Annotated in this window: 76 protein-coding genes and 1 pseudogene; 39 read left to right on the top strand and 38 right to left on the bottom strand. The window is 66.9% G+C overall.

The features are described 5' to 3' along the window. The 10 genes from C7389_RS19570 to tssB all read right to left on the bottom strand — a co-directional run. The coding region (locus C7389_RS19570; protein ID WP_281275401.1) for a type VI secretion system Vgr family protein at positions 1–629 on the bottom strand (629 nt) is incomplete at its 3' end. A gap of 26 nt (positions 630–655) precedes the next feature. Next, positions 656–1,480, bottom strand: a complete 825-nt coding sequence (icmH, locus tag C7389_RS19565; RefSeq protein WP_133594341.1) for a type IVB secretion system protein IcmH/DotU — start codon at positions 1,478–1,480, stop codon at positions 656–658. Next, positions 1,477–2,823: a type VI secretion system baseplate subunit TssK gene (gene tssK, locus C7389_RS19560; RefSeq protein WP_133594340.1), complete on the bottom strand. Its 1,347-nt coding sequence runs from the start codon at positions 2,821–2,823 to the stop codon at positions 1,477–1,479. The genes icmH and tssK overlap by 4 nt, the downstream gene beginning before the upstream one ends. Beyond that, positions 2,820–3,836, bottom strand: coding sequence for a type VI secretion system lipoprotein TssJ (tssJ, locus tag C7389_RS25035; protein ID WP_168977690.1), 1,017 nt, complete (start codon positions 3,834–3,836; stop codon positions 2,820–2,822). Before tssJ ends, tssK begins: the two co-directional genes overlap by 4 nt. Then, the gene (gene tagH / locus C7389_RS19550) at positions 3,836–5,158 is read right to left on the bottom strand and encodes a type VI secretion system-associated FHA domain protein TagH (protein ID WP_133594339.1); all 1,323 of its coding nucleotides are present in this window, start codon (positions 5,156–5,158) and stop codon (positions 3,836–3,838) included. Before tagH ends, tssJ begins: the two co-directional genes overlap by 1 nt. Continuing rightward, positions 5,155–6,174: a type VI secretion system baseplate subunit TssG gene (gene tssG / locus C7389_RS19545; protein ID WP_133594338.1), complete on the bottom strand. Its 1,020-nt coding sequence runs from the start codon at positions 6,172–6,174 to the stop codon at positions 5,155–5,157. The genes tagH and tssG overlap by 4 nt, the downstream gene beginning before the upstream one ends. Further along, positions 6,138–7,916 carry a type VI secretion system baseplate subunit TssF gene (gene tssF, locus C7389_RS19540; RefSeq protein WP_133594337.1) on the bottom strand — a complete coding sequence of 593 codons (1,779 nt, stop codon included), beginning with the start codon at positions 7,914–7,916 and terminating at the stop codon, positions 6,138–6,140. Before tssF ends, tssG begins: the two co-directional genes overlap by 37 nt. A 22-nt stretch (positions 7,917–7,938) precedes the next feature. Beyond that, positions 7,939–8,367 (bottom strand): type VI secretion system baseplate subunit TssE, encoded by a 429-nt coding sequence (gene tssE, locus C7389_RS19535; RefSeq protein WP_133594336.1) that lies wholly within the window; start codon positions 8,365–8,367, stop codon positions 7,939–7,941. A gap of 15 nt (positions 8,368–8,382) precedes the next feature. Further along, positions 8,383–9,858, bottom strand: coding sequence for a type VI secretion system contractile sheath large subunit (gene tssC / locus C7389_RS19530; RefSeq protein ID WP_133594335.1), 1,476 nt, complete (start codon positions 9,856–9,858; stop codon positions 8,383–8,385). A 51-nt stretch (positions 9,859–9,909) separates the two neighbouring features. Continuing rightward, positions 9,910–10,416, bottom strand: a complete 507-nt coding sequence (gene tssB / locus C7389_RS19525; RefSeq protein ID WP_133594334.1) for a type VI secretion system contractile sheath small subunit — start codon at positions 10,414–10,416, stop codon at positions 9,910–9,912. Between the two features lie 345 nt (positions 10,417–10,761). Here tssB and tssH point away from each other — a divergent pair, with 345 nt between their 5' ends. The 6 genes from tssH to C7389_RS19495 are packed head-to-tail and all read left to right on the top strand — an operon-like array spanning position 10,762 to position 21,051. After that, positions 10,762–13,323, top strand: a complete 2,562-nt coding sequence (tssH, locus tag C7389_RS19520; protein WP_211168503.1) for a type VI secretion system ATPase TssH — start codon at positions 10,762–10,764, stop codon at positions 13,321–13,323. 38 nt (positions 13,324–13,361) lie between these two features. Further along, the gene (locus C7389_RS19515; protein WP_211168502.1) at positions 13,362–14,885 is read left to right on the top strand and encodes a sigma 54-interacting transcriptional regulator; all 1,524 of its coding nucleotides are present in this window, start codon (positions 13,362–13,364) and stop codon (positions 14,883–14,885) included. Continuing rightward, the gene (gene vasI / locus C7389_RS19510; RefSeq protein WP_133594331.1) at positions 14,882–15,592 is read left to right on the top strand and encodes a type VI secretion system-associated protein VasI; all 711 of its coding nucleotides are present in this window, start codon (positions 14,882–14,884) and stop codon (positions 15,590–15,592) included. The genes C7389_RS19515 and vasI overlap by 4 nt, the downstream gene beginning before the upstream one ends. Beyond that, positions 15,589–17,040: a type VI secretion system protein TssA gene (tssA, locus tag C7389_RS19505; RefSeq protein ID WP_211168501.1), complete on the top strand. Its 1,452-nt coding sequence runs from the start codon at positions 15,589–15,591 to the stop codon at positions 17,038–17,040. The genes vasI and tssA overlap by 4 nt, the downstream gene beginning before the upstream one ends. Before the next feature lie 15 nt (positions 17,041–17,055). Beyond that, a complete protein-coding gene (gene tssM, locus C7389_RS19500) occupies positions 17,056–20,772 on the top strand; it encodes a type VI secretion system membrane subunit TssM (protein WP_133594329.1) in 3,717 nt (1,238 codons plus the stop codon). An 18-nt stretch (positions 20,773–20,790) separates the two neighbouring features. After that, positions 20,791–21,051, top strand: coding sequence for a PAAR domain-containing protein (locus C7389_RS19495; protein ID WP_133594328.1), 261 nt, complete (start codon positions 20,791–20,793; stop codon positions 21,049–21,051). A 142-nt stretch (positions 21,052–21,193) separates the two neighbouring features. Here the strand turns inward: C7389_RS19495 and C7389_RS19490 are convergent, their stop codons facing one another. Next, on the bottom strand, positions 21,194–22,375 hold the full coding sequence (locus tag C7389_RS19490; protein WP_211168500.1) for an amidase: 1,182 nt from the start codon (positions 22,373–22,375) through the stop codon (positions 21,194–21,196). 303 nt (positions 22,376–22,678) lie between these two features. Here C7389_RS19490 and C7389_RS19485 point away from each other — a divergent pair, with 303 nt between their 5' ends. Next, positions 22,679–23,896: an MFS transporter gene (locus C7389_RS19485; protein ID WP_211168499.1), complete on the top strand. Its 1,218-nt coding sequence runs from the start codon at positions 22,679–22,681 to the stop codon at positions 23,894–23,896. On the opposite strand, the gene C7389_RS19480 is transcribed toward C7389_RS19485, so the two are convergent. Further along, entirely contained in the window at positions 23,893–24,702 is an 810-nt protein-coding gene (locus C7389_RS19480; RefSeq protein WP_133594326.1) for a UDP-2,3-diacylglucosamine diphosphatase, read from the bottom strand. The two genes, C7389_RS19485 and C7389_RS19480, sit on opposite strands and share 4 nt — an antisense overlap. Before the next feature lie 116 nt (positions 24,703–24,818). Then, entirely contained in the window at positions 24,819–26,036 is a 1,218-nt protein-coding gene (locus C7389_RS19475) for a BaiN/RdsA family NAD(P)/FAD-dependent oxidoreductase (RefSeq protein ID WP_133594325.1), read from the bottom strand. 165 nt (positions 26,037–26,201) lie between these two features. Here C7389_RS19475 and C7389_RS19470 point away from each other — a divergent pair, with 165 nt between their 5' ends. After that, on the top strand, positions 26,202–29,849 hold the full coding sequence (locus C7389_RS19470; protein WP_133594324.1) for a DUF748 domain-containing protein: 3,648 nt from the start codon (positions 26,202–26,204) through the stop codon (positions 29,847–29,849). 28 nt (positions 29,850–29,877) lie between these two features. Then, positions 29,878–30,183, top strand: coding sequence for a 4a-hydroxytetrahydrobiopterin dehydratase (locus C7389_RS19465; RefSeq protein ID WP_281275400.1), 306 nt, complete (start codon positions 29,878–29,880; stop codon positions 30,181–30,183). A gap of 73 nt (positions 30,184–30,256) precedes the next feature. Here the strand turns inward: C7389_RS19465 and C7389_RS19460 are convergent, their stop codons facing one another. After that, entirely contained in the window at positions 30,257–31,528 is a 1,272-nt protein-coding gene (locus C7389_RS19460; protein ID WP_133594322.1) for a bifunctional O-acetylhomoserine aminocarboxypropyltransferase/cysteine synthase, read from the bottom strand. A gap of 296 nt (positions 31,529–31,824) precedes the next feature. On the opposite strand from C7389_RS19460, the gene C7389_RS19455 reads away from it, so the two are divergent. Continuing rightward, positions 31,825–32,106, top strand: a complete 282-nt coding sequence (locus C7389_RS19455) for a hypothetical protein (protein WP_133594321.1) — start codon at positions 31,825–31,827, stop codon at positions 32,104–32,106. Positions 32,107–32,197: 91 nt separating this feature from the next. On the opposite strand, the gene C7389_RS19450 is transcribed toward C7389_RS19455, so the two are convergent. Then, a complete protein-coding gene (locus tag C7389_RS19450) occupies positions 32,198–34,762 on the bottom strand; it encodes an EAL domain-containing protein (protein ID WP_133594320.1) in 2,565 nt (854 codons plus the stop codon). A 988-nt stretch (positions 34,763–35,750) separates the two neighbouring features. Between C7389_RS19450 and C7389_RS19445 the strand changes: the two genes are divergently transcribed. Together C7389_RS19445 and C7389_RS19440 are read left to right on the top strand one after the other, a co-directional pair. After that, entirely contained in the window at positions 35,751–36,170 is a 420-nt protein-coding gene (locus C7389_RS19445) for a hypothetical protein (protein ID WP_133594319.1), read from the top strand. Between the two features lie 133 nt (positions 36,171–36,303). After that, entirely contained in the window at positions 36,304–37,857 is a 1,554-nt protein-coding gene (locus tag C7389_RS19440; protein WP_133594318.1) for a hypothetical protein, read from the top strand. 15 nt (positions 37,858–37,872) lie between these two features. Here C7389_RS19440 and C7389_RS19435 read toward each other — a convergent pair whose 3' ends face one another. Then, the gene (locus C7389_RS19435; RefSeq protein ID WP_133594317.1) at positions 37,873–41,064 is read right to left on the bottom strand and encodes an error-prone DNA polymerase; all 3,192 of its coding nucleotides are present in this window, start codon (positions 41,062–41,064) and stop codon (positions 37,873–37,875) included. Positions 41,065–41,450: 386 nt separating this feature from the next. Here C7389_RS19435 and C7389_RS19430 point away from each other — a divergent pair, with 386 nt between their 5' ends. Together C7389_RS19430 and arsC are read left to right on the top strand one after the other, a co-directional pair. After that, positions 41,451–43,238: a M61 family metallopeptidase gene (locus tag C7389_RS19430; RefSeq protein ID WP_133594316.1), complete on the top strand. Its 1,788-nt coding sequence runs from the start codon at positions 41,451–41,453 to the stop codon at positions 43,236–43,238. A gap of 53 nt (positions 43,239–43,291) precedes the next feature. Further along, the gene (gene arsC, locus C7389_RS19425) at positions 43,292–43,639 is read left to right on the top strand and encodes an arsenate reductase (glutaredoxin) (protein WP_133594315.1); all 348 of its coding nucleotides are present in this window, start codon (positions 43,292–43,294) and stop codon (positions 43,637–43,639) included. A gap of 47 nt (positions 43,640–43,686) precedes the next feature. On the opposite strand, the gene C7389_RS19420 is transcribed toward arsC, so the two are convergent. The 5 genes from C7389_RS19420 to lexA form a co-directional block, all read right to left on the bottom strand. Next, a complete protein-coding gene (locus C7389_RS19420) occupies positions 43,687–45,054 on the bottom strand; it encodes an MATE family efflux transporter (RefSeq protein WP_133594314.1) in 1,368 nt (455 codons plus the stop codon). A gap of 23 nt (positions 45,055–45,077) precedes the next feature. After that, positions 45,078–45,623: a hypothetical protein gene (locus C7389_RS19415; RefSeq protein WP_133594313.1), complete on the bottom strand. Its 546-nt coding sequence runs from the start codon at positions 45,621–45,623 to the stop codon at positions 45,078–45,080. A gap of 121 nt (positions 45,624–45,744) precedes the next feature. Next, positions 45,745–47,211, bottom strand: coding sequence for a Y-family DNA polymerase (locus tag C7389_RS19410; RefSeq protein WP_133594312.1), 1,467 nt, complete (start codon positions 47,209–47,211; stop codon positions 45,745–45,747). Beyond that, the gene (imuA, locus tag C7389_RS19405; RefSeq protein ID WP_133594311.1) at positions 47,153–47,887 is read right to left on the bottom strand and encodes a translesion DNA synthesis-associated protein ImuA; all 735 of its coding nucleotides are present in this window, start codon (positions 47,885–47,887) and stop codon (positions 47,153–47,155) included. Before imuA ends, C7389_RS19410 begins: the two co-directional genes overlap by 59 nt. A 44-nt stretch (positions 47,888–47,931) precedes the next feature. Then, a complete protein-coding gene (gene lexA, locus C7389_RS19400) occupies positions 47,932–48,543 on the bottom strand; it encodes a transcriptional repressor LexA (RefSeq protein ID WP_133594310.1) in 612 nt (203 codons plus the stop codon). A gap of 283 nt (positions 48,544–48,826) precedes the next feature. On the opposite strand from lexA, the gene C7389_RS19395 reads away from it, so the two are divergent. From C7389_RS19395 to C7389_RS19385, 3 genes are all read left to right on the top strand, one after another. Further along, complete coding sequence (locus C7389_RS19395) at positions 48,827–49,336, top strand: peroxiredoxin (protein ID WP_133594309.1); 510 nt, start codon at positions 48,827–48,829, stop codon at positions 49,334–49,336. Continuing rightward, on the top strand, positions 49,296–49,784 hold the full coding sequence (locus C7389_RS19390) for an FKBP-type peptidyl-prolyl cis-trans isomerase (RefSeq protein ID WP_133594308.1): 489 nt from the start codon (positions 49,296–49,298) through the stop codon (positions 49,782–49,784). Before C7389_RS19395 ends, C7389_RS19390 begins: the two co-directional genes overlap by 41 nt. An 81-nt stretch (positions 49,785–49,865) precedes the next feature. Next, positions 49,866–51,917: an ABC transporter ATP-binding protein gene (locus C7389_RS19385; protein WP_133594307.1), complete on the top strand. Its 2,052-nt coding sequence runs from the start codon at positions 49,866–49,868 to the stop codon at positions 51,915–51,917. Positions 51,918–51,929: 12 nt separating this feature from the next. On the opposite strand, the gene C7389_RS19380 is transcribed toward C7389_RS19385, so the two are convergent. Further along, complete coding sequence (locus C7389_RS19380; protein ID WP_133594306.1) at positions 51,930–53,405, bottom strand: transglycosylase SLT domain-containing protein; 1,476 nt, start codon at positions 53,403–53,405, stop codon at positions 51,930–51,932. A gap of 235 nt (positions 53,406–53,640) precedes the next feature. On the opposite strand from C7389_RS19380, the gene C7389_RS19375 reads away from it, so the two are divergent. After that, entirely contained in the window at positions 53,641–54,606 is a 966-nt protein-coding gene (locus tag C7389_RS19375; protein WP_133594305.1) for a GGDEF domain-containing response regulator, read from the top strand. A gap of 45 nt (positions 54,607–54,651) precedes the next feature. Here C7389_RS19375 and gloB read toward each other — a convergent pair whose 3' ends face one another. After that, positions 54,652–55,458 carry a hydroxyacylglutathione hydrolase gene (gene gloB, locus C7389_RS19370; RefSeq protein ID WP_425455585.1) on the bottom strand — a complete coding sequence of 269 codons (807 nt, stop codon included), beginning with the start codon at positions 55,456–55,458 and terminating at the stop codon, positions 54,652–54,654. Between the two features lie 2 nt (positions 55,459–55,460). Here gloB and C7389_RS19365 point away from each other — a divergent pair, with 2 nt between their 5' ends. The 3 genes from C7389_RS19365 to dnaQ are packed head-to-tail and all read left to right on the top strand — an operon-like array spanning position 55,461 to position 57,451. Beyond that, entirely contained in the window at positions 55,461–56,183 is a 723-nt protein-coding gene (locus C7389_RS19365) for a class I SAM-dependent methyltransferase (protein ID WP_133594304.1), read from the top strand. Positions 56,184–56,222: 39 nt separating this feature from the next. Further along, positions 56,223–56,681 (top strand): ribonuclease HI, encoded by a 459-nt coding sequence (gene rnhA / locus C7389_RS19360; RefSeq protein WP_133594303.1) that lies wholly within the window; start codon positions 56,223–56,225, stop codon positions 56,679–56,681. A gap of 44 nt (positions 56,682–56,725) precedes the next feature. After that, positions 56,726–57,451 (top strand): DNA polymerase III subunit epsilon, encoded by a 726-nt coding sequence (dnaQ, locus tag C7389_RS19355; RefSeq protein WP_133594302.1) that lies wholly within the window; start codon positions 56,726–56,728, stop codon positions 57,449–57,451. Between the two features lie 103 nt (positions 57,452–57,554). Here dnaQ and C7389_RS19350 read toward each other — a convergent pair whose 3' ends face one another. Then, complete coding sequence (locus C7389_RS19350) at positions 57,555–58,316, bottom strand: fused MFS/spermidine synthase (RefSeq protein WP_133594301.1); 762 nt, start codon at positions 58,314–58,316, stop codon at positions 57,555–57,557. Then, entirely contained in the window at positions 58,313–60,847 is a 2,535-nt protein-coding gene (mutS, locus tag C7389_RS19345; protein ID WP_425455586.1) for a DNA mismatch repair protein MutS, read from the bottom strand. Before mutS ends, C7389_RS19350 begins: the two co-directional genes overlap by 4 nt. 311 nt (positions 60,848–61,158) lie before the next feature. On the opposite strand from mutS, the gene C7389_RS19340 reads away from it, so the two are divergent. Then, on the top strand, positions 61,159–61,407 hold the full coding sequence (locus C7389_RS19340) for a hypothetical protein (protein WP_133594300.1): 249 nt from the start codon (positions 61,159–61,161) through the stop codon (positions 61,405–61,407). Between the two features lie 33 nt (positions 61,408–61,440). On the opposite strand, the gene C7389_RS19335 is transcribed toward C7389_RS19340, so the two are convergent. Next, entirely contained in the window at positions 61,441–62,253 is an 813-nt protein-coding gene (locus tag C7389_RS19335; protein WP_133594299.1) for an inositol monophosphatase family protein, read from the bottom strand. A 94-nt stretch (positions 62,254–62,347) separates the two neighbouring features. On the opposite strand from C7389_RS19335, the gene C7389_RS19330 reads away from it, so the two are divergent. The 12 genes from C7389_RS19330 (at position 62,348) to C7389_RS19275 (ending at position 71,156) form a co-directional block, all read left to right on the top strand. Beyond that, positions 62,348–63,082 carry an RNA methyltransferase gene (locus tag C7389_RS19330; RefSeq protein ID WP_133594298.1) on the top strand — a complete coding sequence of 245 codons (735 nt, stop codon included), beginning with the start codon at positions 62,348–62,350 and terminating at the stop codon, positions 63,080–63,082. An 89-nt stretch (positions 63,083–63,171) separates the two neighbouring features. Continuing rightward, the gene (gene cysE, locus C7389_RS19325) at positions 63,172–63,927 is read left to right on the top strand and encodes a serine O-acetyltransferase (protein ID WP_133594297.1); all 756 of its coding nucleotides are present in this window, start codon (positions 63,172–63,174) and stop codon (positions 63,925–63,927) included. A gap of 125 nt (positions 63,928–64,052) precedes the next feature. Continuing rightward, complete coding sequence (iscR, locus tag C7389_RS19320) at positions 64,053–64,535, top strand: Fe-S cluster assembly transcriptional regulator IscR (protein ID WP_133594296.1); 483 nt, start codon at positions 64,053–64,055, stop codon at positions 64,533–64,535. Positions 64,536–64,545: 10 nt separating this feature from the next. Continuing rightward, positions 64,546–65,694 carry a cysteine desulfurase family protein gene (locus C7389_RS19315; protein ID WP_133594295.1) on the top strand — a complete coding sequence of 383 codons (1,149 nt, stop codon included), beginning with the start codon at positions 64,546–64,548 and terminating at the stop codon, positions 65,692–65,694. 23 nt (positions 65,695–65,717) lie between these two features. Further along, positions 65,718–66,929: an IscS subfamily cysteine desulfurase gene (locus C7389_RS19310; RefSeq protein WP_133594294.1), complete on the top strand. Its 1,212-nt coding sequence runs from the start codon at positions 65,718–65,720 to the stop codon at positions 66,927–66,929. 27 nt (positions 66,930–66,956) lie between these two features. Beyond that, the gene (iscU, locus tag C7389_RS19305) at positions 66,957–67,340 is read left to right on the top strand and encodes a Fe-S cluster assembly scaffold IscU (RefSeq protein WP_133594293.1); all 384 of its coding nucleotides are present in this window, start codon (positions 66,957–66,959) and stop codon (positions 67,338–67,340) included. Between the two features lie 23 nt (positions 67,341–67,363). After that, entirely contained in the window at positions 67,364–67,687 is a 324-nt protein-coding gene (iscA, locus tag C7389_RS19300; protein WP_133594292.1) for an iron-sulfur cluster assembly protein IscA, read from the top strand. Positions 67,688–67,700: 13 nt separating this feature from the next. Continuing rightward, entirely contained in the window at positions 67,701–68,234 is a 534-nt protein-coding gene (hscB, locus tag C7389_RS19295) for a Fe-S protein assembly co-chaperone HscB (RefSeq protein ID WP_133594291.1), read from the top strand. After that, the gene (hscA, locus tag C7389_RS19290; protein WP_133594290.1) at positions 68,234–70,102 is read left to right on the top strand and encodes a Fe-S protein assembly chaperone HscA; all 1,869 of its coding nucleotides are present in this window, start codon (positions 68,234–68,236) and stop codon (positions 70,100–70,102) included. The genes hscB and hscA overlap by 1 nt, the downstream gene beginning before the upstream one ends. Continuing rightward, entirely contained in the window at positions 70,099–70,440 is a 342-nt protein-coding gene (fdx, locus tag C7389_RS19285) for an ISC system 2Fe-2S type ferredoxin (protein ID WP_133594289.1), read from the top strand. The genes hscA and fdx overlap by 4 nt, the downstream gene beginning before the upstream one ends. Further along, positions 70,440–70,634 (top strand): Fe-S cluster assembly protein IscX, encoded by a 195-nt coding sequence (gene iscX / locus C7389_RS19280; RefSeq protein ID WP_133594288.1) that lies wholly within the window; start codon positions 70,440–70,442, stop codon positions 70,632–70,634. The genes fdx and iscX overlap by 1 nt, the downstream gene beginning before the upstream one ends. A 36-nt stretch (positions 70,635–70,670) precedes the next feature. Next, complete coding sequence (locus tag C7389_RS19275) at positions 70,671–71,156, top strand: glutathione peroxidase (RefSeq protein ID WP_133594287.1); 486 nt, start codon at positions 70,671–70,673, stop codon at positions 71,154–71,156. Positions 71,157–71,276: 120 nt separating this feature from the next. Here C7389_RS19275 and C7389_RS19270 read toward each other — a convergent pair whose 3' ends face one another. The 6 genes from C7389_RS19270 to dapC all read right to left on the bottom strand — a co-directional run bounded on the left by C7389_RS19270 (position 71,277) and on the right by dapC (position 77,218). Next, complete coding sequence (locus C7389_RS19270; RefSeq protein ID WP_133594286.1) at positions 71,277–71,735, bottom strand: response regulator; 459 nt, start codon at positions 71,733–71,735, stop codon at positions 71,277–71,279. 24 nt (positions 71,736–71,759) lie between these two features. Further along, complete coding sequence (prmB, locus tag C7389_RS19265; protein WP_133594285.1) at positions 71,760–72,740, bottom strand: 50S ribosomal protein L3 N(5)-glutamine methyltransferase; 981 nt, start codon at positions 72,738–72,740, stop codon at positions 71,760–71,762. Positions 72,741–72,757: 17 nt separating this feature from the next. Next, positions 72,758–73,903, bottom strand: a complete 1,146-nt coding sequence (gene dapE / locus C7389_RS19260) for a succinyl-diaminopimelate desuccinylase (protein WP_133594284.1) — start codon at positions 73,901–73,903, stop codon at positions 72,758–72,760. Positions 73,904–73,917: 14 nt separating this feature from the next. Then, entirely contained in the window at positions 73,918–75,099 is a 1,182-nt protein-coding gene (locus C7389_RS19255; protein WP_133594283.1) for a PilT/PilU family type 4a pilus ATPase, read from the bottom strand. Between the two features lie 64 nt (positions 75,100–75,163). Next, the gene (dapD, locus tag C7389_RS19250; protein WP_133594282.1) at positions 75,164–75,988 is read right to left on the bottom strand and encodes a 2,3,4,5-tetrahydropyridine-2,6-dicarboxylate N-succinyltransferase; all 825 of its coding nucleotides are present in this window, start codon (positions 75,986–75,988) and stop codon (positions 75,164–75,166) included. 36 nt (positions 75,989–76,024) lie between these two features. Further along, positions 76,025–77,218, bottom strand: coding sequence for a succinyldiaminopimelate transaminase (gene dapC / locus C7389_RS19245; protein WP_133594281.1), 1,194 nt, complete (start codon positions 77,216–77,218; stop codon positions 76,025–76,027). A gap of 124 nt (positions 77,219–77,342) precedes the next feature. Here dapC and smc point away from each other — a divergent pair, with 124 nt between their 5' ends. The 4 genes from smc to galU are packed head-to-tail and all read left to right on the top strand — an operon-like array spanning position 77,343 to position 84,938. Then, positions 77,343–80,876: a chromosome segregation protein SMC gene (smc, locus tag C7389_RS19240; protein ID WP_133594280.1), complete on the top strand. Its 3,534-nt coding sequence runs from the start codon at positions 77,343–77,345 to the stop codon at positions 80,874–80,876. A gap of 29 nt (positions 80,877–80,905) precedes the next feature. After that, entirely contained in the window at positions 80,906–82,000 is a 1,095-nt protein-coding gene (locus C7389_RS19235; RefSeq protein ID WP_133594279.1) for a cell division protein ZipA, read from the top strand. A gap of 3 nt (positions 82,001–82,003) precedes the next feature. Beyond that, positions 82,004–84,019, top strand: coding sequence for an NAD-dependent DNA ligase LigA (ligA, locus tag C7389_RS19230; protein ID WP_133594278.1), 2,016 nt, complete (start codon positions 82,004–82,006; stop codon positions 84,017–84,019). Between the two features lie 43 nt (positions 84,020–84,062). Next, on the top strand, positions 84,063–84,938 hold the full coding sequence (gene galU / locus C7389_RS19225) for a UTP--glucose-1-phosphate uridylyltransferase GalU (RefSeq protein ID WP_133594277.1): 876 nt from the start codon (positions 84,063–84,065) through the stop codon (positions 84,936–84,938). Positions 84,939–85,038: 100 nt separating this feature from the next. Here the strand turns inward: galU and typA are convergent, their stop codons facing one another. After that, entirely contained in the window at positions 85,039–86,853 is a 1,815-nt protein-coding gene (gene typA / locus C7389_RS19220) for a translational GTPase TypA (RefSeq protein ID WP_133594276.1), read from the bottom strand. 143 nt (positions 86,854–86,996) lie between these two features. Between typA and C7389_RS19215 the strand changes: the two genes are divergently transcribed. Then, positions 86,997–87,734 carry an S-methyl-5'-thioinosine phosphorylase gene (locus C7389_RS19215; protein WP_133594275.1) on the top strand — a complete coding sequence of 246 codons (738 nt, stop codon included), beginning with the start codon at positions 86,997–86,999 and terminating at the stop codon, positions 87,732–87,734. A gap of 43 nt (positions 87,735–87,777) precedes the next feature. Here the strand turns inward: C7389_RS19215 and C7389_RS19210 are convergent, their stop codons facing one another. The 5 genes and pseudogenes from C7389_RS19210 to C7389_RS19190 form a co-directional block, all read right to left on the bottom strand. Further along, positions 87,778–88,314, bottom strand: a complete 537-nt coding sequence (locus C7389_RS19210; RefSeq protein WP_133594274.1) for a MarR family winged helix-turn-helix transcriptional regulator — start codon at positions 88,312–88,314, stop codon at positions 87,778–87,780. Between the two features lie 137 nt (positions 88,315–88,451). Beyond that, positions 88,452–90,059: an AMP-binding protein gene (locus C7389_RS19205; RefSeq protein WP_133594273.1), complete on the bottom strand. Its 1,608-nt coding sequence runs from the start codon at positions 90,057–90,059 to the stop codon at positions 88,452–88,454. Positions 90,060–90,728: 669 nt separating this feature from the next. Then, positions 90,729–91,502 carry a class II aldolase/adducin family protein gene (locus C7389_RS19200; RefSeq protein WP_133594272.1) on the bottom strand — a complete coding sequence of 258 codons (774 nt, stop codon included), beginning with the start codon at positions 91,500–91,502 and terminating at the stop codon, positions 90,729–90,731. 33 nt (positions 91,503–91,535) lie between these two features. Further along, on the bottom strand, positions 91,536–92,558 hold the full coding sequence (locus C7389_RS19195; RefSeq protein WP_133594271.1) for a ketopantoate reductase family protein: 1,023 nt from the start codon (positions 92,556–92,558) through the stop codon (positions 91,536–91,538). 164 nt (positions 92,559–92,722) lie between these two features. Next, positions 92,723–92,892: pseudogene (locus C7389_RS19190) on the bottom strand (ABC transporter ATP-binding protein); the annotation flags it as partial.

The following is a 92,892-nucleotide window of genomic DNA, read 5'->3' as shown; positions in this document are numbered from 1 at the left end:
CGCAGCGCCGGGCCGGCGGGGTCGCCGCCGGCGGTGGCGTTGTAGAGGACGGGCCCGCCCTCGATCCCGCCCTGGCCCTGGAGGCTGTCGCCGTGCAGGAGGGTGCAGCCGTCGGCGTGGTGGTCGAAGCGGTGGAAGAGGCCTTCTTCGGCGGCCAGGCGCAGGAGGAAGTCGAGATCGGAGTCGCCGGCCTGCACGCAGTACTCGCGGGGGCGGTGGGGCTCGGTGAGTTGCTGGGCGTAGGCGGTGAGGCCGTGTTCGGCCATGAGACGCTGGAGGATTGCGGGCACGGTCTGGTGCTGGAAGATGCGCCAGTTGGCGCACAGCGAGAGGCGGGCGAGGCGGGGTTCGACCAGGGCGCGGTAGCGGGTGCGGCGAAAGCCGGTGTCGCCCTGTTCGAAGGTGGAGACCTGGCCCCAGAGGTGGCGCAGGGGGGTGTGGGCGTGCCAGAGGGTGAAGTGGGCGGGGGCGTCGAGGACGGTGGCGAAGTCGATGGCAGGGTCGGGGCTGGCGAGGTCCAGTTCCAGGCGGTAGCCCTCGGAGAGGCCTTCGTCGAGGGTGAATTCGATGACGTCGAAGGAAGTGTCGCCGAGGGTGACGGTGAAGCGCAGGGCGGACTGGTGGGGCATGGCAGGCTTCCCGTCAGTTGCAGGGTTCAGTGCTTGAGGATGCGGTCCAGGGACTGCAGAACGAGTTCGGTGGTGTCGTCCAGCTTCAGGGCGAAGAGGGCGTAGATGCATACCAGCGTGGCAAGCGCGATGACCCAGGGCATCCAGACTGGCCATTGGCGGCTGAGGCGATAGCGTTGGGAGGCAATGTTTGCCCGTGCGTCGGTCAGCTGTTCGGGGGCCTCCCCGCGAAGAGGGCGCAGCACCCGATGCAGCTTCACGATGAGGGTATTGAGCGATTCGGCCTGGTTATGCTGTATGCCGTACTTGCCCTTGAAACCCAGGCACAGGCACAGGTACTTGAACTCCAGCACGTCCCGGTAGCGCTCGGGTTCCATCTGCATGCGCGACAGCACAGTGAAGAACTTCTCTCCGCCCCAGGTCTCGTTGTGGAAGACGCTGAGCAGCGAGCGTTCTGCCCAAGGCGAGTTGGAGCCCCAGGGCGTGCTCATTACCGCGTCGTCGACGAAGCTGCACAGGGCATAGCGATAGGCCATCTGGGTGACCCTGTCGTAGCCGTGGAGGAAGATTTCCTCGTCGATTGCCTTGATCTGGTCGCGGACGGTGACGTGGAGCTCATTGATCTGGTTGTACGACTCCAGCCTGCGCAGGCGGATGACCAGGCCGAACAGGGGCATGGCGGCGTCTACCAGCGGATTGATGCTGTGCCCGCGCAACTGGAACGCCAGGTCGGCGTCCTGGTCCAGGTGGGCGACGGTGTCGAAGGCGATGTCGTCCTTTCGGGAGACGGGCGGGGAGGGCGGGGCGCGATGGAAATCGCTCTCGCGGTTGATGTCGACAGTGCTGCTCATCGCGTCGTCTCTCTAATGGCCCAGAGGTTCATGTTCAGCCCGGGGTAGTCGCCGGTGATGTGGAAGCCGATGCCAGCGGTGTTGTGCATCATCTGCCGCCAGGCGGGATGGTTCCTGTCGAGCTGGAAATAGGTGTATCCGGCGTGGAAGGGCAGCTGGCGTGGCGCTACCGGAAGCGGAGCCAGCGGGATGCCGGGAAGCTGGCGGCTGACGAGTTCGCTCAGGCGCTCCAGGGAGGCGACCTTGACCTGCTGCAGGAACAGTTGGCGCAGCCGCTCCACCGGGAGCTGGGCGGTGACGGCCAGGATGAAGTCGGCATGCTCCAGCAGCGTCGTGTCGGCCACCTGGGCGGTATGAATTCCGTACTGTTGCTTGACGAGAGGCAGGGAGACCGCGCGGGGCTGGAGGACGCTGCTGAGGTAGCGGCGCAGGGTGGCCTCAAGCTGCTGGAAGCTGGCGGCCAGGTCTTCATGGCGGTAGGCCGGGAAATCGGGGGCGAGGCGTTCCTGCTCCATGAAGGTGGCCAATTCGCCGATGGCTGCGAGGAAGGCGCGATAGAGCTGGCCTGGATGCGTGGCCGGCAGGCGGGAGAGGTGCAGGAACTCCGCGGACAGGCGGTTGAAGGCCTGGAGCAGCTGGAAGTCCGTGATGTCGGCGACCCCTGCCTGCCCCGGGCTGCCAATGCGCTGCGCAAGCGTGCGGGCCCGCTCCCGCATGAGGGAGCTGATTTCTCCGAGGAAGCGACTCAGCGGTGGAACCGCCTGCAGGGAGAGCGCCGTGGGATAGAAGCGTTCGTCCAATAGCAGGCCGCCATCGGCGCGGCGACCGCAGATGCGGGCGAAGGGAAGGCAGGCATAGGCGCTGCGGTCCTCCCGCTCCAGGGCCAGCTGCAGGTTGGGGACCGCGAGGTCGATGGACCGGTAGTCGCCGGCCTGGCTGTGGGTATCCAGCAACTCTTCCGCTCGCATGACGTAGCGGTGATGGGCATAGGTTTCCGGCCAGCGGACTTCCATGACGCCGTCGGAGCGATGCGGTAGCGTCAGGTAGACCACTTGGTTGTCGGCGGCGCTGTCGCCGATCACGAGCGGCTCCGGCGGCGGCTGATCGTTGGGGATGTTGAAGACGGTGCCGTCTGGCATCACGCCCCTGGCGTGGGTGATGGCGATCTTTCCGAAGGCCAGGTATTCCTGGTTGACCTGTAGGTCGGTGAATCCATGAGGGTACGAAGTCATGCCGTCGGCACGGCTGTTGAGCTGGTGCTCCAGTACGCGCACGAGCTGCTGGAAGTGCTGCGGCTCGAAGAAGGTTCCTTCACTGAGAATGATCTGGTTCTTGCTGCTCATGGTTTCCTGCTCGATCTCGATGACTGGGCCGGTGGATAACGTTCATCTGTGATGGCGACGTGCCTGCCGTGGAAGGAGATCAGCAGGGCGTGCTTCTCTCCGCGCGGGGGCACCCGCCGCACTTGCTTCCAGGTGGAGGCGTCCGGGTCACGGAAGTTGGCGACGACCGCGATGTAGTTGGCATCGGTCTCCAGGGGGCGGAAGTTGATGTACTTGAACTGGCCGGGAAGCAGCACATAGTCGTCAACGCTGAGGTAGGTGCTGCCGAGCGCCTTCCTGGTGTCCAGCCACAGTTGCTCGGCGCTGGCGTTGAGCAGCAAGGAGTCGTCCTTGAGCTGCAGCACCTTGAAGGCGATTGGGGTGGCGACTTCACTGCCCGGGGGGCTCGCCGGGGAGCTTGCTGACGGGATGTCCGGCAGGGTTGCGCCTGTCTGATATTGGCCCGGTGAGAGCGTCGGGGCGCCTCGCTGCCGCGGCAGGGGCCAGGGGGCGGTGGACTTGCTCCCTGTCGTCCTCTGGAGGATGGCATCCTGCATCGTGGCCGTACTGGGCGGTACCGACATCAGGAGCCCTGGGTGTGGGCTGACCAGGCCAGGCGTGAGGGGGAGGGAGGGGGTTTGCCCGCGCAGCCTGCCGGCAGAGATATCGGGTGGCGGGGAGTCGGGGTTCTCCTCGAGATGGGCCAGCAGGATGCGCAGGCTCTCGACCAACTCTGTCTGGTTCGCGCCATTCAAGCGGATGGCGTAGGGGCTGTCGTCCTCCTCATCCACGAGTACCGGTTGATGCTGACCGGCATCCGGCGCAGCCGGGACGGGGATGGCGCTTTCAGGGTTGGGGTTGACGTCCTGGCCAGCATAGAGGCTCAGGGCGATCTGTGTTGGCTGATCCGCTGTGGAGCCGACCTGGATTGAGGGATCCATCAGGACTTGGCCGGTTTTCCTGAGCACCTCGCCCACCGTGCCGCAGGCGGCGACCTGAAAGGTGGCCAGCAGGATGGTGAGCGCCCGCTTCATTACGCTTCCGCGCGCATGGCGCGGTCGACGTGCTGCTCGAACACTTCCCAGAACAATTTGGCGAAACCGCGTTGGCGGTTGGAGCGGAGCTCCCTGTAGTAGTGGGTGTACATCTGCCAGGCCCAGTCATCGGGCTGCGCTGGGGCGTCCGCGGCGGGTTGGTAGCGGTGGAAGCGCTGCAGCAACTGCTCGGGCGCGAAGGCCTGCAGCAGGGCGTTCAATCCGGCTTCGATGCCTTGCTGGATGGCGTACTGATGGCGGCCCAGCTCATCCAGGCTCTCCTCTACCGCCGCCTTGGGGGAAAGGTGCACCTGGCTGCGTTGGCTGGAAAACAATGCGCGCAGGGTGTCATCGCAGCTTTGGCCCAGATGCAGTGGGTTGTCCTCGATTGGCTGCAGGGTGCGGCTCTGGAGGCCAAGCCTGTTACCGTCATGGGTGTTGCTGCGCAAGGCGAGCAAGCCCTGCACGAAGGCTCGGATGGCCTGGCCGGAGTCGAACATCAGGCGGGCACTGTCCACGTCGGCGGTGGAGAGGCCCAGGCCTTCCAGGAGCGGGCCCAGCGGAGCCTGGGTTTCTCCTGGCTCATCGGAGGAGGAGGGGGGGAGGACGGGGCTGATGGAGAAGTCGTATCGAGACATTCGGTCATCTCCGAAGGTTGACGATGGGGCTGACGACAGAACGGCTTCGAGCGCGGGAGGCGCCTGCCCTGCGGATGCGATGGCCGTTGAAAACGATGAGTCGGGCACGGACGCCCGCATGGCCTGGGCCCGCTCCAGCGCCAGGAGAGGATCGAGCACGGCCGGCTCCGGTGTCTGGATGAGCGCCGCCAGCGCGTCGGGCGAGTCGCTGCAGGGGAAGGGGTGTCTTTCTCCTGGCCGATGGGGCAGGCCGTCCCGGTCCGCGGCATCGCCGTGTTCGGCACAGAGCAATTCCTCGATGCTGTGTTCGGCGAGGTGACGATCCGGGTCGGGCAGATGGCGGTGTGCCTGCTCCAGGTGCACCGCGACGCGAAATGGACCGATCTGGATGTGATCGCCTTGAGCGAGGCGGACGCTGACGTCTCTGCCCAGCGGCGCCGGGTTGTCGTTGATGCGGGTCTCACCGCTGCGGTCGACCAGGCAGAAGGCGCCATCGTCCCAGAGGATCTGGCAATGCAATGGACTGACGCTCCGTCGGCCATCGTCCAGGGACCAGTCCGCGTCGCGTGAGCCAATGAATCCGCCGTGCCGGTCGAAGTGATGTCTGGGCAGGCTGCCCAGCCGCAGGGCCTGGGGATTGGTGACGATCATGGCCACCCGGGAAAAGGTATTGAGACTGTTCATTGGCGGACCTTCACCCTAACCGTCGGCGGACGTTGTCCGGGCGCTTGCCGGAGGAAACTCGTCCAGCCCAGGTGGCTGCTACCGTCGCGGGCGATGTTGAAGGGCGGAACTTCATCCACCCGCAGGCCGAGTTCGATGTCGTAGGCATGTGGGTCGCGCAGCAGGAAATCGATGAGTTTCCGCAGGCGGGGGAATTCGGCGCCGCTGGGGAGAAAGTCGCGAAAGCGCTGCCGGCTCAGGGCAGGAATGCAGATGGTGAATTTGCTGTGGCGGGTCCTGACCCGCCTTCCAAGGACGAAATCCCGTGCAAGCGTGCAGTTCCTGCGTCCCAGCGCGTTGCGCTGGTCGTCGGGCACCGCGGTGTGGCGCAATTCGAACTGGCGGATATGGACGGCCTGCAGATCGAAGCAGTGGGCGATGATGCCGGCCACCATGCCGGAGGAGCGGCTGCGGCCCGCCACCATGCCGGCAAAGCTCAGGAGACGGCTCCAGGCGATGGGGGTCTCGCCGCGCAGGCGGGCGTCGCCAAGGCCGATCAGCGCGAACACGTAGCGTGAGAAGTGATCCCTTGCGCCCTGGCGGAATCGCATGTAGTAGCGGTACTTGCGCCAGGCCTGATGGAGTTGGATCAGCAGCCGGTGGTGAAAGACGTCCAGGAAGGCCGGACGTATGCCAATGCCCTGGCCGGCCTCGTAGGCCAGCCGATCCAGATAGTAGCCGGGCAGGGGCGAGTCGGGACCGTGCAGGCCGAGGAAGGTGGCCTGCACCAGGTAGTCGCTCGCCGATGGGGGCGGCAGGCGTGTGGCCAGCGAGACGTCTGCGGCGGGAAAGCCGAGGCCGGCGTACGAGGAGAGCCGCACGCGCTGGCGCCCAGGGCGCAGGCGGTCCTGCGCTTCGAGGTCATCATCGTGCAGGCGATGCAAGCGCTCCAGCAGGCTGAAGAAGTTGCTGCTGCAGGCTTCGGCCAGCAAGGTGTCGGCTAGATCAGGGGCTGTTTGCCGATCTGCATGGGCCATGAGTAGTGCTCGTTGTTGCTGGTATTGACCGCCTCCAGCATGTGGAAGGAATTGATGCTGGCGTAGAGCGAGAAGAACTGGCTCAGCACCGTGCAGAAGAGGTAGAGATCGCCCTCGCAGAGAAAACCCGAGCCGTCCACCCGCAGCTTCGTCCGCATGCCGCGGACGGGCAGCCCGCGGACCAGCCTGTCCGCGGGGGCGGTCCTGGCGTCGAGAATGGCCGCCACCCGTTTGTGGCTGGCCCTGGCCTGCCGGATGTCATGCAGGGCGGCGAAGTCGTAGGCTCGGACAACCGCGCGCAAGGGTTCGACGGAGAGCAGCGAGAGATAGTTGAGCGAGAGGTTGGAGATCAGGCTCCAGTGCAACTCGCCGTCCAGCACTGGCCGATAGGATGGTGTGGGCACGGTGATATTGCGGAAGCGGACGAAATTTGGCGTCTCCATTGCGCCCAGCGTGCCGAGGCAGATGTCGCCTGCGCCCAGCGACAGCGGCAGATCCCGGTTTGTGCAGGTGAGCGACAGGGAAACGGTCTCGCTCTCGCCGATGTACTCCGTCTCGTCGGCGCGAACGAAGGCGATGCGGTGCTGGATGCCGCTGCTGCCGTGGGAGTTCTCCAGGCGAGTGCGGTAGTAGAGCGCGGTGCGGCCCTGGCTGTGCTCGATCTCATGCTGCAATGACTCGAAGGGATGGTAGGTGCGCAGCCACCGTCCGGGTTTGCCGGGAGCGCCGTTCTGCCAGCCGCTGACCTCATCGATGCTGAAGACCTCGTAGGCGTCCGGACGCAGGCCGGCGGGAGTCAGCCGGTGGTCTGCGACGCGTCCATTGAGGAGGATGGGCTCGGCCGAATGGGGGAACAGATTGACCGCTGGCGCGCAGTACAGCGACAGGTCGCCGCTGTGCAAACGGGTGCCCGCCGGCATCGACCGGCTGAAGTGGAATTCCATCCGGACCCGGTGGCATTTGTGGCGGGGCCACAGGGACCGGAGTTGACCGAGTGCGAAGAAGTGGAAGCGCTGGGGAAAGACGAAGTATTCCTGCAGGATGCGGTAACCGTCGAAGACATTCTGCGGGTAGGGCAACAAGGCTTCCTCTGGACTGAAGCCGGGGAACTCCAGCACGTCCGGGCGCAGGTAGCGAACGGTGCCGTCGATGTCGATGCGGATCTGCTCCAGGTAGCGGGCAAGCCAGAGATAGAGGTTGCGGGCGGTGGTGTCGTCGCCACTCAGATGGAATTCGAGGCGTTCGCAATCCATGTCGCTGAGGACGAAATCCAGGCTCGTCGGTTCGAGCTCGACGCGCATGATGGATTTCTCCAGGGAATGGGCGTCGCTGATCGTGGCGATGCGCAGCGGAAAGATCTCCACGTCCTTGCATGTGCGGAACTGGCATTGCACGCCTTCGACCGCTCGCGACAGCAGCGGCGTGCCCCTGGAAATCCGCTTGCGGGTGGTGACCTCGCTCTCCATCGGCTCGAAGCGCACCATGGTCATGCTGGGCAAGGGGCGGAGGTAGTTGGGCCAGAGCAACTGCAGCAGGGAGTGGGTGAGTTCGGGGAGGTCATCCTCGATCTTCAGGCTCATCTTCGCCGTCAGGAAGGCGACGCCTTCGAGCAGGCGCTGAACGTCAGGATCGTTGGCTTCCTCTCCCAGGAAATGGGCCAGCTGCGGATTCTCGTGCGCGAACTCCCGGCCTATCCGGTGCAGGAACTCCATCTCTTCGCGGAATTTCGTTCTAAGCGGCATTTAAGCGGTCCTGCTCCGGGCCTCAGGGGACCTTCGCGAACTGATCCTGACAGTGGATCAGGAGGTCGATTTCGACCTGTTCCTTCACATCGTTTATCGGCATCACGCAATGAACGCGGAACTGCAGCAGCGCGGGAGCGCTTTCGTCCGGGCGTGAGCGCACTTCCACTTGCCGCACCCGTGGTTCGAAGCGGGTGATGAGTTGGTGAATGGCTTTGCAGACGGTCAGGCGCAGGTCCTCGCTGCCGATGGCGGCATCATTGAAATCCGGCAGGCCCAGCTCGGGGCAGCTGGGAGCGCTGCCCCGGCGGGTGTTGAGGATCCACTCGAGATGACGCTTGACCGCCTGAATGCGCTCTGTCGCCAGGTCCTGCGGTGAGCGTGTGCGATACGGCGGCAGCTCCGGGGCCAGCCGCTCGAACAGGCTGCCCCGGCCGGGAGTGCGTGGCATGAGGGTCTCCGGGGCTTACTCCTTGTCCAGCCGTCCGACCAAGGACAGTTCGAAGCTGGCGCCCATGTACTTGAAGTGCGGCCGTACCGACATGGAGACCTGGTACCAGCCCGGATTGCCCGCCACATCCCGCACTGCGACCCGGGCTGCCCGCAGCGGACGCCGGCTGCGCACGTCGGCGGAAGGGTTCTCCTGATCGGCGATGTACTGGCGTAGCCAGTTGTTGAGCTCCCGCTCCAGGTCCTGCCGCTCTTTCCAGCTGCCGATCTGCTCCCGCTGCAGCACTTTGATGTAGTGCGCCAGGCGGTTGATGATGAACATGTAGGGCAGCTGGGTGCCGAGCAGATAGTTGGTCTGCGCCGCCTCGCCTTCCGGGGTCTTGGCGAAGAGTTTGGGCTTCTGCACCGAATTGGCGGAAAAAAAGGCGGCGTTGTCGCTGTCCTTGCGCATGGTCAGCGGGATGAAGCCCTCGCCGGAGAGTTCGAACTCGCGGCGGTCGGACACCAGCACTTCGGTGGGTATCTTGGCCTGCAACTGCCCGAGGGATTCGTAGAGATGAACCGGGAGGTCATTTACCGTGCCGCCAGACTGGGGGCCGATGATGTTGGGGCACCAACGGTACTTGGCGAAGCTGTCGGTGATGCGGCCTGCCAGCAGGAAGGAGGCGTTGCCCCAGAGGTAGTTGGTGTGCCTGCCATCGATGCTCTCCTTGTAGTTGAAGCGGCGCACCGGGTTCTCCAGCGGGTCGTATGGCTGGCGGAGCAGGAAGCGCGGCATCGTGAGGCCGAGGTAGCGCGCATCCTCCGATTCGCGCAGCCCGCGCCATTTGGCGAAGCGGGGCCCCTCGAAGATGTCTTTGATCTCCTTGAGATTGGGCAGGTCCTGGAAGGACTCGATATTCAGCATCTCGGGGCCGGCCGCAGCCAGGAAGGGGGCGTGGGCCATGGCGCCGACTGCGGCGACATAACCGAGCAGCTTGATGTCGGTTGCCGAAGGGCCGAAGGTGTAGTTGCTCACCGTGCAGGCGATCGGTTTGCCGCCGAACTGCCCGTAGCCGGAGGTGTAGATGTGCTTGTACAGACCGCTGCGGGTGATGTCGCCCGCGCTCTCGAAATCCTCCAGCAGTTCCGTCTTGGTGACGTGGAGCACTTCGATCTCGATGTTCTCCCGGAAGTCGGTGTTGTCCACCAGGTGCTTCAGCCCGCGCCAGGCGGATTCCAGTTCCTGCAACTGCGGCTGATGGAGGATTGCGTCCATCTGCCTGCCAAGCTTCTGGTCGATCTCGGCGATCATGCTGTCGACCAGCAGCTTGTTGATGGGGCGTTCGCGTTCGTTGCTCTTGAGCATCTCTGCGATGAAGGTGGCTACGCCCCGTTCGGCGATGGCATAACCTTCCTGATCAGGCGCCAGGCGGGTCTGCGCCATGATGTTGGCAAGGAGGCTGCCGGTTTGGGGCGCGATGGCAAGTGTCTCTGCGGTTTGCTCTTTCATGCTGTTCGATTCCTTCCTGGCCGGGGCGTCGATGATTAAGAGGGGCTGCCGTCAGTGATCCCTGGCGGGGTTGAAGAGCTCGTCCAGCTCTTCGCTCAGCTTGCTGCGGGCGGCTTCGTCTTCGAGCAAGGTCTCGATCTTCTTGCGGAAGGCGGGGATGTTTCCCATCGGCCCTTTGAGCGCCACCAGGGCTTCCCGCAGGGCAAGCAAGGTGCTGAGTTCCGGGACCTGCTGGGCGATGGCGTCGGGGCTGAAATCCTTCATGCTCGCGAATGAGAGCCTGACGTTGAGCGTGTCGTCTTCCTTGCCATCCAGCCTGGAAGGCACATCCATGTTCAGCGTGAGACCGGCCTTCTCCATGACGCTGTTGAAGTTGTCCTTGTCGATGCGCACCGCGGTGCGCTCTTCCAGCGGCGTTGCCTCCTCATGACCCTTGAAGTCGCCGGTCACCAGCATCTTCAGAGGGAGCTCGACCTCCTCCTGCTGCCCTCCGGTGGCTGGGACGTACTTGATGTTGATGCGCTCCTTCGGTGCGACAGATCCATCTTTCTGCGCCATTGCGCACTCCTTGCCGATGAGTTGTTGATAAAAGCGGCCAGCCGATCCGACCTTCCCCGCTGCGCGTCCGCCGATGTGTCCTGCTCTGCTCCGGAGAGGGGCTCTACAGAGGGGGCGCGGATGAGCACTCCGGGGGAGTAGCACTTAGGTTTCCTTGGTCGCTTGTGCCCCTGTGGTTCTGCTGGCCTTTCACTGGAGAGCGGTGCGGTGAACCTGAACTTCAGTTTATATGATGAATTGATTATTGGAAATGCATTTGTATTATGATTTATGAATCGTGTTTAAATGACATTGTTCTTGATCTATGGTCTGGGCCGTGGGGCTCGGCCGAGGAGGGGGTGTGTCGTGCTGGTGGTCGATCTTCCTGCGCTCCTGGAGCGCCTCAATCCCTTCTGTCGACAAGCGCTGGAGAGCGCGGGGGCGTCATGCATGAGCCAGCGCGGCGATGAGGTGACGGTGGCGCATCTTCTATCCGCCTTGCTTGAACAGCCTCGGTGCGATGTCTCCACGGTGCTGGCTGCAGCCGGCCTGGATGCAGAGGATGTCAAGCAGGCACTGGCTGGCGCCCTTCCGGGGCCGGGAGGCGCGCTGGGCGCTTATCCCGCGTTTTCTCCCTTGCTGGTCGAGCTTGTCGAGGAGGCCTGGCTGTTGAGTTCGGTGGAGTTCGCGCAGGCGAGCATACGCAGCGGCGCCTTGCTGCTTGCCATGCTGCTCAAGCCGGTCCGCTATCTGCCTATGGCCGTTGTGCAGGTGTTGGATGCGGTAAACCGGGAGACGCTGCGCAAGCAGTTCTCCACGCTCCTTTCGGCCTCGGCGGAGGCGCTGGCTGCTGTGGAAACGACGGCAGATCGTCCATGCAGGCGGGAGGGAGAGGGCGCGCTGGGGAGGTATGGCCACGACTTCACGGCCCAGGCCCGGCATGGGCGGATCGACCCTGTGCTCTGCCGGGACCGCGAGATCGACCTGATGATCGACATCCTGTCGCGTCGTCGAAAGAACAATCCCATCGTCGTGGGGGACGCGGGTGTTGGCAAGAGCGCGGTGGTGGAGGGATTGGCACTGCGTGTGACACAGGGGCGGGTGCCGCTGGCGCTGCGTGGCATCCAGTTATGGGGGCTGGACCTCGGCGCCTTGCAGGCCGGCGCGTCGGTGAAGGGGGAGTTCGAGAAACGGTTGAAAGCGGTGATCGATGAGGTGAAGGACGCGCCCCAGCCGATCATCCTCTTCATCGACGAAGCGCATACCTTGATCGGTGCCGGCAATGCGGCGGGCGGCAGTGATGCGGCCAATCTGCTCAAACCCGCCCTGGCGCGCGGGGAGTTGCGGACCATCGCAGCGACCACCTGGTCCGAGTACAAGAAGTACTTCGAGAAAGATCCTGCCCTGACCCGCCGCTTCCAACTCGTCAAGCTGGATGAGCCCACGCCGGAGCAGACGGTGCACATCCTCCGCGGCCTGCGGCCAGTTTACGAACGGGAGCACCAGGTCTACATCGGCGAGGATGCACTGCAGGCGGCGGCCACGCTGGCTGCCCGCTATCTGTCCGGACGCCAGTTGCCCGACAAGGCCATAGACGTCCTGGACACCGCTTGTGCCCGGGTGGCGACTGCGCTCGCCGAGCCGCCGCGCCGGCTGGCCGCGCTGGAGAACCGGCTGCGGGAGATCGAAGCCGAGGTGACGCATCTGGAGCGCGACCAAGGAGCCGGTCGCAAGGTGACGGCGGGGCGCCTGGACACGCTCGTACAGGACAAGCAGCGGGTGTTGCGCGAGGTCGCCGGCGTGGAGGAGGCCTGGCGGCGCCAGCGCGTACTGGTAGACGAAATCCTCGCCCTGAGAGCGGAGGAGACCCGGCAAGGGCCGGCCATTGCGACCAGGGTCGCGGCGCTGGAGGCGTTGCAGCGAGAGGATGCGCTACTGCACGCCGACGTGGGCGCAGGGCAGATTGCCCAGGTCATCGCTGACTGGACGGGGATTCCGGCCGCCACGATAAGCAGCGATCAGATGACGCGTCTGGAGCGGCTTCCCGTCACCCTGTGCGAACGTGTCAAGGGACAGGAGGCCGCGCTGGCGCAGTTGCATCGGCACTTGCTGACGGCGATGGCGGATCTGCGCCGGCCCGATGTGCCGCTGGGCGCCTTCCTGCTGGTGGGGCCGAGCGGCGTCGGCAAGACGGAGACCGCGCTTGCCGTGGCGGAGGCGCTGTTCGGTGGAGAACGCTTCCTCACCACCATCAACATGTCCGAGTACCAGGAGCGGCACACCGTCTCACGCCTGCAGGGAGCGCCCCCGGGCTATGTCGGTTACGGCGAGGGCGGGGTGCTGACGGAGGCAATCCGCAAGCAACCCTATTCGGTCGTGCTGCTGGATGAGGTGGAGAAAGCCCATCCAGAGGTGCTCAACCTCTTCTACCAAGTATTCGACAAAGGAATGTTGACCGACGGGGAGGGGCGGCGCATCGACTGCAGGAACATCCTGTTCTTCCTCACCAGCAACCTGGGCTTTGATCACGGCTCCGAGGGGCTCGCCGACATTGGCCTCGAGGAACTGCGGGAACGCCTGATGCGCTTCTTCAAGCCTGCCTTGCTGGCCCGCATGCAGTTGGTGCCCTATCGGTACCTGGGCGAGGAAGTTCTGGCGGAGATCGTCGACAGCCGTCTGCAGCGACTGCAACGTCAGTTCATCCAGCGCTACGACGCGGTGCTCGACATCGGCGACTGCGCGCGTGGGGAGCTGCGCGCCCGTTGCACCCGGCATCTCCACGGCGCCCGCATGCTGGATGCGAGCCTGGACGGTGAGTTGATGCCGCCGCTCTCCCTGGCTGTGCTCCAGTCGCTGGCCGCGGGCAAGGCATTCAGCCAGGCGCGCCTGAGCTGGGAGGGCGGCCGTTTCGCCGCGGTGATCGAATGAAGCGGGAGCCAGATGGAGAGGCGCTGGCGCTCGCCGCCTTGATCCGCGACATGAGCGCGGCGACTACGGCGGCGGAACTCGCCGGCGTATTCGTCCGTGGTGCCATCGATGCCCATCGCTTGAGCTGGGGGGGCTGCTACTGGCGGGATGCCGCCGCCCGGAACTTGCTGCCGCTTGCCGGCGGTCATGCGCGGGCCGACGCGCTTCCCGCCCTGGCCCTGGACGAACTGGATAACCCCTTGGTCTACAGTCTGACTGCGGCGCAACCCTGCCGCGTGGAGCACCTCGGCACATTGGTGGATGTGGGAGAGGGGTTCGAGCGTCTGCGGGAGAGGCTGCCGCGGCGAGGGGTGCTCCATGTGACCCCCTTGTTCGATTCCAGCATGCGCGCGGCCGGCGTGCTGGCCGTGATGGGCGGGGCGGAAGAAGTCCAGGCCTGGCTGGTTTCCCTGCCCTGGCAGCTTCTGCTGCAGGCCTACGGGCAACTGCTGGCGCGCCTGCAGCAGGCAGATCCGGCGGCACGGTCCGAGCCGGCGAAACCGGGGCAGCGGGAACGGGCTGGCGCGGGCCGCCTGCTGGCTGCCGAGTTCATTGGTGTCAGTCCGGTGGCGAGGAGCGTGCGCAACGAACTGCAGCGCCTGGCGGATTCATCCCTGTCGTTGCTGCTCACCGGCGAGACCGGCGTGGGCAAGGACCACGCTGCCTGGTTGATCCACCAGGCATCCTCCCGGCAAGGGAGGTTCGTACCGGTGAACTGCGCTGCGATCCCGAAGGACCTGATCGAGTCGGAACTGTTCGGCGTCGTGCGTGGCGCCTATACCGGAGCAGCGCAGGCACGTGAAGGGCTGGTGGCGGCGGCGCATGGCGGCACGCTGTTCCTGGATGAAATCGGCGACATGCCGCTGGACTTGCAGGGCAGCCTGCTGCGGCTGCTCAACGAGAAGAAATTCCGCCCCTTGGGCGCCAGCCGGGAGCAAGGCTCGGATTTCCGCCTGATCTGCGCCACTCACCGCCCGCTGCAGGAGCTGATACGGGACGGGCGCTTCCGCGAGGACCTCTATTTCCGTCTCCGCCAGCAGGTGCTGCACCTGCCGCCGCTGCGCGAACGCAAGGAAGACCTTCCGGCGCTGGCGGCACACATCCTCTTGCAGTTCAATCGCGAGCACCATCGCAATGTCATGGGCCTGTCGGAGCGGGCCCTGGCGCTGCTGCAGGCTCATCGCTTTCCGGGAAACGTGCGGGAACTGCGCAGCTTGCTGCTGGTGGCCGCGGAGAGGACGGCACCGGGAGGCTGGATCAGCGCCCGCGCACTCGCCGATCTGCAGAGCGTGCCGCACGGAGTCACGTCGGCAGGAGACGAACTGGAACTCCTGAGGACGCTTTGGGGTACGAACAACCTGCCCGAAGCCATGACCTTGTTCGAGCGCCATCTACTGAGCGACAGGTTGCGCCGCGCGCAGGGGTCCCGTCGCCTGGCCGCCGAAAGCCTGGGCATTCCCAAGCGGACGCTGGCGCACAAATGCCAGAGCCATCGTCTGGATGTGGGGGAGCGGACGACATGAAGACCTACCCCAGCCTGCTTTTCTACCCGCTTGTGTGCCTGCTGCTGGCGCCCCTGGCCGGATGTGGTTCGGGCGAGTCGGCGGTCGCGGCGGCGCCCGGGGACTGCGTCCGCATCGTCTCCGCGATGGAGCGGCTTGCATGCTTCGATGCGGGGGCCGGCACGCCGCCCAGCCGGCCAGGCGCGGAAGATGCGAATGCCGAAGTGGCCGGCGTTTCCGCGCCGGTGCGGCAGGAGCCGGAGATCATTGCCCTGGTGCGGCGCCTGGAGATGGCGCGCTCCCCCGGCGAGGAGGGCTTCCGCCTGCTGCAGGAGGCGGACTCCACGCCAGCGCAGGCACGTGTCGTCCTGTCCGCGCCGGCCCTTGAGGCGCCTCCCGGCCAGCCCCGTATGGTGATCAGCTGCCTGTCCAACATCTCGCGGCTGCAATTGCTCGCCGACAGGCCCTTCGCCAGGAATCGGATGGAGATACGCCTCTCTCTGGATGGGCGCCCGCTAGGTGGCGTTCGCCCCTGGCAAGTGCTGGAGGACGGCAGGCTGGTGGACGCCGGACGCGGCCTGGTCGCCATCGAGCAGCTACGCCAGCTGGCCCAGCCGGGAGAGGTCCTGCGCATTGAAAGCGACGCTGCGCTGGTGGATGGCCTGCGGTTCGATGCCAGCCGGCTTCAGGGCTTGATCGCCGTGCAACGGGAGGCATGCCACTGGTGAAACAGCCGCCCCTGGATATCGAACTGCTGCTCGCGCCGCTGGACGCCCGGCAGCCCGCGGGTGTCTTCGACGAGGAGGACGAGACCTTCCAGGCCATAGACCACGAGATGGTCAAGCTGGGCGGCCTGCATGAAGCCGCCATGGACTGGGCCTACGTCGAAGAGTCCGCCTGCTCCTACCTGGCGCGCCAATGCAAGCACTTCCGCATCGCCGGGCACCTGATCACCGCGCGCCTGCGCGAGTGCAGCTGGCAGGGGTGGGCGGATGCCTCCGGCCTGCTCGCCGGCATGGTCGAGCACTACTGGGACAGCGGCCATCCGAAGCCTGGCCCCACCGGTTACCCGCACAAGCGCAGGCTGGTCGGATTGCTGGTGGAGCGGATGATGGCGGCGCTCCCTTCTCTGACCGCGGATGATGCGGCAGGGCCGCAGCAGCAGCGGGCGAGAGCGGCGCTGGACCAACTGCAGGCCTGCGCACTGCCAGCCCAGCTCGAAGTACCCCTGCTCACCCGCTTGGAGACCTCGTTCCAGCGGCGGCTGGAGGAGTGCCGTGTGGAGGAGGCAAGGCCAGCCGCCGGCGCAACGCCGCGGCCCGCCTCCGGCTCGGTGATCGACGCGGCCTATTTCAAGGAGGAGGCCCCCCTGAAGCTGGGCGACGAGCGCGAGGCAAAGCGTTCCCTGCTTGCGGTGGCCGACTTCATCAACCAGCAGGACGCCTACGACCCCACCGGCTACCTGCTGCGCCGCTTCGCCCTGTGGGCGCACCTGAACGCCGCGCCGCCGTCCCGCCGCGAGCAACGTACCGAACTGATGGGCGTGCCCCGCGACGTGGCGGAGGGCTACCAGGAGGCGCTGGCCGCGAACAAGCTGAGCCCGCAACTGCTGCAGAGGGTGGAGAGGAGCGTCGCCGGTTCTCCGTACTGGATACGCGGCAGCTTCATTGCCGCCGCCGTTGCCCAGCAACTGGAGATGGCGGAGGTGGCGTCCTCGATACGGCTGGCGTCGGAACGCTTCGTCGCCCGCATCCCCGGCCTGCGCAACCTGCAGTTCGCGGACGGCCGGCCCTTCGTCGACGGTGAAACCTTGGGCTGGCTCAGCGGTGCCGATGAGGAAGGCGGCGGCGCGGCGGTCGCCCGGCAGGAGTTCGGCGAACTGCGCGCCGGCCTGCTCGCCTGCCTGGACAGGGGCGGTGTCGAGGCCTTGCTGAGGCAGCTGGAAACGCTGCAGGGCGAGGCCACTGACCTGCGCGACCAATGTCACACGATGAGCATCGCCGCCGATCTGCTCAGGGCCAGGGAGTTCTCCTGGCTCGCCGGCAAGCTCTACCGCGCTGCCCACGAACTCATGCTCAAGGCCGTGGTGCAGGACTGGGAGCCGGCACTCTTCAAACACCTTGCCCGCCACGGGAGCGACGCAGCGGCGCCCGGTGGCGCGGGGACAAAGCTCTAAGCTAGGGAACTCGATATGTGGAAGAACTGGTCTTTCCTGAAGCGCGTCGGCCTGCCTGCACTGCGCTGGGTCGGGCAGGGAATGCCCTTGCTGCTGCTGCTCGGGCTGGCATTCCTGCTGATCGCCCTGTGGTGGCTGGGGCCGCAACTGATCTGGCGCGATCATCACCCGCTCGAGAGCCTGGCCGCCCGCGTGCTGGCAACCGTGGTCCTGCTCATGCTTCCCCTGCTGGTGTGGGCGCTACGGCTGCAGCGGCGCAACCGCCGTCTGGAGGCCGAACGGCAGCAGGATGTGCAGCGTGCCCAGGACCCTTGCCTGCGCTACGTCCATGCGCAGGAGCGTGCGCTGGACCGTAGCCTCGCCATGCTGCGTGCCAACCTGGAGGGACGGAACGCGCTCTACCGATTGCCGTGGTACCTGGTACTTGGGCAGGAAAACACCGGCAAGACCAGCCTCATCAACCGCAGCAATCAGAGCTTCTCCCTCACCGGCGAGGTCAAGGCCGGCAGCGGCCGCCTGCTGGATGATCCTGATCTGGCCTATCCGGTGGATTGGTGGATGGGCAACGAGGCAGTACTGATAGACCCGCCCGGCGAGTTCGTCAGCCAGCCACAGGATGCCGAGATGGCCTGGGACGATGATGCGGCCCACGGCGGAGAGCCGGAGTTCGACCGGTCAAGACCCGTGCCGGGCGAAAGCACTGGCGGATACCTGCCGGCCGGCACCCACGCCCGGCTGTGGTCGCACCTGATAGGCTGGCTCGCACGCAACCGCAGCCGGCGTCCGCTCAACGGCGTCGTGCTGATGGTGGACCTGGTGAGCCTGCTCGGCCTGCCGGCCAGCGACCGCAAGGCGCTGGCCATCCTGCTGCGTTCCCGGTTGGCCGAACTCTGCCGGCAACTGGGAATGCGGCCGCCGCTCTACGTGGTGCTGAGCAAGTTCGACCGCCTCGAAGGCTTCGAGGTCTTCTTCGCCCGCCTGCCGAAGGCGGTCCGGGAGGACATCTTCGGCTTCACCTTCACGCTGGACTCGGTACACGATTACGACGCCTGGTTGGCTGAACTGGGGCAGCGCTACGATGAGTTCCTGAAGCACCTGAACGAGCAGGTCTTCGATGCGCTGAGCGCTGCTCTGGCGCTGGAGGAACGGGAGGCGCTGTTCTGCCTGATCCGCCAGCTGGCCGGCATGCGGCAACTGCTGCTGGGCTTCCTGGCCGACGTGCTGGGCAGCGACCGCTACGCCACGCCGGCGCTGCCACGGGGCGTCTACTTCTCTTCGGTTTATCAGCAGGGCCTGCTCTGCAACGCCTTCGTCGGCAATGCCGCCCAGACCTACGGCATCGCGCCGTCGATTGCCGATGCCCAGCCCGGCGGGCGGGCGATGGTGTATTTCGCCCGGCAGCTGTTCCAGTCCGTCATCTACCCCGAAGCCGGGCTCGCCAGCGACAACCTCAAGGTGATCGCGGCAAAAAGGCGGGCGCTGGCCCTGAGCACCAGCGTGGCGGCCCTGGGCAGCCTGCTGGTCGTCGCCGGCTGGTATCACTACTACACGGTGAATCGGGACAGGACGGCGATGGTGCTGGAGCGCAGCGGCGGTTTCGGCGCGCACGTCATCGACGGCGGCGCGGACCCCACCGGTCGCAACCTGCTGGCTCCCCTCAACCAGATCCGCAGCGCAGTCCTGGTGTTCGGCGATTACCGCGAGTCCTGGCCGCTGGTGTCGGACATGGGGCTGTACCCGGGGCGGCAGATCGGACCCAAGGTGGACGAGGCCTACATGTCGCTGCTTTCCCAGCGCTTCCTGCCCCAGGTGGCTGGCGGCGTCATGGCCGCCATGGAGTCGCCGCAGGCCGGCAGCGACGCGCAGCTGGCGGCCCTGCGGGTCTATCGCATGATCGAGGAGCGGCCGAGCCGTCGCTCGCCCATCGTGCAGGAATGGATGGCGAAGCAGTGGCAGTCTGCCTTTCCCGGCGAGAACGAGGTGCAACTCGCGCTGCAGGGCCACCTGGATTACGCGATGGCGCATGTGGATACCGATCTGCCCCAGTACCGGACACGGGTTGCCCAGGTCCAGAACAAACTGCGGCAAATCCCGATGCCCCAGCGGGTATACATGAGCATGCGCGGCGAGGCCGGCCAGGTGCTGCGCACGCCGCTGGACCTGCGCAGCGAGATCGGCCCCGCCTTCGACATCGTGTATCAGACTTCCAGCGCAGCCGAAGAGCACGGCCTTCCCCCAGCCAACGGCAGGATAGATGCCCTGCTCACCGCGAAGGGCTACCTGCGGTACTTCGAGCCGAACAGCAAGGGCATGGCAGACCTGGCGATCATCGACCAATGGGCGCTGGGCGAGCGGCGCAACATCGACTACTCCCAGGCCGACCGGGATGCTCTCGCCGATCGCATCCGGGCCATCTACCACCGCGACTACATCGATACCTGGCAGCGCAATCTGAACCGGCTCGAGGTGCGGGATTTCGAGGACATCAATCAGGCCGTCAATGTGCTGGGCAGCGTGACCGGGCCGGCCGCGCCCCTGCGCCGCCTGCTGGAGACCGTCCGCGACAATACCGAGGGCCTGGTGGCCGCCGGCGACGACAAGAGCGAAGCGGTGACCGGGGCCCTGGTGGCGGCGACAGCGCCGCAGGCCGGCAACATCGTGCGCAGCTTCGCGCCGCTCACCGGGCTGCTGGCGGCCAAGGGCGACAAGGCGGCCTACCTGGACGAGACCCTGCAGCTCATCGTCAGCGTGCAGGAGCAGTTGAAGGGCGTGCATGACAGCCCGAATCGCGGCAAGGCAGCCCTGGGCGTGGTGCTGGACCGGCTGGCGCTGAAGGGCCCGGACCCGATAGGCAACCTTCGCCGCGCCGCCGCCGGTTTGCCGCAGCCCTTGAACAGGCAGGTCGGCAAGCTGGCGGACGAATCGGCCCAGGTGCTGATGATAGAGGCGCTGACCGAGCTGGAGCGGCGCTGGGATGCTGAGGTTTACCGCTTCTACAACGAGCGTCTGGCTGGGCGCTATCCCTTCAGTCCCGGCAGCCGCCAGGAGGTCTCCCTGGATGACTTCGCAGCCTTCTTTGGTCCCCAGGGCAAGCTGCAGCAGTTCAAGGCGCAGTATCTGAAAGTCTTCCTCGAAGACAATCTGGAGGCCTTGTACTCCGAACGCCTGGGCGGCTACCTGCTGCGCACCGACTTGTTGACGCAGTTGCAGGCCGCGGACCGGATACGCGATGCCTTCTTTGGCAGCCGGGGCAGCCTGGGGATCCAGTTCTCGGTCGAGCCCCTGGGCCTGACGACTACCCGGCGCAGCAGCGTGTTGAACATCGAGGGCCAATTGATCGGTTACAGCCATGGCGCGACGGCCCCTACCGCGCTGATCTGGCCCAACGCCCTCAGCGGCGCGAGCGGCGGCGGGGAGAGCCGCATCACCCTGGTGGGAGGCGAAGGCAACAGCAGCGGTGTGGCTTACCGCGGCCCCTGGTCGATGTTCAGGTTGTTCAGTCAGGCCCAGCTCAACGGCGCCAGCGAGACCTCGGTCGATCTCAGCTTCCTTGCGAGCGACGGCGGAATGCGTTACCGGGTGACGGCGGACAAGCGCGAAAACCCTTTCACCCAGCAACTGTTCCGGGGCTTTGCGCTGCCGCGAACGCTGTTGATGGACAACAGCATGCCGCGCAGGAAACAGGTCGGTAGTTCGACCACGGCGCCCGCGGGAGCCGCGGCGCGCGGATGAGGCAAGAGGAACTCGCCAATGGACATCGTTCGTAAGGGAGACGCCACCGATCACGGTGGCACCGTACTGGAAGGATTCGGCCAGACCGACCTCAATGGCCGGCCGATCGCTGGCCTGGGTCACAAGGTGAGCTGCCCGAAGTGCAAGGGCGTATTCCCCATCGTCGAAGGCAGTGCCTGCTACAGCGTGGACGGCGTGCCGGTTGCTTTGCACGGGATGAAGACCGCCTGCGGCGCCAGCCTGATCGCGAGCGGCCCCATGGGAGCGGTGCACCAGTAAGCAGCGGCGTAGCGTCGGGGAGGGCCCGCAGGCCGCGGCGCCCGGAACAGGGGAGCCAGGTCTCGCGCTGCCCGCGGCAGCAGGCGTAGCGATCGCCGCGCCAGCGCGGAGGGTGAGAACCCTCCACGAGGCGGAAGGTGCCTCAAGCAGTGATGCGTGCCGCGAGCGCGATGAGGCTGCGGTCGCTGCCGGCCGGCCCTATCAAGGAGAGGCCCAGCGGTGCGCCCAGGCGTGTTGCAAGAGGCATCGACAGCTGCGGGCATCCGGAAAGGCCGGCGAGGCTGAGCAGCCTGATCGAGGTGTTGCGGTACTCGTCCAGCGCCGCCTCCCCGGTGGTAAGCAGCGGGGCAATGTCCGGCATGGTGGGCAGCACCAGCACTCCGTCTTCTCCCAGCAGTTCGGCGATCTCCGCCTGGACCTCCCGCAGCACCTGCCAGCTTTCTTCCAGCTTCTCGTTACTGACGCTGCGTCCCCAGGCGAAGCGCTCGCGCACGCCGGGGCCGAGCACGAGGCCGTGCCGCTCTATCATTTCGCCATCGCTTTCCCAGGCTTCGCGACCCTGAATATGGCGGAAGGCGGAGAAGTTGCGGTCGATGCCGGCGTTGGCCATGCGGACCAGGCTCGCCCCACCGAGTGCGGCCTCCGCGCGTTCCAGGGCGGGCTGCAGGGCCTGTCGGACCGGGCCGTCCAGCAGGCTCCAGCCGTCTTCCGGGTAGAGCAGGCGCACGGTGTCGGGTAGCGCGGCGGTGTCCTCGCCCAGCAGCACGGCGCCGACACGCTCCAGCGTGGCGACGTCGCGGCTGAAGAAGCCCAGGGTGTCGAAGCTGGGGGCGAGATCCAGGCTGCCCTCCAGGGTAATGCGGCCGTGGCTGGGGCGCAGGCCGAAGAGCCCGCAGTGGCTGGCCGGGCAGCGGATGGAGCCGCCGGTGTCGGTGCCGATGGCGAAGTCCGCCAGCCGGTTGGATACCGCCGCTGCTGAACCGGAAGAGGAGCCGCCGGGCGTGCGCTCCGGCGCGGCGCCATTGCGCGGCACGCCGAAGTGAGCGTTGATGCCGCTCATGGAGAAGGCGAGTTCGTCGGTATAGGTCTTGCCGACGAAGCGCGCCCCCGCGTCCAGCAGCATCTGTACTGCCGGGGCGTTCGTGGCCTTGATGCCCGACAGGGCCAGCACATGGGGATTGCCACCCCCTGTGGGGTAGCCGGCGACATCGAACAGGTCCTTGACGCCGAAGCTGAGGCCGGCGAGCGGGCCGGTGGGGGCGTGCGCGACCGGCACTGCCGGGTAGGGGATGAAGGCGTGGGCGGGGTCTTTTTCGAGCAGCATGAGGGCTCCCGTCTTGAGGGGTCGGTTGGGGACGGACGCCGCCTGCGCAGGCGGTGCCGGTGCATATTATGCGTGGTATGCCTCAGTTGTTGTGCGCCGCAAGGAGAGGCGGGGGATGAAATGGAGGCCAGGCCTTCGGGGCGCTCCCGGAGCCGGGGAGCGGGCCATCGCGATTGCTGTTTTGCGGCGCCGGGCGGGGAGGGGAGAAAGACGCTGGTCATCGCGGTTGACCCAGGCCCCGCAACGGCAGGCAGAATGCGCCCCTTTCACCCTTTTCACCCCTTTTGCAGCCTTCCAGTTCCGATGTCGTCCGCTCAGCTTCCCGGTGCCTGGGGCCGGATCTTCCTGCCCTTCGCGCTCGGTTACTACCTCTCCTATTTGCTGCGCACCGTGAATGCGGTGATCTCGCCGGCGCTCTCCTTGGAGCTCGGGTTGTCCGCCTCCCAGTTGGGCCTGCTGACCAGCGCGTACTTCGTCGCCTTCGGCCTGATGCAGATTCCGATCGGCATCGCGCTGGACCGCTACGGTCCGCGGCGGGTGGAGGGCAGCCTGCTGCTGGTCACTGCCCTGGGCGGCGTTGCCTTCGCTACCGGCGATTCGCTGACTTCGTTGGGCCTCGCCCGCGGCCTGCTCGGGCTGGGAGTGTCCGCCTGCCTGATGGCGGGGCTGAAGGGATTTGCGATGTGGTACCCGCCGGAGCGCCAAGGCTCCATGACCGGCTTCATCATGGCCGCCGGCGCGCTGGGCGCGCTGACGGCCAGCGCGCCGCTGGAGGCACTGTTGCCGCTGCTGGGCTGGCGCGGGCTGTTCTGGGGCATCACCGCCTGCGCCTTGCTGGCCTCGGCCTGGATTTTCATTTCGCTGCCGGACGAAGCGCCGCATACCGGCGAGGACACGCTGACTGCCGCGCTGGCTTCGGTGGCCGGCATCTTCCGTTCGCGGGACTTCCTGCGCTACGCCGCTGCGGCGACCTTCTTCACCGGCGGCTTCATGGCCTTGCAGGGGCTGTGGGTGGTGCCCTGGCTGATGAACGTCAACGGACTGGAGCTGGCGGGGGCGGCCCGTTATCTGCTGATCCTCAACCTCGGCATGCTGGCCGGCCAGCTTGCGATGGGCCTGTTCGGTACCCGGCTGGCGCGCAGCGGCATCCGCTCGCCAACCATACTGCGGGCGGGCTACGCCGGCATGCTGCTGGTGGAGCTGGCGCTGCTGACCGATTGCCTGCCGCTGGGGCTGGCCTGGTGCCTGTTCGGCGTGTTCTCCGCCGTCAACTCCCAGTCTTACCTGGCGGCCGCCGGCTACTTCCCGCGGACGCAGTTCGGCCGGGTGAGCACGGCGGTGAACCTGATGGCATTCGCCGGGGCTTTCGCGGTGCAGTGGGGCATGGGGCTGGCGCTGGATGGACTGCAGCTTGCCGGGCATGCGCTGGACTGCGCGCTGAAGATCGCCTTCGGCGGTCTGCTGGCGGTGCAATTCTGCGCCTACCTGCCGCTGTTGCGGGTGAAGCGGGCGCCGGTCTAGCCAGCGAGCGCGGTCTCGTTTTCCTCGGAACTGACGGGTTTGGGCGGTGCCAGCAGAGCGGCCGGCCGGGTGTTCCATTCCACCAGTTCGAGCCGGCCATCCAAGTGCTCGACGATGGCGGTGCAGCTGTCCACCCAGTCGCCGCAGTTGATGTAGCTCATGCCGCCGATTTCCTTGATTGCCGCCCAGTGGATGTGGCCGCAGATCACGCCATCCACGCCGCGCTCGCGGGCGCCGCGCACCACGGAATCCTCGAAATCGAAGATGAAGCTCACCGCCGTCTTTACCTTGCGCTTGGCGTAGCCGGCCAGCGACCAGTAGCCGGAGATGCCCAGCCGGCGGCGGGCGCGAGACAGCCAGGTGTTGAGCCGCACCAGGGTGTTGTAGGCGACATCGCCGATGACGGCGACCCAGCGGTGGTAGCGCGTCACCTGGTCGTACTCGTCGCCATGCAGCAGCAGGAAACGACGACCGTCGGCGGTGTGGTGTATCCAGTCCGACTCCAGCCGGATCTCGCCGAAGGTAATGCCCACGTACTCGCGCAGCGCCTCGTCGTGGTTGCCGGGTATGAAGAACACCTGGGTGCCCTTGCGTGCGCGCCGCAGCACCTTCTGCACCACCGTGTTCTGGGTGGCGCTCCAGTGGATGCTGCGGTTCATCGCCCAGAAATCGACGATGTCACCCAACAGATAGAGGTACTCCGATTCGTAGTGGCGCAGGAAATCCAGCAGACGGTCCGCCTGGCAGCCACGGGTGCCGAGGTGGACGTCGGACAGGAAGATGCTGCGGACCTGCTTTTCTTGCATCTGCGGCGGACGATCAGGATGACGCCGCCAGCGTGGTCCCGTGCTGTGACAGGGTGATGACGATGCCGCGGGAACGGCTCGCCTTGCCCCGGCGGCGGCGCCGGGGGGAGGGCGGCTCAGGCGTGCTCGCCGGCCGCGTGGCCGGAGGCCCAGGCCCACTGGAAGTTGTAGCCGCCGAGGTGACCGGTGACATCCATCACCTCGCCGATGAAATACAGCCCCGGCTGCTTGCGTGCCTCCATGGTCTTGGACGACAGCGCCTGGGTATCCACGCCGCCCAGCGTGACCTCCGCCTTGGCGTAGCCCTGGGTGCCGGAGGGCGCCAGCCGCCAGTCGGCGAGGGTAGCGGCAACCTGGCGCAACTCGGCGTGGCGGAAGCTGTTGAGCGGCCGTTGCCAGCCATGCAGTTCGCACCAGGCATGGGCGAAGCGCCGCGGCAGGTGCTCCGCCAGCAGATTGCCGAGCAGGGCGCGCTCGCCCGCATGGGACAGCAGCCAGGATTCGGCGTCCACGTCCGGCAGCAGATTGAGGCCTACAGCCTCCCAGTCGCCATCCTCGTAAGCTTGTGCCTGCCAGTAGCTGGACACCTGCAGGATGGACGGGCCGGACAGGCCGCGATGGGTGATCAGCGCGGCCTCGCGGAACTCGCCACGGCCACAGCGCGCCTGCACCTCGAAGGAAATGCCGGCCAGCGGCGCCAGCCGCGCGAGGGTTTCCGGTGGCAGGGTGAGCGGCACCAGCGCCGGCCGCGGCGCCACCACCGTCAGGCCGAACTGCTCGGCGATGCGGTAGCCGAATGGCGTGGCGCCGATCTTGGGAATGGACAGGCCGCCGGTCGCGATCACCAGGCTGCGGGCGGAATAGTGGCCGGCGTCAGTCGTGATCACGAAGCGGATGGCGTCCGGCGCAGTCTCGCCAGTAGCTTCCACCGCCTGGATGGTGACCGGCGTGTTCCAGCTCACCTGGCCGTCATCGCACTCGGCGCGCAGCAGATCGATGATCTCCTGAGCGGAATCGTCACAAAAAAGCTGGCCCCAGGATCTTTCGTGGTATCGGATGCCATGGCGCTCCACAAGCCCGATAAAATCCCGCGGCGTGTAACGCGACAGCGCCGAGCGCACGAAATGCGGGTTGCGGCACAGGTAGTTGTCCGCCGAGACCTTGAGATTGGTGAAGTTGCAGCGCCCGCCGCCGGAAATGCGGATCTTCTCCGCCAGCTTCGTCGCGTGGTCCAACAGCAGCACGCGGCGGCCTCGCTGGCCGGCGGTAGCGGCGCACATCATGCCCGCCGCGCCGGCGCCGATGACGACGAGGTCGAAGGTCTGGTCAGCCAAGTGGGTGTCTGAAGCGTTGAAAGCGGCGCAGAATACGCGCCGCGCCGCGGTGCGGCAATCGAGAACACCGGAATGAGGCGGCAGCCACTGGCGGCCGCGGGCGGCCTGCGCCGCCACAATGGCAAGCAAGAACAGAAAACAGCTAGTCCTGTATGGAGCGTTTTGATGACTGAATCGACCCCCGACCCGATCTCCTCCGCCCGCATGAAGCGGTTCGTGCGCCCGGCGAAGTGGGGAGTGGGCCTGGTGGCCGCGGTTGCGGTGCTCGGCTTCGGCGTGGTGCCCCCGGTGGCGCGCCACTACGCGGTGCAGATATTGAATGACAAGCTGGGGCGCGAGGTTTCCATAGAGCGCATCGGCTTCAACCCCTTCACGCTGACGGCCGAGGTGCATGGCGCCAAGGTGATGGAGGCCGATGGCGGCGGCGAGGCGCTGTCCCTGGACCTGCTGCGCGCCAACCTGGAACTGGAGTCCCTGCTGCGGGGCGGGCCGGTGCTGCATGAACTGGCGGTGCGCGGCCCCCGCCTGCACCTGGTGAACGAGGGCGAGGGCCGGACCAACTGGTCGGACGTCATCGAACGCCTGGCCACGCCGCCTGAGGAGGACAGCGGCGAGACGCGCTTCTCCATCGGCAATATCAGCGTCGATGGCGGCCGGATCGAGATCGACGACAAGACCAAGGGCCTGAAGCACGAGATCAGCGAACTGAACATCGGCGTGCCTTTCGTCTCCAACCTGCCGGTCAAGGTGGATGTCTTCGTCGAGCCCAAGCTCTCGGCCAAGATCAATGGCGACGACCTGGTGCTCACCGGCCGCAGCAAGCCCTTCAGCGAGACGCGGGAAACCGTGCTCGACATCGTCCTCAAGGACTTCGAGGTGTCGCGCTGGCTGGCTTACCTGCCGTTCGAACCCGGCTTCCTGATCCCCTCGGGCACGCTGACCACCAATCTGGAGGTCGGCTTCTCCCAGCCGGCGGATGGCCAGCCGGCGGTGACGCTGAAAGGCCAGGCGCAGCTGAACGGCCTGGTGGTGCAGGACAGGAAGGGCCAGCCCGCCGTTTCCATCGGCGAACTGGGGGTGGAGTTCGCCGACGTCCAGCCGCTGGCCAACCGCTGGCATTTCTCCCGCTTGTTGCTGCAGCAGCCGGAGATCGACGTGGTACGCCAGGCCGATGGTTCGCTGAACTTGATGGGCTTGCTGCCCAAGGCCGACAGGGGAGCGAAGGACGGTGGCCGCAAGCCGGCGGCCAAGCAGGCCCCGGCCCAGGCCGAAGCGGCCCCGGCGGCGGATACCCCGCCGCTCAGCTTCCTGCTGGCGCAGGCGCGCATCCGTGAAGGGGTGGTCCGTTTCACCGATGAAGGCTTCAAGAAACCCTTCCAGGCCAGGGTGGAAGCGATCAACCTGGATCTGCGCGACCTTGCCAACACCGGCGACATGCCGGCCGACATCCGGCTGGATTACCACACAGACGGCGGCGAGAAGTTCAGCCATCAGGACCAGCTGCGGCTGGCGCCGAATGTCGAGCTGGAGGGTTCGGTGCTGGTCGAGACCCTGCAGCCGGCACGCTACGCCGCCTACTTCGCTGATGCGCTGCCGGGCGGCGAACTGCGCGACGCCAAGCTGGACGCGGCGCTGCGTTATCACCTGAAGCTCGGCGGCAAGGAGCCGGAGATCAAGGTGAATGCCGAGACCGTGGCCCTGCGCGACTTCGTCCTGGCGCTGAAGGGCAGCAAGGACGCGGCGATCAAGGTGCCGGCGGTGAAGGTGGCTGACGCCGAGGTGGATGTGTCCGCGCGTACCACCAGGCTGGGCGAGCTTGGCATCTCCGGCGCTTCGGTGTCCGCCGTCCGCCTGGCCGATGGCAGCCTGGATCTCGAGCGCCTGGTGGGCAAGAGCAGCGGTGGCGCAAGTGGTCCGGCCTGGACCGCCAACATCGGCCGCTTCAGCCTGACTGGCAGCTCGCTGCGCCTGGAGGACCGCACTGCCGGCAAGCCGGTGGTAATGACCGCCGACGGGCTCAGTTTCAAGGCCGAGAATCTCTCCACCACCAAGGGCGCGGTGGCGAAGATCGACCTCGACAGCCGCATCAACAAGAACGGCAAGCTGGGCGTTGAAGGCTCCTTCGGGCTGGAGCCGCTGAAGGCGGACCTGAAGCTCAACCTCAGCAAGGTGGATCTGCTGCCGCTGCAGCCCTATGTACTGGAAGAGACCAAGATCGCCATCTCCCGCGGCAATCTCACCACCCAGGGCCGGCTGCAATTGGCGAGCGCGCGCGGCGGCGAGCTGGAGGCCCGCTTCCAGGGCGACCTCGGCGTGGCCGACTTCGCTTCGGTGGATCGCCTCAATGCCACCGACTTCGTGCGCTGGCGCATCCTCAACCTGTCCGCCATCGACTTCCGCTTGGCGCCGTTCTCGCTCGGCATCGGCGATGTGGCGCTGAACGACTTCTACACCCGGCTGATCCTGAACGAGCAGGGCCAGCTGAACCTGCGGGAGATCCGGCCGGGCGCCGAGGCGGACGCGCAGGTCCAGCAGGGGCCGCTACCGGCGGCTGAGCCGGCCAGTGGTCCGGTGGCCGCCGCACCCGGCAAGGGCACCGCCACGGCGGAAGTGCCGCCGCCGGCCGAGGTGCCGCCGCTCAAGGTGAACCGCATCCGCATCCGCGGCGGCAACATCGCCTTCAGCGACCGCTTCGTGCGGCCCAACTACGACGCCAACCTCACCGGCATGAGCGGGGAACTGACCGGGCTGTCGTCCGATCCTTCCACCATCGCCAAGCTGGACCTCAGCGGCAAGGTGGACAATGCCGCGCCGGTGTCGGTGAAGGGTGAGCTGAACCCCTTCCGCCAGGACCGCTACCTGGACATCGTGCTGGCGATGAAGGATTTCGAACTCACCGGCATCTCCAGCTACTCCGGCAAATACGTCGGCTACGGCATCCAGAGGGGCAAGCTGTCCGCCGACCTGAACTACAAGATCGAAGACCGCAAGCTGACGGCGACCAACCGCATCTTCGTCGATCAGCTCACATTCGGCGACAAGGTGGACAGCCCGGACGCGCTGAACCTGCCGGTGCAACTGGCGGTGTCGCTGCTGAAGAACGGCCGTGGCGAGATCGACCTCAACCTGCCGGTCAGCGGCACCCTGGACGACCCCCAGTTCTCGGTGTTCGGGCTGGTGATGCGGGCGCTGGTCAACCTGGTGGGCAAGGCGGTTACCGCGCCGTTCTCGCTGCTGGGTTCGATGTTCGGCGGCGAGGAGTTGTCCTATGTGGAGTTCGCGCCGGGCGCACGCAAACCGGGCGGCGAGGAGGCGGAGAAGCTGGCCAACCTCGCCAAGGCGCTGAAGGACAGGCCGGCGCTGCGCCTGGATGTAACCGGCAAGGCCGATACGGCGGCCGACCTGGATGGCCTGAAGCGCACGCTGATGGAGCGCCAGGTGAAGGCGGAGAAGCTGAAGGCCATGGTCAAGCGCGGCCAGGAGGCGCCCTCGCTGGACGACATCCAGCTCGATGCCAAGGAATACCCGGCGCTGCTGAAGGAGGTCTACGACCAAGGCAAGTTCGAGAAGCCGCGCAACTTCATCGGCCTCGCCAAGACGCTGCCGGTGGCGGAGATGGAAGCGCTGATCATGGCCAACACCAAGGTGAGCGAAGAGAATTTCCGCAGCCTGGCCCAGGCGCGTGCCCAGAACGTCAAGGAATGGCTGCTGGGTGAGGGCGGCGTTGCGCCCGAGCGGGTCTTCCTGCTGGCGCCCAAGGTCGAGGCGGCCGACGGCGGCAAGGGCAGGCAGGTACAGTTTTCGCTGCGCTGACCGGGTGGGCCGCGCTGCGGCCATTGCCATGGAGGGTAAGCAGATGAGCGGACGTTTGAGCAGTACCGAGCGGAACGAGGCGCTGGGCGCCTTGCCGGCCTGGACGCTGGATGAGGACCGGGAGGCGATCCGGCGCAAGTTCCAGTTCGCCGACTTCAACGCCGCCTTCGCCTTCATGGCCCGGGTGGCGCTGCAGGCGGAGAAGATGGACCACCATCCCGAATGGTCCAATGTTTACAACAAGGTGGAAATCCTGCTCTCCACCCATGACGCCGGCGGGCTCACCCAGAAGGACATCGCGCTGGCGCATTTCATCGACGCGGTGGCCGGCTGAAGGGAAGGGCCGGCGCAGGAAAGCAAAACGGGCGGAAATCTCCGCCCGTTTTGCTTTCCGGGAGCTGCCGGGCTCAGACCGCGGCGAGGGCCTGCTCCAGGTCGGCGCGGATATCGTCGATGTGCTCGATGCCGATGGACAGCCGCACCATGTCTTCGGATACGCCGGCGCGCTTCAGCTCGTCCGGCCCCAACTGGCGGTGGGTGGTGGAGGCCGGGTGGCAGGCGAGGGACTTGGCGTCGCCGATGTTCACCAGCCGTGTCACCAGCTTCAGCGCATCCTGGAAGCGGGCGCCGGCCTCGCGGCCGCCGCGCACGCCGAAGGAGAGGATGCCGGAGGCGCGCCCGCCCATGTACTTGCTTACCAGGCCGTGGTCGGCGTGGTCGGGCAGGCCGGCGTAATTCACCCATTCCACCTTTTCCTGCGCCCGCAGAAATTCCGCCACTTTCACCGTGTTCTCGCAGATGCGGTCCATGCGCAGGGCGATCGTCTCTATGCCTTGCAGGATGAGGAAGGCGTTGAAGGGGCTGAGCGCGGCGCCGGTGTTGCGCAGCGGCACCACCCGGGCGCGGCCGATGTAGGCCGCGGCACCCAGCGCCTCGGTATAGGTTACGCCGTGGTAGGAGACGTCCGGCTCGTTCAGCCGGCGGAAGCGGGTCTTGTGCTCGGCCCAGGGAAACTTGCCGGAATCGACGATGGCGCCGCCGATGGAGTTGCCGTGGCCGCCCAGGTACTTGGTCAGCGAATGGACGACGATGTCCGCGCCGTGCTCGAAGGGCCGGCACAGGTAAGGCGTGGGCACGGTGTTGTCCACGATCAGCGGAATGCCGTGGCGGTGAGCGATCTCGGCCAGGCGCTCGAAGTCGGTGATGTTGCCCAGCGGGTTGCCGACGGATTCGCAGAAGATCGCCTTGGTGCGTTCGTCGATCAGCTTGTCGAAGGCGGCCGGGTCACGATGATCGGCAAAGCGGACTTCGATGCCCAATTGGGGGAAAGTGTGGGCGAACAGGTTGTAGGTGCCGCCGTAGAGGGTGGCGGCGGAGACGATGTTGTCACCGGTTTCGGCGATGGTCTGGATGGCGTAAGTGATGGCCGCCATGCCGGAAGCCACGGCCAGCGAGGCGATGCCCCCCTCCAGCGCCGCGATGCGCTCCTCCAGCACCGCGGTGGTCGGATTCATGATCCGGGTGTAGATGTTGCCGGCCACCTTGAGGTCGAAAAGGTCTGCACCGTGCTGCGTGTCGTCGAACGCATAGGACGTTGTCTGGTAGATGGGAACGGCTACCGCTTTGGTCGTGGGGTCCGGGCTGTAGCCGCCATGCACGGCGAGGGTTTCGAGTTTCATGGTGTCTCCTCTAAGTGGAATGAGGCCGGAGTATAGCCAGACGCAGTTCGATTACGAAATCAGCAAAACTGCATAAGGCATTTCCGGGAAGTGATTGAAAGAATATGTATTTTTTTGTGCGCTGCAGATTGCCGCTTTTCTCCTGGCGGGGATAATGACGCCTTCCACACCCTTCGCCGGCCCCGCTTGGCGGAGATGACGTAGCAATATAAGAAGGAGGGCTCGGGATGGAGTCTGTCGAGCGTGTTTCTACTTGGCTTGAGTTTGCATTTGCGCCCCTGCGGCAGCAGGCGCGAGTGAGGTTGCACCCGGTGAGCGGCCAGCGCAATGGCTGCTTCGCGCTGTCGCTGGACAGCCGGTGGCTGCATGCCGGTGATGGCCGGCTGACGCTGTTCGAAGGGCTGGGTGCCGCGCTGCACTTCCTGAAGGTCACCCGGGTGAAGGATTTTGAGCCGGGAGAGCCGGTGCCGGATTCCCTGTGTCGGGACAGCAGCCAGTACTGCCTGTGCGTGGACCGCCAGAAGGGTCTGAAGAACTGCACGCGCAATTGCCCGGCGGCAGCCAGACTGGATTCCTGATCGTTCGCTGCAAGCCCATGCAAAGAGGCGGCGCCACCTGCGGGGGAGCGCCGCCTTGTTTTTTGGGAGGCCGGAACTGGCCGGGGTGTGACTAGTAGTTGGCCTCCGGCTGGGGGCGATGGATGAGGATTTCCCGATCCGGCCGGCCCACGTGGTAGCCCTGCGCGTAGTCGATGCCGAAGTCCTCCAGCAGTGCCAGCACTTCGGCCGATTCCACGAATTCCGCCACCACTTCGATCTTCAGCGCCCGCGCCAGCTCGGTGATGCTCTGGACGAAGATGCGGTCACGCTCGCTGTGGATCATGTTGGCGATGAAGTCGCCCTCGATCTTCAGGAAGTCGAAGGGAAAGCGGCGCAGGTAGTGGAAGGAGGAGAAGCCGGAACCGAAATCGTCGATGGCGAGGCGGAAGCCCTCCGAGCGGAGGTCGACGATGAAGCGCTCCAGCAGCGACAGGTTCTTCACCGTGTCGCGCTCGGTGATCTCGAACACGATGCGTTCCGGCGCGATGCCGGAATTGCGCACCACGGTGCGCAGCGTGCGGGCGAACTCGGCCAGCACCAGGGCGCGCGGCGACAGGTTGAAGAAGATGTAGCCGCTGTAGTCGCTCTGGCGCACCTTCTCCAGCGCGGCTTCGATGACGATGGCGTCCAGCCGATGGATCACGCCTATCTTCTCGGCAATCTCGATGAACTGGTCGGCGCGCATCAGCTGGCCGCCGACTTCCAGCCGCGACAGCACCTCCACGGCCGCGATGCCGCCGGACTGAACCGCCATGATGGGCTGGAAGAAGGGAATCACGCGGCGCTCGTTCACCGCCGCCAGCACCGCCATGCTCATCTCGGAGACGTCACGGAATACCGCCATCACATCCTCGGTGGTCGGCAGCACCACCCGTTCCTTACCCTCGTTCTTGGCGCGGTACATCATGTTGTCGGCGAACAGGAAGAGGTCTTTGGCCGAGGTTGCATGGTCGGGGAACACCGCCAGGCCGATGGAGACAGTGGCGCGTATCGCGTCGCCGTTGGGGGCGTCCACCGTCAGCTGGCGGGTGGTTTCCAGCACCCGGCGCGCCAGGGTGTATCCCTGTTCGAGCTGGGTCTCCGGCAGGATGACGACGAACTCGTCGCCACCGTAGCGTGCCAGCACATCGCCGCTGCGCAGGGCATCGCGGATGGCGGTGGCGAACTGCTGCAGGTAGTGGTCGCCGGTGGCATGGCCGTAGTGGTCGTTGATCAGCTTGAAGTTGTCGAGGTCGATCACCAGCAGGGTGGCGGCGCTGTCGTGGCGGCGGCAGCGGTCCACCTCGTAGCCCAGCAGCTCCCAGAACACCCGCTGGTTGTAGAGGTCGGTCAGCGGATCCCGGGTGGCGTAGTACTCCAGGTCGCGGGTGTACTTGTGGATGGCCTTGATGGAGCCCACCACGTTGAGCAGGGTGGAGAGGATGGAGTCGATCACCAGGTTGTGCGTCTGCTCCAACATGCCACCGGAATGAACGCCGATGCCGACGATGCTGCCGATCTTGGGGCGATCGACAAAGAAGGATTTCACCCTCAGCGTGAGATCGCTGCTGCTGATGGTGGGGGCGTTGTCTGCGGCGTCGGGGTAGTGGTGATGGATGTTCAGCGTGGCCGGTTCGCTGAAGCGGGTGTCGGCGCGGAGGGTCTCGTGCACCGTCTGCTCGATGTGCTTGCGGATGGCTTCGTCCGGCAGTGCGTGCCAGAAAATCTCGATGTCGAACAGCTCGTCGTCGATCTGGAACACCGAGAACAACACCCGGGCGTCGACGATGGCGTTGATCTCCTGCAGCAGCTTGCCGACGTAGGCGCGCCAGTCGCGTATCACTTCCGAGGTGATGACGAATTTCTCCAGCAGGCCGATCTCGAACAGCAGGATGTCCTTGTCCACCGCGATGGTGCGCAGGCGGGCGGCGAGGCCGGCGATGGCGTCGTGCATGCGCTCGATCTCGGTGAAGCTGTCCGGCCGCGCACGCGGCATCAGATGGCGCAGATCGGCCACCTTGTTGATGGATTCCAGGCTGCGCTCGACCTCGCTGACGCTGCCGGCAATCCTGCGGCTGACCCACCACACCGCCGCGCCCGCCAGCAGCAGGCCGAACAGCAGGCTGGGCACCGCGGTGGTGTAGAAGCCGAAGCGCACGTCCTGCAGTACCTTGGCATAGGGCTGGGTCACCTCGATGGCGCCGAGCACATCGCCGCTGCGGACATTGTCGTGGCAGGCGAGGCAGCGGGGTTCCGCCTTCAGCGCGTGCACGCTGCGGAACTCGCCTTCTTCCAGCTTATCGGTGGACTCGCCGTATTCGAGGGCGCGCCGCACGAGCTGGCCGGGCGCCGGCTGGGCGATGCTGCCGTAGCGCGCTTCCACCGCGGGCCCGCGGAAGATGGCGACCCGCAGGCCATTCCCGACACCATCGCCGTGCACGCCGGCAAGAAACTCTTCCGCCTGGGCGCGGCTCCAGCCCTGGCTCATGACGACGTACATGGCGGCGAAACTGAGGCGGGCGGCCTCGTTCGCCTGGCTGCGGGCGTGGGTGCTGAACGCGGAATCGAAGGCCTGGCCTATCGCCAACCAGCTGCCGCCAAGGAAAACGATGCCGACGGCGGCGGAGGTGGCAAGGATGAAGCCTCTGAGATTCATGCGCGCTATTCCGGTTTGGGTAGGCCGGAAGACTAGCGAGGGGGAGATGCTTCGCATTTGCGAAATATCAAAACCAGGCCGTCCTCAAAAGCCCTGTCGCACGCATTGCTGCGGGGCAAGGTAGCGCCGGTTTTCGGCCTTATGGTATTACCCCATCCCTGGCTCCGCCCGATCCATGCCGTCAGGCTAAAGGGGAATCGGACCGGATAGACCTAAGGCAAGGAATCACAGGAGAGCTGACATGGCAGCGGAGAATGGCAAGGCGGCGGAGCAGGCCGCAGGACAGGACAAGCAGGCGGGCACCGCGACCGCGAAGAAGCGGCCGGCCAGCCCCAGGCCTGCTGCGCCAAAGGCGGATGCGGCAGTGAAGGCGGCGGGCAAGCCGGCCACAGCAAAGGCGGCGGGCAAGCCGGCCACAGCGAAGGCGGGGGCGCCAGCGGCCAAGGCGGCGGATGCTGCGGTCCAGGGTGCAGGAACCAAGCCTGTGGAGGCCGGCCAGGTGAGGCCGCCGGCTGCGGCTCAGCCTGCCGCTGCAGTGGCGGTCAAAGCTGCGGGGACGAAGGCGGCGACCACAGCCGTGCCGGCCAAAGCCAGCCCGGCCAAGCCCGCCGCAGGCAAGCCTGCCACGGGCGGGCGTAGCGCAGCAAAACCGGCAGCCTCCAAGATGCCCGCGAGCAAGGCCACGCCCAAGCTCCCTTCCACGGCTGCCGCCACGCCGGCCGCGAAACCCAACTCCAAGACTTCATCCAAGCCCGCTGCCGGAGCCTCCTCCAAGCCGGCGCCCCGGGCGGCGAAGGCGCGGCCCAACGGCGCCGAGGGCAAGCCGGCGGTGAAACCCGCGGTTCAAGCCACGTCGACACCTGGATCCAAAACGGCTGCCCCGGTTGCCCCGGCGCCAGCCAAGGCAGCCTCCGGCAATGGCGCCAAGGCTGCCGCCGCCGTGGGCAAGCCGGTCACTGCGGCTGCCACCGCGGGCAAGGCTGCCGCAGTGAAGAAGCCCGCCGCTTCCACCAGCACGGCCAAGAAGGCATCTACGTCTGCAGGGGCCTCGGCGAAGAGCGGCAAGGTGGTCAAGACTGCAGGCGTTGCCAGGCCGCAGCCCGCCACCCCGGTCAAGGCGCAGGCCGCGGAGGCGGGCGTGGTCACAAAGGCCAAGCCGGCTGACAAGGCCAAGGCTGGCAAGGCGGGCAAGCGGGAGAAAGTGGTGCGGGATTCTTTCTCCCTGCCCAAGCATGAGCATGCGCAGCTCAAGCAGTTGCGGGCGGATCTGCTGAAGGCCGGCCGCGAGAGCACCAAGTCCGAATTGCTGCGCGCCGGCCTGAGCCTGCTGGCGACGCGCGGTAAGGGCGAACTGCTGGCGCTGCTGAATGCGCTGCCGGTGGTACCCAAGGGCAAGAGCAAGAAGTAGGCACCGCTGCAGCTGCGACAGCGGTCGCTTTCCCGGCCGCGGTCTGGGGCGACCACGGCCGGATTAAGTATCGCCGGCGGTGGTCGCCCTTTCCTTTGCAGGAAATCCCGCCGTAACCGGAAGCCGCGCCATCATGATTCGACTCAACCTGGCTTCGCTGACCAGACAGCCCTTGCTGGACGAGGATGGGGTGGCGATGCCGCCGGCTTACGGCGGCAGGGAGTCGGCGCATATCGTCGACGGCATGGAACTGCTCGACGCGCTGGAAGCGCCGGTGATGTTCACCGCCGACCCCGGAGCCCGCCTGCAGATGCTGCAACAGCATGAACACGCTCTGCAGAGCGTGCTGCCGCCGCTGCTGGACGCCGCGCGTGCCGGACCCGCGGCCTCGGTGCTGGCGGCACGCCATGCGGCGGTGCTGGCGCAGCAACTGCTGCTTTGCCTACACACCAGTTACAAGCGGGTGGCGGTGGACCTTGGCCGCGACGCGGGCCGCTTCTTCCGGCGCAGCCCGGTGCGCCAGGCGCTGGCGGGTGCGCTGCTCAGCGCCTGGCGCCTGCAGTGTGCCCATGCGCGCAGCTACAGCGCCCTGCCGGACGGCTTCTGGCGCGATTGCCACCAGCTTTTCGCCTGCATCGCCGAACAGGGGTGGGAGCGTTATCGCAAGCCGGATGGCGGCGGCAGCGACGGTGCTCGGCTGGGCGAGCTGTACCGTCGCATCCTGTTGCTGGGCATGAACGCGGCCAATCGGCTGGACCCGCAATGGATAGAGAACCTGATCGCGCTGGTGGAGCGCGAGGCGCCCGGCTTGCGCCTGCAGCGCATCCGCGATGTGCCGGACATTCCGGGTGCCTTCGTTTTCCGCGATGACGCCGATCTGCCGCCGCAGTTCGTGGATGAGCTGCCAGTCGGCGGCGCCGAGGCGAGCTGGTGGCTGGTGGATCTGGCACCGGTGAGCCGCGCCCTGAGCGCACGGATGGCGACGCTGCAGAACGGCGAGTTCGCCTCTCCCCAGGAGTTGCAGTTGCTGTTGCGCTTGCAGCGGGAATGGCTGAGTCCGCCGCGGCGGCGTCACCCGCGCCGGCGCCAGTTGCGCTTGATGCAAGTGGAGTTGAGGGTGGGCCTGGCGCATTGCTGGCGGGCACTGCAGGCAGAGGCGGGCGAGGCGTCGCTGGCCTTCCAGGGACTACCGCTGGAGCTGGAGGGCGCCGGAGAAGATGAAACGCCGGCGATGCTGCAGGTGTGCAACGAGAGCAGTTCCGGCGTGCAGCTGGAAGGCGAGGCGCCGCAGCAGCCGCTGCGCGCGGGCGAGCTGGTGATGCTGCGTGAGGCTGGCGGTGCCTGGCGGCCCGGGTTGGTGCGCTGGGTCGGCTTCTCCGGCGAGGGGCTGCAGCTGCGTTGCGGCGTCGAGTTCGTCGGCGCGCAGGCGGAGGCGGTGAGGGTGATGCCGGTGATCTCGCATCCCAACGGCCGCTACCAGATGGCGCTGCGCCTGCGCCGTGGCCGGGTACTGCTGATGCCGGGCCGCCATTTCCAGCCACAGCGCGAGTTCCTGCTGGCCGACGGCCAGCGGCTGGTAAGCGTGCGCGCCCTGCGCCTGCTTGCCCAGGCGGTGCATTACCAGGTTTTCATGATCAAGCAGGGTGATGAGTTGCCGCTGCCGGAGCCCGTGCCGCTGGCGGGGTGAGGCGGCTGAAGCGGCTCAATGGAAATCCCGGCTGCGGGTATCCAACTGGCCAAGCAGGGCGGAGTGGTCCACCACCCGGTTGGCGATCAGCTGCACGACCTGGCCCTGCTTGCTGATCTGGCCATAGACGCCGAGCAGGCGGGCGCCGAGGATTTCCCGCCGTTGGCGCTCGATGAGCTCGGGATGGACGATGACGTTGATCAAGCCGGTCTCGTCCTCCAGCGTCACGAACAAGGTGCCCTTGGCGGTTCCCGGCCGCTGGCGGCAGGTGACGATGCCGGCGCCGCGCGCCAGCATGCGGTCCGGGCTGCCGGCGATGTCGCTGGCGCTGAGGAAGCGCTGGCGGCGCAGTGTCTCCCGCAGCAGGGCCAGCGGATGGCGACCCAGGGTGAAACCGAGGCGGGCATAGTCGGCCAGCAGTTCCTCCGCTTCCGTAGGTGCTGCCAGCGGGGTCTGGATCTCGCGGCCGGGCGCCTGCGCCAGCAGGCCGGGCAGCGGGGCGCTGCCGGCAGCCTGCCACAAGGCCTGGCGGCGATGGCCGGCCAGGGCGGCGAAGGCGCCGCCGGCAGCGAGATGGCGCAGCTCCAGCGCCGTCAGCCGGGCGCGGATGGCGAGATCGTCCACCGAACTCGGTACGGCCTGGCGGCGGGCGGCGGCGATGCGCTGGCCGGCCTCCTCGCCGAGGCCGCGTATCTGCCGCAGGCCGAGGCGCACCGCTGGTTTGGCGGGTGCCGGCGCGGGCAGGGCTTCCAGCGTGGAGTCCCAGTCGCTGATGCGGACGTCCGGCGGCAGCACCTCGACGCCGTGGCGGCGGGCGTCCTGTATCAGCTGCGAGGGCGAGTAGAAGCCCATCGGCTGGCTGTTGAGCAGGCCACAGAGGAAGGCGGCCGGGTGGAAGCATTTCAGCCAAGCGGAGAAATAGACCAGGATGGCGAAGCTGGTGGCATGGGATTCGGGAAAACCGTAGCTGCCGAAGCCCTGGATCTGCTGGCACAGGCGGGTGGCAAATTCTTCTGAATAGCCGTTCCTGGCCATGCCTTGCATGAGTTTGATTTCATAGCGCTTCAGGTCGCCCTTGCGGCGCCATGCGGCCATGGAGCGACGCAGGTCGTCCGCCTCGCCGCCGGTGAAATCGCCAGCCACCATCGCCAGCTGCATGACCTGCTCCTGGAAAATGGGCACCCCATGGGTGCGTTCCAGCACTGGGCGGATCTTCTCCTTCAGATCGGCCAGCGGGTCTTCTCCACGCCTGATCCGGGCCCGCGCTTCCAGATAGGGATGGACCATGCCGCCCTGGATGGGGCCGGGCCGGACGATGGCGACTTCCACCACCAGGTCGTAGAACGCCCGCGGCAGCAGGCGCGGCAGCATGGTCATCTGGGCGCGGGACTCGACCTGGAAGACGCCGATGGCGTCGGCCTTGCAAAGCATGTCGTAGACCGCCTTTTCCTCTTTCGGAATGTCCGCCAGCGTCAGCCGCCGGCCTTCCCAGGCACCCACCAGTTCCAGGCTGCGGCGCAGCGCGGTGAGCATGCCCAGCGCCAGCACGTCCACCTTGAGCAGGCCCAGGGTGTCGAGGTCGTCCTTGTCCCACTGGATCACCGTGCGGTCGGCCATGGCGGCGTTCTCGATCGGCACCAGTTCGTCCAGCCGGCCACGGGCGATGACGAAGCCGCCCACATGCTGGGAGAGATGGCGGGGGAAGCCGATCAGCTCGGTGGTGAGCGCCGCCAGCCTGTGCACCATGGGGCTGTCCGGGTCCAGGCCGGCGTCGCGCAGGCGCTCCGCCTGGATCTCGCTGCCGTCGAACCAGAAATGGTCGCGGCACAGGCGCTCGATCTGCGCCTCGCCGAAGCCCAGCGCGCGGCCGACGTCGCGCAGCGCACTGCGGGCGCGGTAGCTGATCACGGTGGCGGCCAGCGCGGCGCGTTCGCGGCCGTACTTGCGGTAGATGTACTGGATGACCTCTTCGCGGCGGTCGTGTTCGAAATCGACGTCGATGTCCGGCGGTTCGTTGCGCTCGCGCGAGATGAAGCGCTCCAGCACCAGGTTGCCGGTTTCCGGCGATACCTCGGTGACGCCCAGGGCCCAGCACACCACCGAATTCGCCGCCGAGCCGCGCCCCTGGCACAGGATGCCCTGGCTGCGGGCGTAGCGGACGATGTCATGCACCGTGAGGAAGTAGGCCTCGTAGCCCAGCTCCCGGATCAGCGCCAGCTCCTGTTCCACCTGCTGGCGGACGCCTGGCGGCGCGGGGTCGGCCCCGGCCAGTGGCGGGCTGGGCATGCCCGGCGGGATGGGGGAGGCGACCGCCGAGCGCTCGCCCATGGAAGGATCGAGATAGCGCCACGCCAGCCCGCCCTCGACCAGCCGGCGCAGCCAGGAGGCGGCACTTTCCCCGGGTGGTACCAGCTCCTCCGGATACTCGTAGCGCAGCTCGGTCAGGCTGAAGCGGCAGCGCCCGGCGATGGCCAGCGTTTCCGCCAGCAGGGCGGCGGGATAGCGTTGCGCCAGTGCCGCCCGCTCATGCAGGCGGCGTTCGCCATTGGCGGCGAGTCGGTAGCCGGCCTCGGCCACCGGGATGTGCAGGCGGATGGCGGCGAGCACATCCGCCAGCGGCCGGCGGGCGGCCTCGTGCATCAGCGCGCCGGTGGCAGCGACCGCCGGGACGCCGGCCTGCGCCGCAACCGCCTGCAGCAGCGCCAGCCGGGGCCGCTCATGCCCGTCCAGCGGCAGGTCCACCGCCAGCCAGCTGGCATCGGGGAAACGGTTGCGCGTCCACCGGCAGGCTTCCACCAGCTGCCCGGCGTCCGGCACGCCCGCTGGCGCCAGTACCAGCGCGAGGCAGCCGGGCAGGCCGGGGGCGAGGTCTTCCCGGCGCAGGCTGTAGCTGCCTTTCTCCGCCGCCCGCCGGCCGCGGCTGATCAGGCGGGAGAGGGCGCCATAGCCCTGGCGGTCGGTGGCCAGCAGTACCAGGCGAGGGCCGTCTTCCAGCGCGATCTCGCTGCCGACGATGAGTTGCAACGGCAACTGCTTGCTGTCGATCTCCCGGTAGGCCCGTACCACGCCGGCCAGCGAGCACTCGTCGGTGATCGCCAGCGCCCGGTAGCCGTAGGCGGCCGCCTGCTGTGCCAGCTCCTCCGGATGGGAGGCGCCGCGCTGGAAGCTGAAGTTGGAGAGGCAGTGGAGTTCGGCGTAATCGACCATGGCGGCAATGACTGTATACTCATACAGATGTTGCCGCCACAGCCGGCTAGGGTGTGAAAGGGCGGTGGAAGTTGTCCCCGCCCACCGTGGGTGAGGCTGTGGAAAACCTGTGGCGAGGCGATTCAAGGCGCTGTTTATAAAGGTTTCCGTGCCGCTGCCTAAAAAACGGGCACGGCCTGGAAAGACTTCTCCGCAGGCGAAGTGCGCTGCGATGTACCCGGTTTTCCCCAGCCGCCGTGGATGGCCCTGTGGATAAGGTGTGGGGGAAGCGGCTATTGCCTTGAGCGCAAAGGCGGGGTGCGGGTTGCCCGAAAATCGGGCAGCGGGTTTGAGGCGGCGGCTGCGGAGCGCCTAGAATCGCGGTCTTTGCCCACAGGTCCTGGTCCATGAGCGCTGCCGCCCCGATTCGCTACGTCATCCGTCCGGCCCGCCCCGAGGCCCATCTGTTCGAAGTGAGCTGCGCGGTGGCGCAGCCGGACCCCGCCGGCCAGCGCTTCAGCCTGCCGGCCTGGATTCCGGGCAGCTACATGATCCGCGAGTTCGCCCGCAACATCGTCAGCCTGCGCGCCGAGGCCGGCGGCAAGGCGGTGAAGCTGGAAAAGCTGGACAAGCACAGCTGGCGTGCGGCCCCGGTAGCCGCCGGCAAGACGCTGACGCTGCACTACGAGGTCTATGCCTGGGATCTCTCGGTGCGCGCCGCCCACCTCGACCAGACCCACGGTTTCTTCAACGGCACCAGCGTCTTTCTGGCGGTGGAAGGACAACTGGCCTCGCCCTGCCTGGTGGACATCCAGCCGCCGCCGGCCACCGCCGCCAAGGGCTGGAAGGTGGCGACCGCGCTGCCGCGTGCCGCCGGCGAGCGCGGCGCGGCCAAGGCCTATGGCTTCGGCCTCTACCGCGCGGCGAACTACGACGAGCTGATCGACCACCCGGTGGAGATGGGCCGTTATACCCTGGCCCACTTCGAGGCCGGCGGCGTGCGCCACGACATCGTGCTCACCGGCCGTCACGACTGCGACACCGCCCGCCTGGCCAAAGACCTGGAGCGCGTCTGCAACTGGCAGATCGAACTCTTCGGCGCGCCGGCGCCGATGGACTACTACGCCTTCCTCACCCTCATCGTCGGCGACGGCTACGGCGGCCTGGAGCACCGCGCCTCCACCGCGCTGATTGCCAGCCGGGGCGATCTGCCCTGGCCCGGCATGAAGGGCCTGCCGGACGGCTACAAGACCTTCCTCGGCCTGTGCAGCCATGAGTACTTCCACACCTGGAATGTGAAGCGAATCAAGCCTGCCGCCTTCACCCCCTACGATCTCTCGCAGGAGAACTACACCCGCCTGCTGTGGGCCTTCGAGGGCTTCACCTCCTATTACGACGACCTCGCCCTGGTGCGCAGCGGCGTGCTGCCGGCGGAGGACTACCTCGGCCTGCTGGGCAAGACGGTGTCCGCCGTGCTGCGCGGCCCTGGCCGCCTGAAGCAGAGCGTGGCCGAATCCTCCTTCGACGCCTGGACCAAGTATTACCGCCAGGACGAGAACGCCCCCAACGCCATCGTCAGCTACTACGCCAAGGGCTCGCTGATCGCGCTGGCGCTGGACCTGCAGTTGCGCGAGGCCAGCACCGGCAAGCGCAGCCTGGACGACGTGATGCGCTTGCTGTGGCGGCGCCACGGTCAGACCGGGCAGGGCGTGGCCGAGGACGGCATCTACGCCGCGGTCGCCGAAATCGGCGGCGATGCGCTGGCCGCCTGGCTGCGCAAGACGGTGGAAGGCACCGACGACCTGCCGCTGGCCCGTCTGCTGAAAGGCTTCGGCGTGGGCTACAAGGGCGAGGCCGCCGCCGCGCCGGTGCTGGGCGCCAAGCTGGCCGGCAGCGGCGAGGTGAAGCTGGCGAACGTTTACGACGGCGGCGCGGCCCAGGCGGCCGGGCTGTCGGCGGGTGACGTGCTGGTCGCGGTGGATGGCCTGAAGGCCGGCAGCGTGGCGGCGGTGGAGGCCATGCTGGCCCGCCGCCAGCCGGGCGAGCGCATCGAGCTCCACGCCTTCCGCCGCGACGAGCTGATGCGCTTCGAGCTGACGCTGGCCGCCGCGCCGGCCGAGAGCATCAAGCTCACCCTCGCGGACAAGCCCACGCCAGCGGCGCGGCGCCTGCGCAAGGGCTGGCTGGGCGCGTGACGCCGCGCCCGGCCACGCAACTGTTTCCTCTTTCGATACCCAGGAGCTTCCCGATGAGCGACATCCGCATCTACCACAACCCCCGCTGCGGCAAGAGCCGCTCCGCCTGCGCGCTGCTGGCGGAGAAGGGCGTCACGCCCGAAGTCATCGAGTACCTGAAGACGCCGCCGAGCAAGGACGAGCTGCGCGGCCTGCTGGCCAAGCTGGGCATGAAGCCGGAGGCGCTGCTGCGCAAGGGCGAGGCGGTGTTCAAGGAGCACTACGCCGGCAAGCAGCTGGACGACGAAGGCTGGCTGGACGCGATGGTCGCCCACCCCATCCTGATCGAGCGCCCCATCATCGTCCGGGGCGACAAGGCGGTGGTCGGCCGGCCACCGGAGCGGGTGAACGAGCTGTTCTGAGATTCGAGCTGGCCAGCGCCCGCTGCCTGCGGCGGGCTACCGGGCATTCAGGCCGCGGCGCGGCCCAGCCGGCGGGTTACCTGCCGCAGCAAGGCGCCGAACAACAGGGAGGCAAGCAGGGTCGCCAGCACGCCGGCCTCCCAGAAGCCGGCCACGCTGGGCGCTGCCACCCGCCAGGGCGCGTGGAAGCTCAGCCAGTAGCCGCAGCCCAGGCCCACGCCCCAGAAGCACAGCGTGTGCAGCAGCATGGGGGCGAAGGTGATCTTGTAGCCGCGCAGGGCGTGGGAAGCCACCGTCTGCACCGCGTCGAAGAGCTGATAGACGCAGATGAACACGATCAAGCCCAGCGCCACCGCCCGCACGCCCTCGTCCGCCGACGACAGCGCGATCACCGGTTGCCGCGCCAGCCACAGCAGCAGGCCGATGCCGCCTGCCAGGCCGGCGGTGATCAGCAGCGCCACCCGTATCGTCGCCCGCGCCCGGGCCCAGTCGCCGGCGCCCGCCGCCTGGCCCACCAGCACCAGCGTGGCGATCGACATCGACAGCGGCAGCATGTAGATCAGCGCCGCCAGGTTGGCGACGATGCGGTGCCCGGCCACCGCCTGCGCGCCCAGGCGGGCGACGAAGAGCGCGATCAGGGTGAAGGAGGTGATCTCGATGAAGGTGGAGAAGCCCATCGGCACGCCCAGCCGCAGCAGTGCCCCCAGCGCCTGCAGCCGCGGCGGCTGCCAGGCGGTGAAGATGCGGTAGCGCTGGTAGGCCGGGTTGCGGACGAGGTAGGCGAGGCCGCACAGCAGCGCCAGCCAGCAGACGATGGCGGTGGACAGCCCGCAGCCGGCGCCGCCCAGCGGTGCGAAACCGAGGTGGCCGTGGGTCAGCGCCCAGGCCAGCGGCACATGGATGGTGGTGGTGACGAAGCTGATCGTCATCAGCACCCGCGGCCGGCCCACCGCGTTGTTGAAGGCGTAGAAGGTGCGGTAGAGCAGCACCGCCGGCAGACCGATGGCAGTCGCCATCATGTAATCGGCCGCCTTTTCCGCCACCTCCGCCGGCACCCGCGCGAGTTCCAGCAGCATGCCGGGCTGCGCCAGCATCAGCGTGCCGGGCAGGGCCAGCATGGCGGCCAGCCAGAAGCCTTGCTGCAGCGTCGGCCCGATCTCCGCCATGCGGCCGGCGCCGTAATGGTGGGCGATGGTGGGCGCCACCGCCTGCAGGATGCCGACCAGCAGCATCACCACCGAGACATAGAGCCCGCCGCCTACTGCCACCGCCGCCAGGTCGGCGGTGCCGTAGGCGCCGGCGATCAGCGTGTCCGCCACCATCATGCCGATGGAGAGCACCTGGGCGACCAGCACCGGCCAGGCGTGATGGAACAGCCGCCGGGCGACGGTGGAGAAGGACTCGGGAGCGGACATCGGGGAACGGCGGCCGGTGGAGTTCAGCCCTTGCGCTGCAGCTTCGGCCGCCAGTAGCGCCAGGCGAGGAAGGCGAACAGGCCGGTGGCGAGGATCAGGAAGCCTATGCCCTGCCAGTAGGGAATCGGATCGGTGGCGAGGAAGTAATCGCGCGAGGGGCTGGGAAAATGCACCCGGCCCTTCAGCAGTGCGTCCACGATGGTCGCCAGGGTGGCCACCGCCGGGAGGAACCAGATCAGGAAGCCGAGGCCGACGATGAACTTGTCCAGCGCTGGCGTGCGCTTGTCGCGCGCCTGGTAGACGCTCTCCACGCCACACCACAGCGCGACCAGGAAACCGATCAGGCACAGCAGCGGCGCGAGGGCAAGCGCGGCGCCGAAGGCGGTGGCGGCACCCATGAAGGTGGCGCCTTCCAGCGGCATGATGCCGGTCCACAGCACTTCGGCCGAGCCGAACAGCCAGATCGACAGCGGCAGGGCGACAACGAACAGCAGCAGGGCGTTGCGGGCGCGGCGCCGGCTGGCATCGCCGGGCAGGCGGGCGGGGGCGGACGGGGAGGCGGTGGTCATGGGGACGGTCGCAAGGGAGGAAAGGAGCCGCAGCCGGTTCCGGCGCGGCCGGCGAGTGTACTACGCCCCCGAGTGGTGCGAGCTTAGGTTGGCTCGAGGCTGCGGCAGGTGGGGCCGGCGTTCAGGCGAAGTAACCATGCAAGTACCAGTCGCAGGGCGGGTCGAGTTCGCGGTACAGCCAGCAGCGCGCGCCCTGCGCGTCCAGCGCCTGGTAGTAGTCGCGGCGGATGCCGGCTTCGTCCCACCAGCCGCTCTCGATGCGCTCCGGGCCGGAGAGCAGGCGGAAGCCTTCGCCGGGCGTGGCATCGGCGGCCTTGCCCTGTGGCTGCAGGCGGCGTGCCTGTGGCAGCAGCCATAGCGGGCGCTGCTGGGTCGGCAACGGTGGCATGCCGCGCTCCGCGCGCGGGGCATCCGCCGGCGGTTCCGTCCCCCAGGCCCGCTCGGGGCGATGCTCGGCCAGCGGACGAAGCTGGCGGACGCTGTCCTCGCCCAGCCGCGCCCGCAGGCGATCCACCAGCAGGCGGGCGCTCTCCCGCGCGGTGCCGGGATCGCCGAACAGATCGTCGGAACGCGGCGCCAGCGGCGAGGGGGCATCCGCATGCAGGCGCAACTCCACCACCGGCTCCGGCAGGCTCAGCGCCGCCAGCCGCTCGCGGGCGAGCAGGCCGAGGCGGTCCTGGTCGCGGCTGGGGGCGCCGGTGACGATGTCCACCACGGTGTCCTCGCCATGTTCGTGCATCAACACCAGCCGGCAATGATCGGCCGCGGCCTGCCGGGCGGCGAGCCAGCCGGAAAGACTGGCGAAGAGCCGGCGGGCGGCGAACAGCAGGGGTTCGACCGCGATGGTGGGCGAGGGCATGACCAACCGGTGCTCGAAGCGTGGCGGCGGCTGGTAGGCGGAGCGCAGGTCGGGCGTTTCGCCATAGGCGAGAGCGAGCGTATGGGTGACGGCGGCGGCGTCCCGCCGGGCGAGACCGGCGCGGGGCAGGCGGCGGATGTCGCCCAGCGTGCGGGCGCCGATGCCGGCCAGCAGCTCCAGGTTGTGGCCGGCGACGTCGCTGCCGTCCAGGAGCACCGCCAGCGGCAGTTCGTCCAGCATGCCGCGCCAGTCGGGCGGCAGGGGCGCGCCGCCGCGGCCGGCGCGTGCCAGCCAGCGCGCGGCCAGCGGTGTCGGTGCGGTGGCGGCCACCGCATGCAACCCCAGCGCGGCCAGCCCGGCGAGCAGGCTTTCGCGCAGGCTGGATTCGCCGCCGAACAGGCGCAGGCTGGCGCCGATCTCCAGCAGCAAGCCGTCCGGTGGGCAGAAGCTGAGCTGCGGTGTGTAGGCGCCGGCCCAGTCAGCCACCTCCTTCAGGGTGGCTTCCTCCAGTTCCGGATTGCGCTCCCGCAGTTGCAGCGCGGGCGCGACAGCCAGCGCGCTGGCCAGGCGCTGGCCGCGTTTCACGCCGAGCGCGCGGGCCTGCGGGCTGGCGGCGCAGATGCGCCGGCCGGGTGCGCCCTCGGTCACCGTCAGCAGGCCAGGCTCCGCGCTACCGCGAGCAAAGACCTGCAAGGGCAGCTGGGGCAGGATCAGGGCGAGCCATAACATCGGAAGGCGGCACGGCGAGGTCGTCGCCGCGCAGGGGAAGCAAGAGGGGTGCGGCGGTTGGTGGGCCGCGGCGTTTCAGGATGTCGACGCGCAGATGCTTGCCGGCCGGGCTCAGGGCCAGCCGCAGGCTGGCGGGAGAGGACTGGCGGGCGGCGTTCTCCGGCCGGAAGAGGAAGAGCGGCGTGGCCGACTCCTCGGCCGCCAATTGCAGCCGGCGCAGCGCGGCGGTATCCGCCCGCTGCGGCCAGCACAGCACCGCGGCGCAGGCGGCGGAAGCCACTGCCTGGCGGGTGGCCCAGAGAATCTCGCCCGCGCTGGAAGGCGTGATCAGCAGCAGCCGGGACAGCGGCACGCCGGCTGCCGCCAGCGCTGGCGCATAGGGGATGAAGGGCGGCGCGATCCAGGCCAGCCAGCGGTCGTCGGGCGTCTGCCGGAGCAGGGGGAGCAGCAGGCCGAGTTCGCCGCAGCCCGGCTGTGCGACCAGCAGTTCGATCAGCGCCGAAGCCGGCCAGCCGCCGCCGGGCAGCTCCGCATCCAGCGCGGCGAAGCCGGTGGGGCGTACCGGCCCGCTGCCGCGCGCCATGCGGCTGGCCTGCCAGACCAGGCCGGTGGCGAGTCGGCCGGCAACGTCGACGGTGGGGTTCGCGCTGGCGCTCCTGGCGAGGGCGAGACCCATGATGTGCGCGGCCGGCGGCTGGGAGAGGAGGGCGGTGGCAGCCCTCAGTGGTCCTTGCGGATCAGGCCCACCATGATGCCCTCGATGACCAGCGGGGTATGCCGGGTATCGACGACGATGGGCTGGTAATCCGGGTTGGCGGGCAGGAGCTCCACCACCGCGCCCTTGCGTTGCAGCGTCTTCACGGTGACCTCATCCTCCAGCCGGGCGACCACGATCTGGCCGTTGCGGGCCTCGGCGGCGCGATGCACCGCCAGCAGGTCGCCGTCGAGGATTCCTGCGTCGCGCATGCTCATGCCCCGCACCCGCAGCAGGTAGTCGGCGCGGGGAGAGAACAGGGCGGGGTCTAGCTGGTAGTGCTGTTCCACATGCTCGGCGGCGAGGATGGGACTGCCGGCGGCTACCCGGCCGACCAGGGGCAGACCCAGCGCCTGTTGCACGAGGCGGATGCCGCGCGCCCGGCCGTCCTCCAGCAGGATGGCGCCTTTGGCCGCCAGCGTGCGCAGATGGCTTTCGGCGGCATTGGGCGAGCGGAAGCCGAAGGCGGCGCAGATGTCCGCCCGGGTGGGGGGGCGGCTGTCGTGCTCTATGCTCTGGCGGATGAAGTCGAGGATTTCCTGCTGCCTGGGGGTAAGGTGCTCGCTGCGAGCGCTCATGACGATCTCCGTGTAGAGCTGTAATTTTAAACAGCCCCGGGCTTCAAGGGAAGGCAAAGCGGTGGCGACGGGCGGGCATCAGGCGAAAGGCGCAGCGGCGGGAAGGAATGTGCAAGCCTGCTTGAGCCCGGCGTGCATCTGAACTATTCGTAATGGACGAGGCGTTCCACCGGAGCGTCGGTCCGTCGAAAAGGAGGATGCCGTGCCGTCCAGTCCTGCAGCGCTTCCAGGTAGTGTTCGCCCAGCCTCTCCGCTAGAATCGCCGCTACGTCAGGGGGAGCCCATGCTGCAAAGCGGAGACATCGCACCCACGTTTTCTTTGCCCGACGCGGACATGGCGGATTTCGATCTCGCTACCGAGAAGGGCAAGCGCCATGTGGTTCTCTACTTCTACCCGCGTGACAAGACGCCGGGATGCACCCTGCAGGCCGCAGACTTCAGCGATCACGAGGAAGAGTTCGCCCGCCACGATTGCGTGGTGGTGGGCGTCAGCCCGGACGATTGCCTGACCCACGCCGAGTTCCGCGATGAGCAGGGGCTGTCGGTCAGGCTGTTGTCGGACACCGACACCGAAGTGTGCCGGCTCTACCATGTCTGGCGGCCCAAGGTGGTCGATGGTGTGGAAAAGATGGGTGTGCTGCGCTCCACCTTCATCATCGACAAGCAGGGCGTGCTCAGGCACGCGCTCTACGACGTCACGCCTCGCGGCCATGCCGCCGCGGTATTCGAACTCGTCAAGGAACTGGAATCCAATGCAAACGGAAATCGTAAAGAACAGCGTGGTCACGCTTAACTACACCGTCCGCGATCCGGACGGCAACATGATCGACGATGGCCAGCATCCGCTGATTTACCTGCACGGCGGATACGACGGCATCTTCCCGAAGGTGGAAGAGGCGCTGCACGGCCGCAAGACGGGTGACAAGCTGCAATTGAAGCTGCAACCGGAAGACGCCTTCGGCGACTACGACGAGGAACTGGTGCTGGTCGAAGACGCCAAGCTCTTCCCGGAGAACATCGAAGTCGGCATGTCTTTCGAGCGCGTCACCGACGACGGCGAGGAAGAGATCCTCTACCGCGTCACCGACATCGCCGAAGGCAAGGTGGTGGTCGATGGCAACCATCCGCTGGCCGGCGTCGCGCTGGTGTTCGACATCACCGTCGCCGAAGTCCGCGCGGCGACCAGTGAAGAGATCACCCACGGTCACGTGCATGGCCCTGGCGGTCATCACCACCACTGAGCATTCCCCGGGGGCCGCGACAGCGGCCCCTGTCGCATCCGGCCTCTGTCAGCTTCTGAATCCTTCCTTTCGACTATCCAGATGAGCGCTTCCCCTCGCGCTGAAAATGCCCTGCTTGAAGTGGCGGACCTCAATGTCGTGCTGGATAGTCCGGCCCGGCGCCTGCATCCGGTGGATGGCGTGGATTTCTCCATCGCCGCCGGCGAGACCTTTGCGTTGCTCGGTGAGTCGGGCTGCGGCAAGTCGATGACGGCGCTGGCCCTGACCCGCCTGCTGCCGGAAAGCGGCCGAATCCACGCCGGTCAGGTCCGCCTGGGCGGTGACGATCTGCTGGGCCTGTCGGAGGCGGGGATGCGCGCGGTGCGCGGCGGGCGCATCGGCATGGTGTTCCAGGAACCGGCCACCAGCCTGAACCCGGTGATGACCGTAGGCGACCAGATCGGCGAGGTGCTGGCCCAGCACCGCGGTCTGGAGGGCGCGGCGCGCCAGGCCGAGGTGGTCCGCCTGCTGGCGGCGGTGGGCATTCCGGACGCCGCCAGGCGTGCGGCGGACTATCCCTTCCAGTTCTCCGGCGGCATGAAGCAGCGGGTGATGATCGCGATGGCGCTGGCCGGCGAGCCGGAGCTGCTGATCGCCGACGAGCCCACTACCGCGCTGGACGTGACCATCCAGGCCCAGGTGCTGGATCTGCTCGCCCGCCTGCAGGCCGAGCGCGGCATGGGCATGCTGCTGATCACCCACGACCTCGGCGTGGTCGCCCGCAGCGCTGACCAGGTGGGGGTGATGTACGCCGGCCAACTGGTGGAAACCGGCGCTCGGGACGATTTCTTCCGCGCGCCGCTGCATCCCTATTCCCGCAAGCTCTTCGCCGCGCTGCCCTCGGGCGCCCAGCGCGGCGGGCCGCTGGAGGCGCCGGAGGGCAGCGTGCCGGTACTGGATGGCGATTTCCCCGGCTGCCGCTTCGTCGAGCGCTGCCCGCTGGCTTTCGACCGCTGCGACGACGAGGCGCCTGACTGGGCCAGCGTGGGTGCGCAGCGGGTGCGCTGCCATCTGTACGAGGGCGTCAGCATTCCGCGAGCGTTGGAGACCAGGGAAGCGAACTACGCCGCCGCGGTTGCGCGCAAGCAGCAGGCGCCGGTGCTGGAGGTGCGCGATCTCAAGGTCCATTTCCCGGTGCGCAAGGGCGTGCTCAAGCGGGTGGTGGGCCAGGTGCGCGCGGTGGATGGCGTCAGCTTCAGCCTGGTGCCAGGGCGCACACTGGCCCTGGTCGGCGAGTCCGGCTGTGGCAAGACCACGGTGGGGAAGGCTCTGCTGCAACTGATCCAGCCCACCGCCGGCGAGGTGTTCTTCGACGGGGAGAACATGGTGGGGCAGCCGCAGAAGGCGCTGGTGGAAATGCGCAAGGCGGTGCAGATGGTGTTCCAGGACCCCTTTGCTTCGCTCAATCCACGCATGCGCATCGGCGACATCATCGAGGAAGGCATGGCCAGCCTGGGTGTTGGCGACAGCGCGGAGGCCCGCTCCCGGCGGGTGGATGCGCTGCTGGAACGCATGGGGCTGCAGGCGGCGATGCGCTGGCGCTATCCCCATGAATTCTCCGGCGGCCAGCGCCAGCGCATCGCCATTGCCCGCGCGCTGGCCGTGTCGCCGCGGGTGCTGGTGTGCGACGAGCCGACCAGCGCGCTGGACGTGTCGGTGCAGGCCCAGTTGCTGAACCTGATGCGCGAACTGCAGCAGGAGCAGGGGCTGGCCTATCTCTTCGTCACCCACAACCTTGGGGTGGTGGATTACCTGGCCGACGAGGTGGCGGTGATGTACCTCGGCCGCATCGTGGAGTATGGCGCGGTGGAGCAGGTGCTGGCGGCGCCGGCGCATCCTTACACCCGGCTGTTGCTGGCGGCGGTCCCCAAGGCGGATGGAGAGGGCGGGGCTGGAGGAGGCGCCGCGGCGAGCGCCGGCGAGATATCCAAGCCGGAGGTGGAGTTGCCTTCGCCCCTGAAGCCGCCCGCCGGGTGCCATTTTCATCCGCGTTGTCCGCAGGCCACCGACATCTGCCGGGTCACCTATCCCACTCCCACTGTGTCGCACAGCGGTCATGCGGTGAGTTGCCACTGGCCCCTGCAGCGTTTGTAAGACGCCCGCGGATTACTTTGCCGCGGGTTTCTTGGGCTGCTGTTGGGGCTTGGTTGCCCCCGAAACCGGTTTGCTGTTTTTCTGCGGCGTGGCCTTGGCCGCAGGCGCCGCAGCCTTGCCCGCGGGCTTGGCACTGCTCTTGGCGGGTGTAGCGCTCTTGGCCGACGTGGTCGCCTTCTTCGCTGTGTTCTTGTTTGCAGCCGCCTTTGTGGTCGGGGCGGTGGCAGGCTTGCCCGAAGCGGGAGCCTTGGCCGGGGTGGTCGGAATCTTGCGGATCGGTGTGGTGGTGTTCGCAGTGAGTTTCACCTGCGGCCGGTTTGGCAGCAGCCGGGTGACCTGCAGTGCGCCGCTGGGGTCCACGCCATCTGGCACCAGCAGGGAGTAGCCGGCGCCGACGCGGCTGCGGGCGTTCAGGCCGTTGAGCTGCAGCAGTTGGGCGAGGGTGAGATCGTGGCGCTGGGCGATGGCGGCCAGCTTTTCGCCGGGGCCGAGTTCATGCACCCGCCAGCCCTTGCCGTCTTCCGAGAGTTGCTCCAGGCCGGCCTCGAAGTGGCTCGCGCGTTCGGTGGGAACGATCAGCGTCTGGCCGGGCAGGGTGACGGCAGGGCGGTTGAACGAAGGGTTGAGCGCCAGGAACTCCTCCAGCGACAGGCCGGCCAGTTTCGCCGCCGCCGCCAGATCGGTGCCGATAGGCGCGGCCACCGCGACGAAGTTGGCTTCGTTCGGTACGTAGGGCAGTTCGAAGTGGAAGAGTTCGGGCTGGGAGACGATGTTCTTGATCGCCTGCAGCTTGGGTACGTAGTTGCGCGTCTCGTCCGGCATCCGCAGCTGGCTGTACTCGGCCGGCAGGCCGGCGTCCACGTTGCGCTGGATGGCCCGGGCCACTGCGCCCTCGCCCCAGTTGTAGGAGGCGAGGGCGAGATGCCAATCGCCATGCATCTCGTAGATGGTCTGCAGATAGTCGAGTGCCGCGTTGGTGGAGGCGATCACGTCGCGCCGCTCGTCCACCCAGGAATCCTGGGTGAGGTTGTAGTTCTTGCCGGTGGAGGGAATGAACTGCCACAGGCCGGAAGCGTGCGCCGGCGAGTAGGCCAGCGGGTTGTAGCTGCTTTCCACCATGGGCAGCAGCGCCAGCTCGGTGGGCATGCCACGGCGTTCCAGTTCGTCGACGATGTAGTAGAGGTAGCGGCCGCCGCGGGCGAAAACCTGTTTCAGGAAGCCCGGGCGGTTGAGATAGAAGAGTTGCTGGTCGGCAACCAGCTGGCTGTCCAGATCGGGCATGCTGAAGCCGCGACGGATGCGGTCCCAGATCTCGTTCGGGTTGCGTGTCAGGTCCAGCGTCAGCACCCGGGGCTCGTTGGTCATTTCGCTGGGGGCGTGCAGACCGATGGCCTCGGCCGGTGCAGCCGACGTTTCCTGGGCGGAGACCGATGCTCCGGAGAGCAGTACGGAGAGGGAGAGAAGGAGCGGCGCGAAGAACTTCGCCATGGCGGAAACCGGGCCGGGGGCGCTGCGTAAAGCGGGAGAGTCTAGCCAGCGGCCGGCTTTCGCGTCAATTTGGGTCTTGTCGAAGCAAGGGGGCGACTTTCACTGGTCATGAGGACTCAAACGAAAGTTATAATCCGGCCCAATACATGCGCCAGCGTGTCAAGTTTCCCTTTTTGGCGCCATTCGCCTTGTTAGGATGGCTGCAGTCCTTGGGGTCGAGGTCCCGCTTCCCGCCATGAAAGCCCTGGTCATCGAAGATACGGTCACGAGTGCCACCCTCGTGTGCAATCAGCTCACCAAGATGGGGCTGACCGCGCTGCATGCGCGCAATGGCGAGACGGGCATCGAGATGTTCAAGCGCGAGCGGCCCGACCTGATCCTGCTCGACATCATCATGCCGGGGCTGGATGGCTTCGAGGTGGCGCACCGCATCCGCCAGCTGGAGCGCGACGGCGAGTGGACGCCCATCATCTTCCTCACCGCGCGGACCAGCGACGAGGATCTGCAGCGCGGCATCGAGGTGGGGGGCGACGACTATCTCGCCAAGCCCGTTTCGGAGATGGTGCTGAAGTCCAAGGTGCGCGCGATGCAGCGCATCGCCCAGATGCGCTATTCCTTGCTGGTGCTGACCCGCAAGCTGGACGAGGCCAACCGGGAGCTGACCCGTCTTTCCTCGGTCGATGGCCTGACCGGCATCGCCAACCGGCGCCGCTTCGACGAAACCCTGCTGCGGGAATGGCGGCGCGCCTCCCGGGCCGGGAGCTCGATGGCCCTGCTGGTGGCGGACGTGGATGCCTTCAAGCAGTTCAACGATGGTTACGGTCACCAGGTGGGCGATGAATGCCTGAAAGCGGTGGCGCGGACGTTGGAGCAGAACCTGCGCCGCCCGACCGATCTGGTCGCCCGCTATGGTGGCGAGGAGTTCGCTGCCATCCTGCCGGACACGGCCGCGGAAGGCGCGGTGGGTGTTGCCGAGGCGATGCGCAACGGGGTGGAAAGCCTGCGCATCACCCATCGTTTCTCCAGCACCGCGCCGGTGGTGACGATTAGCGTGGGGGTGGCCTGGGTGCAGCCGGCACGGGGCGATGACCAGGGTTATCTTGCGCTGCTGAAGGCGGCCGACGATGCGCTCTATGCGGCCAAGCACGGTGGACGGAACCGCCTTGAGTTGCGCCACTACGAGAGCTTCGCCAGCCACTGAGGCTGCCGGGGTGCTTGCGCCTCATGCGCCGCAGGGGCGAGTCCCTCAAAAGACGTCTTTCCAGGCCCGCAGCGCTGCCAGACAGGCAACCGCATCCGCCGGCGGCGTCCCGGCATGCTGGGTTACCGCGGCGATCACCCCGGCCTCCTGCGTGCGCAGGAAGGGATTGATGGCGCGTTCCCGGGCAATGGTGCTGGGCAGGGTGGGCTTGCCGCCCGCCCGTTGCGCTTCGCACCAGTGGGCGTATTCGTCGCGCGCCGGGTTGTGGGGCTCGGCCGCGCGGGAGAACGCCAGATTGGATAAGGTGTACTCATGGGTGCAATACACCCGGGTCTCGGCTGGCAAGGCGTTGAACTTGGCCAGCGAGGCGGCCATCTGGGCCGGGCTGCCTTCGAACAGGCGCCCGCAACCGGCAGAGAACAACGTGTCGCCGCAGAACAGCAGCGTCTCCCCGTAGTAGGCGACATGGCCGGCGGTATGGCCGGGCACGTCCAGCACGCCGAGCGTAAGCTTCAGGTCCGGCAGCACGACGGTATCGCCCTCCATCACCGGCCGGTTCACGCCGGCGATGTTCTCCCGGCCGGGACCGAACACCGGTATTTCTTTGGCGCTAAGCGGTGCAGCGTCCAGCAGCTCGCCGAGGCCGCCGACATGGTCCGGATGGTGGTGGGTGACGAGGATCGCGCTCAAGGCCAGATCCTCGGCCTGGAGGTAGGCCTGCACAGGCGCTGCGTCGCCCGGATCGACCACGACAGCGTGGCGGCCGCGACGAAGAAGCCAGATGTAGTTATCGCGAAAGGCGGGAAGAGGGATAATGGCGTCCATAAGTCCCGATTTTGAAGCGCTGACCATCCATGTCAATCCTCAGCCTGTCTGACTGGCTGGCGACACCCCAGGGGCGATACCTGCTCGAATGGGAGCAGGCCAAGTTCGACATCCTGCTGGCCGATATCTTCGGCTACAACGCCCTGCAGGTCGGTCTGCCCGAGATCGATTTCCTGAGAGCAAACCGCATGCCCTTCCGCTTCCGCTGTGGCCGTAGCGGCGAGGTGGGCGTGTTCGCGCTCGAGGATGCGTTGCCTTTTGCCACCGCCAGCCTGGATCTGGTGGTGCTGCCGCATGTGCTGGAGTTTGCCCCCCGTCCGCACCAGGTTCTGCGCGAGGTGGAGCGGGTGCTGGTACCGGAAGGCAGCGTGGTCATCGCCGGGCTGAATCCCTTCAGCCTGTGGGGTGCCCGCCGGCTGGCGGTGCGGGGGCAGGGGAGTTATCCCTGGCGCGGTCAGTACCTGTCGGTAGGTCGAGTGAAGGATTGGCTGACCCTGTTGGGTTTCGAGACGCAATCGGGCAGTTTCGGTTGTTACGCGCCGGCGGTGACCAGTACCAAGTGGTTGGAGCGCTGGCGTTTCATGGACAAGGCGGGCGACCGCTGGTGGCCGGTCTGTGGCGGCAGCTACATGCTGCAGGGTGTGAAGCGGGTGCAGGGCATGCGGGTGATCATGCCGAACTGGCGGGAGAAGCGCGCTACCGCGAAACGCCTTTCCACCGTCGCCCAGCGGAACGAGGACGCCACACAATAGAAGAACTGGCGCGGCCAGAAAGGTTGGACGGAAAAGAGAATGGAAGAAGTCGATATCTATACCGATGGCGCCTGCAGCGGAAACCCGGGCCCGGGTGGCTGGGGCGCGATCCTGCGCTCAGGGGAGCACGAGAAGGAGATCTGGGGTGGTGAGCCGCAGACCACCAACAACCGGATGGAACTTCTGGCGGTGATCCGCGCCCTGGGCCAACTCAAGCGGCCGGTCATCGCCCGGGTGCATACCGACAGCCAGTACGTGCAGAAAGGCATTTCCGAGTGGATCCACGGCTGGAAAGCGCGAGGCTGGAAGACCGCTTCCAAGGAGCCGGTGAAGAACGCCGACCTGTGGCGGGCCCTGGATGAGGCGGCCAGCGCCCACCAGGTGAAGTGGCTATGGGTGCGCGGCCACAATGGCCATCCGGAAAACGAACGTGCGGACGCGCTCGCGCGCCGTGGCGTGGACGCGACGCGCAAGAGCGGCCGGCCGGTCGAGCCCTGAACGGCTCCCGGCGAAGATCAAGCAGAAACAAGCAAGGGGATCACATGCGACAGATCGTGCTCGACACGGAAACCACCGGCCTGGACTGGCGCAACGGCGACCGCGTGATCGAGATCGGCTGCGTGGAACTGCTCAACCGCAGCCTCACCGGCCGGCATTTCCATGTCTACATCAATCCGCAGCGCAGCATCGACGCCGAGGCGATCGCGGTGCACGGCATCACCGAGGAATTCCTGGCGGACAAGCCCACCTTTTCGGCCATCGCCGAAGAGTTCGAAGAGTTCGTGCGCGACGCCGACCTCATCATCCACAACGCCAGCTTCGACGTCGGCTTCCTCAACCATGAACTGAGCCTGCTCAAGCGTCCCAAGCTGGACGTGCTCTGCCGCGAGGTGATCGATACCTTGCGCATGGCCAAGGAGCAGAACCCCGGCAAGAAGGCATCGCTGGACGCGCTGTGCGAACGCTACGAGATCGACAACGGTCACCGTACGTTGCACGGCGCCTTGCTGGACTCGGAACTGCTGGCGGAGGTCTACCTGGCGATGACGCGCGGCCAGGAGAGCCTGATCATGGCGCTCGAGGAGCCGGCGCCGGGTGTGGTCGAGGAGGGCGGCCTGCCGATGGAGCGGCCGCCGCTGAAGGTGCTGCGCGCCACAGCCGAAGAACTGCTTGGCCACGACAAGGTGCTGGGCGAGATCGAGAAGGCCAACAAGGGCCTGTGCCTGTGGAAGGAACCGGCGCCGGCCGAGGAGGCGGCCGCCGCTTGAAGTGCGCCGGTAGCCGGGTTTGATCGGCCTGCCTGGAAAGCGTGGAGACAGAGGTGGCGCGTGGGCCGCTTCCCGGCGTACCTCCTCAGTCTTTCCCGGCCGCCTACAGCCGCAGCACCCCGCCGGGCACGCTGCCGGCGGCCTCCAGGCGACTTACCGTCGCCAGCAGATCCAGGCCGGTGTCCTGCTTGAGCCGGCTGGCCCTGCCGCGCAGTTCCTCCATCGGCAGGGCGATTTCCTCTCCGGTCGCCGCGAAGGCGACGACATTGCCGCTGTCGCAGGACGGGAAGGCCAGCGCCCTGTCTGCGAAGGTTTCGATGATGCGGCCCAGGCTGGTTTTGTAGCCCTTGGAGCGGCCGAACAGGTTCACCGAAAGCAGCCCCTGGGCGCTGAGCTTGTCCCGGGCGGCCTGGTAGAAGGCGAGCGTGTCCAGGCCGCCGGCGCGGGCATTGCGGTCGAAGCCATCCACCAGGATGTAGTCGTAGGGTTCGCCGGCGTAGCGCTCTATGTGCTCGGCGCCGTCGGCGATGTGGATGCTCAGGCGCTCGTCCTCCGCCGGCAGGCGGAAAAACTGGCGGGCAGCGGCGACCACCGCTGGCTCGATCTCGACTACGTCCATCCGGCATTGCGGGCAATGGCGGTGCATGAACTTGGTCAGGGACGCAGCGCCGAGGCCGATCAGCAGTGCCCGCCGCGGCCATCCCGAATCGACGCGCAGCAGCAGGCCGGCCATCATCTCCCGGGTGTAGGCCAGTTCCAGGTCATAGGGGCGGCGGATGCGCATCGCGCCCTGCACCCAGTCCGAGCCGAAGTGCAGGTAGCGCACGCCACTGCTTTCAGAGATATCGATGGGCGTGCCGCTCATGAGGACATCCGCTTCAGGGCGTAGAGGTGCTCCAGCGCCTCTCGCGGCGTGAGCGCATCCGGGTCGATCTCCGCCAGGCTGGTGAGTACCGGATGGGACAGCGGCTCCGGCTCAAGATCCGGCAGGCCGACGAAGAGATCCGCCTGCGGGCCGGCCTCTATCTCCCGGTTCTCCAGCGAGCGCAGGCGGCGCTTGGCGTCGCGGATGACGCTGGCGGGGATGCCGGCCAGCGCCGCCACCTCGATACCGTAACTCTGGCTGGCAGGGCCTTCCTCCAGTGCGTGCAGGAAGACGATGCGGTGGCCATGCTCCACCGCGTCCAGGTGCACGTTCGCGCATTCCGGGTATTCGCCGTTGAGTCGGGTCAGTTCGAAGTAGTGGGTGGCGAACAGCGTCAGGCTGCGGTTCTTCTCCAGCAACTGGCGGGCGATGGCGAAGGCGAGGGCGAGGCCATCGAAGGTCGAGGTGCCGCGGCCGATCTCGTCCATCAGCACCAGGCTGTGCTCGGTGGCGCCGTGCAGGATGGCGGCCGCCTCGGTCATCTCCACCATGAAAGTGGAGCGGCCGGAGGCGAGGTCGTCGGAGGCGCCGATGCGGGTAAAGATGGCATCCAGCGGCCCCAGCCGCGCCGCGTCCGCCGGCACGAAGCTGCCGACGTGCGCCAGCAGGCAGATCAGTGCCACCTGGCGCATGAAGGTGGATTTACCGCCCATGTTCGGGCCGGTGATCATCAGCATGCGGCGGGTGGCGGCCAGCCTGCAGTCGTTCTGGATGAAATTTTCGACCTGCCGTTCTACCACCGGGTGGCGGCCGCCGCTGATGCTGACGCCGGGCTGATCGGCGAAGCCGGGTTGCACATAGCCATAGCGCACCGCCGCATGGGCGAAGGCGGCGAGCCCGTCCAGGCAGGCGAGGGCGCGCGCGATGCGCTGCAGCGTCGGGATGTGTTCGGCGAGCTGGTCGAGAATGGCCTCGTACAGCATCTTCTCGCGTGCCAGCGCGCGTTCCTGGGCGGACAGCGCCTTGTCCTCGAAGGCCTTCAGTTCCGGCGTGATGTAGCGCTCGGCGTTCTTCAGCGTCTGGCGGCGACGGTAGTCGTCCGGCACTTTTTCGGCGTTGGCGCGGCTGACTTCGATGTAGAAGCCATGCACCTTGTTGAACTCCACCTTGAGGCCGGCAATGCCGCTGCGCTCGCGCTCGCGGGTTTCCAGTGCGAGCAGGAATTCGCCGCAGTTGTTCTGGATGCCGCGCAGCTCGTCCAGTTCGGCATCGTAGCCGGGGGCGATCACGCCGCCGTCGCGCACCATGGCCGCGGGTTCGTCGGCGATGGAGCGCGCCAGCAGTTCCAGCGCTGCGCCGGGAACGTCCAGCGTATTCCTTACCTGCAGCAACAGCGGGCTGCCGGTACTCTCCAGGGCGATGCTGAGCTCGGGCAGGCGGACCAGGCTTTCGCGCAAGGCGGAAAGGTCGCGCGGCCGGGCGTTGCGCAGAGCGATGCGGGCGGTGATGCGGTCTACGTCGGCGATGCCGCGCAGCGCGCCGCGGACTGCGTCGTTGCAGCGGCCGTCGCCAGTGCCGACGAGTTCGGCCACTGCGGCATGGCGCGCTTCCGGGATGTGCCGTTCGCGCAACGGATGGTGCAGCGCGTGGCGCAGCCAGCGCGAGCCCATGCTGGTGACGCAGCTGTCCAGCAGGGAGAGGAGCGTGGGCGAGGACTCGCCCCGCAGCGTCTCGGTGAGTTCCAGGTTGCGGCGGGTGGCGGCGTCCAGGCGCAGGTACTCCGACTCCCGCTCTACCGTCAGTCCGGTGATGTGCGCCAGGCTCTGGCGCTGCGTGGCCTTGGCGTACTCATACAGTGCCGCCGCCGTGCCCAGGCACAGGGAAGGGCCTTCGAGGCCGAAGCCGGCGAGGTCGCGGGTGCCGAAATGGCCAGTGAGCAGGCGCACTCCGGTCTCGGCATCGAACTGCCAGTCGGCCAGTCGGCGCAGGGCCGGGGAGAGCGTCTCCAGCAGCGGCAGGGAGAGGCCGTCGGGAATCAGCACTTCGGCCGGGCGCAGGCGCTCGAACTGGGCCTGGAGCGATTCGGCCGGGCACTCCATCAGCCGGAAGTCGCCATTGGCAAGATTGAGCCACGCCATCGCCAACGTGCCGCGATGCAGATTGGCGGCCAGCAGCAGGGAGTCGCGGCGGTCGTCCAGCAGCGCGGCGTCGGTCAGCGTTCCCGGGGTGACGATGCGGCTGACGGCGCGCTCCATCGGCCCCTTGGTCGCGCCCGGCTCACCTACCTGCTCGGCGATCACCACCGATTCGCCCAGCTTCACCAGGCGGGCCAGGTATTGCTCCAGCGCATGGAAGGGCACGCCGGCCATCTTGATCGGCTGCCCGGCGGACTGGCCGCGCGTGGTCAGGGTGATGTCCAGCAGCCGGGCGGCCTTCTCGGCATCTTCGAAGAAGAGTTCGTAAAAATCGCCCATGCGGTAGAAGAGCAGCGTGTCCGGGTGCTGCTCCTTGATGCGCAGGTACTGCTGCATCATCGGCGTGTGGCTTTCGATGGGTTCCCGTGCGGATGTCTGCTGGCTGTTCTTCACGGCTGTAACCGATTTATCCGAAATGTTCTGGCGCTGTTGTATTACCGGCGGGCGGCAGCCACAGGGCCGGGGCGGTTTCCGCTGCTCACGCGCGGCGCGGCGGGGAATGATATGTGATGCGCTTCACCTTTCCTGTCGGGGTGTCGGCGCCCGCTTCCCGCCGTTCAGCGTCTATTCTCGCGCGCCGGGGAATTTCCCCGCCGTCGGGAAGTCACCCCCAGACCTTCCCTTGAATCACGCTAAGGAGGTCTGAGATGGACAAGCCCCAATCCCGCGCGGACAGCGACTACGCCAAGGCCGAGATCCTGGCCGCGACCCTGGGAATCGGCGTGGAAGATGTTCTGCGCTGGGTGATCAACGACAGGCAGGAGCTGGACCGCAATGGCATGGTGGCTGGCTACCTGATCGAGTTTGCCGAAGGCACGCCGCCCTCGGTACTTGCCCGGGTGGGCGGGCGCTCCGGCCGCCATGTGCACGTCGGCGCGCTGACCGCCCGGCATTGAAGCCACGCGGGCCCTATGCAGGGGCCCGCTTCGTCAGGCCGGCAGATTGGCCGGCCGGTAAGCCTGGACGATGGGCAGCAACTGCCCGAACACCTTGGGCGTGCCGGCGACGAGGTTGCCGGTGGTCATGTGGTTGGCCTCGCCGGCGAAGTCGGAAACCAGGCCGCCCGCTTCCTGGATCAGCAAGGTACCGGCAGCCATGTCCCACGGCGCCAGCCCCATTTCCCAGAAGCCGTCCAGCCGGCCGCAAGCCACGTAGGCGAGATCCAGCGCGGCTGCACCCGGGCGGCGGATGCCGGCGGACTTCTGCGTCAGTTCCTTGAACGTGGCCAAGTAGGCATCCGCATGGTCGAACTTGCGGTAGGGGAAGCCGGTGCCCAGCAGCGCATCGGCGAGCCGGTTGCGGCGGGAGACGCGGATGCGGCGGTCGTTCAGGAAGGCGCCGCTGCCACGGCTGGCGGTGAAGAGCTCGTTGCGGATGGGGTCGTACACCACGCCATGCTCCAACGCGCCGCCCTTGGTCAGGGCGATGGAGATGGCGTACTGCGGGAAGCCGTGGATGAAGTTGGTGGTGCCGTCCAGCGGATCGATGATCCAGGTGAACTCGCTTTCCTCGCCGTTCGCCGGCCCGAGTTCGCCGGACTCCTCTGCTAGAATCCCGTGCCCCGGATAGGCGTCGCGCAACACTTCGACGATCGCGTCCTCTGCAGCCCGGTCCACTTCGGTGACGAAATCGTTGGGCGACTTCGTTTGCACAGTGAGCAGATCGAGTTGGGTGGACGCCCGGTTGATGACACTGGCGGCCCGTCGGGCTGCTTTAACTGCGATGTTCAGGGTGGGATGCATGCGAAGGTCTCGGCTAGGTTCGGCAGATCGTGCCGGGCGAGGCCGCAGCCCCTGTTCCCGTCGCGATCGAATACGAAAAACACCGGATTTTAATATGAACGGCGCTGACGCGCTCGACCGCATCCGTATCGTCCTTTCCCATCCCAGTCACCCTGGCAATATCGGGGCTGCGGCCCGGGCGATGAAAACGATGGGGCTGAAGTCCCTGTGGCTGGTGCAGCCGGCCGAATTTCCCAGCCCGGTGGCAGATGCCCGGGCCTCCGGCGCGGATGACGTGCTGGCAACTGCCCGGGTAGTGGGCAGTCTGGAAGAAGCGCTTGCTGGCACCGTGCTGGCTGCCGCAGTGACCGCGCGGCGGCGTGAGTTGAGTCTGCCGCGGGTTACCGCGAGAGAGGCTGCGGGCCAGGTACTGGCCTATACCCGGCGGGGTGACGTCGCCATCGTGTTCGGCAGTGAAAGCAGTGGCCTCAGCAACGAGGAAGTCGCCCTCTGCTCGATGCCGGTGACCATCCCCACGAACCCCGCTTTCTCCTCCCTGAATCTGGGCTCCGCCGTACAACTGCTGAGCTACGAATTGCGTATGAGCGCAATGCAGCCGGCGCCGGTATTCGGCGATGAAAATCCGGCTCAACCTGCCACGCACGATGAAGTCGAGGGCTTTTTCGGTCATCTCGAAAAGGCCGTCATCGAAAGCGGCTTCCACGACCCGGAGAACCCCCGCCGCCTGATTCCCCGCCTGCGCCGCCTGTTCGGCCGTGTGCGGCTGGAGAAGGAAGAGGTGGGCATCCTGCGCGGCATGCTGACTAGCTTTCAGCGTAAAGTCGATTAAAATAGTCGGAAATTAACCCTGCCAGTTTCAAGGCTGATAGGCCCGCCACGATGCGGGCCCGCTTTTTTGCCCCGCGGAGATTGCATTCCATGTTCGCCCAATTGCGTGAAGATCTGACCAGCGTCCGTGAGCGGGATCCCGCTGCGCGTTCGACCTGGGAAGTCCTCACCTGTTATCCGGGCATCCATGCATTGATGTTTCACCGCTTGGCGCATCGGGCCTGGAATCGGCGCTGGTTCTGGCTCGGCCGCTTCATCAGTCACCTCAGCCGCTTCCTCACCGGCATCGAGATCCATCCCGGCGCCCGGATAGGCCGGCGCGTCTTCATCGATCACGGCATGGGCGTGGTGATCGGCGAGACCGCCGAGATTGGCGACGACTGCACCATCTACCAGGCGGTGACGCTGGGAGGCACCTCGCTGTATCGCGGTACCAAGCGCCATCCCACGCTGGGCAGGGGCGTCGTCGTCGGCGCCGGGGCGAAGGTGCTGGGTGGATTCACCGTCGGCGATGGCGCCAAGATCGGCTCCAACGCGGTAGTGGTGAAGCCGGTGCCGGCCGGCGCGACGGCCGTCGGCAATCCGGCGCGCATCCTCGATCCCGAGCGCGACAGCGCCAGGGCGCAGAAGGCGGAGCAAATGGGCTTTTCCGCCTACGGTGTGACCCGCGACATGGACGACCCCTTGTCCAAGGCTTTGCACGGCCTGCTGGACCACGCGGTGGAAACCGACCGCCGCCTGCAGTGCCTGATGGACAGGCTGGAGGCTGCCGGAATCACGCTGGACGCCGCGGTGGAAAAAGCCGATTCCTTTGATGCCTCGAGGCTTTCGAAAATGGTTGATTGATCAGGGTTATCGGGGCGATAGTCTGTGCATTAGTTGACCGTTTTTGTCGGAATAACGTATAGTCGAGCGAAACGTTCAGGTATTGAGCTGAACGTGACATATAAAAAATTGCGAGGTATCCCCAGATGAGACTCACCACTAAGGGACGTTTCGCCGTCACGGCGATGATCGATCTTGCCTCGCGGCAGGCCGATGGTCCGGTTACCCTGGCCGGCATTGCCGATCGCCAGAAAATCTCCCTCTCCTACCTGGAGCAGCTGTTCGGCAAGCTGCGCCGCCACAAACTGGTTTCCAGCGTCCGTGGTCCGGGCGGCGGCTACCGTCTCGCGCGTGAAATGTCGGCCATTACTGTTGCCGACATCATCATCGCGGTGGATGAACCGCTGGATGCGACCCAGTGCGGCGGCAAGCAGAACTGCCACGACGAGCACCGTTGCAGCACGCACGACCTGTGGTCCAACCTCAACAAGCGCATGTATGCCTACCTGGATTCGGTGACGCTTGGCGCCCTGGTCAATCGCGAGATCCAGCCTGACCCGGACATGGGCGTGCTGAAGGAAGTGCGCCGCCGTGCGGCGGTCTCCCTGCGCGAGGCTGCTGCGGCCTGAAGAGGCTTCCATGTTTGCTCCCGTCTATTTCGACTGGAATGCAACCACCCCGCTGGATCCGGTAGTCCGCGAGGCGATGTTGCCCTGGCTGGGTGCGCGTTTCGGCAACCCTTCCAGCCGCCACGAGTACGGGCGGCAGGCTAGGGCGGCCATCGATGAGGCGCGGGCGCGGGTGGCGGCAGCGGTCGGTGCCCATCCTACCGAGGTGCTATTCACCAGCGGCGGCACGGAGGCAAACAACCTCTTCATCAAAGGTGCGGCAGCGGCCCGCAAGCCAGGGGTGATTGCAATCAGCGCCATCGAGCACCCCTGCGTGCGCGAGCCGGCCAGGCAATTGAGCCGCAGTGGCTGGCAACTGCGCGAGATCGGGGTGAATGCCCAAGGCGTTGTGTCCTCCGCAGACTGGGAAGCCGCCGTGATGGAGAAGCCGGCGCTGGCGTCGGTGATGTTGGCCAACAATGAAACCGGCGCCTTGCAGGACGTCGCGCAGTTTGCCCAGCAGGCCAGGGCGAAGGGCGTGTGGTTGCACACCGATGCGGTGCAGGCACTGGGCAAGGTCGAGGTGGATTTCCGCCGCCTGGGCGTGCATGGCCTGACGATCTCGTCGCACAAGGTCGGTGGCCCGCTGGGTGCAGGCGCCCTGGTGGTGGACAAGCGGGTGGAACTGGCACCGCTGATCGCCGGCGGGGGCCAGGAGCGCGGATTGCGCTCCGGTACCGAGAACGTGGCCGCCATCGTTGGCTTCGGCGTGGCCTGCGAGCGCGCGGCGGCAAGACAGGGTGAAGAGGCGAAACGGTTGAGCGTGTTGCGTGACCGCCTGGTGGAGTTGCTGGGCTCCTGCGGGGCGAGGGTGTTTTCGGCGCAGGCGGCCCGCCTGCCCAACACCGTGTTCTTCGCCATGGAGCGGATCGACGGCGAGACCCTGGTGGCCAAGCTGGACCGTGCCGGTTTTGCCTGCGCCAGCGGCTCGGCTTGCTCCAGTGCGAGTCCGGAGCCCTCGCATACCTTGCTGGCGATGGGCGTGGATGAGGAAACGGCCCGGGGCGCGGTGCGCCTGAGTCTGGGCAGGGATAGCACGGAAGACGAGGTGGCGCGCTTCGGCGAGGCCTTCGCCCGTCTCACCAGGGAACTGAGAAGTCTGACCGCGTTGGCGGTCTAAATGATCAAGTGGAGCAGATAACAATGTTGAAATTCCCCATCTACCTCGACAACGCAGCGACAACGCCGGTCGACCCCCGAGTGGCGGAAAAGATGATTCCGTGGCTGACGTCCCACTATGGCAACCCGGCCAGCCGCTCCCACTCCTATGGCTGGGAGGCGGAGAAGGCGGTCGAGGAGGCGCGCGAGAACGTCGCTCGCCTGGTCAATTGCGACGCCAAGGAAATCATCTGGACCTCTGGCGCCACCGAGTCCGACAACCTGGCGATCAAGGGTGCGGCCCACTTCTACAAGAGCAAGGGCAAGCACATCATCACTCTCCAGACCGAGCACAAGGCGGTACTGGACACCTTCCGCGAGTTGGAGCGCGAAGGTTTCGAGGCCACCTACCTGGCGGTGAAGGAAGACGGCCTGGTCGATCTGGACGTGCTGAAGGCGGCCATCCGGCCGGATACCGTGCTGGTGTCCATCATGTTCGTGAACAGCGAGATCGGCGTCATCCAGCCCATCGCGCAGATCGGCGAGCTTTGCCGCGAGAAGGGCGTGATCTTCCATGTGGACGCCGCCCAGGCCACCGGCAAGGTGGAGATCGACCTGGAGACGCTGAAGGTCGACCTGATGAGCTTCTGCGCGCACAAGACCTACGGCCCCAAGGGCATCGGTGCGCTGTACGTGCGCCGCAAGCCGCGGGTGCGCCTGGAAGCGCAGATGCACGGCGGCGGCCATGAGCGCGGCCTGCGCTCCGGCACGCTGCCCACCCACCAGATCGTCGGCATGGGCGAGTCCTTCCGCCTCGCCCGCGAGGAGATGGCGACCGAGATCCCGCGCCTGCGCGCGCTGCGCGATCGCTTGTACAAGGGCCTGATGGACATGGAAGCCGTCTATGTGAACGGCAACATGGAGCATCGGGTCGCCAACAACCTGAACATTTCCTTCGCCTACGTGGAAGGCGAGTCGCTGATCATGGCGGTGAAGGAAATTGCCGTCTCCTCCGGCTCCGCCTGCACCTCGGCCAGCCTGGAGCCGTCCTACGTGCTGCGCGCCCTGGGCCGCAACGACGAGCTGGCGCACAGCTCCATCCGCTTCACCCTGGGCCGTTTCACCACCGAGGAAGAGATCGACTTCACCGTGGATCTGCTGCACAAGAAGATCGGCAAGCTGCGCGAGCTTTCACCGCTGTGGGAAATGGTGAAGGAAGGCGTGGATCTGGATACGGTGCAGTGGGCCGCCCACTGACAGAAACGGATAGCAAGGAGAACGAAAATGGCATATAGCGAAAAGGTCCTGGACCACTACGAGAATCCCCGCAACGTGGGCTCCTTCGCCAAGGATGACGAGAGCGTGGCGACTGGCATGGTCGGAGCACCGGCCTGTGGCGACGTGATGAAGCTGCAGATCAAGGTCGGCAAGGATGGCGTCATCGAAGACGCCAAGTTCAAGACCTATGGCTGTGGTTCGGCGATCGCCTCTTCCTCGCTGGTGACGGAATGGGTCAAGGGCAAGACGCTGGATCAGGCGCTGGAGATCAAGAACACCCAGATCGCCGAGGAACTCGCGCTGCCGCCGGTGAAGATCCACTGCTCCATCCTCGCCGAGGATGCGATCAAGGCCGCGGTGGCGGACTACAAGAAGAAGCACAGCAACTGAACTTGCAAGCGGGAGCCTGAACGATGAGCGTTACCCTCTCTCCGAGCGCGGCGAAGCATGTGGCGAATTTCATCGCCAAGCGCGGCAAGGGTGTCGGAATCCGGCTCGGGGTGCGGACCTCGGGTTGTTCCGGCATGGCCTACAAGCTGGAGTTCGTCGACGAGCAGCAGGCTGAGGACATGGTCTTTGAGAGCCACGGCGTCAAGGTCATCGTCGATCCTAAGAGTCTTCCCTACATCGACGGCACCGAGCTGGATTTCGTCCGCGAAGGGCTGAACGAAGGGTTCAAGTTCAACAATCCCAATGTCAAGGACGAGTGCGGCTGCGGCGAGAGCTTCAACGTATGAGGTTGCAGGCCGCATGAGCATAGACCTGCAACAGGATTACTTCGCGCTCTTCGGCCTGCCGCGCCGCTACCGCATCGACGAAGCGGCGCTGGAGGCCGTGTGGCACAAGCTGCAGGCCGAGGTCCATCCCGACCGCCACGCCCATCTGCCGGATGCCGACAAGCGCCGGTCGATGCAGTGGGCGACCCGGGTGAACGAAGGCTTCCGCACGCTGCGCAAGCCCCTGTCTCGCGCCCAGTACCTGCTGGAACTCGCGGGCGTGGATACCGGCCTGGAGACCAACACCGCGATGTCGCCCGAGTTCCTCATGGAACAGATGGAGTGGCGGGAGGCGGTGGAAGAGGCACGGGTCGCCGCGCAGGTCGAAGAGCTCGAACAACTCCATCACCGGCTGCAGCAACACGCTCGTGAAGTACTGGCCGAACTCGAAGCCACGCTCGACCAGGCCAGAGACTATCCGGCCGCGGCGGACACCGTGCGCCGGCTGATGTTCATCGAGAAGCTGCAACACGAGATCGACGACGCCCTTGAGGCGCTGGAAAGCTGATGGCACTGCTGCAAATCGCCGAACCCGGGTTGTCCGCCGAGCCGCACAAGCACAGGCTCGCGGTGGGCATAGACCTCGGGACGACCAACTCCCTCGTCGCCACCGTGCGCAATGGCATCGCCGTCTGCCTGGCGGACGAGTCCGGCCGCACCATGCTGCCTTCCGCGGTGCGCTACCTCGCCGACGGCGGCATCGTCGTGGGTAGCGCCGCGCTGCAGGCGCAGGCGCTGGACCCGCGCAATACCGTGGTGTCGGTCAAGCGCTTCATGGGCCGTGGGCTGAAGGACGTGGCCCACATCGAGGCCGTGCCCTACGACTTCGAGGACGCCCCCGGCATGGTGCGGCTGCGTACCGTGCAAGGCCCCAAGACGCCGGTCGAAGTCTCGGCCGAGATCCTGCGCCCGCTACGCCTGCGCGCGGAAGCAAGCTTGGGCGGCGAGCTCACCGGCGCGGTGATCACCGTGCCGGCCTATTTCGACGACGCACAGCGCCAGGCCACCAAGGATGCCGCCACGCTGGCCGGCATCAACGTGCTGCGCCTGCTCAACGAGCCGACCGCCGCGGCCGTCGCTTACGGTCTGGACAATGCGGCGGAGGGTGTCTACGCGGTCTATGACCTCGGCGGCGGCACCTTCGACCTCTCCATCCTCAAGCTGTCCCGCGGCGTGTTCGAGGTGCTGTCCACCAACGGCGACGCGGCGCTGGGCGGCGACGACTTCGATCACCGCCTGTTCTGCTGGATGCTGGACAAGGCCTGCATCTCGCCGCCGGATGCCGCCGATGCCCGCCGCCTGCAGATGAAGGCGCGGGAGGTCAAGGAACTCCTTACCTCCTGCGAGCAGGCGCCGGTGAAGGTCAAGCTCTCCAGCGGCGAGGAGATCGACCTGGTGATCACCCGCGACGATTTCGCCGAGATGACCCGCCACCTGGTGCAGAAGACGCTGGCGCCGGTACGCAAGGCCTTGCGCGACGCCGGGCTGACGGTGGAGGACATCAAGGGCGTGGTGATGGTGGGCGGTGCTACCCGCATGCCCCACATCCAGCGCGCGGTGGCGGAGTATTTCCGCCAGGAACCGCTGACCAACCTGGACCCGGACAAGGTGGTCGCCCTGGGGGCGGCCATGCAGGCCAATGTGCTCGCCGGCAACCGTGCCGACGAGGACGACTGGCTGCTGCTGGACGTGATTCCGCTCTCTCTCGGCCTGGAAACCATGGGCGGGCTGGTGGAGCGGGTGGTGCCGCGCAACTCCACGCTGCCGATTGCCCGCGCGCAGGAGTTCACGACCTTCAAGGACGGCCAGACGGCGATGGCTTTCCACGTCGTCCAGGGCGAGCGCGAACTGGTGTCCGACTGCCGCTCGCTGGCGCGCTTCGAGCTGCGTGGCATCCCGCCCATGGTGGCAGGCGCCGCCCGTATCCGGGTGACCTTCCAGGTGGATGCCGATGGTCTGCTGTCGGTGTCTGCGCGGGAGATGTCCTCCGGGGTCGAGGCCAGCGTGCTGGTGAAGCCATCGTACGGCCTAAGCGACGATGAAATCGCCGGCATGCTGCGAGCCGGCGTGGAGCACGCGGGTGACGACATGCAGGCCCGCGCGCTGCGTGAGCAGCAGGTCGAGGCCGGCAGGGTGGTGGAGGCGACCGAGCAGGCGCTGGCCAAGGATGGCCAGTTGCTGAACGAGCAGGAGCGCGCCGAGATCGAGGCCGCGATCGCCCGACTGCGCGAGCTGGCACGGGGCCAGGATCACCGCGCCATCAAGACCGGCATCGACGCGCTGGCGCGCGCGACCGATGAATTTGCCGCCCGCCGCATGGATAACAGCATCCGTGCCGCGCTGGCCGGCCAGAAAGTGGATGAGATAGAGGTATGACCCAGATCATTGTGCTGCCCCATGTCGAGCTCTGTCCGGACGGGGCGGTGATCGAAGCCCAACCGGGCGAGTCCATCTGCAACACCCTGCTGCAGAACGACATCTACATCGAGCACGCGTGCGAGCAATCCTGTGCCTGCACCACCTGCCATGTGGTAGTGCGTGAAGGCTTCCAGTCGCTGAATCCGGCGGAAGAGGAAGAAGAGGATCTGCTGGACAAGGCCTGGGGCCTGGAGCCGAACTCCCGCCTTTCCTGCCAGGCGCTGGTGGGGGAGACGCCGCTGGTGGTGGAAATTCCGCGCTACACCATCAACATGGCCCGGGAGGGCAAGCACTGATGAAGTGGACTGACGTACAGGAAATCGCCATCCAGCTTAGCGACGCCCATCCGGACGCGGATCCCAGCAAGATCAATTTTGTCGATCTGATGAACTGGGTGATGGCCTTGCCCGAGTTCGACGACGATCCGAAGCGCTGCGGCGAGCGCATCCTCGAGGCCATCCAGCAGGCCTGGATGGACGAACTGGCCTGAGTTGTCCCGCCTGAACCGGTGACCCGGGAGCGCGAAATGAGCGAACCGACCGTTTTCGATTTCGAGACCCGCAGCCTGGACGGCGTGCTCATGCCGTTGGCGGCTTTCCGCGGGCAGGTCCTGCTGGTAGTGAATACCGCCAGCGAGTGTGGTTTCACGCCGCAGTACCAGGGCCTGCAAGCCATCCACGAACGTTACCGGGAGAAGGGCTTCAGTGTCATCGGTTTTCCCTGCAACCAGTTCGGCGGCCAGGAGCCGGGCGATGCCAAGGCGATAGCCGCCTTCTGCGAGCGCAATTACGGCGTCACCTTTCCCCTGTCAGAGAAGGTGGAGGTGAAGGGCGCGGGTGCCCATCCGCTGTTCGTGCACTTGACCAAGGCCGCGCCCGGCGTGCTGGGCACCGAGGCCATCAAGTGGAACTTCACCAAGTTCCTGGTGGACAGGGAAGGAAGGGTGGTGGACCGCTATGCGCCCACGACCAAGCCGGAGTCTCTCGCGGGCGACATCGAGAAACTGCTGTGAGCGCTGTGTCGATCCGGCGAGAGCCTGAGCGTGCGGAAAAAAGAAAAGCCGGCATCAGCCGGCTTTTTTGCGTTCAGAGGGCAGACTTCCGGCACACCACCCAGGGGGCTCGGGGGCCGCTCAATAAGGCGTGTTGGCCGCGCTTTCCACCGTCTCGTTCAGCGACAGCCAATAAACGCCCAACTGGCCGACTGCCTGGATGAAGCGCTCGAAATCCACCGGCTTGCGGATGTAGCTGTTGGCGCCCAGGCGGTAGGCTTCCTGGATGTCCTGCAGCTCGCGGGAGGTGGTGAGCACCACCACCGGCAGCAGCGCAGTGCGTTCGTCGGCGCGGATGCGCCTCAGCACTTCCAGGCCATCGATGCGGGGCAGTTTGAGGTCCAGCAATACCACCGCCGGCGTAACGGTGAGGTCGCGGCCTTCGTGCTCGCCGGTACCGAACAGGTAATCGATCGCCTCCACCCCGTCGCGCGCCACCACCACCGGGTTGGCGATGCGGTTCTTGCCGAAGGCGCGCAGCGTCAGCGCCTCGTCGTCTGGATTGTCTTCCACCAGCAGGATGGGACGTTCGCTTGCCATTCGTTTCTCCCTGGGCGGGGTCGGCTATGCCTGCGCGCCGGGCAGCTCCTCGCGCCGCAAGATAAAGATCATGTCATCGCCCCCGCGGGCCGGCAGCCAGGTGAAAGACAACTCGGGGAAGGCGCTTTCGACGATGGCGCGATTATGCCCGACTTCCACCGCCAGCAAGCCGCCGGGATTCAGGTGGTCGGCGGCCTGGGCAAGCAGGACGCGGACCACGTCCAGCCCATCTTCGCCGGAGGCGAGGGCCATGCGCGGCTCATGCAGGTACTCGGCCGGCAGGGCGTCCATCGCCTCGGCGGTGACGTAGGGCGGGTTGCTGAGGATGAGGTCGAAGCTGCGGCCTTGCAGGGCGCTGAAAACGTCGCTCTTCACCAGCTCGATGCGGTCTTCCAGTGCATAGTCGGCTACGTTGCGCTCGGCGACTTCCAGTGCATCGCCCGACAGGTCGGCGGCGACGATGTCGGCGTTCGGATAGGCATGCGCCATCAGCACCGCCAGGCAGCCGGAGCCGGTGCACATGTCCAGCGCGGAAACCACTTCCTCCGGATCCTCGATCCACGGTGACAAACCGTCTTCCAGCAGCTCGGCGAAGAAGGAGCGGGGCACGATGACGCGCTCGTCTACATAGAAGCGGAAGTCGCCCAGCCAGGCCTCGTGGGTGAGGTAGGCAGTAGGAACGCGCTCGTCGGTGCGGCGGTTGATGGCCTCGTACAGCGCCGGGCGCTCATCCGAAGGGATGCAGGCGTCGAGGAAGGGCTCCAGCCGGTCCAGCGGCAGGGCGAGGGTGGACAGCACCAGCCACACCGCTTCGTCATAGGCGTCGCCGCAGCCGTGGCCGAAGAACAGGCCACCGCGGTTGAAGCGGGTGACGGCGTAGCGAAGCCAATCGCGGACGGTGACGAGTTCGGCAAGCGGGCCGCTCTCGTGCTCGTGGTCATGATGGTGGCCGTCGTCGCCGCAGTGCTCGCAGTGCTCGGCGTCGTGGTCGTGATCGTGGCTCATGGCGGACTCCCCTGGGATCAGGCGGGCAGCAGCAGCTTGCGCAGCGTGCCGAGATAGACGTCGGAAAGCGGAGCGATGGCATCGACCGCGATGCACTCGTTCACTTTGTGAATGGAGGCATTTACCGGGCCGAACTCGACGACTTCCTTGCAGATGTCGGCGATGAAGCGGCCGTCCGAGGTGCCGCCCGTGGTGGAGAGCTCGGTCTCCACCCCCAGGCGCTCACGTATGGCTTCGGAGATGGCGCCGACCAGTTTGCCGCGGCCGGTGATGAAAGGCTTGCCGGACAGGTGCCAGTCGATCTCGTACTCCAGCCCGTGCTTGTCCAGCACGGCCTGGGTGCGTGCCTTCAACTCCTCGGCAGTGCTGACCGAGGCGAAGCGGAAGTTGAACAGTGCTTCGCAGACGCCGGGGATGACGTTGTTGGCGCCGGTGCCGGCGTGGATGTTGGACACCTGCCAGGTCGTGGGCGGGAAGAATTCGTTGCCTTCGTCCCACTGGGTCGTGGCCAGCTCGGCCAGTGCCGGCGCGAACTGGTGGATGGGGTTGCGGGCGAGATGAGGATAGGCCACATGGCCCTGCAGGCCCTTGACCCGCAGCGTGCCGGAAAGCGAGCCGCGGCGGCCGTTCTTGATCATATCGCCCAGGGTCTTCACCGAGGTCGGCTCGCCGACGATGCAGTAATCCAGCAACTCGCTGCGTGCGGCCAGTGCCTCGACCACCTTGACCGTACCGTGGGTGGCGATGCCTTCCTCGTCCGAGGTCAGCAGCAGGGCGATGCTGCCTTCATGATCCGGATGGGCGGTGACGAACGCTTCGATGGCGGTGACGAAGGCGGCCAGCGAGGATTTCATGTCCGCCGCGCCGCGGCCGTACAGCACGCCGTTGCGTATCGTCGGCTCGAAGGGCGGGCTCTGCCAGGCGTCCAGCGGGCCGGTGGGCACGACGTCGGTATGGCCGGCGAAGCACAGCACCGGCGAGGCGGTGCCGCGGCGGGCCCACAGGTTGGAGACACCGCCGGTGTCGATGCGCTCACAGTTGAAGCCGAGGGCGGCGAGGCGGCCGGCGATCAGTTCCAGGCAGCCCTCGTCCTCCGGGGTGACGGAGGAACGGGAGATCAGCTCGCAGGCGAGTGCGAGCGTGGGGTTGTCGAGTTGGGGCATTGAGTAGCAGCCGTTCAGCGAGACGGCTCGTCCAGGTGCAGGGTGAATTCGCGGAAGGAGGCGCCGTCGGTCTCGGTGGTCTCGAAATCGTGCAGCGTGTCGGTGCTGGCGGCCGGCACCGCCAGCTGGCCGTCGTCGAACTTGGCGTTGTTGATCAGCCAGGAGAGGTTGGTGGGCGAGTCCGCGTTGGCCAGGGCTTCATCCAGCGTGATGACTTTCTCGTGATAGAGGCGGAAAAGGTCCTGCTCGAAGGTCTGGGAGCCGGGCGCCAGGCTCTGCTCCATTGCCTCCTTGATGCTGCTCAGCTCGCCGCGCTCGACCAGTTCGGCAATGTGGCGGGTGTTCATCAGGATCTCGACCGCCGGGATGCGGCGGCCATCCGGCTTGCGCGCCAGCCGCTGCGAGATCACGCACTTCAGCGCGACCGCAAGGTCCAGGTAGAGCAGCGGCCGGTTCTCCAGCGGGAAAAAGTTAACGATGCGGTTCAGCGCGTGGTAGGCGTTGTTGGCGTGCAGCGTGGCCAGGCAGAGGTGGCCGGTCTGCGAGTAGGCGAGGGCGGCCTGCATGGTTTCGCGGTCGCGGATTTCGCCAATCAGGATGCAGTCAGGCGCCTGGCGCATGGCATTGCGCAGCGCCTCGTGCCAGCTCTGGGTGTCGATGCCCACCTCGCGCTGGTTCACCACCGATTTGCGGTGCTTGAACAGGTACTCGATCGGGTCTTCCACCGTCAGGATGTGGCCCGACTTGTTGCGGTTGCGGTGGTCGATCATGGACGCCAGCGTGGTCGACTTGCCGGAGCCGGTGGCGCCCACCACCAGCACCAGCCCGCGCTTCTCCATCACCACGTCCGCCAGCGTCTGCGGCAGGGTGAGCTCTTCCAGCGTGGGGATGTCGCCCTGGATGAAGCGCATCACCACCGCGACGGTGTTGCGCTGCCAGAAGACGTTGATACGGAAGTTGCCGAGATCCCGCCGGCCGAAGGAGAGATTGAGTTCGCGCTCGTGTTCGAAGCGTTCGATCTGCTCCGGCGTCATCATCTCGTAGATCATCCGCTTGATCATGGCGGGTTCCATGACCTGCTGGTTGATCGGCATCGTGTGGCCCTGGATCTTGATGTGGATCGGGGCGCCGGCGGTGATGAAGATGTCCGAGGCCTGCTTTTCGGCCATCAGCTGGAACAGCTTGTCGAAAATCATCGGTCTCGGAATCTCCGTCTGACGATGCGGGCAGGGCCGCGGCCCCGCCGGTGCTGAACGGTGCTCAGGCGCCGCGCAGCAGGTCGTTGATCGCGGTCTTGGCGCGGGTCTGGGCGTCCACCTTCTTGACGATGACCGCGCAGTACAGGCTGTACTTGCCGTCGGCGGAAGGCAGACTACCCGGCACCACGACGGCGCCGGCCGGCACGCGGCCGTAGTGGATCTCGCCGGTCTCGCGGTCGTAGATCTTGGTGCTCTGGCCGATGTACACGCCCATGGACAGTACCGCGTTCTCTTCGATGACCACGCCTTCCACCACTTCGGAGCGGGCACCGACGAAGACATTGTCCTCGATGATCACCGGGCCGGCCTGGATGGGTTCCAGCACGCCGCCGATGCCGACGCCGCCGGACAGGTGCACGTTCTTGCCGATCTGGGCGCAGGAGCCGACGGTGGCCCAGGTGTCCACCATGGTGCCTTCATCCACATAGGCGCCGATGTTCACGTAGGAAGGCATCAGCACCACGTTTTTGGCGATGTAGCTGCCCTTGCGCGCGACGGCAGGCGGCACCACGCGGAAACCGCCGGCGGCGAACTGTTCCGGGGTGTAGTCGCCGAACTTGGTCGGCACCTTGTCGAAGAAGTTGAGGCTGCCAGCCGGCATCACTTCGTTGTCGCGCAGGCGGAAGGAGATCAGTACCGCCTTCTTGATCCACTGGTTGACCACCCAGGCGCCGTCCTTCTTCTCGGCCACCCGCAGGCTGCCGGCGTCCAGTCCGGCGATGACCTCGGCCACCGCGTTGCGCACTTCTGCAGGCGCGGCGGAGGGAGATAGGCTGGCGCGGTTCTCGAAAGCGTCGTCGATGATCTTTTGCAGGGATGCAGACATGGGGTTTCCGTCGTGGTTGGTATCAGGGGCGGGCGGTCAGAGCGCCCGGCAGAATGCGGCGATGCGGCCGGCGGCCTCCACGCACTCCGCGGTGTCGGCGACCAGGGCGATGCGCACGAAGCCGGCGCCTGGATTGACGCCGTCGGCCTCGCGGGCGAGGAAGCTGCCCGGCAGAACCGTCACATTATATTCAGCCTGCAGGCGGCGGGCGAAGTCGGTATCCGGCAGCGGCGTGCGTGCCCAGAGGTAGAAGCCGGCGTCGGGCAGGCGGGTGTCCAGCCAGGGCGACAGAATGGGCGTGACGGCGGCGAACTTCTCGCGGTAGAGGCGGCGGTTCTCGGCCACGTGCGCTTCGTCGTTCCAGGCAGCGACCGAGGCGGCCTGTATGGTCGCGCTCATCGCACAGCCGTGGTAGGTGCGGTAGAGCAGGAAGTCCTTGAGGATGGCGGCGTCGCCGGCAACGAAACCGGAGCGCATGCCTGGCACATTGGAGCGCTTGGACAGGCTGGAGAACACCACGATGTTGCGGAAGTCGCCGCGGTCCAGCGCGTGCGCAGCTTCCAGCGCGCCGACCGGCCGCGCCTCGTCGTCGAAGTAGATCTCGGAATAGCACTCGTCGGCGGCGATGACGAAGCCGTAGCGGTCCGACAGTTCGAACAAGCGCTTCCATTCGTCCAGCGACAGCACCCGGCCGGTGGGATTGCCCGGCGAGCAGACGAAGACGAGCTGCACGTCGCGCCACACCGCTTCCGGCAGCGAGTCGAAATCGGAGCCGAAGTTGTTCTCCGGCAGATTGTTCAGGAACACCGGATCGGCGCCGGCCAGCAGCGTGGCCCCTTCATAGATCTGGTAGAAGGGGTTGGGACAGACCACCTTGGCCCCCGGCTTGCCGCCATCCACCACGCATTGGGCGAAGGCGAACAGCGCCTCGCGGGAGCCATTCACCGGCAGCACCTGGGTGGCGGCATCCACCCTGGGCAGCGCATAGCGGCGTTCCAGCCAGCCGGCGATGGCGCCGCGCAGCGCTTCCGAGCCCTGGGTGCTGGGGTAGGCCGCCATGCCGGCGAAGTTGTCGCTCAATGCCTGGAGGATGAAGGGTGGCGTCGGGTGCTGCGGCTCGCCGATGGACAGGCGGATCGGCTTGAGCTCCGCGGCCGGCTGGACGCCGGCGAACAGGGCGCGCAGCTTCTCGAACGGGTAGGTCTGGAGGCGGGCGAGATTCGGATTCACTTTGGAACAATTGGCCTCCGTCCGGGGCTGCGGGCGGGGCGGTCGTAAAGGGCGAAGATGTTATCATGGCGCGCCTTTCGGGCGCCGCCCGAGCCTGTAATACAGCCGACCTGAACTCGCCCCCGTGCGTCTTTCCAAGCTCAAACTCGCCGGCTTCAAGACCTTCGTCGACCCCACCACCGTGCTCATGCCGGGCTCCCTGGTCGGCGTGGTCGGGCCCAACGGCTGCGGCAAGTCCAACATCATCGATGCGGTGCGCTGGGTGCTCGGCGAAACGCGCGCCTCGGCGCTGCGCGGCGAGTCGATGCAGGACGTGATCTTCAACGGTTCCACCACCCGCAAGCCGGTGTCGCGCGCCAGCGTGGAGCTGGTGTTCGACAACAACGAAGGGCGTGCGGCCGGCCAGTGGTCGCGCTACGCCGAGATCTCGGTCAAGCGTGTGCTGGACCGCAGCGGCGAGTCCAGCTACTTCATCAACAACGTGCACGTCCGCCGCAAGGACGTCATCGACCTCTTCCTCGGCACCGGCCTGGGTCCGCGCGCCTACGCCATCATCGAGCAGGGCATGATCTCGCGCATCATCGAGGCCAAGCCGGAGGACATCCGTGGCTTCCTCGAAGAGGCGGCCGGCGTCACCAAGTACCGGGAGCGGCGCAAGGAAACCGAAGGCCGCCTCGGCGATGCCCGCGACAATCTCGCCCGCCTCGAAGACATCCGCGTGGAGCTGGGCGAGCGCATCGGCCACCTGGAAGGCCAGGCCGAGGTCGCCGAACGCTACCGCAAGCTCAACAGCGCCCATGTCGAACGCCAGCAACTGCTGTGGCTGCTCAAGCGCAACGAGGCGCGCGCCGAGCGCGACCGTGTCGCCGAGGAACTGAACCGCAACACCGTGCGGATAGAGACCGACAGCGCCCGCCTGCAGGAACTGGAAGCGGCGGTGGAAGGCGCGCGGGAAACCCACTTCGCCGCCTCCGAAGCGGTGCACCAGGCGCAGAGCGACCTGTTTGCCGTCACCGCCGAAGTCGGCCGCCTGGAAACCGAGCTGCAGCACCTCGCCGATGCGCGCAAGCGCCTGGAGGCGCGGCTGGCCCAACTCGAAACCGACCGCGCCCACTGGACCGCCCGGCGCGAGAGCCTCGCCGAGGATCGCGAGCGCTGGATGGAACTGGCGGAAAACGCCGCCATGCGGGCGGAGCAGGCGGAAGCGCGCCACATCGAAATCGCCGACCGCGTGCCGGAACTGGAGAGTGCCCGGCAGGCGGCGGACACCACCGTCGCCGCCGCCCGCCGCGAACTGGCCCAGACCGAGCAACAACTGCGGGTGGAGGAGACCAACCGCGCCAGCGCCAACCGCGCGCTGGACGCCCTGCAGCAGCGGCGCGCCCGGCTGGAGAGCGAAGGCGGTGCCATCCAGGCGCCGGACGCCGGGCTCATCGCCGAGCGCGAAGCCCGCGTCGAGGCCCTGCAGGACGCGCTGGAGATGCGCCAGCAGACACTGAGCGATCTGCAGGTGCGCCTGCCGGACGCCCAGGCTGCGCTCAAAGCCGCACTGGAGCAGGAGCGCGCGGTGCAGCGCCGCCTCACCGAGCTGCGCGCCCGCCGGGATGCGCTCGTGCAGTTGCAGGCCAAGGTGCAGGCGCAGGGCAAGCTGGGCGACTGGCTGAAGAAGCATGGTCACGCCGAGCGCGCGCCCTTGTGGCGTTCGCTGCGGGTGGCCGAAGGCTGGGAGGCGGCGGTTGCCGCGGTGCTGCGCGAACGCCTGGGCGCGCTGGTCGCCGACGGCGCTGACGGCGAGGCTCTGGCCCGCGATCTGCTGGACGAAGCGCCGCCCGAAGCCTTGGCGGTGGGTTTCGCCGACACCGAGGGCGGCGTTGCGCTGCCGGGGCCGGCGGGAAGCAGCCCGCTGGCGGAGAAGATAGACCTCGTGCCCGGCGCGCCGGCTGGCCTGGTGCAGGCCTGGCTACGAGGCTGCCATACGGTGGACAGTCTGGATGCCTGGCTGTCGCGGCGGGGCGAGCTTTCGCCCGGCGTCGTGCTGGTGGACAAGCGCGGCCAACTGCTCACCCGCGAAGGCATCAGCCACTTTGTGCCGGACAGCCGCACCCACGGCGTAATGGAACGCCAGCGCGAAATCGACGCGCTCTCCGGCGAGCAGCAAGCGCTGGAGGCGGAAGCTACCCGCGCCCACGACGCTTTGCTCGCCGCCGAAAGCCAAGCCGCTGAAATCCAGGACAGCGCCAACACCCTGCGCCGCGACATCCAGGCCGAGCAGAGCCAGCTCCACGCCGAGCAGGTCGAACTGCTGAAACTCACCCAGGCGCGCAGCCGCGCCGAGGAGCGGCGTGCCCAGCTGGACCGTGACCTGGGCGATTTGGTGAACCTGGAGTCCACCGAGCGCGAGTTGCTGGCACGGGCGGAACTGGAGCAGGAGCGCGCCGCCGAACTGGCCGAGCTGCAGCGCGGCCGGTTGGATGCGGCGACCGAGGTGTTGCGTGAGCGCGAGCAGGGGCTGCGCGAGCTGCGCACGCTGGAACAGTCCTGCGCCCGCGAACTGCAGGAAGCACGATTCTCCGAGCGGGAGTGCGCTGGCAAGTTGGACGACATTGCCCGCAACCTGCAGCTGGCCGCCGAGCAGATCGAACGCACCGTGGCCGAGGCTACGACCCGCCGCGAAGAACTGGAAGCCACCGATGACGAGCGCAGCCGCGAAGCCCTGCAGGCGGCGCTGGAACTGCGCCTGAGCCGCGAATCCGCGCTGGCGGGCCGCCGCGATGCGCTGGAGCAGGCCGCGAGTGCGCTGAAGCAGACCGAGGAGCTGCGACTGCGTACCGAGCAGGAAGCCGCGCCCATCCGCCAGCGCGTCGCCGAGTTGCGCCTGGCGGTGCAGGCAGCGGAGCTGGCAGCCGGCCAGTTCGAGGAACGCCTGCAGGAAGCGGCCGCCGACGAAGTCGCCCTGACACCGCTGCTGACGCCGGACCTGAAGGAAGGCAGCCTGCAGCGCGAGGTCGCCCGGCTGGCGCGGGAGATTGCCGAACTGGGGCCGGTCAACCTCGCTGCGCTGGATGAGCTGAAGTCCGCCAGCGAGCGCAAGGGCTACCTGGACGCCCAGTCGGACGACCTGCTGCAGGCCATAGACACGCTGGAAGACGCCATCCGCCGCATAGACCGCGAAACCCGCGAGCAGCTTCAGGAAACCTACAATACCGTCAATCGCCAGTTCGGCATCCTGTTCCCGCAGCTCTTCGGCGGCGGGCGGGCCGAGTTGGTGCTGACCGGAGAGGAAATCCTGGACGCCGGCATCCAGATCGTCGCCCAGCCGCCGGGCAAGAAGAACACCTCCATCCACCTGCTGTCCGGCGGCGAGAAAGCGCTGACCGCGATCGCCCTGGTGTTCTCCATGTTCCAGCTCAATCCGGCGCCGTTCTGCATGCTTGACGAGGTGGATGCCCCGCTGGACGATACCAACACCGAGCGCTACGGCCAGATGGTGAAGCGGATGTCATCGCACACCCAGTTCATCTTCATCAGCCACAGCAAGATCACCATGGAGATCGCCCAGCAGCTGGTCGGGGTGACCATGCAGGAGCAGGGCGTTTCCCGGGTGGTGGAAGTCGACATCGAAGAGGCGCTGCGGCTGGCTGAAGCCAACGCTGCGTGACACAGAGAAGAGGAAGCGCGAGAAGAACTATGGATAGCGAACTGCAGGTTGGGTTGATCGGTGCCGGCGTGGCCTTCGTGGTGCTCGTGCTGGCCTACAACAAGTGGCAGGAGCGCAAGCACCGCAAGCAGGCCGAGCAGGCCTTCAAATCCTCCCATCGCGATGTCCTCCTGGAACCGCATGAAGGCGGGGGGGAAGTGGAACGCGAAGAGCCGGGCCTGACCGAGGCCATGCCCCCCGAGCCGGCGCCGCGGCCGGTGCGCGAAGCACCGGTGAAGCGCAGCGCGCCGGAAGCGCCGGAGACGCTGGACCCGCGGGTGGACTGCATCATCCGCATCGAAGCCATCGAGCCGCTGGCGGCTTCCGCCCTGTGGCCGGTACAGCTGGAGCAGCTGGAAGGCCTGTCCAAGCCGGTGCGCTGGTTCGCCTTCGATGATCACTCCAACCTGTGGCAGCCGGTGAATGGCCACAATGCCGGCGCCCACCACTGGTACTGCGCCGCGATGCAGCTGGTGGACCGCCAGGGCCCCATCGGCGAGGCGGACTTCATGCGCTTCTCCGGCGGCGTGCAGCGGGTGGCCGACCACTTCATGGCGGTGCCGGCCGGCCTGCCGGCGCGGGCCGAGGCCCTGGGCAGCGCCACCTCGCTGGACCGCTTCTGCGCCGAGGTGGACGTGCAGATCGGCATCAACGTGATCGCCGCCAACCAGCCCTTCCCTGGCACCAAGATCCGCGGCTTGGCCGAAGCCCAGGGCATGGTGCTGAGCGACGACGGCAGCTTCCACGCCCGGGACGAGGAAGGCAATGTGCTGTTCTACCTGAGCAACCTGGAGCCGGGCGTGTTCGTCGCCGACAACATGCGCAGCCTGCAGACCGGCGGCCTGACGCTGGTGATCGACGTGCCGCGGGTGGCCAATGGCGTCGGCGCCTTCGACCGCATGATGCATTTCGCCAACCAGTTCGCCGATGCCCTGCACGGCATCGTCGTCGATGACAACCGTGCCCCCTTCGGCAGCGACGCCGCCGGCATGATCCGCAGCCAGATCGCCCAGTTCCAGGAGCGCATGGCCAGCCATGCCATTCCCGCCGGCAGCCCGCTGGCGAAACGTCTCTTCTCCGCCTGAAAAATGTCGATTCCCACCGCTGCCGAACGGGCGGCGCAACTGCGTGTCGAGCTTGAGCGACACAACCACGCCTATTACGTACTGGATGCGCCGCTGGTGCCGGACGCCGAGTACGACCGCCTGTTCCGCGAGCTGGAGGCTCTGGAGGCCGAGCATCCGGAACTGGCCACCGAGGATTCGCCCACCCGCCGCGTCGGCGGAGCGCCGTCGACAATGTTCGCCGAAGTGGCGCACCGCGTGCCCATGCTGTCATTGTCGAATGCGTTCGAAGACGAGGAAGTGGAGGCCTTCGACCGCCGCTGCCGCGAAGGGCTGGACCGGGAAACGGTGGAGTACGCGGTCGAGCCGAAGCTGGACGGCCTCGCGATCACGCTGATCTACGAGAACGGCATCTTCGTACGCGGGGCGACCCGCGGCGATGGCATGACCGGCGAGGACGTCTCGCCCAATCTCCGCACCGTCCGCTCCATACCGCTGCGGCTGCAAGGCGAGGCGCCGACGCGGGTGGAAGTGCGCGGTGAGGTGTTGATGCAGCGGGCGGATTTCGAGCGCCTCAATGTCCGCCAGCAGGAGGCGGGCGAGAAGGTGTTCGTGAATCCTCGCAATGCCGCCGCCGGCAGCCTGCGCCAGCTGGATTCGCGCATCACCGCCCGCCGCCCGCTGCGTTTCTTCGCCTACCAGATGGTGGACCTGGAGGGCATGCCGCCGCCCGCCACCCATTCGGAAACGCTGGACCTGCTCGCCGCCTGGGGTTTCGCGGTGGCGCCGGAACGCGATGTGGTTGCCGGCGCGGAAGGCTTGCTCGGCTACTACCGCCGCATCGGCGAGCGCCGCGCCAGCCTGCCTTACGACATCGACGGCGTGGTCTACAAGGTGAATCGCCGCGCCGACCAGCAGACGCTGGGCTTCGTCTCCCGCGCGCCGCGCTGGGCGGTCGCCCACAAGTATCCGGCGCAGGAAGAGATCACCGAGTTGCTGGGCATCGAGATCCAGGTCGGCCGCACTGGCGCGCTGACGCCGGTGGCCCGGCTGAAGCCGGTCTTCGTCGGTGGTGTCACCGTCACCAACGCCACGCTGCACAACGAGGATGAGATCAAGCGCAAGGGGCTGCTGATCGGCGATCAGGTCATCGTGCGCAGGGCCGGCGACGTTATCCCCGAGGTGGTCGCACCGGTGATGGACAGGCGTACCGGGCAGGAGCGCGAATTCCAGATGCCGCATACCTGTCCGGTCTGTGGCTCGCACGCGGTCAAGACCGAGGAAGAGGCGGTGTGGCGGTGCTCCGGCGGCCTGTTCTGCCCGGCGCAGCGCAAGCAGGCACTGTTGCATTTCGCCAGCCGGCGGGCGATGGACATCGAGGGGCTGGGCGACAAGCTTGTGGAGCAACTGGTGGACGGCGCCATCATCAAGACGCCGGCCGACCTCTACAAGCTGGGCGTGCTGGCGCTGGCCAACCTGGAGCGCATGGGCGAGAAGTCGGCGCAGAACCTGCTGGCGGCGATCGAACACAGCCGCAATACGACGCTCGCACGCTTCGTTTTCGCCCTCGGCATCCGCAATGTCGGCGAGGCGACCGCGCGCGATGTGGCGCGGCACTTCGGCAGCATGGACGCGCTGATGGCGGCGGATGCGGAAGCGCTGCAGCAGGTGCCGGACGTCGGCCCGGTGGTGGCGAAGAGCATCGCCGAGTTCTTCGCCGAACCGCACAACCGGGAGGTGATCGAACAGCTGCGGGCAGCAGGGGTGCGCTGGGAAGAGGGGGCGCCTGTCGCTCCGGCCAGCGGCAAGGCAACGGGCAAGACCTTCGTGCTGACCGGCACGCTGCCGACGATGTCCCGCGACGAGGCCAAGGCCTTGATCGAGGCACACGGCGGCAAGGTGACCGGTTCGGTGTCGAAGAAGACGGATTACGTGGTGGCGGGTGCGGAAGCGGGTTCCAAGCTGGACAAGGCGCAGGAACTCGGCATCGACATCCTCGACGAGGATGGTCTGCGCCGGCTGCTGGAGGAGGAGGCCTGAATCTCAGGCCTCCGCAACGCAGGAACAAGGAGTCGTACGCAATATGAAGAAAGTTACCAAGGCGGTGTTTCCGGTTGCCGGCATGGGCACCCGCTTCCTGCCGGCGACCAAGGCCAGCCCGAAGGAAATGCTGCCGGTGGTCGACAAGCCTTTGATCCAGTACGCGGTGGAGGAAGCGGTCGCGGCCGGCATCACCGACCTGATCTTCATCACCGGCCGCACCAAGCGCGCCATCGAAGACCACTTCGACAAGGCCTACGAGCTGGAAACCGAGCTCGAAGCCCGCGGCAAGAAGGAGCTGCTGGAGGTGGTGAAGAAGACGGTGCCCAAGGGCGTGAACTGCATCTACATCCGCCAGGCGGAAGCGCTGGGCCTGGGGCATGCAGTGCTGTGCGCCTCGGCGGTGGTCGGCGACGAAGAGCCCTTTGCCGTCATCCTCGCGGACGACCTGCTGGACAATTACGGCGGCGAGGCGGTGATGGCGCAGATGGCCAACGTCTACAACTACAACCGCTGTTCCGTGCTCGGCACCATGAACGTGCCGCGCGAGGACACCCGCCAGTACGGCATCGTCAGCACCGAGAACCAGAACGGCGACACCCAGCGCGTCACCGGCATCGTCGAGAAGCCCAAGCCTGAGGACGCGCCCACCACCCAGGCGGTGGTCGGCCGCTACATCCTCACGCCGCGCATCTTCGATCACCTGCGCGCGCTGAAGCCGGGCGCCGGCGGCGAGCTGCAGCTCACCGACGCCATCGCTTCGCTGCTGAAGGAGGAAGCGGTGCTGGCCTACCAGTTCAAGGGCGTGCGCTACGACTGCGGCTCCAAGCTGGGCTACCTGAAGGCGACGGTGGAACTGGGGCTGCGCCATCCGGAAATCGGCGGCGACTTCGGCGAGTATCTCGCCACCCGCGGCTGAGGCGGAGCGGGCTGGCGGCGCAGGGAGCGTCCGCCAGCTCCGCAAAAAGAAAAAGGCGCTGCCGCGGCAGCGCCTTTTTTCATCCCGCGCCTGGCGGGGATCAGCCTTCGGCCTTGGCGGCCCGCTTGCGGTCCACTTCTTTCAGGTGACGCTTGCGCAGGCGGATGTTCTTCGGCGTGATCTCGACCAGTTCGTCATCGGCGATGAATTCGATGGCGGATTCCAGCGTGAGCTGGATCGGCGGGATCAGGCGAACCGCTTCGTCGGTGCCGGAGGCGCGCACGTTGGTCAGCTGCTTGCCCTTGATCGGGTTCACGATCAGGTCGTTGTCACGGGTGTGGATGCCGATGATCATGCCTTCGTACAGCGCCTCGCCCGGGCTGACGAACATGCGGCCGCGGTCCTGCAGGTTCCACAGCGCGTAGGCGACCGCGTCGCCGTCGTTCTGGGAGATCAGCACGCCATTGCGGCGCTCGGCCATGCCGCCGGCCATCGGGCTGTAGTCGTCGAACACGTGGCTGGCCAGGCCGGTGCCGCGGGTCATGGTCAGGAACTCGCCCTGGAAGCCGATCAGGCCGCGGGCGGGAATGCGGTATTCCAGGCGGACGCGGCCCTTGCCGTCCGGCTGCATGTCCTGCAGCTCGCCACGGCGGCGGCCCAGCTCTTCCATCACGCCGCCCTGGTGGTCTTCTTCCACGTCCACCGTCAGCATTTCGTACGGCTCGCACTTCACGCCGTCGATTTCCTTGTAGACCACGCGCGGGCGGCCCACGGCCAGCTCGTAGCCTTCACGGCGCATGTTCTCCAGCAGGATGGTGAGGTGCAGTTCGCCACGGCCGGAAACTTCGAACACGTCGGAGTCGCTGGTGTAGTTCACCCGCAGCGCCACGTTCTTCAGCAGTTCCTTCTCCAGGCGCTCGCGGATCTGGCGGCTGGTCACGAACTTGCCTTCACGGCCGGCCAGCGGCGAGGAGTTCACCATGAAGTTCATGGTCAGCGTCGGTTCGTCCACCGCGATCGGGGTCATGCCTTCGAGGTGATCCGGGTCGCACAGGGTGACGCCGATGTTCACCTGGTCGATGCCGGCGATCAGCACGATGTCGCCGGCTTCGGCGACTTCCGCCGGCGAGCGCTCCAGGCCCTTGAAGGTCAGGATCTGGCTGATCTTGCCCTTGCCGCGGTTCTCGTCGCCGTACATCACGACCACTTCCTGGTTCGGACGCACGCGGCCGCGCTTGATGCGGCCGATGCCGAGCTGACCCATGTAGGTGGAGTAGTCCAGCGAGCAGACCTGCAGTTGCAGCGGGCCGTCCGCATCCACTTCCGGCGGCGGCACGTGCTTCAGGATGGCTTCGAACAGCGGGCGCATGTCCTTGCGCTCGTCGTCTTCGTTGATGATGGCGAAGCCGTTCAGGCCGGAGGCGTACACCACCGGGAAGTCCAGCTGCTCTTCGGTGGCGCCCAGTTTGTCGAAGAGGTCGAAGGTGTGGTTGATGACCCAGTCCGGACGCGCGCCCGGGCGGTCGATCTTGTTGATCACCACGATGGGCTTCAGGCCCAGCGCCAGCGCCTTGCGGGTGACGAAGCGGGTCTGCGGCATCGGGCCTTCGACCGCATCCACCAGCAGCAGCACGCTGTCCACCATGGAGAGCACGCGCTCCACCTCGCCGCCGAAGTCGGCGTGGCCCGGGGTGTCGACGATGTTGATGTGGGTTTCGCCGTACTGGATCGCACAGTTCTTCGAGAGGATGGTGATGCCGCGTTCCTTCTCGATGTCGTTGGAGTCCATGACCCGCTCGGCAACCTGCTGGTTTTCGCGGAAAGTGCCGGATTGGCGCAGGAGCTGGTCGACCAGCGTGGTCTTGCCGTGGTCGACGTGGGCGATGATGGCGATGTTGCGGATGGCGCGGGACATGGGGGCTGGGAAGTCTTTGAAAAGTCGTCGATTCTAACACGGGCTGTCGCGCCGCAGCATGGCTTTTCGATGACAGGCCGGCGGGGCGGGAGCCGGCGCCGGTGCTAGAATCCGCGCCGTTTTCATTCCCCGAGGGGATCACCATGCTGGCGATCATGGGCGGTACTGGCCTGACTCAACTCTCCAACCTGGAGATCGTGCGCCGCGAGGTGGCGCGCACGCCTTACGGCGAGCCTTCGGGGGCGCTCACCTTCGGGTCGCTGGCGGGCCGGCAGGTGGTGTTTCTCGCCCGCCACGGCTACGGCCATACGATTCCGCCGCATCTGGTGAATTACCGCGCCAACATCTGGGCGCTGAAGCACGCCAAGGCGACCGCGCTGGTGTCGGTGGCCTCGGTCGGCGGCATCCGCGCCGATCTGGAGCCGGGCGTGCTGGTGGTGCCGGACCAGATCATCGATTACACCTGGGGCCGCAAGAATACCTATTTCGATGGCGGCGACGAGCCGGTGCGCCACATCGACCTCACCCATCCCTACGACGCGGCGCTGCGCCAGCGCCTGCTCACGGCCGCGGCGCGCGCCGGCGAGGGGGCGGTGGATGGCGGCGTGTATGCGGTGACGCAGGGGCCGCGGCTGGAAACCGCGGCCGAGGTGAACAAGCTGGAGCGGGACGGCGCCGACGTGATCGGCATGACGGCCATGCCGGAAGCCGCGCTGGCGCGGGAGCTGGACCTGCCTTACGCGGCAATCAACGTGGTGGTGAATGCCGCCGCCGGCCGCGCCTCCAGCGCGGAGGGCATCCGCTTCGAGCGCATAGAGGACGTGGTGCAGGAATCCATGGGCCGGGTACGGCACATCCTGGAGGCGCTCTGCCAGGATTGAGCGCCAGCACAGCGGGGCAAGCAGGACGGAACGGCGGCGGCGCTCAGGCGTTGCCGCCGTTTTCCATCTGGCCGAGGTGACGCTTCAGGCGGTTGAGCAGTTCCAGCATCTGCATCTTCTCGCCGTGATCCAGGCCGGCGAAGAGGTCGATCACCCATTGCTCGTGGGCGCCGGCCATCTTGCGGAACAGGCGCTTGCCTTCGGGAGTGAGGTGCACCGTGTAGGCGCGGCGGTCGCGCGGATCGTCGCGGCGTTCCACCAGGCCTTCCTCGACCAGCTTGTCGGTGAGGCCGGTGACGTTGCCGCCGGTGACCATCAGCCGGCGTGACAGTTCGCGCATCTTGAGGCCGTCCGGATGGCGATCCAGCTGGGCCATCAGGTCGAAGCGGGGCAGGGTGGAGTCGTAGCTGGTGCGCAGGCCGGTGCGCAGCCGGGACTCGACGATGTTGGTGCAGGTCAGCAGCCGCAGCCAGACGCGCAGCGCTTCGTGGTCGTCATCGGTGGCACGGGTTTCGTGGTCTATGGTTTCCAGCAGGTCGGGCGGGTCTTCCGGTGCGGGTGTGTTGCTTGCGAGCGTCATGGCGGTGTCCCGTATTCATGGGGGCGGCTGGCGCCCCGGTCAGTGTTGGCGGGGATTGTACCCTTAGCTCAGCACTGACTTATTCATGTTTAAACATATCGTCCGCTGCAGTTCCCCTACTCGGGCGGCATGCCGCCTCAGCCATGCTCCTTGAGACGGAAGCGCTGCAGCTTGCCGGTCTCGGTGCGGGGCAGGCTGCTGACGTAGTCGATTGCTCGCGGGTACTTGTACGGCGCCACCGTGTTCTTGACGAAATCCTGCAGCGTGCGGGTGGTTTCCTCGCTGCCCTCGTAGCCGGGGGCCAGCACGATGAAGGCCTTGATGATCTGGCCGCGGTCCGGGTCGGGCACGCCGACCACGCCGCATTCGGCCACCGCCGGATGGGCGAGCAGGGCCCATTCCACTTCCGGGCTGGAGACGTTGTAGCCGGAGGTGACGATCATGTCGTCCACCCGGGCGTGGTAGTAGAAGTAGCCGTCCTCGTCCATGTGGAAGGCGTCGCCCGGCAGGTTCCAGCCGTCGCGCACGTAGTTCAGCTGGCGTTCGTCGGCGAGGTAGCGGCAGCCGGTGGGGCCCTTGATCGCCAGCTTGCCCACTTCGCCCGGCGGCAGCGGGTTCATGTCCTCGTCCACCACCATGCCGCGGTAGCCGGGCAGCAGCTTGCCCAGCGCGCCCGGCCGGTAGTCCTCCGGGCCGGAGGCGATGTAGATGTGGATCATTTCGGTGCCGCCGATGCCATCATGGATTTGGATGCCGCTGGCCTCGCGCCACTTGTCGCGGGTGTCGGTGGGCAGCGCCTCGCCGGCGGAGACGCATTTCTTCAGACTGGAGATGTCGTACTTGCCGACCAGCCCCGCCATCTGCCGGTAGGCGGTGGGCGAGGTGAAGCAGATGGTGGCCTTGTAGTCCTGGATGGCCTTCATCAGCGGCTCCGGCGCAAGCTTCTCCAGCAACACGGTGCTGGCGCGTGCCCACAGCGGGAAGCACAGCAGGCCGCCGAGGCCGAAGGTGAAGGCCAGCGGCGGGGTGCCGATGAAGATGTCGTCCGCACCCGGCTTCAGGCAGTGGCGGGGAAAGAGTTCGCACATCGCCAGGATGTCGCGGTGGGCGTGGATGCAGCCCTTGGGAACGCCGGTGGTGCCGGAGGTGAAGGCGATCAGCGCCGGATCGTCGGCGGCGGTATCCACCGCGATGTAGTCGGCGGGTTTCTCCGCCATCCGGGCCTCCAGCGTGCCGCCGGCGCCGTAGTAGCCGATTTCCTTCAACTGCGGGCAGTCCATCTGCGCGGCGATCAGCTCTTCCGCCAGCGCGGCCTCGCACAGGGCATGGCTGACCTGGGCGATCTTCAGCACGTCCTTCAATTCCTTGGCGCGCAGCAGCGGCATGGTGCCGACGGCGACGCCGCCGGCCTTGAACACCGCCAGCCAGGAAACGGCGAACATCGGGCTGTTGGCGCCGCGCAGCAGCACGCGGTTGCCGGGCACCAGGCCCATGTCTTCCACCAGTACCCGGGCTAGGCGGTTCACTTGGGCGAGCAATTCGCGGTAGGTCCAGCGCACGCTGGCACCGATGATGGCGGGGCGGTCGCCATGACCTTCGGTGATGGCGCGGTCCAGGAGTTCGACGGTGGCGTTCAGCCGCTCGGGGAACTGCAGTTCCGGGGTCTCGAACACCAGTTCCGGCCACTGGTCGGCGGGGGGCTGATGGGTGCGAACGAAATCGTCCACATGCGCGCTGGGGGTCATCTCGTCTCCTCTGTTCCGGTCCGCGGATGGAGCATGACCGGAGGGGTATCGCCGGTTTTTCGGGAGTTGGATCAGTTACTTCGGCGTCAATTTATTACCCGCTCCTCGACAATGTCAATGAATAAAAAGTTCAAATGTAAAGTATTTTGAGGTACCCCAAAATGGCGCTGCACTGCGGCAAGAACGGTGCATGCGAAAGCGCTGTCCGGAGGAGCGCCTGACGCAGGAAACCAAGGTGGTCCGCCCCAAGCAGCGCGGGGAGAGAAGGTTTAGCGGAAGGCAGAAATGGCGCAGCGCGCAAAAGGCGCGCACTGGAATGGGAGTGGAGAAGCAGCTGACAAGCCGGTCGGGCGGTCTGCGGTGGTCGCCGGGAAGGCCGGCTGGGGCGCTCAGACCAGCGCACGCACCGTGAGTATCAGGTTGGGTGGCTCGCCTACCAGTTGCTGCTGCTGGCCCCGGGTGCTCAGGGTCTGGTGGCACTGCTGCTGGCGCAGAGGCATGCGCTGCGGAAGTCGGTGGGTGCAGAGCTATAAACGAGAATCCTTATCTTGTAGAAACCAAGCGGCCCGGAGCAGCGCCAAAAAAAGCAGAGGGGCTGGAAAACCAGCCCCTCCCGTTCGACCGTTGCAGAGGCGCCATGCCGCGCAGGCGCCGCTGCCTGCGCCGCTCTTACCAGAGCTGCCCGCGCTCGGCGATCATCTTGCGCACCATGGCGTCGAAGAACTTCACCGCGAAACCGCTATCGCGGATCAGCATTTGGGTGAGGTCCGCACAGCGCTGGCCGATGGCGTCCGGCAGGTGGGTGTCTTCGCCCGGGATCTGGCCTGCGTGGCACTGGATCTCGGCTGCGCGCTGCACCGTCCACAGCAGGAAGAAGGTCTTGGCGATGTCCATCTCGCCGACGGCGACGCCGTGGTTGCGCAGCACCAGGATGTGCTTGTCGCCCAGGCTGGCGAGCATGCGCACCTTCTCTTCGGCGAACAGGGTGATGCCTTCGAAGGTGTGGTAGCCGACGCGGCCATACAGCTGGGCGCCGTAGAAGTTGTCCTGGCTGAAGCCGGCCTTCTTCTGCGCCACGGCGGACACCGCGTTGGTGTGGGTGTGGATCACGCAGTGGATGTCTTCACGTGCGCCGTGGATGGCGCTGTGCAGGGCGAAGCCGGCCGGGTTGGCGTCGTAGGGCGAGGGTTCCACCTTGTTGCCCTGCAGGTCCACCTTCAGCAGGTTGGCCGGGGTGACTTCGGTGTAGTTCAGGCCGAAGGGGTTCACCAGGTAGTAGTTGTCGCCGCCGGGCAGGCGGGCGGAGATGTGGTTGAAGATGGTCTCGGTCCAGCCGAAGTAGTCCACCAGGTGGTAGCAGTGGGCGAGTTGGATGCGCAGGGCCCATTCTTCATCGCTGCAGTTTGCCGGTTTGACGACGGCGGGCTTGATGGCGGCGTTCATGGCGGTTCCTTGATGAGAGAGTGGAGGGAGGGTTCAGGCGCTTGCGGCGGCAGCCTGAGTGGCGGTGGAGCTTGAATGCTTCTCGCCGTGGAAGCGGGCGAGGCCGATGACCTTGCGCGTCACCGTCATCGGAATGTCGAAACGGGCCGCAAGTTCGAGCACCGCGTCGCCGATGGAGCCCAGCTCCAGCGCGCGGCCGCGCTCGTAGTCCTGCAGCATGGAGGTGCGCACCGGGCCCATGGCGGCGCCGAGTTCGAGGAAGGTGAGCGGGTCGATCTCCACCCGCGCGCCGTAGCTGGCGGCCACCAGCAGCACCTCCTGCATGATGGCGACCACCGTGTCGCGCAGCGCCGGCCGGGTGTAGAGCTCCTCCAGCGTGGCGCCAGCGACCACCGACAGCGGGTTGGTGCTGGCGTTGGCGATGATCTTGGTCCACAGCTTGTCGCGGATGCGCTCCAGCGGCCGGGCCTCGATGCCGGCGGCGGCTACGACAGCGCACAGGCGCTGCAGGCGCTCGCTGCTGCTGTTGTCCGGCTCGCCGAACATCATCAGGTGCGGGTTCTTGGCTGTTACCTGGCCGGGCGCGCTGGCTTCGGCGGTGATGAAGACGACGGTACCCATGATCTGTCTCAGCGGCAGCAGGGCGCTCACGCTGCCGGCCGGGTCCACCGCTTCCACCGTGCTGCCGGCGAAGCGGCCGCCCTCGCCGTGGAAGTACCACCAGGGTACGCCGTTGATGGCCGGCACGACGACGGTATTCTCGTCCACCAGCGGCTTGATCTGCTGCAGCAGGGCGGCGATGTCCTGCGACTTGCAGCACAGGAAGATGATGTCCTGCACGCCGAAGTCGGCGGCGGAGCCGGCGTTCACCGGCACGGTATGGGTGCCTTCCAGATCGGTCAGGACGATGCCCTGGCTGCGCAGGGTTGCCAGCGTGGCGCCACGGGCGAGCACGCTCACTTCCTGCCCTGACATGGCCAGGCGGGCGGCGATGGTGCAGCCGATGGCGCCGGCGCCGGCGATGCAGATGCGTTGTTTGGGGGCTGGGGATGTCATGGTCGGTTCCATGGTTTTAGGCATGCAATGCGGCCTGTTTTGCCGGTCCGCCTGAGTGCCGCTGTTCTTGCCGGGATCGCCGGTCGCTTTGTGTCTTGGGGAAGGAGGCGCGGTCGGCGCGCTCCTTCCGGTCTTGAGTCAGGGTGGAAGGCCACCGGGCCGGCTCAGCTGGAGAGCATTTCCTGATGCTTGCCGCCCAGCCCCAGATACGCCTCGATGACCCTGGGATCATCCTTCAGCAGCGCCGCCGGCCCCTCCATCGCGATCTGGCCGGTCTCCAGCACATAGGCGTAGTCGGCCACCTGGAGGGCCGCGCGGGCGTTCTGCTCCACCA

The sequence above is a fragment of the Azoarcus indigens genome, from assembly GCF_004361735.1.
Lineage (GTDB): Bacteria > Pseudomonadota > Gammaproteobacteria > Burkholderiales > Rhodocyclaceae > Azoarcus > Azoarcus indigens.
Note: the sequence above shows the minus strand (reverse complement) of the source record. Positions and strands in the feature narration are given on the sequence as shown.

What these genes read in the sequence shown, in the direction of transcription:
- icmH (WP_133594341.1), bottom strand. Translation starts at nt 1,480, where the DNA reads ATGAGCAGCACTGTCGACATCAACCGCGAGAGCGATTTCCATCGCGCC.
- tssK (WP_133594340.1), bottom strand. Translation starts at nt 2,823, where the DNA reads ATGAGCAGCAAGAACCAGATCATTCTCAGTGAAGGAACCTTCTTCGAG.
- tssJ (WP_168977690.1), bottom strand. Translation starts at nt 3,836, where the DNA reads ATGAAGCGGGCGCTCACCATCCTGCTGGCCACCTTTCAGGTCGCCGCC.
- tagH (WP_133594339.1), bottom strand. Translation starts at nt 5,158, where the DNA reads ATGAACAGTCTCAATACCTTTTCCCGGGTGGCCATGATCGTCACCAAT.
- tssG (WP_133594338.1), bottom strand. Translation starts at nt 6,174, where the DNA reads ATGGCCCATGCAGATCGGCAAACAGCCCCTGATCTAGCCGACACCTTG.
- tssF (WP_133594337.1), bottom strand. Translation starts at nt 7,916, where the DNA reads ATGCCGCTTAGAACGAAATTCCGCGAAGAGATGGAGTTCCTGCACCGG.
- tssE (WP_133594336.1), bottom strand. Translation starts at nt 8,367, where the DNA reads ATGCCACGCACTCCCGGCCGGGGCAGCCTGTTCGAGCGGCTGGCCCCG.
- tssC (WP_133594335.1), bottom strand. Translation starts at nt 9,858, where the DNA reads ATGAAAGAGCAAACCGCAGAGACACTTGCCATCGCGCCCCAAACCGGC.
- tssB (WP_133594334.1), bottom strand. Translation starts at nt 10,416, where the DNA reads ATGGCGCAGAAAGATGGATCTGTCGCACCGAAGGAGCGCATCAACATC.
- vasI (WP_133594331.1), top strand. Translation starts at nt 14,882, where the DNA reads ATGAAGACCTACCCCAGCCTGCTTTTCTACCCGCTTGTGTGCCTGCTG.
- tssM (WP_133594329.1), top strand. Translation starts at nt 17,056, where the DNA reads ATGTGGAAGAACTGGTCTTTCCTGAAGCGCGTCGGCCTGCCTGCACTG.
- C7389_RS19495 (WP_133594328.1), top strand. Translation starts at nt 20,791, where the DNA reads ATGGACATCGTTCGTAAGGGAGACGCCACCGATCACGGTGGCACCGTA.
- C7389_RS19490 (WP_211168500.1), bottom strand. Translation starts at nt 22,375, where the DNA reads ATGCTGCTCGAAAAAGACCCCGCCCACGCCTTCATCCCCTACCCGGCA.
- C7389_RS19485 (WP_211168499.1), top strand. Translation starts at nt 22,679, where the DNA reads ATGTCGTCCGCTCAGCTTCCCGGTGCCTGGGGCCGGATCTTCCTGCCC.
- C7389_RS19480 (WP_133594326.1), bottom strand. Translation starts at nt 24,702, where the DNA reads ATGCAAGAAAAGCAGGTCCGCAGCATCTTCCTGTCCGACGTCCACCTC.
- C7389_RS19470 (WP_133594324.1), top strand. Translation starts at nt 26,202, where the DNA reads ATGACTGAATCGACCCCCGACCCGATCTCCTCCGCCCGCATGAAGCGG.
- C7389_RS19465 (WP_281275400.1), top strand. Translation starts at nt 29,878, where the DNA reads ATGGAGGGTAAGCAGATGAGCGGACGTTTGAGCAGTACCGAGCGGAAC.
- C7389_RS19460 (WP_133594322.1), bottom strand. Translation starts at nt 31,528, where the DNA reads ATGAAACTCGAAACCCTCGCCGTGCATGGCGGCTACAGCCCGGACCCC.
- C7389_RS19450 (WP_133594320.1), bottom strand. Translation starts at nt 34,762, where the DNA reads ATGAATCTCAGAGGCTTCATCCTTGCCACCTCCGCCGCCGTCGGCATC.
- C7389_RS19440 (WP_133594318.1), top strand. Translation starts at nt 36,304, where the DNA reads ATGATTCGACTCAACCTGGCTTCGCTGACCAGACAGCCCTTGCTGGAC.
- C7389_RS19435 (WP_133594317.1), bottom strand. Translation starts at nt 41,064, where the DNA reads ATGGTCGATTACGCCGAACTCCACTGCCTCTCCAACTTCAGCTTCCAG.
- C7389_RS19430 (WP_133594316.1), top strand. Translation starts at nt 41,451, where the DNA reads ATGAGCGCTGCCGCCCCGATTCGCTACGTCATCCGTCCGGCCCGCCCC.
- arsC (WP_133594315.1), top strand. Translation starts at nt 43,292, where the DNA reads ATGAGCGACATCCGCATCTACCACAACCCCCGCTGCGGCAAGAGCCGC.
- C7389_RS19420 (WP_133594314.1), bottom strand. Translation starts at nt 45,054, where the DNA reads ATGTCCGCTCCCGAGTCCTTCTCCACCGTCGCCCGGCGGCTGTTCCAT.
- C7389_RS19415 (WP_133594313.1), bottom strand. Translation starts at nt 45,623, where the DNA reads ATGACCACCGCCTCCCCGTCCGCCCCCGCCCGCCTGCCCGGCGATGCC.
- C7389_RS19410 (WP_133594312.1), bottom strand. Translation starts at nt 47,211, where the DNA reads ATGTTATGGCTCGCCCTGATCCTGCCCCAGCTGCCCTTGCAGGTCTTT.
- imuA (WP_133594311.1), bottom strand. Translation starts at nt 47,887, where the DNA reads ATGGGTCTCGCCCTCGCCAGGAGCGCCAGCGCGAACCCCACCGTCGAC.
- lexA (WP_133594310.1), bottom strand. Translation starts at nt 48,543, where the DNA reads ATGAGCGCTCGCAGCGAGCACCTTACCCCCAGGCAGCAGGAAATCCTC.
- C7389_RS19395 (WP_133594309.1), top strand. Translation starts at nt 48,827, where the DNA reads ATGCTGCAAAGCGGAGACATCGCACCCACGTTTTCTTTGCCCGACGCG.
- C7389_RS19390 (WP_133594308.1), top strand. Translation starts at nt 49,296, where the DNA reads ATGCAAACGGAAATCGTAAAGAACAGCGTGGTCACGCTTAACTACACC.
- C7389_RS19385 (WP_133594307.1), top strand. Translation starts at nt 49,866, where the DNA reads ATGAGCGCTTCCCCTCGCGCTGAAAATGCCCTGCTTGAAGTGGCGGAC.
- C7389_RS19380 (WP_133594306.1), bottom strand. Translation starts at nt 53,405, where the DNA reads ATGGCGAAGTTCTTCGCGCCGCTCCTTCTCTCCCTCTCCGTACTGCTC.
- C7389_RS19375 (WP_133594305.1), top strand. Translation starts at nt 53,641, where the DNA reads ATGAAAGCCCTGGTCATCGAAGATACGGTCACGAGTGCCACCCTCGTG.
- gloB (WP_425455585.1), bottom strand. Translation starts at nt 55,458, where the DNA reads ATGGTCAGCGCTTCAAAATCGGGACTTATGGACGCCATTATCCCTCTT.
- C7389_RS19365 (WP_133594304.1), top strand. Translation starts at nt 55,461, where the DNA reads ATGTCAATCCTCAGCCTGTCTGACTGGCTGGCGACACCCCAGGGGCGA.
- rnhA (WP_133594303.1), top strand. Translation starts at nt 56,223, where the DNA reads ATGGAAGAAGTCGATATCTATACCGATGGCGCCTGCAGCGGAAACCCG.
- dnaQ (WP_133594302.1), top strand. Translation starts at nt 56,726, where the DNA reads ATGCGACAGATCGTGCTCGACACGGAAACCACCGGCCTGGACTGGCGC.
- C7389_RS19350 (WP_133594301.1), bottom strand. Translation starts at nt 58,316, where the DNA reads ATGAGCGGCACGCCCATCGATATCTCTGAAAGCAGTGGCGTGCGCTAC.
- mutS (WP_425455586.1), bottom strand. Translation starts at nt 60,847, where the DNA reads ATGCAGCAGTACCTGCGCATCAAGGAGCAGCACCCGGACACGCTGCTC.
- C7389_RS19340 (WP_133594300.1), top strand. Translation starts at nt 61,159, where the DNA reads ATGGACAAGCCCCAATCCCGCGCGGACAGCGACTACGCCAAGGCCGAG.
- C7389_RS19335 (WP_133594299.1), bottom strand. Translation starts at nt 62,253, where the DNA reads ATGCATCCCACCCTGAACATCGCAGTTAAAGCAGCCCGACGGGCCGCC.
- C7389_RS19330 (WP_133594298.1), top strand. Translation starts at nt 62,348, where the DNA reads ATGAACGGCGCTGACGCGCTCGACCGCATCCGTATCGTCCTTTCCCAT.
- cysE (WP_133594297.1), top strand. Translation starts at nt 63,172, where the DNA reads ATGTTCGCCCAATTGCGTGAAGATCTGACCAGCGTCCGTGAGCGGGAT.
- iscR (WP_133594296.1), top strand. Translation starts at nt 64,053, where the DNA reads ATGAGACTCACCACTAAGGGACGTTTCGCCGTCACGGCGATGATCGAT.
- C7389_RS19315 (WP_133594295.1), top strand. Translation starts at nt 64,546, where the DNA reads ATGTTTGCTCCCGTCTATTTCGACTGGAATGCAACCACCCCGCTGGAT.
- C7389_RS19310 (WP_133594294.1), top strand. Translation starts at nt 65,718, where the DNA reads ATGTTGAAATTCCCCATCTACCTCGACAACGCAGCGACAACGCCGGTC.
- iscU (WP_133594293.1), top strand. Translation starts at nt 66,957, where the DNA reads ATGGCATATAGCGAAAAGGTCCTGGACCACTACGAGAATCCCCGCAAC.
- iscA (WP_133594292.1), top strand. Translation starts at nt 67,364, where the DNA reads ATGAGCGTTACCCTCTCTCCGAGCGCGGCGAAGCATGTGGCGAATTTC.
- hscB (WP_133594291.1), top strand. Translation starts at nt 67,701, where the DNA reads ATGAGCATAGACCTGCAACAGGATTACTTCGCGCTCTTCGGCCTGCCG.
- hscA (WP_133594290.1), top strand. Translation starts at nt 68,234, where the DNA reads ATGGCACTGCTGCAAATCGCCGAACCCGGGTTGTCCGCCGAGCCGCAC.
- fdx (WP_133594289.1), top strand. Translation starts at nt 70,099, where the DNA reads ATGACCCAGATCATTGTGCTGCCCCATGTCGAGCTCTGTCCGGACGGG.
- iscX (WP_133594288.1), top strand. Translation starts at nt 70,440, where the DNA reads ATGAAGTGGACTGACGTACAGGAAATCGCCATCCAGCTTAGCGACGCC.
- C7389_RS19275 (WP_133594287.1), top strand. Translation starts at nt 70,671, where the DNA reads ATGAGCGAACCGACCGTTTTCGATTTCGAGACCCGCAGCCTGGACGGC.
- C7389_RS19270 (WP_133594286.1), bottom strand. Translation starts at nt 71,735, where the DNA reads ATGGCAAGCGAACGTCCCATCCTGCTGGTGGAAGACAATCCAGACGAC.
- prmB (WP_133594285.1), bottom strand. Translation starts at nt 72,740, where the DNA reads ATGAGCCACGATCACGACCACGACGCCGAGCACTGCGAGCACTGCGGC.
- dapE (WP_133594284.1), bottom strand. Translation starts at nt 73,903, where the DNA reads ATGCCCCAACTCGACAACCCCACGCTCGCACTCGCCTGCGAGCTGATC.
- C7389_RS19255 (WP_133594283.1), bottom strand. Translation starts at nt 75,099, where the DNA reads ATGATTTTCGACAAGCTGTTCCAGCTGATGGCCGAAAAGCAGGCCTCG.
- dapD (WP_133594282.1), bottom strand. Translation starts at nt 75,988, where the DNA reads ATGTCTGCATCCCTGCAAAAGATCATCGACGACGCTTTCGAGAACCGC.
- C7389_RS19235 (WP_133594279.1), top strand. Translation starts at nt 80,906, where the DNA reads ATGGATAGCGAACTGCAGGTTGGGTTGATCGGTGCCGGCGTGGCCTTC.
- ligA (WP_133594278.1), top strand. Translation starts at nt 82,004, where the DNA reads ATGTCGATTCCCACCGCTGCCGAACGGGCGGCGCAACTGCGTGTCGAG.
- galU (WP_133594277.1), top strand. Translation starts at nt 84,063, where the DNA reads ATGAAGAAAGTTACCAAGGCGGTGTTTCCGGTTGCCGGCATGGGCACC.
- typA (WP_133594276.1), bottom strand. Translation starts at nt 86,853, where the DNA reads ATGTCCCGCGCCATCCGCAACATCGCCATCATCGCCCACGTCGACCAC.
- C7389_RS19215 (WP_133594275.1), top strand. Translation starts at nt 86,997, where the DNA reads ATGCTGGCGATCATGGGCGGTACTGGCCTGACTCAACTCTCCAACCTG.
- C7389_RS19210 (WP_133594274.1), bottom strand. Translation starts at nt 88,314, where the DNA reads ATGACGCTCGCAAGCAACACACCCGCACCGGAAGACCCGCCCGACCTG.
- C7389_RS19205 (WP_133594273.1), bottom strand. Translation starts at nt 90,059, where the DNA reads ATGACCCCCAGCGCGCATGTGGACGATTTCGTTCGCACCCATCAGCCC.
- C7389_RS19200 (WP_133594272.1), bottom strand. Translation starts at nt 91,502, where the DNA reads ATGAACGCCGCCATCAAGCCCGCCGTCGTCAAACCGGCAAACTGCAGC.
- C7389_RS19195 (WP_133594271.1), bottom strand. Translation starts at nt 92,558, where the DNA reads ATGACATCCCCAGCCCCCAAACAACGCATCTGCATCGCCGGCGCCGGC.